Annotated in this window: 97 protein-coding genes and 2 tRNA genes (1 of these 99 running past the window's edge); 60 read left to right on the top strand and 39 right to left on the bottom strand. The window is 50.6% G+C overall.

What is annotated here, in order from left to right; genetic code table 11:
• Positions 1-1,119, top strand: the 3' portion of a protein-coding gene (locus AC4BAN_RS09275) for a RagB/SusD family nutrient uptake outer membrane protein (protein WP_490564118.1). Its footprint begins 282 nt before the window's first position; the window shows 1,119 of its 1,401 coding nt (coding positions 283-1,401); the start codon falls outside the window, past its left edge; its stop codon occupies positions 1,117-1,119.
• A 78-nt stretch (positions 1,120-1,197) separates the two neighbouring features.
• On the opposite strand, the gene AC4BAN_RS09270 is transcribed toward AC4BAN_RS09275, so the two are convergent.
• Positions 1,198-3,528, bottom strand: a complete 2,331-nt coding sequence (locus AC4BAN_RS09270; protein WP_490564117.1) for a S46 family peptidase — start codon at positions 3,526-3,528, stop codon at positions 1,198-1,200.
• A 99-nt stretch (positions 3,529-3,627) separates the two neighbouring features.
• Here AC4BAN_RS09270 and yidD point away from each other — a divergent pair, with 99 nt between their 5' ends.
• The 4 genes from yidD to AC4BAN_RS09250 all read left to right on the top strand — a co-directional run bounded on the left by yidD (position 3,628) and on the right by AC4BAN_RS09250 (position 6,389).
• On the top strand, positions 3,628-3,849 hold the full coding sequence (gene yidD, locus AC4BAN_RS09265; RefSeq protein ID WP_490564116.1) for a membrane protein insertion efficiency factor YidD: 222 nt from the start codon (positions 3,628-3,630) through the stop codon (positions 3,847-3,849).
• Between the two features lie 159 nt (positions 3,850-4,008).
• Positions 4,009-4,281 carry a hypothetical protein gene (locus AC4BAN_RS09260; protein WP_490564115.1) on the top strand — a complete coding sequence of 91 codons (273 nt, stop codon included), beginning with the start codon at positions 4,009-4,011 and terminating at the stop codon, positions 4,279-4,281.
• A 13-nt stretch (positions 4,282-4,294) separates the two neighbouring features.
• Entirely contained in the window at positions 4,295-5,224 is a 930-nt protein-coding gene (locus tag AC4BAN_RS09255) for a DUF1684 domain-containing protein (RefSeq protein ID WP_490564114.1), read from the top strand.
• 502 nt (positions 5,225-5,726) lie between these two features.
• Complete coding sequence (locus AC4BAN_RS09250; RefSeq protein WP_490564113.1) at positions 5,727-6,389, top strand: thioredoxin family protein; 663 nt, start codon at positions 5,727-5,729, stop codon at positions 6,387-6,389.
• A 109-nt stretch (positions 6,390-6,498) separates the two neighbouring features.
• Here the strand turns inward: AC4BAN_RS09250 and AC4BAN_RS09245 are convergent, their stop codons facing one another.
• Entirely contained in the window at positions 6,499-8,439 is a 1,941-nt protein-coding gene (locus AC4BAN_RS09245) for a peptidylprolyl isomerase (RefSeq protein ID WP_490564112.1), read from the bottom strand.
• 114 nt (positions 8,440-8,553) lie between these two features.
• On the opposite strand from AC4BAN_RS09245, the gene AC4BAN_RS09240 reads away from it, so the two are divergent.
• The 4 genes from AC4BAN_RS09240 (at position 8,554) to cysK (ending at position 11,522) form a co-directional block, all read left to right on the top strand.
• Positions 8,554-9,042, top strand: coding sequence for a hypothetical protein (locus tag AC4BAN_RS09240; protein ID WP_490564111.1), 489 nt, complete (start codon positions 8,554-8,556; stop codon positions 9,040-9,042).
• 19 nt (positions 9,043-9,061) lie between these two features.
• A complete protein-coding gene (locus tag AC4BAN_RS09235) occupies positions 9,062-9,562 on the top strand; it encodes a hypothetical protein (RefSeq protein WP_490564110.1) in 501 nt (166 codons plus the stop codon).
• Positions 9,563-9,751: 189 nt separating this feature from the next.
• Positions 9,752-10,594: a serine acetyltransferase gene (locus tag AC4BAN_RS09230; protein WP_490564109.1), complete on the top strand. Its 843-nt coding sequence runs from the start codon at positions 9,752-9,754 to the stop codon at positions 10,592-10,594.
• 10 nt (positions 10,595-10,604) lie between these two features.
• The gene (cysK, locus tag AC4BAN_RS09225; RefSeq protein WP_490564108.1) at positions 10,605-11,522 is read left to right on the top strand and encodes a cysteine synthase A; all 918 of its coding nucleotides are present in this window, start codon (positions 10,605-10,607) and stop codon (positions 11,520-11,522) included.
• A gap of 118 nt (positions 11,523-11,640) precedes the next feature.
• Here the strand turns inward: cysK and AC4BAN_RS09220 are convergent, their stop codons facing one another.
• From AC4BAN_RS09220 to AC4BAN_RS09210, 3 genes are all read right to left on the bottom strand, one after another.
• A complete protein-coding gene (locus tag AC4BAN_RS09220) occupies positions 11,641-11,874 on the bottom strand; it encodes a GIY-YIG nuclease family protein (RefSeq protein ID WP_490564231.1) in 234 nt (77 codons plus the stop codon).
• A gap of 59 nt (positions 11,875-11,933) precedes the next feature.
• Positions 11,934-12,007 (bottom strand) — tRNA-Ala (locus AC4BAN_RS09215).
• Positions 12,008-12,278: 271 nt separating this feature from the next.
• On the bottom strand, positions 12,279-15,581 hold the full coding sequence (locus AC4BAN_RS09210; protein WP_490564107.1) for a TonB-dependent receptor: 3,303 nt from the start codon (positions 15,579-15,581) through the stop codon (positions 12,279-12,281).
• Between the two features lie 1,092 nt (positions 15,582-16,673).
• Here AC4BAN_RS09210 and AC4BAN_RS09205 point away from each other — a divergent pair.
• A complete protein-coding gene (locus tag AC4BAN_RS09205) occupies positions 16,674-19,244 on the top strand; it encodes a TonB-dependent receptor (protein ID WP_490564106.1) in 2,571 nt (856 codons plus the stop codon).
• A 23-nt stretch (positions 19,245-19,267) separates the two neighbouring features.
• Positions 19,268-20,434 (top strand): hypothetical protein, encoded by a 1,167-nt coding sequence (locus AC4BAN_RS09200; RefSeq protein WP_490564105.1) that lies wholly within the window; start codon positions 19,268-19,270, stop codon positions 20,432-20,434.
• 87 nt (positions 20,435-20,521) lie between these two features.
• Here the strand turns inward: AC4BAN_RS09200 and AC4BAN_RS09195 are convergent, their stop codons facing one another.
• Both AC4BAN_RS09195 and AC4BAN_RS09190 read right to left on the bottom strand, forming a co-directional pair.
• On the bottom strand, positions 20,522-23,638 hold the full coding sequence (locus tag AC4BAN_RS09195; RefSeq protein WP_490564104.1) for a TonB-dependent receptor: 3,117 nt from the start codon (positions 23,636-23,638) through the stop codon (positions 20,522-20,524).
• Between the two features lie 98 nt (positions 23,639-23,736).
• On the bottom strand, positions 23,737-24,396 hold the full coding sequence (locus AC4BAN_RS09190; RefSeq protein ID WP_490564103.1) for a C40 family peptidase: 660 nt from the start codon (positions 24,394-24,396) through the stop codon (positions 23,737-23,739).
• A 74-nt stretch (positions 24,397-24,470) separates the two neighbouring features.
• On the opposite strand from AC4BAN_RS09190, the gene AC4BAN_RS09185 reads away from it, so the two are divergent.
• A complete protein-coding gene (locus AC4BAN_RS09185) occupies positions 24,471-25,874 on the top strand; it encodes an FAD-binding oxidoreductase (protein WP_490564102.1) in 1,404 nt (467 codons plus the stop codon).
• A gap of 61 nt (positions 25,875-25,935) precedes the next feature.
• Here AC4BAN_RS09185 and AC4BAN_RS09180 read toward each other — a convergent pair whose 3' ends face one another.
• Both AC4BAN_RS09180 and AC4BAN_RS09175 read right to left on the bottom strand, forming a co-directional pair.
• Positions 25,936-26,202: a hypothetical protein gene (locus AC4BAN_RS09180; RefSeq protein ID WP_490564101.1), complete on the bottom strand. Its 267-nt coding sequence runs from the start codon at positions 26,200-26,202 to the stop codon at positions 25,936-25,938.
• Positions 26,203-26,240: 38 nt separating this feature from the next.
• Complete coding sequence (locus AC4BAN_RS09175) at positions 26,241-27,140, bottom strand: alpha/beta fold hydrolase (RefSeq protein WP_490564100.1); 900 nt, start codon at positions 27,138-27,140, stop codon at positions 26,241-26,243.
• Between the two features lie 156 nt (positions 27,141-27,296).
• Here AC4BAN_RS09175 and asnB point away from each other — a divergent pair, with 156 nt between their 5' ends.
• From asnB to AC4BAN_RS09160, 3 genes are all read left to right on the top strand, one after another.
• Positions 27,297-29,201, top strand: a complete 1,905-nt coding sequence (asnB, locus tag AC4BAN_RS09170) for an asparagine synthase (glutamine-hydrolyzing) (protein ID WP_490564099.1) — start codon at positions 27,297-27,299, stop codon at positions 29,199-29,201.
• A gap of 84 nt (positions 29,202-29,285) precedes the next feature.
• Entirely contained in the window at positions 29,286-30,638 is a 1,353-nt protein-coding gene (locus AC4BAN_RS09165) for a UDP-glucose dehydrogenase family protein (protein ID WP_490564098.1), read from the top strand.
• Positions 30,638-31,600: a UDP-glucuronic acid decarboxylase family protein gene (locus tag AC4BAN_RS09160; protein ID WP_490564097.1), complete on the top strand. Its 963-nt coding sequence runs from the start codon at positions 30,638-30,640 to the stop codon at positions 31,598-31,600. Before AC4BAN_RS09165 ends, AC4BAN_RS09160 begins: the two co-directional genes overlap by 1 nt.
• 39 nt (positions 31,601-31,639) lie before the next feature.
• On the opposite strand, the gene AC4BAN_RS09155 is transcribed toward AC4BAN_RS09160, so the two are convergent.
• Positions 31,640-32,884, bottom strand: coding sequence for a polysialyltransferase family glycosyltransferase (locus tag AC4BAN_RS09155; RefSeq protein WP_490564096.1), 1,245 nt, complete (start codon positions 32,882-32,884; stop codon positions 31,640-31,642).
• 59 nt (positions 32,885-32,943) lie between these two features.
• On the opposite strand from AC4BAN_RS09155, the gene AC4BAN_RS09150 reads away from it, so the two are divergent.
• Genes AC4BAN_RS09150 through AC4BAN_RS09140 form a run of 3 tightly spaced genes read left to right on the top strand, consistent with a single transcriptional unit; the run spans position 32,944 to position 36,399 of the window.
• Complete coding sequence (locus AC4BAN_RS09150; protein ID WP_490564230.1) at positions 32,944-34,140, top strand: glycosyltransferase family 4 protein; 1,197 nt, start codon at positions 32,944-32,946, stop codon at positions 34,138-34,140.
• Positions 34,133-35,338, top strand: a complete 1,206-nt coding sequence (locus AC4BAN_RS09145) for a glycosyltransferase (protein WP_490564095.1) — start codon at positions 34,133-34,135, stop codon at positions 35,336-35,338. Before AC4BAN_RS09150 ends, AC4BAN_RS09145 begins: the two co-directional genes overlap by 8 nt.
• On the top strand, positions 35,335-36,399 hold the full coding sequence (locus AC4BAN_RS09140; protein WP_490564094.1) for a glycosyltransferase family 4 protein: 1,065 nt from the start codon (positions 35,335-35,337) through the stop codon (positions 36,397-36,399). The genes AC4BAN_RS09145 and AC4BAN_RS09140 overlap by 4 nt, the downstream gene beginning before the upstream one ends.
• Here AC4BAN_RS09140 and AC4BAN_RS09135 read toward each other — a convergent pair.
• Positions 36,396-37,637 carry a tetratricopeptide repeat protein gene (locus AC4BAN_RS09135; RefSeq protein ID WP_490564093.1) on the bottom strand — a complete coding sequence of 414 codons (1,242 nt, stop codon included), beginning with the start codon at positions 37,635-37,637 and terminating at the stop codon, positions 36,396-36,398. The two genes, AC4BAN_RS09140 and AC4BAN_RS09135, sit on opposite strands and share 4 nt — an antisense overlap.
• Before the next feature lie 111 nt (positions 37,638-37,748).
• Here AC4BAN_RS09135 and AC4BAN_RS09130 point away from each other — a divergent pair, with 111 nt between their 5' ends.
• The 9 genes from AC4BAN_RS09130 (at position 37,749) to AC4BAN_RS09090 (ending at position 47,929) form a co-directional block, all read left to right on the top strand.
• A complete protein-coding gene (locus tag AC4BAN_RS09130; RefSeq protein ID WP_490564092.1) occupies positions 37,749-38,663 on the top strand; it encodes a M20/M25/M40 family metallo-hydrolase in 915 nt (304 codons plus the stop codon).
• 257 nt (positions 38,664-38,920) lie between these two features.
• Positions 38,921-41,185, top strand: a complete 2,265-nt coding sequence (locus AC4BAN_RS09125) for a sodium-translocating pyrophosphatase (RefSeq protein ID WP_490564091.1) — start codon at positions 38,921-38,923, stop codon at positions 41,183-41,185.
• A gap of 93 nt (positions 41,186-41,278) precedes the next feature.
• On the top strand, positions 41,279-41,821 hold the full coding sequence (hpt, locus tag AC4BAN_RS09120) for a hypoxanthine phosphoribosyltransferase (RefSeq protein WP_490564090.1): 543 nt from the start codon (positions 41,279-41,281) through the stop codon (positions 41,819-41,821).
• A gap of 126 nt (positions 41,822-41,947) precedes the next feature.
• Positions 41,948-42,544 carry an adenylate kinase gene (locus tag AC4BAN_RS09115; protein WP_490564089.1) on the top strand — a complete coding sequence of 199 codons (597 nt, stop codon included), beginning with the start codon at positions 41,948-41,950 and terminating at the stop codon, positions 42,542-42,544.
• A gap of 21 nt (positions 42,545-42,565) precedes the next feature.
• On the top strand, positions 42,566-43,558 hold the full coding sequence (gene obgE, locus AC4BAN_RS09110) for a GTPase ObgE (protein WP_490564088.1): 993 nt from the start codon (positions 42,566-42,568) through the stop codon (positions 43,556-43,558).
• 200 nt (positions 43,559-43,758) lie between these two features.
• The gene (locus AC4BAN_RS09105) at positions 43,759-44,328 is read left to right on the top strand and encodes a nucleotide exchange factor GrpE (protein WP_490564087.1); all 570 of its coding nucleotides are present in this window, start codon (positions 43,759-43,761) and stop codon (positions 44,326-44,328) included.
• A 3-nt stretch (positions 44,329-44,331) separates the two neighbouring features.
• On the top strand, positions 44,332-45,477 hold the full coding sequence (gene dnaJ, locus AC4BAN_RS09100) for a molecular chaperone DnaJ (RefSeq protein WP_490564086.1): 1,146 nt from the start codon (positions 44,332-44,334) through the stop codon (positions 45,475-45,477).
• 198 nt (positions 45,478-45,675) lie between these two features.
• The gene (locus AC4BAN_RS09095) at positions 45,676-46,587 is read left to right on the top strand and encodes an ABC transporter ATP-binding protein (protein WP_490564085.1); all 912 of its coding nucleotides are present in this window, start codon (positions 45,676-45,678) and stop codon (positions 46,585-46,587) included.
• Positions 46,580-47,929 (top strand): ABC transporter permease, encoded by a 1,350-nt coding sequence (locus AC4BAN_RS09090; RefSeq protein ID WP_490564084.1) that lies wholly within the window; start codon positions 46,580-46,582, stop codon positions 47,927-47,929. Before AC4BAN_RS09095 ends, AC4BAN_RS09090 begins: the two co-directional genes overlap by 8 nt.
• 123 nt (positions 47,930-48,052) lie before the next feature.
• On the opposite strand, the gene AC4BAN_RS09085 is transcribed toward AC4BAN_RS09090, so the two are convergent.
• Positions 48,053-48,400, bottom strand: a complete 348-nt coding sequence (locus AC4BAN_RS09085) for a HesB/IscA family protein (protein ID WP_490564083.1) — start codon at positions 48,398-48,400, stop codon at positions 48,053-48,055.
• A gap of 160 nt (positions 48,401-48,560) precedes the next feature.
• Between AC4BAN_RS09085 and AC4BAN_RS09080 the strand changes: the two genes are divergently transcribed.
• The gene (locus tag AC4BAN_RS09080) at positions 48,561-49,094 is read left to right on the top strand and encodes a DUF7935 family protein (protein WP_490564082.1); all 534 of its coding nucleotides are present in this window, start codon (positions 48,561-48,563) and stop codon (positions 49,092-49,094) included.
• A 7-nt stretch (positions 49,095-49,101) separates the two neighbouring features.
• On the opposite strand, the gene serA is transcribed toward AC4BAN_RS09080, so the two are convergent.
• The 3 genes from serA to AC4BAN_RS09065 form a co-directional block, all read right to left on the bottom strand.
• A complete protein-coding gene (gene serA / locus AC4BAN_RS09075; protein ID WP_490564081.1) occupies positions 49,102-50,994 on the bottom strand; it encodes a phosphoglycerate dehydrogenase in 1,893 nt (630 codons plus the stop codon).
• A 130-nt stretch (positions 50,995-51,124) separates the two neighbouring features.
• Entirely contained in the window at positions 51,125-52,261 is a 1,137-nt protein-coding gene (gene bshA, locus AC4BAN_RS09070; protein ID WP_490564080.1) for an N-acetyl-alpha-D-glucosaminyl L-malate synthase BshA, read from the bottom strand.
• 73 nt (positions 52,262-52,334) lie between these two features.
• Positions 52,335-55,238 (bottom strand): serine hydrolase domain-containing protein, encoded by a 2,904-nt coding sequence (locus tag AC4BAN_RS09065; RefSeq protein WP_490564079.1) that lies wholly within the window; start codon positions 55,236-55,238, stop codon positions 52,335-52,337.
• Between the two features lie 474 nt (positions 55,239-55,712).
• Between AC4BAN_RS09065 and mutL the strand changes: the two genes are divergently transcribed.
• The 4 genes from mutL to AC4BAN_RS09045 all read left to right on the top strand — a co-directional run bounded on the left by mutL (position 55,713) and on the right by AC4BAN_RS09045 (position 62,208).
• Positions 55,713-57,563 (top strand): DNA mismatch repair endonuclease MutL, encoded by a 1,851-nt coding sequence (gene mutL, locus AC4BAN_RS09060; protein ID WP_490564078.1) that lies wholly within the window; start codon positions 55,713-55,715, stop codon positions 57,561-57,563.
• A gap of 30 nt (positions 57,564-57,593) precedes the next feature.
• On the top strand, positions 57,594-58,373 hold the full coding sequence (locus AC4BAN_RS09055) for a rhomboid family intramembrane serine protease (protein WP_490564077.1): 780 nt from the start codon (positions 57,594-57,596) through the stop codon (positions 58,371-58,373).
• Positions 58,374-58,379: 6 nt separating this feature from the next.
• Positions 58,380-59,288 (top strand): rhomboid family intramembrane serine protease, encoded by a 909-nt coding sequence (locus AC4BAN_RS09050; RefSeq protein WP_490564076.1) that lies wholly within the window; start codon positions 58,380-58,382, stop codon positions 59,286-59,288.
• A 337-nt stretch (positions 59,289-59,625) separates the two neighbouring features.
• Positions 59,626-62,208, top strand: a complete 2,583-nt coding sequence (locus AC4BAN_RS09045; protein ID WP_490564075.1) for a BamA/TamA family outer membrane protein — start codon at positions 59,626-59,628, stop codon at positions 62,206-62,208.
• A gap of 88 nt (positions 62,209-62,296) precedes the next feature.
• Here AC4BAN_RS09045 and mdh read toward each other — a convergent pair whose 3' ends face one another.
• Positions 62,297-63,235: a malate dehydrogenase gene (mdh, locus tag AC4BAN_RS09040; RefSeq protein WP_490564074.1), complete on the bottom strand. Its 939-nt coding sequence runs from the start codon at positions 63,233-63,235 to the stop codon at positions 62,297-62,299.
• 161 nt (positions 63,236-63,396) lie between these two features.
• Positions 63,397-64,737 (bottom strand): tRNA lysidine(34) synthetase TilS, encoded by a 1,341-nt coding sequence (tilS, locus tag AC4BAN_RS09035; RefSeq protein WP_490564073.1) that lies wholly within the window; start codon positions 64,735-64,737, stop codon positions 63,397-63,399.
• A 125-nt stretch (positions 64,738-64,862) separates the two neighbouring features.
• On the opposite strand from tilS, the gene AC4BAN_RS09030 reads away from it, so the two are divergent.
• From AC4BAN_RS09030 to AC4BAN_RS08990, 9 genes are all read left to right on the top strand, one after another.
• A complete protein-coding gene (locus AC4BAN_RS09030; protein ID WP_490564072.1) occupies positions 64,863-66,494 on the top strand; it encodes an OstA-like protein in 1,632 nt (543 codons plus the stop codon).
• Positions 66,495-66,595: 101 nt separating this feature from the next.
• Positions 66,596-67,432 carry an outer membrane protein assembly factor BamD gene (locus tag AC4BAN_RS09025; RefSeq protein WP_490564071.1) on the top strand — a complete coding sequence of 279 codons (837 nt, stop codon included), beginning with the start codon at positions 66,596-66,598 and terminating at the stop codon, positions 67,430-67,432.
• Between the two features lie 8 nt (positions 67,433-67,440).
• The gene (locus AC4BAN_RS09020; RefSeq protein WP_490564070.1) at positions 67,441-67,767 is read left to right on the top strand and encodes a DNA-directed RNA polymerase subunit omega; all 327 of its coding nucleotides are present in this window, start codon (positions 67,441-67,443) and stop codon (positions 67,765-67,767) included.
• A gap of 9 nt (positions 67,768-67,776) precedes the next feature.
• Positions 67,777-68,337, top strand: coding sequence for a flavoprotein (locus tag AC4BAN_RS09015; protein ID WP_490564069.1), 561 nt, complete (start codon positions 67,777-67,779; stop codon positions 68,335-68,337).
• The gene (gene coaBC, locus AC4BAN_RS09010) at positions 68,318-68,980 is read left to right on the top strand and encodes a bifunctional phosphopantothenoylcysteine decarboxylase/phosphopantothenate--cysteine ligase CoaBC (protein ID WP_490564068.1); all 663 of its coding nucleotides are present in this window, start codon (positions 68,318-68,320) and stop codon (positions 68,978-68,980) included. Before AC4BAN_RS09015 ends, coaBC begins: the two co-directional genes overlap by 20 nt.
• Positions 68,973-69,878: a type IX secretion system protein PorD gene (gene porD, locus AC4BAN_RS09005; protein ID WP_490564067.1), complete on the top strand. Its 906-nt coding sequence runs from the start codon at positions 68,973-68,975 to the stop codon at positions 69,876-69,878. The genes coaBC and porD overlap by 8 nt, the downstream gene beginning before the upstream one ends.
• Before the next feature lie 72 nt (positions 69,879-69,950).
• Entirely contained in the window at positions 69,951-70,181 is a 231-nt protein-coding gene (locus AC4BAN_RS09000; protein ID WP_490564066.1) for a hypothetical protein, read from the top strand.
• A 129-nt stretch (positions 70,182-70,310) separates the two neighbouring features.
• Entirely contained in the window at positions 70,311-71,990 is a 1,680-nt protein-coding gene (gene recN, locus AC4BAN_RS08995; RefSeq protein ID WP_490564065.1) for a DNA repair protein RecN, read from the top strand.
• 57 nt (positions 71,991-72,047) lie between these two features.
• On the top strand, positions 72,048-72,860 hold the full coding sequence (locus AC4BAN_RS08990; protein ID WP_490564064.1) for an enoyl-ACP reductase FabI: 813 nt from the start codon (positions 72,048-72,050) through the stop codon (positions 72,858-72,860).
• Between the two features lie 176 nt (positions 72,861-73,036).
• Here the strand turns inward: AC4BAN_RS08990 and AC4BAN_RS08985 are convergent, their stop codons facing one another.
• The 3 genes from AC4BAN_RS08985 to AC4BAN_RS08975 form a co-directional block, all read right to left on the bottom strand.
• Positions 73,037-74,530, bottom strand: coding sequence for a M28 family peptidase (locus AC4BAN_RS08985; RefSeq protein ID WP_490564063.1), 1,494 nt, complete (start codon positions 74,528-74,530; stop codon positions 73,037-73,039).
• A 135-nt stretch (positions 74,531-74,665) separates the two neighbouring features.
• The gene (locus tag AC4BAN_RS08980; protein WP_490564062.1) at positions 74,666-75,037 is read right to left on the bottom strand and encodes a cupin domain-containing protein; all 372 of its coding nucleotides are present in this window, start codon (positions 75,035-75,037) and stop codon (positions 74,666-74,668) included.
• Between the two features lie 34 nt (positions 75,038-75,071).
• Positions 75,072-75,305, bottom strand: a complete 234-nt coding sequence (locus tag AC4BAN_RS08975; RefSeq protein WP_490564061.1) for a Kazal-type serine protease inhibitor family protein — start codon at positions 75,303-75,305, stop codon at positions 75,072-75,074.
• 199 nt (positions 75,306-75,504) lie between these two features.
• Here AC4BAN_RS08975 and AC4BAN_RS08970 point away from each other — a divergent pair, with 199 nt between their 5' ends.
• From AC4BAN_RS08970 to AC4BAN_RS08960, 3 genes are all read left to right on the top strand, one after another.
• Complete coding sequence (locus AC4BAN_RS08970) at positions 75,505-75,945, top strand: CsbD family protein (RefSeq protein ID WP_490564060.1); 441 nt, start codon at positions 75,505-75,507, stop codon at positions 75,943-75,945.
• 166 nt (positions 75,946-76,111) lie between these two features.
• The gene (locus AC4BAN_RS08965) at positions 76,112-76,432 is read left to right on the top strand and encodes a YtxH domain-containing protein (protein ID WP_490564059.1); all 321 of its coding nucleotides are present in this window, start codon (positions 76,112-76,114) and stop codon (positions 76,430-76,432) included.
• Between the two features lie 261 nt (positions 76,433-76,693).
• Entirely contained in the window at positions 76,694-77,134 is a 441-nt protein-coding gene (locus AC4BAN_RS08960; RefSeq protein ID WP_490564058.1) for a YtxH domain-containing protein, read from the top strand.
• Between the two features lie 74 nt (positions 77,135-77,208).
• Here AC4BAN_RS08960 and lysS read toward each other — a convergent pair whose 3' ends face one another.
• Both lysS and AC4BAN_RS08950 read right to left on the bottom strand, forming a co-directional pair.
• Entirely contained in the window at positions 77,209-78,756 is a 1,548-nt protein-coding gene (gene lysS, locus AC4BAN_RS08955) for a lysine--tRNA ligase (RefSeq protein WP_490564057.1), read from the bottom strand.
• A gap of 164 nt (positions 78,757-78,920) precedes the next feature.
• Complete coding sequence (locus tag AC4BAN_RS08950; protein ID WP_490564056.1) at positions 78,921-79,949, bottom strand: hypothetical protein; 1,029 nt, start codon at positions 79,947-79,949, stop codon at positions 78,921-78,923.
• 254 nt (positions 79,950-80,203) lie between these two features.
• On the opposite strand from AC4BAN_RS08950, the gene AC4BAN_RS08945 reads away from it, so the two are divergent.
• Both AC4BAN_RS08945 and AC4BAN_RS08940 read left to right on the top strand, forming a co-directional pair.
• Positions 80,204-81,361: a trans-sulfuration enzyme family protein gene (locus tag AC4BAN_RS08945; protein ID WP_490564055.1), complete on the top strand. Its 1,158-nt coding sequence runs from the start codon at positions 80,204-80,206 to the stop codon at positions 81,359-81,361.
• 223 nt (positions 81,362-81,584) lie between these two features.
• On the top strand, positions 81,585-82,541 hold the full coding sequence (locus tag AC4BAN_RS08940; RefSeq protein WP_490564054.1) for a T9SS type A sorting domain-containing protein: 957 nt from the start codon (positions 81,585-81,587) through the stop codon (positions 82,539-82,541).
• Between the two features lie 114 nt (positions 82,542-82,655).
• Here the strand turns inward: AC4BAN_RS08940 and ggt are convergent, their stop codons facing one another.
• Together ggt and AC4BAN_RS08930 are read right to left on the bottom strand one after the other, a co-directional pair.
• Positions 82,656-84,404 carry a gamma-glutamyltransferase gene (gene ggt / locus AC4BAN_RS08935; RefSeq protein WP_490564053.1) on the bottom strand — a complete coding sequence of 583 codons (1,749 nt, stop codon included), beginning with the start codon at positions 84,402-84,404 and terminating at the stop codon, positions 82,656-82,658.
• An 84-nt stretch (positions 84,405-84,488) separates the two neighbouring features.
• Entirely contained in the window at positions 84,489-86,570 is a 2,082-nt protein-coding gene (locus AC4BAN_RS08930) for a carboxy terminal-processing peptidase (RefSeq protein WP_490564052.1), read from the bottom strand.
• A gap of 295 nt (positions 86,571-86,865) precedes the next feature.
• Here AC4BAN_RS08930 and AC4BAN_RS08925 point away from each other — a divergent pair, with 295 nt between their 5' ends.
• Both AC4BAN_RS08925 and AC4BAN_RS08920 read left to right on the top strand, forming a co-directional pair.
• A complete protein-coding gene (locus AC4BAN_RS08925) occupies positions 86,866-87,318 on the top strand; it encodes a ferritin-like domain-containing protein (RefSeq protein WP_490564051.1) in 453 nt (150 codons plus the stop codon).
• An 81-nt stretch (positions 87,319-87,399) separates the two neighbouring features.
• Complete coding sequence (locus AC4BAN_RS08920) at positions 87,400-87,954, top strand: arylesterase (protein WP_490564050.1); 555 nt, start codon at positions 87,400-87,402, stop codon at positions 87,952-87,954.
• A gap of 30 nt (positions 87,955-87,984) precedes the next feature.
• Here the strand turns inward: AC4BAN_RS08920 and AC4BAN_RS08915 are convergent, their stop codons facing one another.
• From AC4BAN_RS08915 to AC4BAN_RS08885, 7 genes are all read right to left on the bottom strand, one after another.
• On the bottom strand, positions 87,985-88,614 hold the full coding sequence (locus AC4BAN_RS08915) for a DUF4142 domain-containing protein (RefSeq protein WP_490564049.1): 630 nt from the start codon (positions 88,612-88,614) through the stop codon (positions 87,985-87,987).
• A gap of 278 nt (positions 88,615-88,892) precedes the next feature.
• Positions 88,893-89,438, bottom strand: coding sequence for a hypothetical protein (locus AC4BAN_RS08910; RefSeq protein WP_490564048.1), 546 nt, complete (start codon positions 89,436-89,438; stop codon positions 88,893-88,895).
• A gap of 178 nt (positions 89,439-89,616) precedes the next feature.
• Positions 89,617-90,261 carry a fasciclin domain-containing protein gene (locus AC4BAN_RS08905; protein ID WP_490564047.1) on the bottom strand — a complete coding sequence of 215 codons (645 nt, stop codon included), beginning with the start codon at positions 90,259-90,261 and terminating at the stop codon, positions 89,617-89,619.
• A 109-nt stretch (positions 90,262-90,370) separates the two neighbouring features.
• Positions 90,371-91,102, bottom strand: coding sequence for a fasciclin domain-containing protein (locus AC4BAN_RS08900; protein ID WP_490564046.1), 732 nt, complete (start codon positions 91,100-91,102; stop codon positions 90,371-90,373).
• 117 nt (positions 91,103-91,219) lie between these two features.
• Entirely contained in the window at positions 91,220-91,894 is a 675-nt protein-coding gene (locus AC4BAN_RS08895; protein ID WP_490564045.1) for a fasciclin domain-containing protein, read from the bottom strand.
• A 150-nt stretch (positions 91,895-92,044) separates the two neighbouring features.
• Positions 92,045-93,133: a S1C family serine protease gene (locus AC4BAN_RS08890; protein ID WP_490564044.1), complete on the bottom strand. Its 1,089-nt coding sequence runs from the start codon at positions 93,131-93,133 to the stop codon at positions 92,045-92,047.
• Between the two features lie 42 nt (positions 93,134-93,175).
• Positions 93,176-93,748, bottom strand: a complete 573-nt coding sequence (locus AC4BAN_RS08885) for an RNA polymerase sigma factor (RefSeq protein ID WP_490564043.1) — start codon at positions 93,746-93,748, stop codon at positions 93,176-93,178.
• Between the two features lie 144 nt (positions 93,749-93,892).
• Here AC4BAN_RS08885 and AC4BAN_RS08880 point away from each other — a divergent pair, with 144 nt between their 5' ends.
• Positions 93,893-94,093, top strand: coding sequence for a hypothetical protein (locus AC4BAN_RS08880; protein WP_490564042.1), 201 nt, complete (start codon positions 93,893-93,895; stop codon positions 94,091-94,093).
• An 84-nt stretch (positions 94,094-94,177) separates the two neighbouring features.
• Here the strand turns inward: AC4BAN_RS08880 and AC4BAN_RS08875 are convergent, their stop codons facing one another.
• Positions 94,178-95,365 (bottom strand): proline dehydrogenase family protein, encoded by a 1,188-nt coding sequence (locus tag AC4BAN_RS08875; protein ID WP_490564041.1) that lies wholly within the window; start codon positions 95,363-95,365, stop codon positions 94,178-94,180.
• Between the two features lie 174 nt (positions 95,366-95,539).
• Here AC4BAN_RS08875 and AC4BAN_RS08870 point away from each other — a divergent pair, with 174 nt between their 5' ends.
• The 3 genes from AC4BAN_RS08870 to AC4BAN_RS08860 are packed head-to-tail and all read left to right on the top strand — an operon-like array spanning position 95,540 to position 99,035.
• On the top strand, positions 95,540-96,721 hold the full coding sequence (locus AC4BAN_RS08870) for a chorismate mutase (protein WP_490564040.1): 1,182 nt from the start codon (positions 95,540-95,542) through the stop codon (positions 96,719-96,721).
• Between the two features lie 50 nt (positions 96,722-96,771).
• Positions 96,772-97,809 carry a 3-dehydroquinate synthase gene (gene aroB, locus AC4BAN_RS08865; RefSeq protein ID WP_490564039.1) on the top strand — a complete coding sequence of 346 codons (1,038 nt, stop codon included), beginning with the start codon at positions 96,772-96,774 and terminating at the stop codon, positions 97,807-97,809.
• Complete coding sequence (locus tag AC4BAN_RS08860; RefSeq protein ID WP_490564038.1) at positions 97,806-99,035, top strand: 3-phosphoshikimate 1-carboxyvinyltransferase; 1,230 nt, start codon at positions 97,806-97,808, stop codon at positions 99,033-99,035. The genes aroB and AC4BAN_RS08860 overlap by 4 nt, the downstream gene beginning before the upstream one ends.
• Positions 99,036-99,083: 48 nt before the next feature.
• On the opposite strand, the gene AC4BAN_RS08855 is transcribed toward AC4BAN_RS08860, so the two are convergent.
• The 5 genes from AC4BAN_RS08855 to AC4BAN_RS08835 all read right to left on the bottom strand — a co-directional run bounded on the left by AC4BAN_RS08855 (position 99,084) and on the right by AC4BAN_RS08835 (position 106,687).
• On the bottom strand, positions 99,084-99,872 hold the full coding sequence (locus tag AC4BAN_RS08855) for an ABC transporter substrate-binding protein (RefSeq protein WP_490564037.1): 789 nt from the start codon (positions 99,870-99,872) through the stop codon (positions 99,084-99,086).
• 618 nt (positions 99,873-100,490) lie between these two features.
• A complete protein-coding gene (locus AC4BAN_RS08850; protein WP_490564036.1) occupies positions 100,491-101,561 on the bottom strand; it encodes a M42 family metallopeptidase in 1,071 nt (356 codons plus the stop codon).
• An 81-nt stretch (positions 101,562-101,642) separates the two neighbouring features.
• Positions 101,643-103,202 (bottom strand): acyl-CoA carboxylase subunit beta, encoded by a 1,560-nt coding sequence (locus AC4BAN_RS08845; RefSeq protein ID WP_490564035.1) that lies wholly within the window; start codon positions 103,200-103,202, stop codon positions 101,643-101,645.
• A 184-nt stretch (positions 103,203-103,386) separates the two neighbouring features.
• Complete coding sequence (locus AC4BAN_RS08840) at positions 103,387-105,990, bottom strand: ATP-dependent Clp protease ATP-binding subunit (RefSeq protein WP_490564034.1); 2,604 nt, start codon at positions 105,988-105,990, stop codon at positions 103,387-103,389.
• 112 nt (positions 105,991-106,102) lie between these two features.
• Entirely contained in the window at positions 106,103-106,687 is a 585-nt protein-coding gene (locus AC4BAN_RS08835; protein ID WP_490564033.1) for a WbqC family protein, read from the bottom strand.
• 228 nt (positions 106,688-106,915) lie between these two features.
• Between AC4BAN_RS08835 and AC4BAN_RS08830 the strand changes: the two genes are divergently transcribed.
• Positions 106,916-107,824 (top strand): lysophospholipid acyltransferase family protein, encoded by a 909-nt coding sequence (locus tag AC4BAN_RS08830; protein ID WP_490564032.1) that lies wholly within the window; start codon positions 106,916-106,918, stop codon positions 107,822-107,824.
• 53 nt (positions 107,825-107,877) lie between these two features.
• Here the strand turns inward: AC4BAN_RS08830 and AC4BAN_RS08825 are convergent, their stop codons facing one another.
• Positions 107,878-108,507 (bottom strand): L-threonylcarbamoyladenylate synthase, encoded by a 630-nt coding sequence (locus AC4BAN_RS08825; RefSeq protein WP_490564031.1) that lies wholly within the window; start codon positions 108,505-108,507, stop codon positions 107,878-107,880.
• A 221-nt stretch (positions 108,508-108,728) separates the two neighbouring features.
• Between AC4BAN_RS08825 and mltG the strand changes: the two genes are divergently transcribed.
• The 6 genes from mltG (at position 108,729) to AC4BAN_RS08795 (ending at position 112,893) form a co-directional block, all read left to right on the top strand.
• Complete coding sequence (gene mltG, locus AC4BAN_RS08820) at positions 108,729-109,793, top strand: endolytic transglycosylase MltG (RefSeq protein WP_490564030.1); 1,065 nt, start codon at positions 108,729-108,731, stop codon at positions 109,791-109,793.
• A 96-nt stretch (positions 109,794-109,889) separates the two neighbouring features.
• Positions 109,890-110,312 (top strand): acyl-CoA thioesterase, encoded by a 423-nt coding sequence (locus AC4BAN_RS08815; protein WP_490564029.1) that lies wholly within the window; start codon positions 109,890-109,892, stop codon positions 110,310-110,312.
• Entirely contained in the window at positions 110,302-111,270 is a 969-nt protein-coding gene (locus tag AC4BAN_RS08810; RefSeq protein ID WP_490564028.1) for a YihY/virulence factor BrkB family protein, read from the top strand. Before AC4BAN_RS08815 ends, AC4BAN_RS08810 begins: the two co-directional genes overlap by 11 nt.
• Positions 111,271-111,427: 157 nt before the next feature.
• Positions 111,428-111,512 (top strand) — tRNA-Ser (locus AC4BAN_RS08805).
• 313 nt (positions 111,513-111,825) lie between these two features.
• Positions 111,826-112,209: an Arm DNA-binding domain-containing protein gene (locus AC4BAN_RS08800; RefSeq protein WP_490564027.1), complete on the top strand. Its 384-nt coding sequence runs from the start codon at positions 111,826-111,828 to the stop codon at positions 112,207-112,209.
• Between the two features lie 9 nt (positions 112,210-112,218).
• Positions 112,219-112,893, top strand: coding sequence for a site-specific integrase (locus AC4BAN_RS08795; RefSeq protein ID WP_490564229.1), 675 nt, complete (start codon positions 112,219-112,221; stop codon positions 112,891-112,893).
• A 202-nt stretch (positions 112,894-113,095) separates the two neighbouring features.
• Here the strand turns inward: AC4BAN_RS08795 and AC4BAN_RS08790 are convergent, their stop codons facing one another.
• Positions 113,096-113,479, bottom strand: coding sequence for a hypothetical protein (locus AC4BAN_RS08790; RefSeq protein ID WP_490564026.1), 384 nt, complete (start codon positions 113,477-113,479; stop codon positions 113,096-113,098).
• Between the two features lie 149 nt (positions 113,480-113,628).
• Between AC4BAN_RS08790 and AC4BAN_RS08785 the strand changes: the two genes are divergently transcribed.
• Positions 113,629-115,080, top strand: coding sequence for a tyrosine-type recombinase/integrase (locus tag AC4BAN_RS08785; protein WP_490564025.1), 1,452 nt, complete (start codon positions 113,629-113,631; stop codon positions 115,078-115,080).
• Positions 115,081-115,343 lie beyond the last annotated feature (263 nt).

Here is a 115,343-nt window from a genome sequence, read left to right as displayed (position 1 = left end):
TTTACTGTGAATAATGGCAATCTGGAAGGTTTCTGGAACCAAGGCTACAGTATAATTGCCCGCGCCAACAACATCATCAACGCCATTGATGGCGTAGAGGGCGGAACCCAGGAAGAGCGGGATCAGCTACTGGGGGAGGCGTATGCAGTGAGGGCATTGGTGCATTTTGACCTTGTCAGGTTCTTTGGCCAGCCCTATATCAATCAGAGCGGTGCTACACTAGGTGTTCCCATTGTGTTGAAAACAGAAGTGGGCACTCCTCCACGCGCTACGGTAGCAGCGGTTTACACTCAGGTAATAGAGGACTTAACCAAAGCACAGGAGCTGTTGAGTACCAGCCAGGATCTAATACCGCAGCGTATTACAAAAGCTGCGGCTGCCGGGTTGTTATCGAGGGTGTACCTTTACCAAGGTAACAATGCTAAAGCTGTGGAAGCGGCCAACGATCCATCCTTAGACCCCTTCAGCCTGATTCCCCAAAGCAACTACGTGGCCTCTTTCGGCTCGTATGGTTCTTCGGAGGCTATTTTCCAGCTGGCTTTTGAATCTGATGAAAACAGGGGGTCGGATAACCTGGGGAATATTTTTATCCCGACAGGCTACGGCGATGCGCGTCCGACGGATGAGATTATCAATCTGTATCCTGCCAACGATGTGCGCCGCGGCATTATCAGGACAGAAACCAAGGGTTCAGAAACAGATGATTTTGCATTCAAGTACCCAGGGCTGGCCGGTATACCTGGTTTGGGCGCTCCCATTATCCTGCGCCTGTCAGAGGTGATTCTGAACCGTGCAGAGGCGAATGCCAAGCTGGGCAACTACGACGCTGCTGTGGAGGATTTGAATGCGATACGAACGCGAGCGGGACTGGCCCCGATATCACCTCCTCCCTCCGACCTGCTGGAAGAGATTCTGGTGCAGCGCAGGCTTGAGTTAGCGTTTGAAGGCCACCGTTATTTCGACATCTTCAGGTTGGGCAGAGACTTAGTGCGACAGGGCAGCGACTGCCCGGGAAACACAAATTGCACGGTGCCTTTCGGAAGTAACCTGATTGCCTTCCCAATACCCCAACGTGAAATAGATGTAAACCCGAATGTGGAGCAGAACCCAGGTTATTAACGCTATATGTTAAATGCATAAAAAAAAGCTGCCCTGCCTTTTAAGGCCGGGCAGCTTTTTTACTGACTATGCAAATGCTTAGTCTTTTACTTGCAGCTTCACTTTCGCGTCGCCTTTCTTCTTCTCGATCTTGAACTCTGTTTTACCGGCACGAAGCTTCTCATTGGCTTCCTTCATGGTGGCATCCAGCAGTTCTCCCTGCGGTGTTTGCGGCGTGGCGGCAGCCTGGGCCGCATCGCCTGCACCCGGGCTGTTGGTATCCACGATCGTCATCTCGTTGATCAGGTTTTGGGCGCCCGCGAATTTGTCGATCAGGAACAACAGGTAACGGGTATCCATGTTAATGCAACGCTTGTAGTCCGGGTCGTACACCAGGTCGCCTGTCATGGCTTCCCAGTTGCCGTCAAAGGCAAGGCCGATCAACTCGCCTCTGCCGTTTATCACCGGAGAGCCAGAATTACCACCCGTTATGTCGTTGTCAGTGATGAAGTCTGTCACCAGTTCGCCTTTAGAATTGGCGTATCGGCCGAAGTCTTTCGCCTGGTACAGTTGCTTTAACTTGGCCGGCACAACAAACTCCTCGTTATTAGGGTCTTCCTTGGCCATAACACCATCCAGGGTAGTGTAGTAGTTGTAAAACACACCATCCTGTGGGCTGTAGTCTTTTACGGCACCGTAGCTCAGGCGCAACGTAGAGTTGGCATCCGGGTAAAACACCTTGTCCGGGTTCATCTGGCGAAGACCGGCAACGTACAGGCGGTTAGCTCTGTCCAGCTTGGCATTGCTCTCTGCCAGTTTAGGGGCGATGTTGTTTCTATAATTATCGATGATGCCGTTCACGAGCTGGAAAGCCGGGTCGTTCTCCAGTTTTTTCTGCGTCGGGTTCTTCAGGAAATCGTTCAGCTTCTGCTCTGTGGTTACCACCGAGTTGGCGTACACATAATCGGCAAGCTTATCGAAATTGCCGTTATACTTCTTCACCATGCTCTTGAAAGCCTCTGGCTGCTGGTCTTTGGCGATGTCGTTGTAATAGTACTTCATCATGGCCGCAAACACCTTTTTGTCAACCGGCATGTAGTAGTCTTTGAAAAAGGCCTCTACACGGGGCTGCAAATCCTCCACGGCTTTTTTAACCGCGGCGTCGTTGCCAGCCTTTAGAGCGTTGTAAAGCGGCGCCATGCGGTAAGCCATCAACAAAGATTCGGTGCCCAGCACAGCTTCGTTGAGGTAAATGTTGCCCAGGTTATACGTTTCGATGTTGGCATAGGCATCGCTGATGTCGCTTAACACGGCGCCGTACGTGCCTTTGCGGGTTGCATCGGCGTTTGCCCAGTTCTGGAACTTGTCCTCGTCAACCAGCTTGCCCTCAATGGTGCGCATGCGCTTGATGCCTTCGTTCTGGCCAATAGAGTATTTGTAGTAGTTAGCGGTAGAGGCATACTTCGATGCATACTTGATGCGTGTCGCGGCATCCTTATCCATGTCCGCTTTCCACAGGTTCAGCTTGTCGTTTCGCAGTTTTATACGCGATTTGTTCAGTTGGTTAACTTCCAGCTGTAAGCCATGCGAGGTCATGAAACGCTTGGTACGGCCCGGAAAGCCGAAAACCATGGAGAAGTCGCCTGGCTCCTTGTCGGCGATGTTGATCGGAAGGTGGTGCTTTGGCTTAAACGGCACGTTGTTTTTGCTGTATGCGGCCGGAGAGCCGTCTGGCGCCATGTATACCCGGAACATCGAGAAGTCGCCGGTATGGCGCGGCCACATCCAGTTATCCGTATCGCCACCAAACTTACCAACGGACTGCGGCGGGGCTCCTACCAGGCGCACATCGCTGTAACGGTTGTAAACAAAAAGGTAGAACTCATTGCCATTGTAAAAATCGCGCACATAGGTCACATACTTGCCGTTTTCTGACGCCTCTTTGGCAAGGGCCTGCATGCGCTGCGCAACCAGCTGGCTGCGTTCCTGCTCCGGGGTTTTGCTGTCAATACCTTCCAATACTTTGGCCGTTACATCGTCCATATGGTGCAGGATATCTACAAACAGGCCTTCGTTCGGAAGCTCCTTGTCTTTGGAGGTGGCCCAGAAACCATCGGTCAGGTAGTCATGCTCAGGCGTAGAATGCGACTGGATGGAACCAAACCCGCAGTGGTGGTTGGTAAGCAGCAACCCCTCGGGAGAAATGAACTCGCCTGTACAAAAGCCACCGAACTGCACAATGGCGTCCTTTAGGCTGGAGTTGTTTACAGAATAGATTTCTTCGGCAGTTAGCTGGAGGCCTTTTTTTTGCATGTCTGTGTAGTTCAGACGTTTGATGAGCATCGGCAGCCACATACCCTCGTCGGCTTTGGCGGCAAATGGCGCGCTCAGCGAGACTAAAAGTAGCAGTGAAAGGATTCTTTTTAGCATGAATATTTGTTAAGATGAGTTAAACTAATGCAAATTTAATAAAATATTGCAGCTCCTAACAGATGTTAGGCATCTTTAAAGCGGTGCAAAAACCTTACCATGACCTGGATTCTTAAAAAAGTTGTGTTGGCCTTTATCTGGATTTACCAGCATATGGTATCGCCCCTAACGCCGGCATCTTGCCGCTACACCCCCACATGCTCGCAGTATGCCGTGCTGGCTGTAAACAAGTATGGCCCGTTAAAGGGCGGCTGGATGGCCCTGAAGCGCATTGGCCGCTGCCACCCCTGGGGAGGGAGTGGCTATGATCCTATAGAGTAACGTACAAGAAAACAGGTTAATTTAAACAGGAACTCTGGGTGCATTGCAAAAAAATGATGGCTGAAAAGGCAGTGTTAAAAAAATATTCCTTAAACTGCATGTAGAATGCCCGCTTTAGGGAACAGCCTGTGTTTTTTATATATTAAACTGTAGGCATATATGATCAGTAATATTCAGGGGCCCAAAACCTCATCCAGCACCAGTATTAATCTGAAGGATATACTTTACCTCGAAACTACCCAACTGAGTTTTTTCAATCAAAAGCTGTATAATTTGTATGTTTTTGTGAAGGGAGCAGATACGGCATGTTACCACCTGTTCATTTATGATGAACCCAACCTCATGGAAGCGGCTTATAAAAAGCTTGCAGCCACCATGCTGGCGAAAGTAGTAGAGGATCACATCATCCAGATCAGCCCGGTAAAAGAATAGAGTCCTGTAGTCTATGAAAAGAGTAGGTTTGTTTTCCATCGCTGCTGCCATGCTGCTGCTCAGCGCATGTTCTCACGCCCCCCAGCAAGAGCCTGAAGCCGACCATAGCGAAGCAGACCCTACCTATGTGGCTCGTATTGACCAGTGGCACCACGAGCGGGAGGAAAACCTTCAGAAAGATGACAGCTGGCTGGCTTTGGCCGGACTTTACTGGCTGGAGCCAGGCGATAATCGATTTGGCAGTTCAAAAAATAATAAGATTGTTTTTCCGGATGGTAAAATAGCGGCCCAGGCAGGGAGCTTTATACTTGAAGGAGATCAGGTGCGGCTAACCGTAAAGGATGGGGCAGCAATTACCCTGAACGGAGAGGCTGTACCACAACAGGCAGTGGTCTATTCGCCCGAAATGGAGCAAGCCCCCCAGATGCAGCATGGCCCTTTACAGTGGGTGGTGATCAGGCGCGGAGATAAGTATGGCATCAGGCTTTGGGATGGTGAAAGCGAGGCGCGGACTGCTTTTAAAGGTATACAGCGCTATCCTGTACAGCCGGCCTGGAACCTTGAGGCAAGACTGGAACAGAACCCTCTGCCCAAGCAAATACCCATCACCAACGTGCTGGGGCAAACATCGCAGGAGCCTTCTCCAGGTGCAGTGGTATTTACCTTAAATGGCCGCCAGCACCGGCTCGATGCCCTGGAGGAAGGCGATGAACTCTTTCTTATTTTTGCTGATCAAACAAATGGCACAGCAACCTACGGCTCAGGGCGCTACCTGTACATACCTAAGCCGGGAGTAGATGGCCGCACCATGATCGACTTTAACAAGGCCTATAACCCACCCTGCGCTTTTACGGGTTTTGCTACCTGCCCGCTCCCCCCAAAACAGAACTTTCTGCCCCTGAAAGTAACCGCCGGAGAAAAGGCTTACGAAATGGGGCACTAATGTTCTCCCTGGTTGCCTAAGCCAATATTTTCTACATCTAAACTGCCTATCACAAGCTTTTTATATACTCGAGTGGTAAGTACGGTGGGAAAATATTTGCACTTTACCGATAAAATTTGTATCTTTGTGTTAAGCACTGCAAGAATATTGCTTGCACTGCTTTTCCCGTTGCCTTTCTTCTGCTTTAAGCGGTGTAGAAAACACTGCTTTCTTCATGACCACTACCAACGATAGGTCATACTTGCCTCTTCCACCATTTAAAAACCAAGGGGCTTTGTTGCTGTTATATAGTAGCAACCTACTTCCAGGAAAGGCCACAGGGAATCAATTTTGCCCTTCAGGCTTTAGATTATAGGAGGAATCACGTTATTTTATACAAGCAGAAAAACTTTTTGCCATGTAGTTTGAAAGCAATCAGAAGTAAGGCTAGCACCTAGTATAGTGAACTTCCGAATATATTGAACAGTATATATAATAAGATTTAAAATCAAAGATTGAACTTATGATTGACCAACCCATGAATCCCACACCCATCACACCTGAACACCTGGAAAAAGCGATGTCTTATACCCAGTACCGTGAGTTGATAGACACGCTTCTTGCAGCAAACAAAACGACAGGCGCCGACCACTCCGAGAGCATGGTGGCCTACACGCGCATGAACATGCAGCGCATGCGCCGCGTGGAAAAAACCACCGTGCTGGAGGATGGAATTATTGAGGCCATGCTTAGTTTGCAGACCAGAATGGTGTGGGTGATTTTAACAGAGGCCTGGTGTGGCGATGCTGCGCAAAATGTGCCCGCTATTGTGAAAATAGCAGACGCTTCACCGCTGATAGAGGTTAAATTGCTGCTCCGGGATGAGCACCCGGCGCTGATGGATGCTTATCTAACAAACGGGGGCCGCTCGATTCCTAAACTGATCGTTTTAGACGCTGATACGCTTGAGGTACGCGGCACCTGGGGTCCGCGTCCGGAACCGGCGCAGCAGCTGGTATTGCAAGCCAGAAAAGATCAGGTTCCTTTTCCGGAAATGGCTGAGCAGTTGCACAGCTGGTATGCAAAGGACCGCAGCCATACGTTGCAGCAGGAATTTAAGCAGTTGCTGCCTTCTTGGGGCAAGCTGGTTACCCTGGAGGAGCAACTGGTAGAAAGATGTTCCTAAACTAAACAACACGCTCACATCCTTCTCAACAAAAAAAGAGGCAGTACCAAAGTACTGCCTCTTTTTTTGTTGAGAAGGATGTGCGGTATGGCAGTTTTACCCTTCGAATTTACTTAAGTGTCACGTCCAGTATCTTGTCTCCTACCTCTAACTCATGCACGACCTCCATGCCATCAATAACTTTGGCAAAGATAGTGTAGCGGCCATCGAGGTGCGGAGTAGGGGAGTGGGTAATAAACCATTGGTTGCTCTCTGTGTCTTTGCCAGCCGAGGCCATTCCTACATAGCCTTCCAGGTAATGCAGGGGGGCAAACTCCGATCGGATCGCGTAATCGGAACTGCCCCAGCCATCGCCGCGCTTATCGCCGCCCTGCGCCACAAAGTTAGGCACTACCCGATGAAAGTATAAGTTATCGAAAAAGCCCTGCCGGGTAAGCTCCACGAAATTAGCGACAGAACCGGGGGCATCCTCCACGAACAGCTGCAACACAATGGTGCCCTTCTGGGTTTTCAGAAGCACCTGCTGGCCTACCGGAATTGTTTCTACCAGCGTCCAGTCAATGGGGTGCGTGAAGGGGTTTGCAGGGATCAGGCTTTCCTTTTTACCGTCCAGGAAATCAATCGTCTTTTGCAGCTCAATGTTAGTTTCCATGTCGCGGGGCAACTGCAGTTTTTGTTGCGCCTGCGCCAGAAAACTGAAGTCGCGGTATTGGCTACGCAGGTTTAACTTTGGCTCGCGAATGGCTGCCGCGGCCATGCCTACCAGCGCCACATCGCCTGAGTTGATGCCTCTTTTAAATATGTCAGCGAAATCACCTTCCAGCTTCTTGGGGAAATCGGCTTGCTGGCGCATGTTGATCAGCGCCTCCATGCCACTTGTGGCAATAGCAGGGTGCTCGGCGGCCATTACCTCGTCGGCTATAAATTTGTAATTCTCCACATCGCCGGCCAGCCCTTTAAGCAGCTGCGCTTTCTCGTAAGGTGTGCGGGCATGCTGGTATTGCTGTTGGTAACGGGTATTCAGGAAGGTTCTTGACTGGGGGGAGCTGTTATGCAGAATAACCCAGATGAGGTTGCCACGCACCCGCGCATCCTGTATCCGGGGCATTAGTTCCAGCAAGGGCGCCACATCCACGCCAGCGCTATTGGCTTGCAGAAATTCTGCTGTAGCAACAGCTGTGTTAATGTTCTTATCCTGTAATGTGGCAAGTATGGCCGACTTGATCTGGCCGAACTCCAGGCCAGCCATGCTTCTGATAGCGCTTAACCGCACCCGGTAATCAGGATCGCTTTGGGCAATCTTTGATAAGAAAGCGGCTTTGTCGTACGCTTTTACTTTGCTGAGCGCCTGCACGGCAGCCATACGCACCTCAGGAGAGCTATCCGCGGAGGCGGCCTTTAAAATTGCCTGTTTGTAGGCGCTAAGGTCGAGTTTGGGTGTGCGGGCCAGAAAGTGGGCTGCAGCCAACCTGGCCTCATCCGGATTACCCATGGCTAAAAACTTTACAGCCTGCGCAACTGTTTCGGGCGAGTACTGTTGCCTTAACCCGGCACGGTAAATACCCCAGGCCTGTCCGCCCATGGCAATAGGGTTAGGAGCCTTGTAGGCTGCCAGGTAAGAAACCCCATTGGGGGTAGAAACCTTTCCTAAGGCCTCCAGCAGCGCGGCCTGCACAGCAGGCTTCGTTTCCCGCGTTAGATGCTGTATGATACCTGCCTCAGCGGTTTTATTTCCAATCTGGCCCAGCGAATAAGCAGCGGCTTTGCGTATATCCGCGACAGTGTCAGTCAGCATGCCCAGCAGGTCTGGAATAGCCAGGGAATCCTGTACCGAGGCAAAAGCCAGGGCAGCCTCTTTCCTGTAAATCGGATTGGTGTCGTGCAGGTAGGGCAGTAGTTCCGGGGTGTTGCGCTTATCCTGCAGCGTGTATATCTTCTGGATGCCGGCGTCTGAGAACTTGTTAACCGCTGTTTTCGGGCTTTGCTGTGGCAGTTGCTGACAGGCCGCAAAGGCCAGAACCAGCAGTACTAAAGGGAAAAGTTTTTTCATGGGGCGATGTCTTGTTTGGCTTCAATATAAGCAAAAACATTTACAGACAGGGGCAGAAGTGTGAAAGCGGGGTTTGGCAATTTCTACGGAATTCGCTATTTTTAGAAAGACAATTTGCTCAGACCCATGCAGGAAACCAGTGTTTTATTGTCCCCCGGCGCTTATACCGACACGTCTGCTGCGGAACGGAGACTGATACTTTTGGCGCTGCTGACCAGTGCGGTGCAAATAAGCCTTATACTATTCCTGGTTGTTTCACAGGCATATGCCACAAATATAATTGTTCTGGTATCAGGCAGTATACTTGTGCCGGCTTACTTTCTCTTCAGTGCCTGGCTGGCAGGAAAGCCGCAAAGCCGCAGGCACCTGACCCTAACCGAGGAGGGCGTTAGTTACCGCACTAATTTTATCCGGCTTACAAATGAATTTGAATGGGAGGAGGTTGATGCAGTTAAATTGGAACTATTGAATATTGTTTTTGTGCTAAAAAATGAAGAAGTACATTTAATCAGCCTCGAACATATTCAGGATGAGAAAGTGCTGAATCAGATTAAAGAGCGAATTAAAATGGTAGTTGTCAGGAAAAATATTATCTTGTCCTGACATTAAGTAAAAGTGGCGCATGTACGTAAGTTTATATTCCCGGAAGCAGTTACAGCAAACGAAACAGTTTGTGCTTATTGCAGGTGTTTTGCTAACGGCTGGAGGCGCCTATGCCTTATGCAGGGAGTTGTTCTTTCAGGATTCTTTCCGGATGAGTTGGGCTATAGCCAGTGGGTTGCTTTTGGTTATCGGCTTTGGGTGGGGGCTTGTCGGCTCTAACAAGATTGTTTTTAAAGACGCTTATTTTTCAGTAACACCCGAACGGATCAGCTACAGGTTAGCTGTATTTGCTAAGGAGCGGGTGATTTTTTGGCAGGATGTACAAGCTTTGCAAATTGAGAAGCATGCCATCGTGTTTCAGCTTACGGCAGCTACACGTGTAAAGATGCGATTAGGCAATATACAACAGCCTGAAGTAGCCCTGCATGTAGCCAGAAGTATACATCTGGCTGCCTTGGAAAAAGGCATCATCGTGAATGGTGTGCAACCCAATTTGGCCAGACCTGCCTTACAGGGATAATCTCCTCTGAGATTAGTTTAGAGAAATTCCGTAACAAAGGAAGACTATTTATAATTAACTGAGAGTAATAACTCACCCCTAAAAGATACATGTAGCGCCTCCGGTTTTTTTTGCCGGGGGCGCTTTTTTTATGCTGCTCAAACTTATTCTGAAGTATGAAGTTAATATAAACCTGAAGAGGTTGAAATTATGACTTTTGGAAACAGAGATTTTATAGCGCACCTGGCTTCTAAACACCTGAACGCGACGCATGTGGTACCCAGATCATTGAGCTGCGCTTTTATTGATGGCCTTCTGCAACTGCTTTTTCCACCGCTGTCGGAGCAAAAGTTTCAAAGTGAGTCTGAAGTACAGGGGTACATGAACCAGCTGGCAACAGACCTGGAAATTTTGCTGGAAAAGTTACGGGAGCGTCTTCCGGCCTCTCCAGCGACGATTGTTGAACTCTTCTTTGAAGAGTTACCGCACATTTACAACCAATTGATCACCGATGCGGCTGCCATCGATTCCGGGGACCCAGCCTCAGCCGGCATGGAGGAAGTTATACGTACCTATCCCGGGTTTTATGCTGTGGCGGTGTACCGGGTGGCGCACCTCCTTTGCCAGATCAAGGTGCCGCTTTTGCCGCGCGTGCTTTCTGAATATGCCCATGCCAGAACTGGTGTAGACATACACCCGAAAGCCCAGGTCGGTAACGCTTTCTGCATCGATCACGGTACCGGAATTGTTATCGGGGAAACAGCTGTTATTGGAAACAATGTAAAGATTTACCAGGGGGTAACTTTGGGCGCCGTCAGTGTAGAGAAAGCTTTGGTGAACACCAAACGCCATCCCACCATCGAAGACCACGTAGTTATTTATGCAGGGGCCACCATCCTGGGAGGTAAGACCGTGGTGGGGAAAGAAAGCATAATAGGAGGCAATGTTTGGCTGACGGAGAGCGTGCCGCCCTTCTCCAGGGTGTATCACCGGCCTCAGATAAAAGTCAGACAGGCCTCGGACCCAGTAGATGTACTGAATTTTTCAATTTAATAAAGAGCAAATGAAAGCGAACACCATATTGGGCACTATCGGGAACACACCTCATGTGCGTATTAACAAGTTATTCGACACGGAAGTAGAAGTTTGGATGAAGCTGGAGCGCAGCAACCCGGGCGGAAGTATAAAAGACAGGATAGCCCTTGCCATGGTTGAGGACGCCGAACGCAAAGGCTTACTGAACGAAGACAGTGTGATAATAGAGCCTACCTCCGGGAACACAGGAGTCGGCCTGGCCATGGTGGCTGCCGTAAAGGGGTACAACCTGATCCTGGTAATGCCAGAGTCTATGTCGGTAGAAAGGAGGCGGCTTATGACGGCTTATGGTGCAAAACTCGAGCTTACTCCCCGCGAAAAGGGAATGAAAGGGGCCATCGACAGGGCCAAAGAGCTGGCGGAGGCCGATGAGCATGCCTGGATGCCCATGCAGTTCGACAACGAGGCAAACGTACAGGTGCATATTGATACCACCGCGCAGGAGATATTGGAAGATTTTCCGGAGGGTGTGGATTACATGATCACCGGCGTTGGCACCGGGGGGCATATTACAGGTGTTACAAAGGTGCTGAAAGGAAAGTTTCCGAACCTTAAGGTGTTTGCTGTAGAACCTGCTGCCTCTTCCGTATTAAGTGGAGGACAGCCCGGGCCGCACCCTATCCAGGGAATTGGCGCTGGCTTTATCCCAAAAATAATGGATACCGCACTGCTGGACGGAGTCATTCAGGTGGAGCGGGCGGATGCTTTTGACTATACCCGCCGCGCCGCCCGGGAGGAGGGGATCTTTATTGGTGTATCCTCGGGGGCCTCTTTGGCTGCCGTAAGCCAGAAGGTTGCCGAAGGCTTGCCGAAGGGCTCTAAAATACTGACCTTCTGTTACGATACAGGTGAACGCTACCTGTCTGTGGAGGACCTTTTTGTGTAGTAAAGTCCTGGGCGGAATTGATTTAAAAAAAGCCCCTGCAGTTTGTTACTGCAGGGGCTTTTTTAGTGGAGAATGTCGGAGTTGAACCGATGACCTTCCCGAATTTGTTCGGGACAGTCTAGCCAGCAGAACGGATCAGGTGCTCCAGGTATTTTCTGCTTTTCATCCCTTTGATTGCGCGTTCGCGCCTGACAGCCTCCGCTCTGGTTTCAAACGCTTCGGAATGTTTCAAGTGCCACGGTATTCCGCTCTTAGTGGACTTGCTCCTGCCCGCATTATGCTGGGCCAGGCGCGTTTCCATACTTTCGCAGCTGCCAACGTAATACCGGTTTGTTTTCTCTGAGTACAGGATGTAAGTGTAACAAGGCAGGATGCAAAAACAAAAAAGGCAACCTTATCGGTTGCCTTCTGTGGAGAATATCGGAGTCGAACCGATGACCTCTTGCATGCCATGCAAGCGCTCTAGCCAGCTGAGCTAATCCCCCATTTTTAAGAACTTGCGGATGAGAACCGCTGACCTTCCCGAATTTCTTCGGGACGCTCTAGCCAGCTGAGCTAATCCCCCATATTTTAGAACTCTTTCCGCCACATGCCCGAACTGTTTCGGAATGCGCTAGTTCATTGAAGTAACCAGCCTCGGAAGAGTGACACAAAAGTAGTGGATTTTTTTTAAAAGCAAAATAGCGCAGAATAATTTATTAAAAGAAAAAGGGGCAGCCCTGGCTGCCCCTTTCAAAGTTTAAGCTGTGGTTAAGCTTAGTTAAAGATATAACGCAGACCAAACTGCATGTAATAAGTAGATGATAAGCTGATAACATCGCGGAAGGTAGTGGTAACCGGTATACCTCTGTCAGTAGCAAGTCTGAAAGTAGGTACAGTAGTTCCTCCGGGTGTTAATGCAGTCTCATTCGTAGGTACTAAGATAGAAGGAGCGTTAACCGTCTTTACTAGTCCCCAGTTGTTGTTGATCAGGTTACCTACGTTAAACACATCCCAGCTGAACTGAATGGTGTTGCGCTTGCCACCAACATTGATGAACAGGTCCTGCAAGAACTTAAAGTCTACCTGATTTCTCCAAGGCAACATCGCGCCGTTACGCTCAGCATACTCTCCTTTTCTTGACCTCAGGTAGTTGTCCTGCTCAATGTAACGGAAGAACATGTCGCTTTGCTGCTGCGGAGTATACGTGATGCTACCTACAGTTAATGGCGCAAAAGTAATTTCTGAAGCGTCTTTCGGAATGTAGATCAGGTCAGCATTGGCACCGTCGCGGTTGATGTCGCGTGAGTAAGTATAAGAGAATCTGCCTTGTGTAGAACCCTCGTAGAATACAGACACTGTTGTACCCAGGTGGTTAAAGAACTCCTTGCGGTAAGAAAGTGAAGCGATCAAACGATCAGGAACCACATAGCCGGCATAACCAAGTGTCGGGTTGTTAGAGCCGTTTACAGTGGCTGTGCTCTGGAAGGCGGACAAAGGCTGGTCGCCGCTACCATCGTACAGGTTTTGTGCCTGGCTTTTGGCATAAGCCACAGAAGCGAAGAAGCCGTTGCTGAACTGCTTGTCTAATTTGGCTGTAAGTGACCAGTAGTAACCTTTGGAGGCGTTGTCTAACACGATTGCGTTAAAAGCACCACCTTTAGGAGTTCCGTTTGCAACTGCCTTGCCACCTATCAGTGGGTTGATAAACTTATCCTGGTTGCCGCTTGGGTAGATCAATCTGTTGTCAGGATATCCGGCAACGTTTAATGGCTGTGGGTCTACCAGGTTGGCGTTTCTGAAAATTGCTGTGTTCAGGTCTTTGTTGTAAACGCCTTCTAATGAACCTACGATACCCCAAGGAAGCTGTGCATCGATCGCCAGGCTGCTTTTCCAGGTCTGTGGCATTCTGAAGTTCTCAGAGATAGCAGAGATGGTGCTTGGGATAACTGTGCCGGCAGCAGGCGGGGAGTCAGGACGGTAAGCAGTAGGGTCTGGATTGAATGGGCCCGGAGTGTTCCCTTTGTCAAAAGTTTGGGTTACCTGCAGCATACCGGCATCACCTGCCTGGCTCACGATCCATACATAAGGAACCTTACCCGTAAACACACCAGTTCCGCCGCGAAGCTGTAAAGAGCGGTCGCCTTTCACATCGTAGTTAAAGCCAAAGCGCGGGGACCACATCAAGGCAGACTTCGGAAGGTTTGCCGTGTTTATCTTCTCGCCATTTGCAAAATCAAGGTCGGCGATAAGCGGGTGCGTGGAAAGCGCCTCTGGGTAGGTAGCTAAGTCTAGGCGCAAGCCTGCAGTCAGTTTTAACTTCTTATTTAAAGAAAACTCATCCTGACCATAGGCAGAATACTGCGCAAACTTAAAGCTAGGGAAGGCCTGCTTAAAATCAGGAAGCAGGGAATAGGTTAAGCCAAAATCCGTAGGCTTCGCTCCGGTCACAAAGTCGTTCCACGAGGCAAAGGTATAGTAGCTGGTGGCAAAACGCTGGAAGCCGTTGTTGGTCTCGCTGAAATCAGCCTGCGCACCCACCGTGAAGCTGTGTTTGCCTGTTGTCCAGCCGAAGTTGTTCAGTACAGAGTACATTTCCACATCGCGCAGGTTGCCGTAAGAGAAAGGCTCATAACCAAAAGAAGTAAATGGCTGTCCGTCTTTCAGGATATCTACAAATGGGAATGGAGAGCTGTCAGAGCTGCGTGGGTCGTTCTGCTTGGTGTAAGTTGCTCTGAAAGTGTTGGCAAACTTACCGAACAAGGTAGAGTTTAACTCGGCAGCAAGGGAGTAGAAGTTAGCTTCTGTATAGTAGTTAGAGTTCTTAAAATGCAATGCATTGGGATCTCTGCGGCCAGCACCGAAACTAAAACCTGTGAATGGGCTACGGGAGGTGCTTACAAAGCTAGGGTCTTTGCTTTCTACCTGGCTGTAACGTACATTGAACCTGTTGTTCTTGTTAATGTTCCAGTCTAAGCGGGCAAGAAACTTTGTTTTCTCGCTGGCAAAGTCATATCCCTGGTAAGGGCCAGTTTCGTAACCGTATGTATTCAGCAGGTATTGGCTGATGGCATCCAGTTCTGCTGCTGTTGGGCGGCTGATGTTAGGAGAGCTTCCGAAAGGAGCAGCTGGCGTAGCAGCCACCATGTTCTGTCCCGGTCTTGTTTGCTCTTCTGTCTCAGCGTTCAGGAAGAAGAATAATTTGTTCTTCAAAATAGGACCTCCGATTCTAACACCATACTGGTTGAACTGCATGTCCTGGCGCAAGCCCATTTCCTTCAGGTCGTAAGGGCCAACCATTTTGCCTTGCTGGTTCTGGTTTCTGAAATAGGTATAAAGCGAACCGGAGAAAGCGTTGGTACCGGATTTGGTAATAGCATTCACAGAGCTTCCGATGAATCCTGACTGACGGATGTCGTAAGGCGTCACGTTTACGGAAATTTCTTCAATGGCATCGAGCGAAATGGGTGAACCGCCTGCAGGCAGGTTTGAGCCGATGCCGAAGTTGTTATTAAAGTCAGCTCCGTCTACAGTGATCTGGTTCTGGCGGTAGTTACCGCCGCCCACTGATGTGCCATTAGCCTGTGGCGTTAAGCGTGTAAAGTCGTTCAGGCTACGGCTGATGGTTGGCAATGCCTGAATCTCGCGGGAACTTACGTTTGTAATAGCCCCGCTTCTTTCAGCATTCAGCAAACGATCTTTTGTGCCTGTTACAACCACTTCCTGCAGAGCAGTGCCCGATTCGCTAAGCTTAGGGTTAAGCACGAAAGGTTCTGCCAGTTTCAGTGTAACATTATCAATACGCTGTGCCTGAAAACCCAGGTATGACACTGTAACTGTGTAAGGGCCGCCTACGCGCATGTTAAGCAAGTTAAAGCGCCCATCTGCAGATGTTGCTGTACCATATTGGGTACCGGAAGGAGTGTGTACTGCAACAACTGTAGCCCCTGGAAGACTTTCTCCTTTGGCGTCTGTTACAATACCGGTCATCATAGAGGTTGTGACCCCTTGTGCCCAGCTGGAATGAACCGTCATTACCATCGCCAGAGCGAAACATAATGCACTATAAAAGTTTTTCATAAAAGGGTTGGTTGATTTTGATCGCAAAAGTAAGTGGCGGATTTCACATTTCAAGCACCTTCTATATTATTTATTTATTACCTGATACTTATGTACCCGTTTAAGCAAATTCACTATGCAAACCTCTGTGTTATCATTTGGTAATAAGTAATTTATGGATACTATAAAAAAATTAATCCGCGTTGAGGGTTATGCTGATATAGTAGCATATAACTGGATCGGGCTACAGTATATTTGTGTGCCCGAATGTTTGCAGGGTAGTTTGTGAGAAATAAGCGCCATAAAATTAAATTGTATTATTCAACCAAAGTGCTTCTTTGCTGTTTTAGGATATTCCCTCTGTTCCTGTCTAGTGTTAAGTGGGTGTAAGTCAGGCAGGTGCTGGATTATAGGCTTTTTATTTCAACTGCAGCACGACTTGCATGGCCCCTAATTGCAGGGCAATAGCCCTTGCTCAAAAAAACTGCTACTACTTTGCAAAGCTTGTTCGCTCGAAGTATAAGACTGGTGCAGGAAACAGGAGTATAATAAATTCAACAACACACAAAAGCATGAATAGGATTTAATTGAAGTATTTAATTTGTATTCTGGAATATTAAAAGAAAAAAGAGCTAATTATTTCACGTTTAAACTATATGTTTAATGTTGAAATACAGCTTTTTTTGACAATGACTTATAACATAGCATGTTCCTATATTGCAAAAGTAGCTAACACGTTTTTGTCCAGTATTTTTATGCAGATATAGTTATTTAAACCTGGTATCAGGGGTTTATTGAACTTGTGTGGAGCTATACGGAATACGTTTTGTTTCTATAAAGCTTTCTTAAATACAAATTTATTTCTATACTATTGTGATGTTTTAAATTGTACTTTTTGGAAGTGGTGTATAGGTGGTGAGGTGTGGGGTGAGTTTGCAAATGTCTGATATTGTTGTAAATGCGAACAATTATGTGATTTTGCAATTTATCTTATTGTTAAAAACTTGCATCGGTTTTTATTCTTTTTTAATACGAAGTATTGTGCTTTACTCTTAGGAGGTTGTATCTTCGTCCCGAATTTAATCAACCAACCAATCACTAATAGTAAATAAGATGAAGTACAATTTACTCAGTCTATTCCTGCTGATGCTGTGTACGAGCTTAGCACCGGCGGATTTGTTTGCGCAAGGGACTGTAAAAGGTAAGATCGTTGATGCGACAACAAAAGAGCCCTTACCCGGAGCAACCGTCATCCTGAAAGGCACAAACCAAGCTGTCCCTGCATCCGGGGATGGAACCTTCTCGTTGAAAGTAGACGATGCTACGGCGGCGGCTATTTTAGTGAATTATGTTGGCTACATCCAAAAGGAGGTAGCCCTTAGTGGTGTTAATGGGGTTAAAAATTTAGGGACAATTTTATTGGCTCCGAATGTAACGTCTATCAATGAAGTACTGATCACAACCAACAGTTACGCCATCGACAGAGAGACACCCGTAGCCATGTCTACTATTACTAGTGAGGTTATTTCGGAAAAAGCCTCGAACCAGGAATTCCCGGAGCTACTAAAATCTACCCCAGGGGTATATGCTACCAAACAAGGTGGCGGTTTCGGCGACTCCAGAATTAACCTGCGTGGTTTCCAGAGCCAGAACGTAGCCGTTATGATTAACGGTGTGCCGGTTAACGACATGGAAAACGGAAGTGTTTACTGGTCTAACTGGGCTGGTTTAACAGACGTAACCAAGTCGATGCAGGTGCAAAGAGGTTTGGGTGCCTCTAAAGTGGCTGTGCCTTCTATCGGAGGTACGATCAACATCATCACCAAAACAACCGACGCTACCAAAGGGGGATCTCTCTTTTACGGCATCGGTAACGATGGCTACAACAAAGTAGGCTTCTCATACTCGACAGGTTTAACAGAAGAAGGATGGGCATTTACCGCGGCCGGATCTAAGACCGAAGGAAACGGCTGGGCCGAAGGACTTCAGTTCGAGGCTTATAACTATTTCTTCAACGTTTCTAAGCTTATCAACGACAAGCACACCATCTCCCTGACAGGCTTTGGAGCCCCGCAGCGTCACGGGCAGCGCCAGAACCGCCAGTACATACAGGAATACAGAAATGCGCCGCAAGGCCTGAAATGGAACGCTGACTGGGGCGTGAAAAACGGCGAGGTAGTGAACGTAGAGGATAACTTCTACCACAAGCCACAGGTTTCCCTGAACCACTACTGGACCATTGATGAGACCTCTTTCTTATCGACAGCTATCTATGCCTCTATCGGAACCGGTGGTGGTGGTGGTTACGGTACTGATCGCTCTATCCTGCTGGATACTGTGCGCACCGGAGACCAGTACTCACCCTATGACCTGGACAGAATCGTTGACCTGAACACAGAGTCTACAGACGGGCACGCCAGGGCTTACTTACGAGCCTCCAGAAACGACCACAAGTGGTATGGCGCGCTTTCTACGTACCAGAAAAGCCTGAATGCTAACTTTAATATCCTGGGTGGCCTTGACCTGCGTTACTACCGCGGTTCACACTTTACTGAAGTAACCGATCTGTTGGGAGCTGATTATGTATTAGATAACTCCAACGTGAACAAGCCTAACAACAGGGCTGAAGTAGGCGACAAGATCAGCTACTATAATGATGGACTTGTGCTTTGGGAAGGCGGATTCCTGCAGGGTGAATACACAGATGGTACATTGTCAGCTTTTGTTTCCCTGGCTGCTTCAAACACATCTTACAAGCGCATTGACTATTTTCTGTATGAAAAAGGAAATCAGGAAACAGATTTCCAGAATTTCTTCGGTTACCAGGCTAAAGGTGGCGCCAACTACAACCTGACTGAGAACCACAACGTGTTCGCAAACATCGGTTACTTCGAAAAGGCTCCATTCTTCAACGCGGTATTCCTAAACAACCAGAACATCGTGAACAAGGATGCTGTGAACGAGAAAATTCTAAGCTACGAGTTAGGATACGGATACAGAACCGGAAAACTGAACGGTAACGTGAACCTGTACCGTACCAGCTGGAAAGACAGGTCGTTTACCAGAGCCATTACCGGACAGAGTGGCGAGCTTTTCTTTGCAAACCTGTTAGGTGTTGATGCCCTGCACCAGGGTGTTGAGGTGGACTTTAGCTACCAGCCAACTACGAAACTGAACATCAGGGGTATGGCCTCGGTAGGCGACTGGACCTGGACCAACAACCTGGATGAGATCACCGTGTTCAACGAAGACAGAACAGAGTCGGAGTCTTTCGGCCCTATGTACATGAAAGGTTTGAAAGTAGGTGATGCCGCGCAAACTACAGCTGCACTTGGTATCAGTTACAAGGTTGTGGATGAGCTGAAGATCGGTATGGACTATAACTACTACACTGATTTCTTCGCACAGTTCGACCCTACTACACTAAGAGAGCCGGGCATTAAAGTATGGGAAGTGCCGACTTACTCTTTATTAGACCTGAACGCTGTGTTCAAGTTTAAGGTAGCAGGCATGCATGCCTCACTATATGCCAATGTTAACAACGTGCTGGACACAGCCTATATCTCTGATGCGCAGAACGGCGACACCAGACTGGACGATGATAAGAACGGTGACCCTATCGCATCAACTGTATTCTTTGGTACGGGCAGAACCTGGACAACTGGTCTGAAAATCAATTTCTAATCGAGCAGAAAAGAAGAAATAAGATGAAAAAGTATATATATGTAGTAGCTTCTTTCGCGGCCTTGTCCTTAACGGCTTGTGACCCCATGGAGGATGTGTACAATGAGTTAGACGAACAAATATCGAGCGAGTACAAAGCCGATATCAAAGCGGAACTGGCTACAAAAGATTATGAGTTCTATAAGGGGAAGGCCACAGCACCGGCTTATGTGGCTAAAAACTACTACTTCGGCAGCGAAAGCCAGGCTGGGGAGTTAATCCCTGCCATCCTAAACAAGAACTATCCGCAAGTAGGAGACGGCACTAAGGCTGCCATTACTTACAACATGCTTACGTTCAAGTTCGGTGGTAACAAGGTAAACGCTGTAGAAAAGTTTGCGCTCACAGAGCAGGCAGATTATGACTTAGGCGGCGCCAGATTCAGCAATTTCGATAAAGACTCTCAGGTGATCACATTCCTGCAGGCAAAGTATCCGGCTGCTGTAGAAGGCACTTTGGCGGTTTTAACTTATACCTGGTATAATGGAAGTGCTGAGCCACGGTCATCTACGGTTACTGACTCTTACTACTTCACTAATGGCATGTGGATGGATGCTTACCATGTGACTGAAGCTGATTATACAAAGGTAGGTCGTAACCGTTTCAATAACTTTACTACTGCCGATGACGATGTGCTGGCAGACCACTTTAACAATTTTCTGCGTGAGAGCAGCGTAGGGTATCAGATGGGTGATGTGAAGTATGTGAGCTATGCCTATTATAACGGCAAAACCACATTGCAGAGCGTGATGGCCATGACCTACAACGGCACAAGATGGGTAAAGGTAGAGAATGACCTGACACAGAAATCAGTCATCAAGTTCAAGAAAAAAGGTACTGAGTGGGTTGCTGACCTAAGTGTGGCTTACAAACTGGTTGCGGCAGATTATGCCTGGGTTGCAGGTCAGGCAAATATCAGCACAGAGGCCAACAGAGCTAACCTGGCAAAGTACGGTAACTTTAACACCTTCTCCTGGACAAACGAAGATTTGATTGTGGCTATGAGTGAGTTGCTGAAGTATAAGTTCCCGAATGCCGAGACAGGTCAGAAATACACCGTTACTTTTGACACCTATCCAGCAGGGTTGATTCAGCTGAACCTTATCCGAAGGGAGAACGGAAACTATGAGGTACCGAAAGAAGGCGAATAGTTTTCCTCATACATTACAAAAGCGCCTCCCGGTATTACCGGGAGGCGCTTTTGCTTTATAGCCTTCATGGTGTCGCTGTTCAATCCGCTAATTAAAAATGTACCTGATACCCAACTGCCCCTGCCACCTGGAGTCGAACTGGGCGATGTTGTAGGCGCGATTGTTAGGGTTAAAGGTAAAAGTAGGATTTCCGTTTGCATCAAATCGTTCGAAACGGATGAGCTCGTTGGCGCTGTTACTCACAAAGTACTGCCTTCCCCAATCTTTGTTCAGCAAATTACCCACGTTAAACACATCAAAGGTGATCTGTAGCGTATGTTTGTTTTCCCCAGCGTTAATGTAAAAGTCCTGCAACAAGCGCACATCGAACTGGTGTGTCCATGGCATGCGGGCACCGTTACGTTCGGCATACTGGCCCCGTCGGTCATTCAGATAGGCATCGTTGGCAATAAACGCATCAAGGGCCTGCCATTGCTGGTCAACAGTTGCTGTTACTTCCCCGGCTCTGTTTGTGATCGGAACCAAATTTATCTCACTTTGGGTGCGCGGCACATAAAGTAGGTCGTTTCCAAAGTTTCCGTCGCGGTTCAGGTCGCCGCTATACAAGTAGGTAAACGGAAGCCCTGACTGGCCCTGGTAGAAAAGTGAGATGCCGGTGGCCACGTTTTCTCCGAAATTAAAGGTGTAGCCACCCGTGCCGATAATTCGATGGCGCACATCGAACCTCGAGAAAGCCAACGCAGGGTTATTGGGGTTGTTTACAATCTGGTTAAACTCAAAGTTAGACAGGGCAGTAGAGCTCGTGCCGCTGTTCACGTCTTTGGCCTTGCCGTAGGTATAGGCCGCAGAAGTCTGGATACCGTTCTCAAAATCTTTGCGCAGCTGCCCGGTTAAACTGTAACGGTAGCCTTTGTCTGTGTTATCCAACAAAACCACGTTGGTGTAATCAGAATTAATCCGGCGGTTAGATGGGAACACCTGCCTGTTATCCGGGCCAGGCAATGTGCCTGCTGGCGCCGCCAGGTTAAGGTCCTGGTACACCACATCGTTTAAAGTTTTAGAGTAGATTCCCTCCAATGTCACAAACACCTCGTAGGGCAGCGTATAGTCGAAGGCAAGGTTGCTGCGCCATACCTGGGGAATCTTAAAATCATCCTTGATCACGTTCACCTCAAATGTCTGAGGCAGGCTTGGGTCTATCAGGTCACTCACATCCTCAACAAACCCGGCCGGGCTCCTCCTGTCTATTGTGCCAAGCACGGTGCCTGTGTTAATAAACTGGTTTGAGAGCCATACAAATGGCACGCGGCCCGTGAAAATACCGGTACCACCTCTGATCTGGAAAACGCGGTCGTCGGTAGGCGTAAAGTTGAAGCCGAAGCGGGGGGCCCAAAGCAACTGGCCACTAGGGGCGCGGTCTGTCTCCAGCCCCGGATAAATGCTCTGGAAGTCGTTCTCAAACTTTGCGTTTTCTGCTGGTTTGTCCGGGAAAACAGGGATATCCAGTCGTACCCCCAACGTCAACTTCAACATCTCGGAAGCCGTGTACTCGTCCTGTACATAAAAACCTAGCTGAATGGCATCGAACTCGGCTGCCGGCCTTGGGTTTTCGGTAAGGGAGTAGGTGGCGCGCACCCGGTTCGGCATGTCGTTAAAGAAATCCTGCAGGCTGCGGTACTCATAGCGGCCGTTGAAATTGTTGATGAACAGGTTTCGGAAGCTGAAGAACTCGTTGTGGGTACCAATGGTAAAGTTGTTCCTGCCCAGCAGATAGGTGAAGTTATCGGTGAACTCGAAGATGTCCTGGTCCAGCTCGTTGGCTGTAGAGGAACGCTGCGAGCCAAACTCAAAGGTGCCGACAGGATCGCTGATGGTAATTTGCGGGAAAAACTGCCCCTCCGTGTCGCGGCTTTCCCGGATGGTGGTATACCCGACGATCAGGTTATTAGAAAATTCGTTGGAAATGCGGCTGTTTAACTCCAGAACCGAGCTGTTCGTTTTGCTGTTAAACCTGTAAGCGTTATTGCCGAACCGGATGAAACTACTGCTCCTGGAAATATTATCATCAAAAGCCGTTACGTAGTTGTGGCGCAGGGTAAGCTGATGATTATTGGAGATGTTCCAGTCCAGACGTCCAAAAATTTTATCGCTCTCCGTGTTCCGGTCTATTGCCCCAAAGGAGCCAACATCGTACCCGTAAGTGTTTTGCACAAAGTTAGCCAGGTCCTGGGTAACATCCAGCGGAATAGTGGACTCGGCTGAGCCTGGGGCAAAACGAACAGGTTCTGTGATCCGGGTGGCGTCATAGTTAAAAAAGAAAAAGACCTTGTCCTTCATCACAGGGCCGCCAACTCTCACACCATACTGGTAATTCTTAAAGTCGTCGGCTTTTACCCGCGGGCCCTCCACGGCCTTGCCGATAATATCCTGGTTGCGGCCAAAGCCATACACCGAGCCGGTAAATTTGTTAGACCCTGAACGGGTTACAGCGTTTATGCCCCCTCCGGTAAAATTGCCCAACTTCACATCGTATGGGGCTACCACTACCTGTATCTCCTGAATGGCATCCAGCGAAATGGGCTGCGTACCTGCCTGTCCCCCCGGGGTACCGCTGCCCGATAATCCGAACACATCGTTGTTCACGGCACCATCAATGGTAATGTTGTTGTAACGGTTATTAGAGCCTGCTATGGAATTGCCCGATGCCTGGGGGGTAAGCCTGGTGAAATCCTGGAGGCTTCTGCTAAGGGTGGGGAGTTTCTCCAGTTGTTCGCGCGATACGTTGGTGGCGGCACCGGTCCGGTCCTGGTTAAAAATATCGTTGCGTTCGCCTGTAATCTCCACCTCACCTAATTGGCGTGTGCTCTCTGTCAGGGCAAAATCGACGCGGGCAGTCTGCCCCAGTGCGAGGCTGACTCCCTCCACGCGTTGCTCCTGATACCCGATATAGGAGGTGGTAACAGTGTAAGGCCCGCCAACCCGCATGTTTTGGATGTTATAATAGCCGTCGGTGTTGGTGTTGGCCACATATTGCGCATTGGTGGGCGTATGGATGGCAATGACGGTGGCTCCAGGCAAAGCAGCGCCACTCTGGTCTTTAACTGTCCCACTCAGAGCAGCCGTTGTTGTGCCTTGTGCCAGCACGTCTTGTAGAGGATACAAAATCGACAGGCACAGGAATAAAAATGTGTAGAGAAGTTTCATAGTACTTATAACTAGTTGATTGACAATCTGTTTACTAGCAATTAAGTACGTATGTTCTGACTATTTAATATTATGAAAATGTAAAAAATAGAAGTTGCTTAGTCTACTAAAGAAAAAGTATGGTTCCCTAGAAAGTTTTGGGGCCTCACCACCTTGATAAAAATGCGCTGGTAATAATCGGAGAATAGATTGTTTTCAATAACACCCAAAGAAGTGGAGGCATGGATAAATTTCACCTCATTATCGCTCACCACTTCCGTTACCATGCCCACATGCGTAATGTCATTGCTGTTCTTGTTGGCCCCAAAGAAAACTAAATCTCCTTCGCGAATGTTTTTAAGCTTTACTTCGGAGCCGTAGCGGCTTTGTTCGTTGGAGGTGCGGGGCAAGATCACGTCTATACTTTGGAAGGAGGTGCAGAGCAAACCGGAGCAGTCCATGCCAATGCGGGTAGTGCCGCCCCAGCGGTAGGGAGTACCGGTGTAAGAGCGCGCTGTTTTAACAACCACCTCAATCTGCTTGTCTAGATGCCGCGGAATGTGGGATCGTTTGTTTTTAGAGGCCATGGTGCTGCCTTTGTCTCCGTTGCGTCGTGCCAGGCGCCTGGCCTTGCGCTCCTCCCGCTTGGCCTCTGCAATTTCGCGGGCAGAGCGGTATTCTTCGCCGCGCTGGCTGAAAACGGATTGTGAAGACTGGCAGGAAGCCATGATCAGCAGGAAAAAGATAAATAGGGCGGAAGTAGTAAATAGTGTTCTCAAAGCGTATTTTAGCCTGGTAAGAGTATTAAAATATAACTACTTGCTAATTTACACATTAGCTATCCTTTTTAAAAATGAAATTTAACTCCGTTACCACCCAGATGATAGAAGCGCTTACCGCTATCGTGGGGCCAGCGCATGTATTGCTGCCAGCGGCATCTGACGATATGCTGCCTTATAGCCACGATGAGACCGAAGACCTGCGGTACGAACCGGAACTGGTGGTTAAACCTGCTAACGCTTCCGAAATAAGCCTTATTTTAAAATACTGCCATCAAAATTTTATACCTGTAACGCCCCGTGGGGCCGGCACGGGCTTGAGCGGTGGTGCATTGCCCGTGCACAAAGGGGTTGTGCTGTCTACAGAGCGCCTCAACGCTATACTGCAGATTGATGAGCGTAACCTGCAGGCTACTGTAGAGCCGGGAGTCATTACCCAAGTGTTTCAGGAAACGGTTATTGCCAGGGGCTTGTTTTACCCCCCCGACCCCTCCAGCCGCGGAAGTTGCTTTTTGGGGGGCAACTTAAGTGAGTCGAGTGGCGGGCCGCGTGCCGTGAAGTATGGCGTAACCAAAGACTATGTGTTAAATATGGAGGTGGTGCTGCCCTCCGGCGAGATAACCTGGACAGGGGCCAATGTGCTGAAAAATGCCACAGGCTATAACCTGACCCAACTCATGATCGGAAGCGAGGGCACGCTGGGCGTGATCACGAAAATAGTTTTCAAACTAATCCCGTACCCACCCCAGAGCCTGGTCATGCTGGTGCCTTTCCGCAAAGAGGAGGAGGCCTGCGCCGCCGTATCCCGCATCTTTATGGCCGGCATTGTGCCCTCTGCCATGGAATTTATGGAGCGCGACGCCATCGAGTGGACCAGTAAGTACCTGAACCTGCCTGTAACTATTCCTGCCGATATTCGGGCGCACCTGCTCATTGAGCTCGATGGCAAGGACATGGACCTGCTGTACCAGGATGCCGAGCAGGTTTATGAGGTGCTGGAGCAGTTTGAGGTAGGAGAAATACTGGTAGCCGACACTGAAAAGCAGAAAGCCGACCTATGGCATTTGCGCCGCAACGTGGGGCATGCTGTTAAGAGCAACTCTGTTTACAAAGAGGAGGACACGGTGGTGCCGCGTGCCGAGTTGCCAGTCCTGCTGAAAGGCGTGAAGGCTATCGGTGAAAAGTATAACTTCCGGTCAGTTTGCTACGGCCACGCCGGGGATGGAAACCTGCACATAAATATTGTAAAAGGCAGCATGAGCGACGACGATTGGCAGTATAAACTACCCGAAGGTATAAAAGAGATATTTGAGCTGTGTGTAGCGTTAGGCGGCACCATTTCGGGTGAGCACGGCATCGGGCTGGTGCAGAAACCCTACATACATATTGCGCTGAATGAGGTGCAGCTGCGCCTGATGCGCGGTATTAAAAACCTGTTCGACCCGCACGGAATACTTAACCCCGGTAAAATTTTTTAAAACAGAGAGACCCTGCAAAAAGTAGGGTCTCTCTGTTTAAGGCGTGTTATGTGAGCGGGCTTCATTCCTTGCCAGGGCTGGCACTCTCATCCGTGCTGTCGTGGTGCTTGTTTTCAGCCAGGCGCTGGTCCAGGCTTCTTAGGTTTTGCCAGCTCCTCATCAGGTTTTTAGGTGACTCACTCAGTGCTGCCGTCGCTTCTGCAGCAGGGTCTGGTTTAGTTTCCAGCTTTCTTTTAAGGGCTAACAGTTCCTCCTGGTTCTGGGGTTCTTCTTCAGACGATTGGTGCGCGCGTAGGATGGCCTCTTTATAGGTCTTTTCTGTTTTCATAATTAAGGTAAATGGCGATTTAAATTATGTGTGTTACTTTAAACGGTTACTGCTTCTGGCTGGTGCTTTTTCTGCTCTTCTTTAATAAAATTGCTTACGTAATGAGCCACCTCCTCGGCGTTGTCCTCTTGCAAGAAATGGCCGCCATCCTCAAAATGAATGACGTAGCATTCGTGGAAAAATTTTTTCCAGCGTTGCAAAGCGTCAATTTTGATCAGCTTGTCTCGCTCTCCCCAAAGTATAAGCGTGGGGATATCCTGTATCTTCTTGCGTTGCTGCCAGAGTTCCTCATACCATTTCGACACACCCACTAGCTCCCGGGCACAAGTCAGTTTACGAACGCGTTGCTCCGGGCTGCCCAGGGCTTGGATATAATGCTGCTTAATGGGCTCAGGCACGTTGGCCTTATCCCCGAACAGCTCATTTACAAGCCTCCGTGCCGACACGTTAAGCTTTGAGTGCAGAAACTTGCCCAGCGGGCCCACCAGGTATTTGCTTGTTTTGGTAAACGACTGATGCTTGGAAAGCGACCAGGTCCATGAATTTATCATGGCGATCCGGCGCACGTTCTCAGGGTGCTTTATCGCGTAGGCAAAACCGATCGGGGCGCCAAAGTCATGTACCAACAGCGTAATATCCTTTAACTGCAGGTGCTCCATAAGCTTCTCGAAGTTCGCGGCGTGCGCGCGGGGCTTATAGCTGAAGTTGTCCGGTTTATCCGAAAGGCCAAAGCCGATCAGGTCCAGGGCAATGCAACGGTACTTCTTGCTCAGGATCTTGATTAAGTTGCGGTATAGGAAGGACCAGGAGGGAGTGCCATGGATCATGACGATGGGCGCACCCTTGCCCTCATCAATGTAATGCATTTTCCCGACCTCAAGTTCTAGATAGTGCGATTTAAAAGGATACTCCTTGGTATCCAACCATGCTGGTTTCATAGGAAATTAGGGTGTGTCTGAATTAAGATATACTTTTAAATAGGCGGCAGGTTGTTTAATCTGCCTAAAATAAGGCTGACCTAAGGTTAAATTTAGGCGTTGAAGGTTTGCTTCATGCCAACAGTAAAATCAGAAAGCTTACCTTTACCTGTAGCTATGTGTGGATTAACAGGAGTATTTGCTTTTACAGAGAAAGGCGCAGAAGCCTTAGAGCGCTTGCAGGTGGCCTCCAGTGCGTTACAGCACCGGGGTCAGGATGCGGCAGGGCTCTTCCGGCATGGCGCTGTCGGCCTGGCACACCGCAGGCTGGCCATTATTTCACTCTCCGCCAGCTCAGATCAGCCGCTTTCTGACGAACAAGGCCGCTATACCATCGTGCTCAACGGCGAGATATTCAATTACCGCAAGCTCCGGGAGGACCTCCAGGCGAAAGGGGCGAGTTTTAAAACAGACTCCGATACAGAGGTAGTGCTGGCGCTTTACAAGCGGGAGGGGCAGGATTTTATGAAGAAGCTGCGCGGCTTCTTCGCACTGGCCATTTACGACGCCCTGGACGAGAGCCTGTTTCTGGCGCGTGACAGGTTTGGCGAAAAGCCGCTGCTTTACTACAAGGACGCTGATAAGTTTGTGTTTGGGTCGGAGTTAGGCGCTTTAATGGAGTTGGGCGTTCCACGTGAAGTAGATTATACTTCGCTGTACCAGTACCTGCAACTTACCTACGTGCCGGCGCCGGCAAGCATGCTAAAAGGGGTTAAAAAGCTGATGCCCGGTCATGCACTCTATGTTAAGAACGGCAAGGTACACCACACGGCCTGGTACAGACTGCCTTTCGACACCGAAAAAGCAGAACAAAACCCCCTGCCTTACAAACAGCAGCAGATCAAGCTGGCGCAACTGCTCGATCAGGCCGTAACGGACAGGATGGTGGCAGATGTGCCGGTAGGAGCTTTCCTGAGCGGCGGCATCGACTCCTCTATTGTGGTGGCGCTGGCATCGCGCAAGGTAGAGAACCTGAAAACCTTTTCAGTCGGGTTTCCGGGGCAGCCATATTTCGATGAAACCAGTTTTGCACGCCTGGTGGCCAATAAGTATAACACCAGCCATACCGAAGTGCTGCTCTCCGGCCAGGACCTGTACGACAACCTGTTCGGCATGCTCGACGGCCTGAGCGAGCCTTTCGCAGATTCGTCGGCGCTGGCTGTGTATGCGTTAAGCAAACAGGTGGGCAAAGCGCTCAAAGTGGTGCTTTCAGGCGACGGGGCCGATGAGCTTTTTGCAGGGTATAATAAGTACCTGGCTGAATACAAGGCCGTAGCGGGTGGGGCAAGCGTAAACACAGTAAAACAGTTGAAATTTTTGTGGGATGTGCTGCCAAAATCGAGAAACTCTTTTACTGCAAACAAAGTAAGACAACTACAGCGCTTCGCCGAAGGAGCCAGCCAGCCTGTTCAGGAGCGTTATTGGTTCTGGGCAACGTGGCAGAAAGAAGAGGAGGCGCTGACGCTCCTGAATCCTGAGATCAGAAGTGCGGCAGCCAACAGATTATACCGCGCCCGCAAAAGTCGTCATTTATATTGCCTGGAAAGAGAACCATATACGCTGAACAGCGTACTTTGTGCCGATTGGGGTCTTGTACTGGCCAATGACATGCTGCCAAAAATTGACTTAATGGGTATGGCAAACGGATTGGAGATTCGCAGCCCGTTCCTCGATCACAGGCTTGTGAAATTCGCTTTCTCGCTGCCTGCTGCTGCTAAGTTAGAAGGCGAAAAACGCAAACGAATTTTACTGGATACGTTTAATAGTGTTTTGCCACCTGAACTTATGAAAAGAGGGAAGCAGGGCTTTGAGATCCCGCTAAACGCTTTTTTAAGGCAGCAGGGGGGCAGCCTGGTGAATGAGCTGCTGGCAGATGACTTTATACACAAGCAGGGAATATTTGATTTGGTAGCAGTACGAAACTTAAAGCACAGCCTGCAGCAAGGACACCATGCCACTGCACACCTGAAAATATGGAGTTTGGTCGTTTTTCAATACTGGTGGCAGAAATACATAGCCTGACCCTTAATTCGTTAGTTTAAATAATTTATTGCCTTTTTTTGAGATAAAAACATAAATTTGTAGTCTTACCCAAATGTATAACCTATGAGAATAGCTGTAGTTGGTACGGGATATGTGGGCTTGGTAACGGGCACCTGCTTTGCGGAGGTGGGCATCGACGTTACCTGTATCGATATTGACGTAAAGAAAATTGAGAACCTGAAGCAGGGTGTTCTGCCCATTTATGAGCCAGGTTTGGAGGAGATGGTGGCCCGCAACACGCAAAAGGAGCGCCTGACCTTCACCAACGACCTGCCCTGCAGTATCCAAGGGTGCGGCTGCGAGGCCGTGTTCATCGCCGTGGGAACCCCTCCCGGCGAGGACGGCTCGGCGGACCTGCGCCACGTGCTGGCGGTAGCCAAGAGCATTGGCCGCAACATGACCGATTACATGGTGGTGGTAACCAAGAGCACCGTGCCCGTGGGCACCGCCCAGAAGGTGCGCCGCGCCATTGAGGAGGAGTTGGAAGCCCGAGGCGTGGACATCCCGTTCGACGTGGCCTCTAACCCCGAGTTCCTCAAGGAGGGCGCCGCCATTGAGGACTTCCTGAAGCCGGACCGCATTGTGGTGGGCGTGGCCTCTGAGAAGGCCGAGAGCGTGATGACCAAGCTCTACAAGCCTTTCCTGATGAACGGCCACCCGCTCATCTTCATGGACATCCCTTCGGCTGAGATGACCAAGTACGCGGCCAACTCCATGCTGGCCACCAAGATCAGCTTCATGAACGACATTGCCAACCTGTGCGAGATCATGGGCGCCGATGTGAACATGGTGCGCAAGGGTATTGGCTCCGACGCCCGCATCGGCAACAAGTTCATCTACCCGGGCATCGGCTACGGCGGCTCCTGCTTCCCCAAAGACGTGAAAGCCCTGATCAAGACCGCCGAGGACAACGGCTACGAGATGAAGGTGCTCAAGTCTGTGGAGCAGGTGAACGACAACCAGAAATCCGTGCTATTCAACAAGATCGAGAAGCACTTCAACGGCGACCTGACCGGTAAGACCTTCGCCCTCTGGGGACTTTCCTTTAAGCCCAAGACCGACGACATGCGGGAGGCGCCCTCACTGGTGATCATAGAGAAGCTGCTGGCGCGGGGCGCCAAAGTGCGCGCCTACGACCCGGTGGCCATGAAAGAGGCCCGGCACACGCTCGGCGACACCATCGAGTATGGCAAGGACGAGTACGAGGCCCTGATCGACGCCGATGCCCTGCTGCTGGTGACGGAGTGGCCGGAGTTCCGCTCCCCTAACTTTAACGTGGTAAGCAAGCTGATGAAAGACAAGGTGCTCTTCGACGGAAGGAACATCTACGATGCCGCCGACATGCAGGAAAAAGGCTTTGTGTATTACGGCATCGGCATTAACCAAAAGGTACAGCAGGAAAAAGAGACAGTTTAATGGCAGCTAAAAGAGTACTTATCACGGGGGGCGCCGGTTTTCTGGGCTCCCACCTGTGCGACAGGTTTATTAAAGAGGGTTATCACGTCATTGCGATGGATAACCTGATCACGGGCAGCCTCGATAACATCGAGCACCTGTTCAAACTGGAGAATTTCGAGTTCTACCACCACGATGTGTCCAAGTTCGTGCACGTGGCCGGCGACCTGGACTATATCCTGCATTTCGCCTCGCCCGCCAGCCCGATTGACTACCTCAAGATCCCGATCCAGACGCTGAAGGTGGGCTCGCTGGGCACGCACAACCTGCTGGGCCTGGCCAAGGCCAAGAACGCCCGCATGCTCATCGCCTCCACTTCGGAAGTTTACGGCGACCCGCTGGTGCACCCGCAGCAGGAGGACTACTGGGGTAATGTAAACCCGGTGGGCCCGAGAGGCTGCTATGATGAGGCCAAGCGCTTCCAGGAGGCCATGACCATGGCCTACCACATGCACCACGGCCTGGAGACGCGCATTGTGCGTATCTTCAACACTTACGGTCCGCGCATGCGCCTGAACGATGGCCGTGTGCTGCCTGCCTTCCTGAGCCAGGCGCTCCGGGGCGAGCCCCTGAGCATCTTCGGCGACGGCAGCCAGACGCGCTCCTTCTGCTACGTGGATGATCTGGTGGAGGGCATTTACCGCCTTCTTTTCAGCGACTACCCGATGCCGGTGAACGTGGGCAACCCCTCGGAGATCACCATCAAGGAGTTTGCCGAGGAGATCAGCAAGCTTACGGGCGTGGAGCTGAAGGTGGAGTACCAGCCCCTGCCAAAAGACGACCCGCAGCAGCGTCAGCCGGACATCACCAAAGCCCAGGAAATATTGGGCTGGGAGCCGAAGGTGGATCGTGCGGAGGGCTTACAGAAAACATTGGAGTACTTCCGGGAGAAAATCATACTTCCTGCCGGTCAGGAAGCTTAGTATAAAACAGAAGAGGCTGCACGTGCAGCCTCTTCTGTTTTATGGCGTATCGCTTAGCAAAATGTCCCGCAGCCTTTCCCCGGCCTTCCCGTCAAATTTATACATCCACTCTGCTGTAAATTTCGCTTTATGGGGCAGCTGCTGCTGGTGAAATTCTTCAATGTGCGGTAAGATGGTGTTCAACTCTTCCAGCTCATACACAGGTTGTGCTACGCCAGCGTCTATAAAAGGCTTAGAGACGTTTAATTTACCAGCAGGGTGGTTCTCTAAAGTGAGCACGGTGGTGTGGGCATAAGCCGCGAAAGGCATGAGGTAGGTGGAGTAAAACCCCATCACTACCTGGGCGCCGGGTGCATGCGCTGCCAGTTGCTTGTCATTCAGGAGCTGGCAAAGCTTTCGTGCTTTTAATTTTTGCCACACACTAACCTCTTGCCTTGGATGCGGCTTTACATACAGCCTGTACTGATGCTTTTGGCAGATATTTGCGAGTGCAGAGGCAAATTCAGTTTTATACTTGCTATTCCATTGCAGCAAACCCTGCTCGGCCAGGGGCTGATCAATAAAAAGTATACTTTTGGTTTGTGGCGCCGCCGGTAGCAGGGCCAGCCCGTCAAAGTAGGGGATACCGATAAAACTGGCACTATCACCAAAATACGGCGCCTCGTGCTGCCTGAAGCATTCATAGATTTTAGGGCTGAACCCGATGTAATGATCTGCCAGGCGCTTCTGAGAATTTATAGCCCTAAAAGTACCCAGGTAGTTGTGCCGGCTTCTGACCTGGATGAAGTCCCGTAAAAAAGCGCCGTTTTCAGGAGAGAGCTGTTTCAAACTGTTTGTCAGAAACCGCCGGGACTTGACACGTGCGGTAAAGTCGCGTGCAAGCATGAGGTAATAAGCCACCCTGTTTTTAAGGGTATTTTCTGTGCCAGGGCTTACCGAAGGGTCAAACCCGAGCACATAATCGGCCCGCAGGCCATGCTCCAGCAAATAAGTAGGTATAAAAAGCTCTTTGCAGGCCAGGTTCAGGGCCACATGGTTATAGGATTCAATGTACAGGAAAACAACCTTGTCAGGAGATAACTCATGCAGTAACAGCTGTGCGTTCGTAAAGTCCTTCCAGTAGATTGCCTTGCCATAGGCTTTATAAAAAGCGCTCCGCTCTTCGCTGGGCGAAGTATAAAACAGGAAGAAAAACTTACAATGGCCTTTGGCCGCCTCTAATAGCCGAACATAGTCTTCTCTGTTGTAATCACCAATAAACAGTATTTTAGGCTTGCGGTGCATCTGATGCTAAGTAGATTATAAGTATATTTAGTGCCTGTTTCTGTTAAAGAAAATTGAAAGTGATCGACAGTCCGGATTTAAGAATCGTTTTTGCCGTACCTGCCATTTCATATGAAGGTATCTCTAAACAGGTGCTTTTACAAATCGATGCACTCTTGGAAAAAGGATATCCGGTCAGCCTGCTTGTTCTGACCACTGCGGACAGGGCCGTGTTAGCAGCGTTTGCTCCCCTGCTGCAACCACAGGATGTTGTGGAACTGCTTCAGCCTGATGCATATTTATCTGTTAAATCTTTGAAGGCCTCTTTTTCTGCGGCCTATCAGGTAAGCAACTATCTTAAAAGAAGCAAAGCCAGAATTATACTGGCCCATGCACCTTACACGCATTTTGTCATGAGGCTGGCCAAGCTGCTAAGCGCAGGGAAACACAAGCAGGTAAAACTATGGCATTATTTTCACATCACACAGTATGCAGAGTTTCCGGTAAACACCTGGCGTCGGAAAAGGATTCATACATTAAACAAATGGCTTTCCAGGCGCTTCGACGATGGGCATATCTTTGTATCCGAAGCAGTGGAAAGGGATATACAGGCGCATCTGACTCAGCTACCGAACAGTAAAGTACTTTACAACGCCCTGCCTACATGCCCACAAAAACCAGCCACATACCGGATTCCTGGTGCAGCAAAACCCTACACCATATTGCTGCCCGGCAGAGTAGAGATAGCCAAAGGGCAGGTCTGGTTCTTGGAGCCCTTAAAAGCATTTATAGCAGCTGAACAGCTGAGTCCGGGGCAAATCCAGGTGACCATAGCAGGACATGGCAGTCAGGTGGAACAGCTCAGGCAGGAGATTATCCGGCATGGGTTGCAGCCCTTCGTCTCGACAAGGGGCGAGGTGCCAAACCGCGAAATACTGCTGCTGATGGGGCAAAGCGACCTGGTTGTTGTGCCATCGGTGGTTGAAGGGTTGCCACTGATTGTCTTAGAGGCCCTGCAACAGAACTGTGTGGTGTTAACTTCTGATGCGGGGGGGCTGAAGGAGGTGGTGGAACAGGGTGTTACAGGCTTCATGTTTGAGGCCGGCAACGAGACTGCCTGCCTGCAGCAGCTTCGCACCATCTACCAAAACCGGGCCTCTCCTTTAATAGACTTCGGTGCCGTGGCGAAAAGACTGGAGCAGAAATTCTCTTTTAAGCGGCACATGGCAGAACTGCTGCAGGTAATTTCAATCGCAGCACCAAACAAGCATGGGTAAGGCAGTCCTTTTTATCTGCTACTGGGGCCTGGACGATGGCTTAACGACAGCTACAGTGTTGCCTTTGCTGCAGGCCCTGCAAAGCCGTGCAGATGTTCACAGGGTGCTCCTGGTTACAATAGAGCGAGGTATAGCGCCTCGGCAGCATCTAAAACAGTTCTCCAAAGTAGAGCATCATCCTGTTTTCCCGCTTAGGCTGGGCCTTGGTTATCTTTCCAAAATCAGCGATTTTATTATATTTCCCGGTTTACTGGCGCGCCTAATCCAAAAGCACGAGTTGAATACGGTATTGGCTCATGGCAGCCCGGCAGGAGCCCTGGCTTTTAAAGTATGTCAAAAACTTGAATTACCCTTTTATGTGAGCCTTTTTGAGCCGCACGCCGACTACATGCTCGAATCAGAAGTATGGAAGAAGTATGGCCTGAAGTATAGGTTTCAGAAGCGTTGGGAGAAACAGCAAATTGAACATGCCACAGGACTGATGCCCGTGACGGATACTTATAAAACCATTTTACTGCAGCAAGGCGTGGCGGAGGAAAGAGTTTTTATGCTTCCTTGCCCTGTAGAGGCAGGTGTTTTCGGCTTCAATGCGCACCAAAGGGAAAAAATACGCCAGCAATTGGGATGGCAGCACGCGACCATCGGCATCTACGTGGGCAAATTCGGCGACCTTTATTACAAAGGGGAAGCCTTCGGGATCTACAAAAAATGTTTCAGCCTTCTGCCGGATTTCCGACTGCTCATCCTTTCCCCGCAGCCAAAGCAAGAAATCCTACACCAACTGAAAATACAAGGTATAGCTACTTCCAAGGTATTGATCAAGTCTGTGCCTCATCATCAAGTGCCGGAATACCTCTCTGCCGCTGATTTTGCCTTCGCCACCTATAAGCCCGGGCCTTCCAAAAAATATTTATCCCCGATTAAAGTAGGCGAATATTGGGCAAACGGCTTGCCTGTGCTGCTAACCGAAGGAATAGGGGATGACAGTGATATCATTAAGCGGGAAGGGGGAGGAGCACTGTTTAACCTACTGGAGGATGGCAGTGTAGAGCGTGCAATAGATAAGGTACTGAAAACTATCGAGGATCCGCGCCATAGGCAGCAGATTCCTGCATTCGCTTTAAAGTATAGATCGCCCGAAAGGATAAAAGAGGCCTTTGTTCATTTTTTTGGTAACGAGCAGGAGGCTGCCTCATGAGGGTGCTTTTTGTAACGCCCTACCCCACAGGTAAAGCCGCTTCACAGCGGTTTAGGGTAGAGCAGTTTCTGCCCTTGCTGCACAGCCATGGACTGGCATACCGGTTAGCCCCCTTCTGGGATACTGAAACCTGGGCCATCTTGTACACGCCCGGAAACATGCTCAGGAAAGCGCTTGGTTTGGCAAGGGGTTTTCTAAACAGGATTGCCTTGCTGGCGCAATTACCTAAATATGACTATATTTTCATTCACCGTGAAGCCACGCCGCTGGGGCCGCCCTGGTTTGAGTGTATAGCCGCCAAGGTGCTCCGCAACAAACTGATCTTCGACTTTGATGATGCGATCTGGCTTCAGAATACATCGGAAGAGAACAAGGCGGCCGCCAGGTATAAGTGGCACCATAAAACCGCAGCCATCTGTCGATGGGCCTTTAAGGTAAGCGCGGGCAATACGTTCTTAGCAGGCTATGCAGCGCAGTTTAACACCCATGTTGTCAGCTTGCCCAGCACCGTAGACCTACAGACAGGTTACAGGCAACTGAAAGAGCAGCACACAACGCGGGTGGTCATCGGCTGGACCGGCTCCCACTCCACACTCCCTTATCTGAAAATGTTGGAGCCCGTGCTGCAAAGGCTGGAAGCAAAGTATGACTTCGATTTTATGGTCATCGCCGATAAAGCCCCGCAACTTGCGTTGCGTTCTCTTGTTTTCGTGCCCTGGAAGAAGGAAGCCGAGATCGAAGACCTGCTGCAGTTCAACATTGGGGTAATGCCTTTGCCGGATACTGAATGGGCGAAAGGAAAATGCGCGTTTAAGGCACTACAGTATATGGCGCTGGGGATCCCGGCAGTTGTGTCGGCGGTGGGAGCCAATGTAGAGGCTGTGCCACACGGTAAAACGGGGTACACCTGCACCACGGAGCAGGAATGGTACGATACCCTGGAGCATTTGTTAACCAGCACAGCCCTTAGAATGGAACTTGGGGCCGCCGGACGGGGATGGGTAGCCGAAAAGTATGCGTCAAAAAACCACGAGCGTACCTTCCTGAGCTTATTTTCTTAGCTTTTCTTGTTATCCTTCAGGTATTTCTTAGCCTCTTTGTAACTGGCCGATTTCTTCTCGCTGGTTTGCAAAACTATGCTGTAATAACGCTTGGCGGTGGTTTTGTCTTTCTGCTGACTTGCCATCCGGGCCAGGTTCAGGTACGAGTTTACAAAGTAGCCCGACTCGCGTTCGTTGCTTATCTCCGCATACATGATCGCATCCTGGTAGTACTTTTTCGCTTTTTCGAAATCGTGGTATTTGTTTTGGTTGATATACGCCAGAATATAGGAGGCATAGCGTCCGCTTACGGCTTCGTAACCGGGCATCTGCTGCGCTAACTTCTCCAGAATCTCTTCCGAAATGCGCTCAGCCCGCGTAAAGTGCCCCTGCACAAACAACAAGCGGGCATAAAAGCGCTGGAAGTAGGCATTGTCCGGATACTTCAGGGCCAGGTCCTGCGATAGTTTAAGCGCCTCGTTCATGTTGCCTTCCTCGTTGGCGTAGATTTTCATGAGGAAGAACTTAGACTCGGTGCCGGTATAGAAGCCTGAGTTGGAGACGTAGCGCAATTGTTTCAGGCCCAGTCGCTTGTCGCCATCCGGGAAGAAAGCGAGCACGGGGCGCAGCATGGAGTAGTTCTCGTGTATCCAGACGGCGTAATAGTTGAAGAGAGCCTCCCCGAACAGAAACTCCGGGCTAAGACCGTTTCCGGCTTTGGCACGCTCCAGGTATTCCAGCGAGCGTTTACTGGCCACAGTCGCCTTGCGCCAGTTGCTGCGCTCAGAATGCAGCCTGGCGGTAAAACCATAGGCGGCGGCCAGGAAAAATGCGGCTTCCACATCCTTCTCATCCGAGTCATACATTTTCTCAGCCTTCTGAATGGTAGAATCCATGTAGGCGAAGAAAAGATTATCGTACTCCAGGGTCTGGATGTTGGTAGGCACGATCTTCCACCACTGGCTCAGGCCCATCAGGAAATAAGGCAGAGGGTGGTTGGGGTAGCGGCGGCGCAGCGATTTGAACTGCTTCTCGGCTCGCTCATACTTGAAATTGTACATATTGTCCACCGCACCCTCCAGCTCATACTGCACCTCTTTGTTCAGCAGCAGCATGCCCTTCACCTTCACTGCCTCAGGTAAAACCTCGATAGACTCGATTGTGACCTGTCGCATGGCAGTGGTATCAGTGGGAGCTTGCGCTACTACTGACAGGGTTGCTAGGCTAAGCGTGAAGATGGTGGATAAAAGCTTCCTCATGAAGATGGTAAAGTTTCAGTGTCTGTGTGCGGTAAAGCCTAAAGAAAGGCCGTACGTACTAAAAGTACAACAATTAAATTAAATTTGAATTCCAAAACAGTAAATTTACCTATGAGACTTCTAGAGCAGCTTTGCAAAATACATGCCCCGTCCGGCAACGAAAAAAACCTGTCCGAGTTCCTGCTAAACTATATCGAAAAGCATAAAGTTCAGTGGAAAACAGAACCTGTCGTGCTATTTGGCGAAAGGTTGCAGGATTGTATTTTGCTGGTATTCGGCAAGCCGCGCACGGCCATCTTCGCACACATGGACTCCATCGGCTTTACCGTGCGCTACGGCAAACAACTGGTGAAAATCGGGGGCCCGGTAGCGGAAAAAGGATACAAGCTGGTAGGGGCGGATGCGCAAGGTGAGATTGAGTGCACGCTAAAATATGATGAAGAGGACGGGGAGTTACAATATGCCTTTGAACGTGACATTGAGCGCGGCACCGAGTTGGTTTTTAAAAGTGATTTCAGGGAGACAGATTCTACCGTACAAAGCTGTTACCTGGATAACCGCCTGGGGGTTTGGAGCGCGTTGCAGGTGGCAGAAACCCTCGAGAATGGCATCATCGCCTTTAGTTGCTGGGAGGAGCACGGCGGCGGTTCCGTGGCTTACCTGGCGAAGTTCATTTACGAAAACTTTGGCGTAAAGCAGGCGCTCATATCTGATATAACCTGGGTAACAGAAGGGGTGCAGCCGGGCAAAGGGGTAGCTATATCGATGCGCGATAGCCTTATTCCTCGGCGGGCATACGTGCAAAAGATAATAGAGATCGCGCAAGCGTCCGGCATCCCTTTTCAACTGGAGGTGGAAGGCTCCGGCGGCAGCGACGCCAAAGAGTTGCAGCGCAGTGCAGAGCCCTGGGACTGGTGCTTTGTAGGAGCACCCGAGGACAATGTGCATACGCCTGATGAGATCGTGCACAAGAAAGACATCGAAAGTATGGTAGCGCTCTACAAAGTGCTGATGGAGAAGTTATAGGCGCATCAGACTTGTTACAGAATTGCCAGGGGCCGGTTTTCTTAGAAGCCGGCCCTTTCTGTTGGTTCATGCGCCTCTCAGGCATTCAGAGGGCTTTTAATAAAGGCTTAAGCGGTGGCCGGGCACTGCTCTCCGGACCTGGACGGCAGAAGCGACTCGTTTTAAGAAATGAAAGCGGGTCTATATTTGGAAAAGTCTATAGAAACCACTTTCTTTAATAGCTATATACCAACATCATCTAACCTTAAATTAACTGAATGGAACCGATTCTTTACGCAATTCCTGCATTTGGACTGGCAGCCCTGGTCTACACCTGGATAAGGGCCGCCTGGGTGGTCAAGCAACCAGCTGGCAACGAGCGCATGAGCAGCATTGCGCGCCACATCGCCGACGGCGCCATGGCATTTTTGAAAGCCGAATATAAGGTACTCGCCTATTTTGTAATCATCGCGTCCGTTTTCCTGTTTTACCTGGGTGTAACCGGCGAGAAATCACATCCGCTTATTGTGGGAGCCTTTATCATCGGGGCCTTTTTGTCCTCACTGGCAGGCTTTATGGGTATGCGCATTGCCACCAAAGCGAATGTGCGCACCGCTGAGGCCGCCCGCACCAGCCTTTCCAAAGCTTTAAGGGTGTCCTTTGCAGGAGGTTCTGTAATGGGTATGGGCGTGGCGGGGCTGGCCGTTTTAGGACTGGGCTCCTTGTTCATATTCTTCTATTATTTCTTCGTGCACAGCACAGGCGCGGCCGTGAACAGCGTAGAGATGGAAACCGCTCTGGAAGTGTTAACAGGCTTTTCGCTGGGAGCTGAAAGTATCGCCCTTTTTGCCCGCGTGGGCGGCGGAATCTATACAAAGGCCGCCGACGTAGGAGCCGACCTGGTAGGAAAGGTGGAGGCAGGCATCCCGGAAGATGATCCGCGCAACCCGGCAACCATTGCCGATAACGTGGGCGACAACGTGGGTGACGTGGCAGGCATGGGAGCAGACCTGTTCGGCTCTTACGTGGCCACTATTCTTGCCACCATGGTGCTGGGCCGCGAAGTGGTATCCATTGACAATTTCGGAGGTCTTGCTCCCATCATACTTCCCATGCTGATCGCAGGCCTCGGTATCGTGTTCTCCCTGATCGGAATGTTGTTTGTGAGAGTGAGCGAGGAGGGTAACGTACAGGCCGCACTAAACCGTGGAAACTGGATATCGGTTATACTAACGGCCGTTGCCGCCTACTTTGTAATTCACTGGTTGCTGCCTGAAAAACTGGTGTTGCGTAACTTCGATTTTACAAACAATGGGGTGTTTATGGCCGTGATCGTGGGCCTGGTGGTAGGCACGTTAATGAGCATTATCACGGAGTATTATACTGCCATGGGTAAAAAGCCGGTAAACTCCATCGTGCAGCAGTCCTCTACGGGGCATGCAACCAACATTATCGCCGGCCTGGCAGTGGGCATGCACTCTACCGTAATGCCGATCATTGTGCTGGCGGCTGGTATTGTGTTTTCATACACCGCCGCAGGTTTATATGGCGTAGCCATTGCCGCCGCAGGTATGATGGCGACCACGGCCATGCAATTAGCTATTGATGCCTTCGGGCCTATAGCCGATAATGCCGGCGGTATTGCCGAAATGAGTGAGCTGCCGAAAGAAGTGCGTGGGCGCACGGATATCCTCGATGCGGTGGGCAACACAACTGCCGCAACGGGAAAGGGCTTTGCCATTGCCTCTGCCGCGCTTACATCTTTAGCGCTTTTCGCCGCATTCGTGGGTATTGCAGGCATCGAAAGTATAGATCTTTACAAGGCCCCTGTATTGGCGGGACTGTTCATCGGTGCCATGATCCCGTTTGTCTTCTCGGCCCTTGCCATTGCGGCTGTGGGCCGGGCCGCTATGGCCATGGTGCACGAAGTGCGCCGCCAGTTCCGCGAAATACCTGGCATTATGGAAGGCACCGGCCAGCCAGAGTATGAGAAATGCGTAGCGATCTCCACCAAAGCAGCTATCCGCGAGATGATGCTGCCGGGCGCTATTGCCCTGGTGGTTCCCTTGATCATAGGCTTCGGGTTTAGAAATGTTTTTGCCGATACTTCCTCTGCCGAGATCCTGGGGGGCGTACTGGCAGGCGTTACCGTGTCGGGTGTGCTGATGGCCATGTTCCAGTCCAACGCCGGCGGTGCCTGGGATAACGCCAAAAAGTCTTTCGAAAAAGGGGTGATGATCAATGGGGTGATGGAATACAAAGGTTCAGAGCCCCACAAGGCATCCGTGACCGGCGATACGGTAGGAGATCCTTTCAAAGACACCTCCGGACCTTCCATGAACATCCTGATCAAGCTGATGTCCATTGTGTCGTTGGTCATTGCGCCGCACATTGCTTTGGATCGCGTGCCGGCTATTCCTGAGGCGCCCTTCGAAATAGAAAAAATCAACCTAAGTGAGCAACCGTTGTCACCAGAGGCCACCATAGCCGAGACAGTTGCAGCGAACACGGTTGTGCCGGGGCGCATTGCACTGCAGAAATAGAATTAAATCCTTTAAAATGAGCTAAGCCCAACCATTGTGTTGGGCTTATTTTTTATTTTAACCTACCTTTGTGTAGGCACCAAACAGAACGCTATGTATCTCCGTACCATCCAACTGCACGACTGCGAGTTCAGCTCCTACATTACCGAAGAAGAAATCATTGCTCGCATTAACATGCTGGCAGAGCAAATTGACCGTGACTATGCGCATAAGAAACCCCTGTTTCTTGCCGTGCTGAATGGATCCTTCATGTTTGCCTCCGACCTGCTTAAGCGACTCAACATACCATGCGAAATTGCCTTTATCCGACTTTCCTCTTACCATGATATGCGCAGCACCGGTAAGGTAAAGGAAGTGCTGGGGCTGACAGAGGATGTGCATAACCGGCATGTGGTGGTGCTGGAGGATATTGTAGACACCGGGCACACGGTGCACGGACTGTTGCAGCGACTAAAGGAGAACAGCCCGGCATCTGTAGAGGTAGCTACCTTGCTTATGAAGCCGGATTGCCTGCAGCATCCCCTGGATGTGAAGTATGTAGCCCGGACTATTCCGAACGATTTTGTAGTGGGGTATGGATTGGATTATAATGGCTTAGGCCGCAACTTGAGGGATATTTATAAAATTGTGTCGTAACCCTTTCGGGTGCTTCCTCCGTTAGCAGGGCTTCAAGATCAGCATGATCAAATGCCTGCGGGGTCCAAAAAATTAAAAGTACATCAATAATTATACTTACATTTGCTTTTTATTTAGCTAGAAGATATGCTTAACATCGTTTTGTTTGGTCCTCCAGGAGCCGGAAAGGGCACCCAGAGTCAAAAACTGATAGATAAATACAACCTGATCCACCTGTCCACGGGTGATTTATTGCGTTCTGAGATTGCTGCTGGAACCGAACTTGGTCTGGAAGCTAAAAAGCTGATGGACAATGGTATATTGGTGCCGGATGAGGTTGTGATCGGCATGATCGAAAACAAAGTGAAGGAACACAGGCACGCAGCGGGCTTTATATTCGATGGTTTTCCGCGCACCGTGCCCCAGGCACAGGGGCTTGACAAGCTGCTGCACGAGAATGGCACCGAGATTTCCTGTATGATCGCTTTGCGCGTAGACGACGAGGAGCTAACCAAGCGCCTGTTGCTCCGTGGCAAGACCTCTGGCCGTCCGGACGACCAGAATGAAGAGTTGATCCGGAAGCGCGTGCAGGAATACAACTCCAAAACGCGCCCGGTAGCGGATTATTACGCCGGGCAGAGCAAGTACTGTGCAGTAGAAGGCATCGGTGAGATAGAAGATATTTTTAAGGCGCTTTGTCAGCAGATAGACGCTTTAAAGGAAAAACAAGACACAAAAAAATAAGCACATTTACGCTTACCCGATTTGGCTCAAAGTAACTTTATTGACTACGTTAAAATAAATGCCCGTTCCGGGCACGGGGGTGCAGGTTCTGCGCACCTGCACCGGGATAAGCTAACAGCTAAAGGAGGTCCTGATGGGGGCGACGGCGGCCGTGGCGGGCACATCATACTAAGAGGCAACTCCCAACTCTGGACCCTGCTACACTTGCAGTATCGCAAGCACATTATTGCCGATAACGGGCTTAACGGTGGTTCTAACCACTCCTCTGGCGCGCAGGGTAAAGATGAGATACTGGAAGTGCCCCTGGGCACTATTGCCAGAAACGCTGAGACCGGCGAGCTAATGTGCGAAATAACCGAAGACGGCCAGGAGATAATCCTGACGCCGGGCGGACGGGGCGGACTAGGCAATGCCCACTTTAAGTCTCCTACTAACCAGACACCGCGCTATGCCCAGCCAGGTGAGGATGGGGTAGACGAGTGGGTGATACTGGAACTGAAGCTGCTGGCTGACGTTGGCCTGGTTGGTTTCCCGAACGCCGGAAAATCTACTTTGCTTTCGGTGGTATCGGCGGCAAAGCCTAAAATCGCCAACTACGCCTTTACCACTTTAGCCCCGAACCTGGGAGTAGTGGCCTACCGCGACTATAAATCATTCGTGATGGCTGATATTCCGGGTATCATTGAAGGGGCATCAGAGGGGAAAGGCTTGGGCTTACGCTTTCTGCGGCACATAGAACGGAACTCCATACTGCTTTTTATGGTTTCTTGTGAGAGTGCAGATATTGCAGAGGAGTATAGCGTACTGCTTAACGAATTAAAGACCTTCAACCCGGAGTTGCTGGACAAAAAACGCCTGCTAGCCGTTACCAAGTCCGATATGCTGGATGAGGAACTGGAGGAGGAGATGCGGAAAACGCTGCCCGATGGTTTGCCTACGGTTTTTATTTCCAGTATCACAGGCAAAAACATCCCCCAATTGAAAGATATGATTTGGGAGGCGCTTAACAACTAAGCACAGCCCAAAGGTTATAGTTTAGAAGATCGGTAGGGGCTGCAAAGTCTGCTACCGATTTTTTTTAAGCCGGGCTCTAAAACCTCATCAGCAAGTCAGGCATTTAATTTTAAGAATGGTGTCAGTATGTCATTTTATGTGGTTTGGCAAGTTAATTGACAAGACAAAACAGACTATCAACCTAATTTTTTTAAGGCATTATGTCAGATAAAAATAGTAAGAAAGAACAGGAAAACGAGGAACTGCAGGAGAACACTGTCCATGCCGAGGCAGACGGACAGGAGAACCCACTGGAGCAGGAGGAAGAGGCCAACGAGCCGGTAGAAGAAGGCCCGGCAGCTGAGCTGGCCGAAATGAAGGACAAGTACATACGCCTGATGGCTGAGTTTGAGAACTTCAGACGCAGAACAGCGAAAGAACGCATCGACCTTTCCAAAACCGCCACCCAGGATTTGATGGGAGAACTGCTGCCTGTGCTCGACGACATGGAGCGTGCCCGCCAGTCGATAGAGGCGACCAAAGACGTGGACGCCATGCTACAGGGTTTAGAGCTGGTGTTCCATAAATTAAAGCATGTAACGCAACAGAAAGGCCTTAAAGCCATGGATTTGCACGCCGGCGCAGACTTCGATCCGGACATGCATGAGGCAATCACGCAGATTCCGGCGCCGGAGGAGAAGCTGAAAGGCAAAATTGTAGATGTGATTGAGAAGGGATATACTTTAAATGACAAGGTGATCCGCTTCGCGAAAGTTATAATAGGAGCGTAAGGAATGGCTAAGAGAGATTATTACGAAGTTTTAGGTGTAAGCAAAGGTGCGGCGCAGGAAGAGATAAAGAAGTCTTACCGTAAAATAGCCATTAAATTCCACCCGGATAAGAACCCGGACGACCCTACGGCTGAAGATAAGTTTAAAGAAGCCGCAGAGGCCTACGAGGTGCTGAGTGATCAGCAAAAGCGCCAGCGCTACGATCAGTTTGGGCACCAGGGCGTGAACGGCGGCTTTGGCGGCGGTGGCATGAACATGGACGATATCTTCTCTCAGTTCGGTGATATATTTGGTGGGGGCAGCCCTTTTGAAAGCTTCTTTGGCGGCGGCCGATCCGGTGGCGGGGGGCGACGCACCCGCAAAGGCTCTAACCTGCGCATTAAACTGAAGCTGAACCTGGAAGAGGTAGCCAATGGCGTAGAGAAAAAGATAAAAGTTAAAAGATACGTGGCCTGCGCCACCTGTGGCGGAAACGGTGCTAAGAATGGCACCGATATGCAAACCTGCAACAGCTGCCAGGGCTCCGGCCAGGTGCGCAAGGTGGTTAACACCATGCTTGGCCAGATGGTATCTACTGCCACGTGCCCTACCTGTAACGGCGAAGGGCGCATTGTGACGCACAACTGCAACACCTGCAACGGCTCCGGCAGAGAGCTGCAGGAAGAGGTGATCACCATTAACGTGCCTGCCGGGGTAATGGATGGCATGCAGCTTTCCATGAGCGGCAAGGGTAACGTGCCCGAGCGTGGGGGCGTGCCCGGCGACCTGCTCATCCAGATAGAGGAAGAGCCACATCCTAGCCTGAAGCGTGATGGGAACAATGTGATTTACGATCAGTACATCAGCTTCGTGGATGCCGCCCTCGGCGCCGAGATAGAGGTACCCACCATATCAGGCAAAGTGAAAATCAGCATCAAGCCAGGCACGCAAAGCGGTGAGATCTTCAGGCTGCGTGGCAAAGGCGTACAGGATATTAACGGCTACGGGAAAGGAGATCAGCTGATTCACATAAACGTATGGACCCCGAAGTCTGTAAGCCACGAAGAGCGAGCCGCACTGGAAAGCCTGCGCGAATCGGAGAATTTTATACCGCACCCGGGTAAAAACGAGAAAGGCTTTTTTGAGAAAGTAAAAGACTACTTTCAATAACAGGCGCCGATAAATTTCAAAGAGCTGCTTTTCTACCTGAGAAGCAGCTCTTTTGTTTTATTGGCAATTCATCAGCCATATATGCTTCCTGGTCCCGGATATTATTCCCTTAGTCGATATTGCATAGGGGGAAGTTAATATTTACTTGGCATATCTGTATATTAGAGCTATTTTTGGTTACATCAAAATAGCACTGCGTTGAGTATTCTGAAAATTGAAGGCGTGACAAAACGCTATAGCAACCACACTGCCCTGGATAATGTGAGCTTTGACATCCCGAAAGGTTGCATCTTTGGCTTGTTGGGCCCGAATGGAGCAGGTAAAACCTCGCTTATCCGCATTATAACCCAAATAACCGGTGCCGACAGCGGCGAGATCTACCTAAACGGCGAGCGCCTGAAGCCGCATCATATAAAAGAAATTGGCTATTTGCCGGAAGAGCGCGGCCTGTACAAGAAAATGAAAGTTGGAGAGCAGCTTTTATACCTGGCGCAACTGAAGGGGATGTCCAAAACGGAAGCCACCGCCAGGATTAAGGAGTGGGTAGACCGGTTTGAGATAAGGGAGTGGCTGGGCAAAAATGTGGAAGACCTCTCCAAAGGCATGCAGCAGAAAGTGCAGTTTATCGCCACCGTGATGCACGAGCCTGCGCTTATTATACTGGATGAGCCTTTTTCCGGTTTCGACCCGATAAATGCCAACCTGATCAAAGATGAGATCTTACGGCTGCGGGACCGTGGTGCCACGATTATTTTCTCGACACACCGCATGGAATCTGTGGAAGAACTATGTGATTACATCGCCCTGATCAACCGGGCGCAAAAAGTGCTGGACGGTCCGGTGCAGGAAATAAAGAATACGTATAAAACAGACACCTACCAAATAATAGGCAACGGCCAGCTGCTGGTCACATCCCCCGATTTTGAGGTGATGGAGCAACATGATAACCATGGTGTTTTCAGGGCGGACATTAAACTGCTGAACAGCGCTACCCCCAACGATTTGTTAAGATACCTGATACAGCGCGTAGAAGTGCATTCTTTTATAGAGCTTGTGCCGAGTATAAATGAGATTTTCATCCGTAAAGTAAAGGAGACACACCATGCATAAGATTTGGCTAATCATTCAGCGCGAATACCTAACCCGTGTCCGTAAGAAGAGCTTTATCATCATGACCCTGCTGACCCCCATCCTGCTGGCTGCCTTTATGATCATACCGGCCTGGCTGATTTCGATATCAGGAGAAGGTGAAAATGTGATGGTACTGGACGAGAGCGGTTTGTTTGAAGGAAAATTGGAGAACAGGAAAGACATTACTTTTGTGCCCGTTTCGGGTACGCTGGAGCAGGCGAAAACTGTTTACAAAGAAACCGACAATACGGCCCTCCTTTACATCCCCGCTGATTTCAACATCGATGATCCGAGGGATGTGAAGGTATACTCTAAGAAGAACACCAGCCTGCAGACCCAGGTGCAACTAGAGAATGCGCTGGAGAAAGAAGTGGAAAACCAGCGCTTTGTAGCTTCGGGCATGGACCGAGCGACGCTCGATAAGATGAAGGCCAACATCTCGCTTACGGCCATTAATTTGAGCGATGAAGGTGAGAAGGATAACAATGCCATTGTTACCTCTGCTGCAGGCGTAGCCGGGGCCGTGATCATTTACTTCTTTATCTTTATGTACGGCGTTCAGATCATGCGCGGCGTGATCGAGGAGAAGACAAGCCGTATCATCGAAGTGGTGATCTCCTCAGTAAAGCCCTTCCAGTTGATGATGGGCAAGGTGATCGGTATTGCAGCCGTGGGCCTGACACAATTCCTGCTCTGGGTGGTGCTGTCGATGGTGGTGGTGACGGGGGTACAGGCAGCCTTTGGCATAAAAGCGGCCCCTACACCCATGGAGCAGTTGGCTTCCGGCAGGGCAGCTGCCACCGGCGAGGAAGTGCAGGACGATGAGACTGTGCAGGCCCAGAACGATGGTGCCGCACAGGTAATAGGCGAAAGTATGACGGCGCTCTCTAACCTGAACATTCCCCTGATAGTAGGCTGCTTTTTATTTTATTTCCTGGGTGGCTATCTGCTTTACGGCTCCCTGTTTGGTGCCATCGGCGCTGCAGTGGATAATGAAACCGATACGCAGCAATTCATGTTCCCGATCACCATTCCGCTCATCATATCATTCCTGATGTCGTATACCGTGGTATTGAAGAACCCGGATGGCCCTGTGGCTTTTTGGATGTCCATCATTCCCTTCACCTCGCCCATTGTGATGATGGTGCGCGTGCCGTTCGGGGTGCCTGCCTGGGAGCTGCTGCTGTCTATGGCGCTGCTGGTGCTAGGCTTCATCTTCACCACCTGGATCGCGAGCCGCATTTACAGGATCGGTATTCTAATGTACGGTAAAAAGATTAACTACAAAGAGCTGTCTAAGTGGCTGTTCTACAGGGTGTAACAGCCACGAAACTTTAATGCAGTGGCGGTTAAGCTTTCGGGTTGATGGCCTGTAACCGTAACCCTTATAAACAGCAAAGCCCGGCTATTAACCGGGCTTTGCTGTTTAGGATTAATTTTAAACTTAAGCGGAGAACGAGCTTCCGCAGCCGCAGGTGCTGGAGGCCTGTGGGTTATTAAATACAAAGCCACGAGCGTTTAAGCCATCCTGGAAATCCACCTGCATGCCCAGCACATACATGGCGTGTTTCTTATCCATGATCAGGTCTACGCCTTCCAGGTGGAAAACCTCATCTGAATCTTTAGCCTTGTCAAAGCCCAGTAAATAAGACATGCCCGAGCAGCCACCGCCCTGAACGCCCACGCGTAGACCATAGTCAGCCGGAACACTTTTCTCTTGCATTATATTTTTAACCTCTGATAAGGCTTTATCAGTAAGTGTGATAGGTGCTGTTTTTGTTTCAGTTGCCATAGTAAATCCTATTCAATATTTGTTGCCACAAACTTACACAATAATCAGCAAAAATGCTTGTAGGTGTTTGTCGTACTCTTTAAACAGGTAAAGTGCTAAAATGATTCAAGCACTTTAAATTAATTTTTCACGATATTTATACTTTCATCAACCAAAGAATATGGAAGGAACCGCCCTTTTTCTAATAGAGCTCTTAAAGATTACCTTACCGGCCCTTATCGTGGCCGGTGCCATGTATTCCCTTGTAAAACAACACTATGAGCGGGATTACAAAGTACGCCTGCTGGAGCTAAGGCAAAAGAACGCGGAGGTGGTGCTTCCGGTGCGGCTGCAGGCCTACGAACGGGTGGTGCTGCTGCTTGAGCGCATCACACCCAGCAACATGCTGCTGCGGGTAAGCCCTTCCGGACAGACAGCCGCAGAGTACCACCGGGTGTTGCTCTCCGAAATCAGAAATGAGTTTAACCACAACATGTCGCAGCAGGTGTACATGACCGAGCAGGCATGGCAGCACGTAAAGCACGCCCGCGAAGATGTGGTGAACCTCATCAACCAAACCTATCAGCAGCTGCCCGAGCATGCCAAGGGCACTGAGTTGGCCAAACGCATCCTGGAGAATATTCTGAGCTCAGAAAATGACCCCACGGCCCGCACCATTACGTTTGTGAAGCAGGAAATTGGTCAGGTATTCTAGCGTGCGCTTAGTAAAGGATGCGGAACTTGATGGTATGCGGAATCTGCCTTAAATCGCCGATTACCTGTTTATCATAGGCTTTGTCGATGTCGGTGATCACGTAGCCTACCTGTTCGTTTGTTTTCAGGTATTGCCCCAGAATATTTACCTGGTTTCGGGCCAGGGCATGGTTGATGCTTGCCAATACACCGGGCACATTCTCGTGGATGTGGATAAGCCGGTGCGCCTCTTTTAGTGCTGGTAACTGAATGTTCGGGAAATTCACGCTCTGGTAGGTGTTTCCTGTGTTGATATACTCCATGATCCGGCTGGGCACAAAGTGCGCGATATTCTCCTGCGCCTCGGCTGTACTGCCACCAATGTGAGGTGTCAGGATAACGTTGGGGAGGCCGCGCAGATCGCTCACAAACGGCTCCGTATTATTGGCCGGCTCATGCGGGAACACGTCCACTGCCGCGCCACCAAGCTTGCCGGATCTTAATGCGGCAACCAGCGCGGGTATTTCTACCACGTGCCCCCGGCTTAAATTCAGGAAAAGTGCTCCCGGCTTCATATCGGCAAAAGTCTCTTCCCCGAATATCCCGTTGTTGCTGGCCCGTCCGTCCACGTGCAGCGTCACAATGTCGGCCACTTCCAGTAGCTGCTGCAGGGTATCACACTTGCGGGCATTGCCCAGTTGCTGCTTTTCCACCACATCGTAGTAATACACCTGCATGCCCATGGCCTCGGCCAGCACCGAAAGCTGCGATCCGATGTTGCCGTAGCCCACAATGCCCAGCTTCTTGTCGCGCACCTCCACGCTTCCACTCGCCGACTTATCCCAGTTGCCCTGGTGCATCTGGGTGCTTTTATCCACTACTTTCCGGGAGAGCATGATGATTTCGCCCAAAGCAAGCTCTACCACACTCCGCGTGTTGCTGAAAGGAGCGTTAAAAACCGTGATGCCTGCCTTCAGGCAAGCGTCCAGGTCTATCTGGTTGGTGCCGATGCAGAACGCGCCAATGCTCATCAGGCGGTTTGCCTGCGCCAGCACATTGGCGGTTACCTGCGTTTTAGAGCGTATACCCAGCACCGATACATCCTTGATACGCTCACAGAGTTCCTCCTCGCTTAAAGCGCCCGAAATAGTTTCCAGCTGGTAACCTTCCCGTCGAAATAGCTCACTGGCCTTTGGGTGCACGTTTTCCAGCAACAATACCTTGATGCGGTTCTTGGGGTACGAGATGGCCATGGGCAGCTTGTTCTGATACAGGAATTCATCAAGGCTGGGGGCGATGTGCTCGGCTTTTTCCACCACTTTATCGCGGGCGATGTTCTCAGTGAAAGCATAGAACTTATTGGCCATTCCGGCTTCCTTTATCTCATAGTCGGTGTAGCCGTCGCCTACCACATACACATCGCCTTGCAAACCCAATTGGTCCAGTAGCTTTATCTTTCCTTTGTCCTGGCTGAGCACGTTCGTCTCGTCAAAGCCCACAATATTGCCCTGCGCATCAAACCGGAACGAGTTGGCGTACACATTCTCCTCCTTGATGCCATAGGGGCACACGATAGGGATAATAAACTCCTTGAAACCGCTCGAAACGATCAGGATCTGGTCAGCAAACTGGGAGAAAAACGCTTTGTTGCGTTTAACGGACTGCGATACTTTCTCCTGTAGCACCGTGATCAGTTGCTGCAGGTGTTTCCTGTTGGCCTGCAGCAAGGCAAGCCGTTTCTCCAGCCCCTCGGCGAACGAGCTGTCGCCCTCCATGGCGCTGTTGGTCAGGTCTCTGATCTGTTGCAGGATCTCTTCCTTGTCCGCTTTTTGCTGCAGAGAGATCTCGCCCAGTTCATCCAGTGCCTCCACTTTGGTAAAGGTGCTGTCGAAGTCAAGTATAAAATATTTGTCTTTGTTCATAAGATTGGGCAGCTGTTCATTGATACTACGGAAGCTTTTGGCTACAGGAAATAAACAGTGCCTATAAAAAAATCCGGCCTTTGTAAAAAGAACCGGATCTCTAAGTATGATTTGTGCTACAGCCGACTGGCTAAAGCAGAGCTAATTGCTCATTTATGGTCCGTTGGTAGAGTTCCTCGTAGGCCGGAACAATCTTGCTGATGTCAAAATCTTTGGCCCGCGCCAGGGCATTAGCCTTGAAGCGGGGCAGGTTCTCATCGTCTAAAACTTTCAGGGCATTCTGCACCATTTCGTCTACGGCTCCCACCGGGCTTGTAAATCCTGTAACGCCATCAATGTTGAGCTCCGGAATGCCGCCGGCATTCGAGGAGATCACAGGCACTTCGCAGGCCATGGCTTCCAGGGCTGCCAGGCCGAAGCTTTCCTTCTCGGAGGGCATCAGGAACAGGTCGGCGATGGAGAGCACTTCTTCCACGGCATCCAGTTTGCCTAAAAACCGCACATCGTTGCATATCTGTAACTCGCGGCAGAATTTTTCCATTTTCGGACGTTCCGGGCCATCTCCCACCAAAAGCAACTTGCTGGGCATGTGCTCGCGCACCTTGGCAAAGATGCGGATCACGTCCTCCACGCGCTTCACGGTTCTGAAGTTGGAGGTATGCACCAGCAGCTTTTCGTCGTTGGGGCTGATGGCCAACCGGAAATGATCCTTCTTCTGTCGCCTGAATTTCTCGAGGTTTATAAAGTTCGGGATAACCTGGATGTCTTTCTCTATCTGGAAGTAGTCGTAGGTTTCGGCCCGCAGGCTGTCAGACACGGCGGTAACGCCATCAGACTGGTTGATGCTGAACGTGACCACGGGCTCGAAGGAGGCATCTTTCCCTACCAGCGTAATATCAGTGCCGTGCAAGGTGGTGATGATGGGAATGTTGATGCCCTTGGTGCGAAGGATCTGCTTTGCCATGTAAGCCGCCGAGGCATGCGGGATGGCATAATGCACGTGCAGGACATCCAGCTTTTCAAACTGCACAATGTCTACCATCTTACTGGCCAGCGCCAGCTCGTAAGGCGGATACTGGAAAAGCGGGTAGGTGGGGATGTAAACTTCGTGGTAAAAAAGGTTCTCGCTAAAAAGGTCGAGGCGTGCCGGCTGGCTGTAGGTGATAAAGTGCACCTTATGGCCCTTGATGGCGAGCGCCTTGCCCAGCTCGGTGGCTACCACACCGCTGCCGCCAAAGGTAGGATAACAAACTATACCGATTCTCATAGTTTTGAATGCTGTGTAAATAACAAGTGCAGCCCATTAAAGTGGCTGCACCTGCTAAACTACGTAATATCTTTTATGTTTTGGGAATAATTGCTTTATAAATCACATCGTGTATACGCGTGCGGATGTTATACTTTACAAGCTTGTTATTGCCGCCGTCAGGGTATACTCTGTTAGACAGAAAGATATAGATCAGTTTGTTCTCAGGGTCTACCCAGGCGCCTGTGCCGGTAAAGCCCGTATGGCCAAAGGTACTGGCAGGCGCCATGCCCGAAGTGGGCCCGCCGCCGTCGGTTTCAGGTTTGTCCCAGCCCAGGCCACGGCGGTTGCCGGTAAATTGCTTTTTAGAAAACTCCGTCACCACATTGGTGTTAAAATAATCGTGGCCGCCGTATTTGCCGTTCTGTAAGTTCATTTGCAGCAGCACAGCCAGGTCGTTTGCGTTTGAGAAAAGGCCTGCATGCCCGGCTACCCCACCCAGCATGGCGGCGCCCTGGTCGTGTACACTGCCCCAGATCAGGTTATGGCGGAAATACTTGTCCTCCTCTGTCGGGGCAATCAGCTCCCGCGGCAGTTTCAGCAAAGGCTTGTACGTCATGGAGGCCAGGCCAAGCGGGGCATAGAAATTCTGATCCATAAACTCATCCAGCGGCTGGTTCAACAATCTTTCCGCCACGCGCTTGAGCACGTAAAAGTCCAGGTCGCTGTACTTGTACTCGTAGCCTTTACCGTCTTTTCGGGCAGGCAGCAGCCTGGACTTCACAGTCCAGTTCCAGAGGGAGTCCTCCATGCTTTTAATAGAGTAGAAGCCCGGTATCACCTCATTAGGGTAGGCATCTGTTTGGCGACTGGCATAGTATAGCTTCTGCGTCTCAACTGACTTTAAAGTATTCTGCCAGGCGGGTATGCCTGCCAGCAATCCGGCCTGGTGCGTCAGCACATCGCGTATCACGATGTTCGCTTTGTTAGAGCCCCGCAGTTCGGGCAGGTACGTAGATACCTTGGCGTCCAGGTTCAGCTTGCCTTGGTCCTTTAGGAACATGATGGCCTGCAGGGTGGCGGCAACTTTGGTGATGGAGGCAATGTCGTAAACCGTGTTGCCGGTAACGGGCTTTGTCTTATCATAGGTATAATACCCATAAGACTTGTTAAAGACCACAGTACCGTCCTTCACCACCATTACCTGCGCCCCGGGGGTTGCAGCGTAGGCAATGGCTTCCAGGGCAATGTTATCGATCTGCTCCATTACCGCAGAGCTCATTCCCACACTTTCGGGCACGCCGTATTTTAGGCGGCCCAGCGCCGGCGTGGCTACCCCGGTGCCGGCCTTAAGTTTGGCAGAGGCAGTTACGGGCAGCTTGCCCTTCGCCGAACGGGCACCGAACATCACCTGCGGCACAAGCGACTGAGCCACCGGGTGGTCCTCAAACCCACATACCAGCGTATTGCTGGTTTCGAAAAACTTTAAACTGTAGGCATTACCCATCACCACGACTACTACCTTTTTATTGGTGTGCTCCTGCAGGTATTTGATAAAGGCCCTGGTGCCCAGGCCAATGCCGAATTCCTTAGCTGGCGTCATGTTCATGTTGTGGATACTGACTACTACTACATCATTGTCCTTTAGTTTAGGGATGATTTTAGTGAAGGCCGAATCCGGTGCGAAACGATCAGAGATAGAAAACTTATTGATGGGGGCATAGAAACCCAGCGTTTCCTGAAACTTGTTAAACTCCGTTACCCCGATGGCCACCGAGGCGATGCTGAGCGTATCCAGGTTGCGGAAAGGCAGCAGATTATCCTTGTTCTGCACCACCGTGACGGCATGGTCGTAGAGTTGCTCCTGCACCACATGGCTCAAAGGCCGGTCTATCTCTTCCTGCAGGTTCTCCAGGGATACCAGTTTTGGGTTATTAAGGCCTGCCCAGTACTTGGTGTGCAATATTTTTCGCACATGCAAGTCTACCTCATCCTGTGTTATTTTTCCGGCTGCAATGGCACTTTTAATCTTGTTGATGGCTGTCGGTACATCCTCCGGGAAAAGAAGAATATCATTGCCGGCCTGCAACGCTAGTAGGTCTACTTCGCCGGGCTTATAGTAACGGCTGACGCCTTTCATGTTCAGGGCATCTGTAAACACCAGCCCTTTATACTTCATTTTCTCTTTAAGCAGGCCGGTAACCAGGGGTTTGGAGAGGGTGGTAGCCAGGTTACGGGTAGAGTCGATCTTGGGCATATACAGGTGCGCCACCATCACGCCCATCACGCCCGCCTCAAAGGATTTATTGAATGGGTATAACTCTACATCGGTCAGGCGTTTCATGCTGTGGGTAATCACGGGCAGCGACAGGTGAGAGTCCACGTCTGTATCGCCATGGCCCGGAAAATGCTTGGCGACAGCCACAATGCCATGGTCCTGTAAGCCCCGGATATAGGCCACGCCGCGGCGCGCCACCTCTTCTTTGGATTCACCGAAAGAGCGGTTCCCGATCACGGGATTAGCCGCATTCACATTAACATCCAGCACAGGGGAAAAACTAACGCTGACGCCCAGGCGTTTCATCTTAAGCGCTATCTCACGGCCCATCAGGTAAGTGAACTTGTCCTCGTCCATGGCGCCGAGCGTCATCTGGCGGGCAAACTGCATGCTGCTGTCCAGGCGCATGCCCAGGCCCCATTCGGCGTCCATGGCAATGAGCATGGGCACTTTGGCCTCGCTTTGGAAGCGGTTCGTGAGTTTTGCCTGTCGCACCGGGCCACCCTGCATGAACATGATGCCGCCCACGCCATAACGGCTCACCAGCGTGTCGATCTCGCGGAAATGCTTTTCGGTTTTGCCAGAGTAGGCGGCCACCATAAAAAGCTGCCCGATACGTTGCTCAGGAGTAAGAGACACCAGCACGCTGTCGACCCAGGTTTGCTCTTTCACGTTTACGATCAGCTGCTCCGATGATTTTAAAGACATCAGTGGCCCCATCCCGAGAAAGATAAGAATCAACAACCCTAAGCTAAAACTCTTCAACATCCTGTAGTAGTATTTTATAATTGGAACAAGTCAAAATTAAGCCTAATTTTGCAATAGGCGGCTGATAAAAACAGACTATATGCAAAGTAATGCCTTTAAAGCCGTCAGCTGATCGGAGAGAGGTGGAAACCTAAATGCCAGCCTGAAGCTGATGTGGCACCAAGAGTAGCAGTCTTATACTTGCTAACGCCATAAACCTCCTTGTAGATACAGACGACTGATGTTTTTTAAGACAACAGGTAAATGCCTGAATTGGCTAATTCCCCAACCTCTTTTTTGTATCGGTCTGTAAATTAATAATAAATTTAATTCTGAATAAGTTCTATTTTCACAATTTAGTGAATGCAAAAATTTGGCCGTGGTTTTAGAACAGGCTAATTTGGAGTAAATAGTTTAGTATATAAAATTAAAGGTGATTACAAGCGAATGCCCGACATTATACATTTACTGCCTGATTTCTTAGCGAACCAGATCGCGGCCGGCGAGGTGGTGCAGCGCCCAGCTTCGGTTGTAAAAGAACTGTTGGAGAATGCCATTGATGCAAAGGCAAATAGTATTCAGCTAATAATTAAGGAGGCAGGAAAACAGCTGGTACAGGTAGTGGACGATGGCATCGGCATGTCGGAAACGGATGCCCGGATGTGCTTTGAGCGCCATGCTACTTCTAAGATCAGTACCACCGAAGACCTGTTCCGAATCCGGACGATGGGCTTTAGGGGGGAGGCCATGGCCTCGATCGGGGCAGTGGCCCAGGTAGAGCTGAAAACCAAGCCCCGTGGGGCCGAGGCAGGCACCCGCATGTTGATCGAAGGCTCGGCAGTCGTGCTGCAGGAGCCCGCTGCCCTGCCCGATGGCTCCTCTATTGCCGTAAAGAACCTGTTTTACAATGTGCCCGCCCGCCGGAATTTCCTGAAAACGAACGCCGTGGAGATGCGCCATATCCTGGATGAGTTTCAGCGGATAGCCCTGGCCTACCCCGAAGTCGCTTTCAGCCTGCACCACAACGACCTGGAGGTTTTCAATTTGCCGGCCGCTAAACTAAGCCAGCGCATTGTGGGCATTTTCAGCAGCAACTACAAAGAGCAGATGGCCTACTGCGAAGAAGACACGGGCTTTCTGTTAGTGAAAGGATATATCGGGAAACCGGAGCACGCCAAAAAAACGCGTGGCGAGCAGTTCTTTTTCGTAAACAACCGCTTCGTGAAAAGCGGCTACCTGAACCATGCCGTGATCACGGCTTTTGAAGGGCTGCTGCCAAAAGACAACCACCCGTTTTACGTGCTCTTTATCGACATAGACCCTGAGAAGATCGATATCAACGTACACCCGACCAAGACAGAGATCAAGTTTGAAGACGAGAAAACCGTATACGCCATTGTGCATGCCGCCGTTAAAAAAGCGCTGGGAACCTACAACATTGCCCCTTCGCTAGATTTTGACGGGGATGTGAACTTTGCGCCGCTGCAACCCATCCGGGTACAGGGCGGCTACAATGAGTTTGATGACAAAGCCAGCCGGCCAGGCAGCGGAGGGAGCACCTCGTTCCCCGGGTTCACTCCTCCGGCCTCTACCACACGCAGGGCAACCTCCAGGGGTTGGGAGCAGCTCTACGAGCCCTTGCGCGGGCAAGGTGGGCAGTCCACCACAGCCTCGTCGGGTATGGGTTTGCTGGATGATGGCTTTCCCACGGACTCGCTGGCGATGGCGTCCTCGAACAAGGCGATACAGGTGCACCAGAAATACCTGTTGGTTCAGGTGAAGTCTGGCATGATGGTGATTGACCAGCAGGCCGCGCAGGAGCGCATTCTTTACGAGAAGTATGTTAGTTCGCTTCACAAGAAGACCGGTGCCTCGCAGGTGCTGCTTTTCCCGCAAACCGTTGATTTTTCGGCTGCGGATGCAGTGCTGGTAAGGGAGCTTTCGGCTGAGTTTAAAGACATCGGCTTCCAGTTCGAGGATTTCGGGGGCAACACCATCATCCTGAACGGCATACCCGCCGATGTGCAGGCGGCCAACGAGAAAGAGTTGCTGGAAGAACTGATAGAGCAATACAAAAACAATTCGGCCACGTTAAAGCTTGATAAAAGAGAAAACCTGGCCCGCGCCATGGCCAAGAGGCTTTCTTCACGATCACTGGCCCGCATGTCGGACCTGGAAATGAATTCGCTGGTAGATAAGTTGTTCGCCTGCCAGGTGCCGAACTATACACCGGGCGGCCAGAAAACATTGGTGATTATGGAGCTAAGCCAACTCCACGATCTTTTCCTGAAAGGGTAATTATTTTTCGTTTCAAAAAGAAAGAAATACATGTTCAACATCACCCCCATGGTCAGGAACCTGCTGATCATTAACGTGGTCATCTTTGTTCTCCAGGACAGGCTGATCCCTACCAGTCAGTTTGCCCTGTACCCCTTTGCTTCAGAATTTTTCCGGCCGATCCAGCTTTTTACGCACATGTTCCTGCATGGCGGTTGGGGGCACTTGTTCAGCAACATGTTCAGTCTGTTTATATTTGGCCCCTTGCTGGAGCGCTTCTGGGGGCCGCAGCGCCTGTTGGCTTTTTACCTGATCTGCGGTTTGGGGGCCAGTTTGCTGTATTCTGGCGTGCGCGCCTACGAGCTGAATAAAGTAGAAGAGGAGGCAGCCATCTACATGCAGCACCCAACGCCCATGGGTTTCTATAACTTTATGGAAGACCACTACGAGGGTCGGTATGAACGTAAGTTTGCCGTAGAGTATCGCCGCAATCCCAAAAGCCCCACCTATATAGAGGAGAGTAAAGAGGCGGTGAATTATGTGTACAAGCAACTCTTCAGCGTGCCTATGCTGGGGGCCTCCGGCGCCGTGTTTGCTATTCTGATGGCCTTTGGATTATTGTTCCCCAACATGGAGCTGATGCTGCTGTTCTTTCCGTTTCCCATCAAAGCAAAATACTTTGTGCTCCTGTACGGGGCCTTCGAATTGTACTCCGGATTTAACCGCGTGCCCGGCGATAACGTAGCACACTTTGCGCACCTTGGCGGTATGTTATTCGCGTATATACTCGTAAAGATGTGGCAAGGCAAAGACTTCCAGAATAATTTTTAGCGCAGCATGAGTATTATTGACGATATAAAATACGCTTTCCGGCAACCCAACAATACGCTCAAGCAACTGATCCTGATCAACGTGATCGTGTTTGTAGCCCTGATTATTGTACGGACGGTTCTTTTCCTGACAGGCGGTTCTGGCGCGTACAGCGTGCTGATGCGTTATGTGGCGCTGAACTCAGACCCTCTTATTTTTATCACGCGCCCCTGGACGCTGATCACCTACTTCTTTACCCACGAAGGCTTTCTGCACATTATCTTCAATATGCTGAACCTGTATTGGTTCGGGCAATTGTTAAGGGAATATTTAGGGGAGAAGAAACTGTTGAGTCTTTACCTGCTGGGTGGTATTGCGGGGGGTGCCCTGTACATGCTCAGCTATAATTTTATTCCATACTTTGCCGACCGCGCCGCACTCTCCTTCATGATCGGGGCATCGGCCAGTGTACTGGCGATCGTGGTGGCGGCTGCCACACTTTTACCGAACTATACTTTCAACCTGATTCTGATCGGTCCGATCCGCATCAAATACATCGCTGCGTTTCTGGTGCTGCTCTCTATTTCCGGCGCTGTAGGCGACAACGCCGGAGGCAACATTGCCCACTTAGGCGGCGCTATTATTGGCTGGCTGTTCATTAAGCAGTTGCAGCGCGGCAACGACATGGGCCGGCCACTGCACGCCGTTCTTGATTTCTTTGCCAACTTATTTAAGAGCAGGCCTAAACTAAAGGTAACGCACCGTAGCAAAACTCCAGCTGCCAATGGCACTGCCACCAAACCTGGATTCGGGGTAAATAACAAGCCTAGCCAGAATGAGATAGACCGTATCCTCGATAAGATATCCAGTTCTGGTTACGAAAGCCTTTCAAAGGAAGAAAAGCAGAAACTTTTCCAGGCAAGCCAGAAAGAGTAAGCCTTTGTCCCAATCTTGCCCTCATGTCAGTAAGCCAATCGGGCCGCCTCTGCCCGAAGCCTGGCTATGTACATGCAACGTATACGTTGCCATTTATATATAGTGGTAGCTCCATACCTGTAGTTTCCTGTGGCGGGAGCTGCTGCCTCTCTGAATCGTATGGCTTTAAAAACGAGTAATTTAACTTAAATTTCCTTCTGTTTAGTGTTCAAACAGTAGTGTGCGCACGCGCCTGCAGGGCTGTGCGAAAGGAACGTGTTGTTAAATTTAACGTAATCAACCTGCATGCATTCTAATGGATGCAGCAAAGTATAAGAGGGGCAATTCTACAGCATATATGGCATTAAGGATAAAGATACAAATTTGGTTAGCGCTGGTGCTTTCCTCGCTTATGGGCAGCCCAGGCGTGCTGGCCCAGGCACAGCAGGACAGCATAACGGTTGCCATAGCGCCGGAGTACGATGAGGTAACCAAGGCACACCGCTTCTGGTTCGGGGAGAACTACCGCGGGCTGTGGGCCACCCCCGTTAAAATGCGTGTCTTCAGGATAGGACAGGAAAAGGGGGGCATGCGGATAACGCAACGCGGAGGGGGTATGCAAACCAAATCGCTGCGGCTCGAAGACCCCACAGGCAAAGAATGGGTGCTAAGGACCATACAGAAAGACCCTGAGAAAGCCCTGCCAGAGAACCTGCGCCCCACCGTGGCAAAAGACATCGTGCAGGACCAGATCTCTGCTTCACACCCGTTTGCGTCTTTGGTGGTGCCCCCGCTCGCGCAGGCGCTGCAAATACCCCATGCCACTCCGGAGGTGGTTTACCTGCCCGACGATCCGGCCCTGGGCAAGTACCGCGAGGAGTTTGCCAATGCCGTGTACCTTTTTGAAGAACGTGAACCTATTAAAGTAGGCCTGGATACGGACAATACAGAAAAAGTGCTGCACGAGCTGGAGGAAGACAACGATAACCGCGTTAACCAAAGGGCTGTGCTGCGGGCAAGGCTGCTGGATATTGTGATCGGCGACTGGGACAGGCATGAGGACCAATGGCGCTGGCGCCAGCGCGACGATGCGGAAGGCAACAAGACATACGACCCCATCCCCCGTGACCGTGACCAGGTTTTTTTCACGAACAAAGGCGTGATCCCGAAAATAGGCTCTCAGAAATGGATCATCCCCAAGTTTCAGGGCTTCGACACCAAGATAAAGGATGTGGAGGGCTTTAACTTCAACGCCCGCTACTTCGACCGCTCCTTTTTAACGCACCTAAGCGAGGAAGACTGGCGTGAGGAGGTGCACTTTGTGCAACAACAACTCACCGATACATTAATTCAGCACGCGGTGCAGCGCATGCCCGCCTCCATTTACCAGCAGTCCGGCAAGGAGATCGTACACAAGCTCATCGCGCGGCGCAACGACCTGGAACACCAGGCCCTGAAGTATTACCGCTTTCTGGCAAAGAAGGTAGACATACCCGGCTCCGATAAGCATGAGGAATTTCACCTGACATACTTGTCCGGCGGCGCCATCGATCTCGAAGTTTACAAGATCAAGAAGGAAGGCACCCGTGATAAACTGATCATGCAGCGCACCTTTAGGCCCGAGATCACAAAAGAACTGCGCTTGTACGGCCGGGGCGACGAGGACCTGTTCACAGTAGAGGGCACCGGTCGGTCAGCGATCAAGGTGCGTTTGATAGGAGGGGGCAAGGCCGACACATTTCGGGTGGCCGAGGGGTTTCGGAATAGAAAGCGTTTGCTGCTCTACGACCGCAAAGACGAGGAGAACACCCTGCCTGCTGCTGGCCTGGCCAGGCGCAAGCTGGCCAACGATACACTCGTAAACAACTACAACGGGCGGAGCTTTAAATACGATGTGCTGATGCCGCTGGCTACGCTGGGTTATAACCTGGATGACGGTATATTGCTGGGCGTGGGCGTGGGGTATACCAAGCAAGGGTTTCGCAAGGATCCGTATGCTGCCAGCCACCGTTTGGTGGTAGGCCATGCCCTGGCAACCAGCGCCTTTTTTGGAAGCTACGAAGGCGATTTTCCGGGTCTGCTCGGTAAGTATGACCTGGCAGTGCAGCTGGATGCCCGCGCCCCGAACAACACCAGTAACTTTTTTGGGGTGGGCAACGGCACCGAGTATTTGAAAGAAGGAGATAGCCCCATCCAGTTTTACCGTACCCGTTACGATTTCACGGATGCTCGGGTAAAGGTGCAGCGCCTGCTGGCACCACGGCTTAAAGCCTATGTGGGGCTAACAGGGCAGTTTTTCAGCATGGAGCCAGAAGACAATCAAAACAGGTATATAAACCTGTACAGCGAGGCGAATCCGGGTATCCCGCTTTTCGAAACTAAGTATTATACGGGCCTGATCGGGGGCTTTACACTGGATACGCGTAACGAAAGCCTGATTCCTACCCGGGGCATGTACTGGAATGCAAATCTGCGCGGCACTACCCGGCTAAACGGAAGCCAGAACTATGGGCAGCTTGAATCAGAGGCAGGGTTTTTCACCAGGATTTCAGAAAACTTCGTTGTTGCAAACCGCATTGGGGGTGGGGCGACGGTTGGAGATCCGGCCTTTTTTCAGTTGCTCTACCTGGGCGGCACCAAAAACCTGCGCGGCTTTCGTAATTTCCGGTTCGCGGGCGAGCAGATGCTGTACCATAACATAGAGTTGCGCCTGAAACTGTTCGATTTCACCTCCTACTTGTTCCCGGGCACGGTGGGTCTGATCTGCTTTAACGATGTGGGCCGCGTTTGGGCCAGGGGCGGCCAGAAAGCAAGTGGCTGGCATGACGGCTTTGGGGGTGGCCTGTACGTAACGCCGGCTAAACTCATCCTCCTGAACGGGGTAGTAGGCTTTTCTGAGGATGGGGTGCTGCCTTATTTATCCGTGGGCTTCAGGTTTTAAAAAAACAGTGGTTTCCTGAAAAGGAAGTACAAAAAAGGCGGCGCTCCAGTACGAAGCGCCGCCTTTTTAATATAAAAAGCTGTTAGAGCTATGCTTTTGCCTGCATGTTGTCTAATGCCTCCATTACTTCTTTCACATGTCCGCGCGAGGTTTCCAGCAGTTGCTTCTCCTCGTCATTCAGTTGCAGTTCAATGATTTTCTCGATACCGTTCTTGCCAAGTATAACCGGCACGCCCAGGTATACACCGTCAATGCCGTACTCGCCTTCCAGCTTCACGCAAACCGGGAACACGCGGCGCTGGTCGCGCACAATCGCCTCCACCATCTGGGCCGCTGCCGAGCCTGGGGCATACCAGGCGGAAGTACCCATCAGCTTCACCAGCTCGCCGCCGCCAGACTTGGTGCGCTCGATGATCGCGTTCAGCTTGTCTTCCTCGATCAGTTCAGTTACCGGAATGCCACCTACTGTGGTATAACGCGGAAGCGGAACCATGGTGTCGCCGTGGCCACCCATCAATACCGCCTGAATGTCTTTCGGAGATACGTTCAGGGCCTCAGCCAGAAATGCTCTGTAACGGGCAGTATCCAGGATGCCGGCCATCCCCATCACCTTGGTGCGCGGAAGCTTGGAGGTGATGTGAGCCGCGTAGGTCATCACGTCCAGTGGGTTAGAAACCACAATGATGATCGCCTCCGGAGAGTACTTCACAATATTCTCCGTTACCGATTGCACAATGCCCGCGTTGGTGGAGATCAGGTCGTCGCGGGTCATGCCGGGCTTGCGTGGCAAACCCGATGTGATCACGACAACATCAGAACCAGCCGTTTTGCTATAATCGTTTGTAACGCCAACTGTGCGTGTGTCATACAGGTTGATAGGCGCTTTCTGCCAGATATCAAGCGCTTTGCCCTCAGCAAAACCTTCTTTAATATCCACTAGTACTACTTCGTTCGCGATTTCGCGGTAAGCCAGCACATCGGCGCATGTTGCACCCACGTTACCTGCTCCAACTACAGTTACTTTCATTATCGGATATACTTTATTTTGTTTGAGAATTCGGTTAACTCCTGTAAAATTAGAAAAATCTATTATTAAAACGCTGTATTAAGACAAAAGACTGTTTGACAAAGGACAAAAGATTTTCGCTGTATTGTTTCGTTTTTTGTCTTTTGTCACAAAGTCCTTCGTCAAGAATTCGCAGGTTTCGCCTGCAGACTTATTTCCACCACCCGCTCTGTCTTGTCGGTTACTTTAAACCTGTTATCCAGGCGCTGGCCAACGATCCAGGCCACAGACTGCTCCGATACTAATACCAGTGTTTGGCTTTTAAGGTTGGCGGGGATCTTCTTGTCGATTAAAAAGTCGCTTATTTTTTTCTTGCCGTTCATGCCCAGCGGCACAAACCAATCACCCTCCTGCCAGGCGCGGAGCTTCAGCGGGAACTTCAACTGATCAGCGTCCAGGGCCGCCACGTGCGGTTTGGTGTTAAGCTTATACTTGTCGGCGGCTATGTGCCTGATCAGCAGCTGCGAAGTGCCGGCTGCTACCATGGTGTCGGACTCCTGGATGCGTATGCTGCCGAAGCTACCCAGGTTGCGCGGCGTGATCACCAGTTGGTCACGGTCCTTCACCAAGGTATGGGTTGGGGAGGCAAACTGTTTCCCGGATAAGCCCTCCAATGCCTGGGTGAGCTCCAGCACCAGCGGGTAGCTAAAGTTAAAGGGCCTGAGCAACTCATGCAATACCACGGGCAGGCCGGTGGCGTTCTGCAGGGGCACCAGGGAAATGTAACAGGCGTTTTCGGCCTCTTTCATACTTTGCTCCCGCAGGTTTTCGATATAGGCAGCCACAATGGCCTCGGCATGGGTTACGCGCGCTGCCGTGTGCTGCATCGTTTCCTCCAGGCTGGGGTTGATTTCCTTCAGCACCGGAATTACCTCGTGCCGTATTTTGTTGCGCTGGTACTTGGTAGTTTCATTGGATACATCTTCGCGCCAGATCAGTTTGCGTTCGGTCACATATTCAAAGATATTGACTTTGGTAACGGGTAGCAGGGGCCGGATGATGTGCCCGTTCTTTGCCGGGATACCATGCAGCCCGGCAATGCCGGTGCCCCTGGTCAGGTGCAGCAATATTGTCTCGGCCAGGTCGTTGCTGTGGTGGGCGGTGGCAATGTAATCGTACCCTTCCTGCGCGCGCAGTTGCTCAAACCACTGGTAACGCAGGTTGCGGGCTGCCATTTGGATGGATATCTGCTCCTGCTCGGCAAAAGCGATGGTATTGAAATTCTCAGTAAAGAAAGGCACCTCGTATTTCTTGGCCAGCTTTTTGACAAATACCTGGTCGGCCTCGGCGTCTTCGGCGCGCAGGCCGAAGTTACAATGTGCGATGGCAAACGTATACTTTAGCTGGTGCAGCACCTCGCAAAGTACCACGGAGTCTATGCCGCCGCTAACGGCTGCTATTATTTTGCTCTCTGGCTGGCAGAGGTCCTGGGACTGTATAAAACCTGAAACTTTTTGTAGCATAAGGCAGCGGCTGGTAATTTTTTTCTAATTTTGAAGTATCATCCAGACGGAAGGCCACTAAGGCAAAGGACGCACGCACGGGAGTCTTTTGTAAGTTAGGTCTTCTATTCTTTGTCTAAGATCTAATGAAGTATACAAAACTACTGTTTTCTCTTGTCTTTACGTTGCTCTCCTGCGCGGTTTTAGCACAGCAGACGCCAAAGCAAGCGAAAATTCAGACAGATAAGGTGCAGCTCCTGCCCGGAACCGACTCGTTGGTGGGCGGCGTTTTCAACGGGCGGCGCATCACCAAGCTGTTCGGCAACGTGCAGTTTAAGCAGCGCGACACTTTCCTGTACGCCGACTCGGTATACCAGTACCGCGACAGCGATGTGCTGGAGGCCTTTGGCAATGTGCGCATCAACCAGGCTGATTCGGTGCGGATGGAGGGCAACAGGGCCACCTACGACGGGGCGAAGCGAACAGCCAAGATGAGCGGAAACGTTACCATGCAGGACCCCCGCATGACGCTGACCACACCCGGCCTGGACTACGATTTTAACACCCGCACCGCTACCTACACCGAGGGCGGCACCATCGTGGACCCCGAGAACCGGCTGGAGAGCCGCGTGGGCACCTACGACACGAAATCAAAGCTGTTCACCTTTCAACAGAATGTAAAGGTCTTCTCGAAGGAGTACAACATCACGGCCCAGAACCTGAAGTATAACACCGAGAGCAAGATCGTGTACTTTCAGGGGCCCACCTTTATTAAAGGGCAGCAGGGCGACCTGTATGCCGAGGAAGGCACTTACAACACCATCACCAAGGTCTCCAATTTCGGGCGTAACGCCTATATCCTGACAAAGGAATACCGGTTAGGCGGCGATAAGCTCTATTACGACGAAGCCAGGGGCTACGGCTATGCCGAGAAAAACGTGTCGTTGCGCTCTCTGAAAGACGATGTGACCATAAGAGGGCAGATAGGCCGTTACTGGCGCGACAAAGGCGAGGCCAAAGTATACGGCAGCCCGGTGATGGAGACCATCCTGGACAAAGACACCCTGTACTTGTCGGCGGATACGCTTTATTCCAGGGAGGCGAAAGGAGCCCGGAAGACCAGCATGCTCTTTGCCTTCCCCAACGTGAAGATTTACAAAAAAGACCTGCAGGGCAAGGCGGACTCGCTGAGCTATAACCGCACAGACTCCGTCATGCACCTGAATGTGAAACCGGTGCTTTGGAACGAGCAGAGCCAGCTGGTGTCGGATACCATCCGTATTCACCTTCGCAACAAAACCATCGACAGGATGTACATGTTCAGCAACGCCTTTATCGCCTCGGAAGATACGCTTAAGAACTATAACCAGGTAAAGGGGCGCGATATGGTGGCCTATTTTAAGGAAGGCGACATAAGAAAGGTGGATGTGCTGGGGAACGGGGAAAGCGTGTACTTTGCCCTGGAGGGGGATACGGTGCTGACCGGCATGAACAAATCCATCAGCAGCAACATGGTGTTGCGGTTTGCGGAAAATAAATTGAAGACAATTTCGTTCCTGGTGCAGCCGGATGCAAGCTTTATCCCGCCACATGAGTTACAGGAGGGAGAGCGAAGGCTGGAGGGCTTTGAGTGGCTGGCCGCATTAAGGCCAACTAAAAAGGATGTTTTTGCTGCCCGTGCACCCGGAAAGGCGAAGGAAAAGCCGAAGGCAACTCAAAAACCGAAGGGTAGAAAGGCCCCGGTAAAAAAAGCAAAGGAAAAAAAGCGGCTGCCTTAAAAAGGGCGACTCCGGTTAAAAACTGACCTGAATTGTGCCGGTTTAGGTTCCGAATATTCTCTTTTGTAAATCACGTAGATATTGTATAATTTTGCCCGTTCATGAATAGAGGCTTTTTACACACCCTTGCCTTAGTAGGCTTATTGCTCGTTGTTACCGGCTGTAGCAATTTTCAGAAGCTATTAAAGAGCAACGACGTTGACAAGAAATACAAGGCAGCCCTTGAGTATTATCAGAAAGAGGACTATTACCGCGCTAATCAACTGTTAGAGCAGGTATCGCCCTTGCTGACAGGAAGCGAAGCTGCCGAGCAGGCCAAGTTTTACCTGGCACAGACTTATTTTCAGCTGGGGGATTACCTGCTGGCTGATTTTCACTTCAAAGGCTTTTACCAAACCTATCCGCGGAGTCCGTTGGCCGAGGAGGCCATGTTTATGCAGGCAAAGGCGCTCTATAACCAGTCGCCCTCGTATGAGCAGGACCAGACCAGCACCTTAACTGCCATTGAGGCGATGCAGGAGTTTATTGCCCGCTACCCGAGCAGTGAGAACGTGCCGGTGGCGAACGAGATGATCGAGGAGCTGCTGGTGAAGCTGGACAAGAAATCGTTTGACAACGCCAAGCTATACTACCAGCTGCGCTACTGGCGGTCGGCTGTGGTGGCTTTCGACAATTTCCAGAAGGAGCACGCCTCTTCTCCGTACAGCGAAGAAGCCGCTTTCCTGAAGCTGGACTCGCAGTACAAGTTCGCCCAGCAAAGTATACCAAGCAAGCAGGAAGAGCGCCTGTTAACGGCCGTGGACTTTTACCAGGCCTTTGTGGACCAGTATCCCGGAAGCAAGTATGCCCGTAATGCAGAGCAAGTCTATGAGCAGGCCCTGGCCGATATAGAGAAGATCAAAAAGAACAATCAGGATAATTCACAAGCTAATTCATAAGTTTATATATGGCATCAGTTCCATCATCTATCGTTACCCGCAACATGGCCGACTTTGCAAAGCAAACCGGAAACATGTACATGTCTGTGGCTGTGATCTCTAAAAGAGCAAACCAGGTGGCAGTTAAAATCAAGGAGGAGTTAAACTCCAAACTGGCTGAGTTCGCCACCACCGTAGATAATTTAGAGGAAGTGTTCGAGAACCGTGAACAGATCGAGATATCTAAGTACTACGAGCGTTTGCCTAAGCCTACCAACCTGGCCATTGAAGAGTTTTTAGAGGGGAAAGTGTATTACCGCTCACCAGACGAGGAGTCTGAGGAAATTTCCCTGTAGTACAGGCCTATGCTCCGGCATAAAAAAATAATACTGGGAGTTTGCGGAAGTATAGCTGCTTACAAGGCGGCCGTGCTGGTGCGCTTACTCACGAAAGCAGAAGCAGAAGTGCAGGTTATCCTGACCACTTCTGCTTCTGCCTTTATCACCCCCCTCACTTTGGCCACGCTCTCTAAAAGGCCGGCGCTTACCCAGTTTGTTAAAGACGACACAGGCACCTGGAACAACCACGTGGAACTGGGCCTGTGGGCCGATGCCCTGGTGGTGGCCCCGGCAAGCGCAAACACCGTGGCGAAAATGGCCAACGGCTCTTGCGACAACCTGCTAAGCGCTACCTACCTCTCTGCCCGCTGCCCCGTTTTTGTTGCCCCCGCCATGGACCTGGACATGTACCAGCATCCCGCGGTGCAAGGCAATTTCAGGAAACTGCAGGGCTATGGTAACCGCATTATTGAGGCCGGCCACGGCGAACTGGCCAGCGGCCTGGTAGGGCAGGGGCGCATGGCAGAGCCGGAGGAGATTGTTCAGGTGCTTCAAAATTTCTTCTCAGGTGATCAAAAGATCGTTTAAAGGCACCACGGTGCTCATCACAGCAGGACCCACCCACGAGCCCATCGATCCGGTGCGATTCATCGGGAACCACTCCACCGGTAAAATGGGTTACGCTTTAGCCGAGTGCTTTGCCAGGCTTGGGGCGCGGGTAAGGCTGGTTTCAGGCCCGGTGAACCTGAAAGCGCAGCATCAGCAGGTAGAGGTTACGCAGGTAACCACTGCAGACCAGATGTACGAGGCCGTTAAAGGCCTGGCCGCCACAGCGGATGTGCTGGTATTTGCCGCCGCCGTGGCCGATTACAAACCCAAGGTGGCAGCCGCCCAAAAAATAAAGAAAACAGGGAACGAGCTGACCATAGAACTGGTTAAAAACGTTGACATTGCAGCAGCGCTGGGAAAAGAAAAACAGGCCGGGCAGTTTACGGTTGGCTTTGCCCTGGAAACAGATAATGAAAGCGAAAACGCCCGCCAGAAATTGCGCAAGAAAAACCTGGACATGATCGTGCTCAACTCCCTTAACGACCCAGGGGCTGGCTTTAAACACGACACCAACAAAGTTACCGTTATTGAACAAGATGCCACCACCGCTTTCGGGTTAAAGCCAAAAACCGAGGTGGCCGAAGATATTGTAAACCTGATCTGGGAAAGAATAAATGGTTAAGAGACTACTTGTAGTACTGATATTGTGCCTGACGGTGTGGGCTGCAAATGCGCAGGAGCTGCAGTGCGATGTAGTGGTGAACAGCGAGCAAGTGCAGTACACAGATCGGCAGCTGTTTACCGATATGCAAACGCGCATTTACGAGTTCCTGAACAACCGCCGCTGGACTGATCAGCCTTACCGTACCGATGAGCGCATCAAGTGCCGCCTCCTCATCAACCTGACCGAGATGCCGGAGATCGGCGTGTTTAAAGCCAATGTGCAGGTCGTTTCAGTCAGGCCGGCTTATGGCACCGGCTACGAATCCACGCTTTTCTCGTTCATCGACAAGGACTGGACCTTTCAGTTCAGCAATGCCCAACCCTTGATCTTTGCTGAGAACAACTATTCTTCCAACCTGTCGTCGATGCTGGCTTTTTACGCCTACATGGTGATTGGGATGGACAACGACAGCTTTGGCAGACTGGGCGGTGCCCCTGCTTTTGACAAAGCGCGCGCCGTGCTGAACCTGGCTGCCTCGCAGGGGGCAGGTTACCAGGGCTGGAAAGGCTTTGACAGCAACCGTAACCGCTACTGGCTGATCGATAACATGCAGGATCCCCAGTTTCTGCCGTTCCGTGAAGGGCTTTACAGCATGCACCGCCTGGGCCTTGACCTGATGATCGAGAATCCGGAGCAGGCGCGGCAAACGGTGATCAAGGTACTGGAGAACGTTCAGCAGTTGCAGCAGCAAAAGCCCAACGCGGCCGTTATCCGTTCTTTTTTCGATGCGAAGTCAGATGAACTGGTAAACATGTTCAGGAACGCCACACCGGCACAAAAGCAACAGGCCTACGCTATTCTGGCACAGACAGACCCCACCAACAACTCCAAATATCAGGTTTTGCTAAAGCGCTAATTTTTTTAGAATCTCATCAAAACAGCGTAACTTCACGGGGCAGAAAAAGCTGCCGAGTTTATACTTGTATCCATGGGCAAACGCCAGGTTCGCATTTTTAACCAGGAAATAGAGAAACATCTGCCGGAACTGGTCCGGCAAAAATCGGTACAGGTCGTGTTGCGCTCCAAAGTGGTGCTGCACGGTAGCCTGAGTGCCTTGGGGCCGGGCAGCATGCAGCTGGTAGATTTCCGTTTCGGGAAACATGCCCTGGCAACAGCAGATGTGGAAGAGGTGATTTACGATGTGGAAACACCTTACTAAGTATCACCCGGGCTGCTTTTTGCCACTACGTTAACATTGCTGCACGCTGCAATAAATAAAACAAAGTTTACGAACTTTAGCATAGGCAAAAGTCTTGTGTCTTATGTCTATCCTCTTTTGTCATAATTTATGCTAACAGATCTTAAAATAAAAAATTACGCCCTGATCGAGCAACTGGAGATGAACCCCTCGCCGGTGCTGAACATCATTACAGGCGAGACGGGGGCGGGTAAGTCTATCATGCTGGGGGCCATCGGTTTGTTATTGGGCAACCGTGCCGACTCTAAACTGCTTTTCAACCAGGAGCAGAAATGTGTGATCGAGGGCGTTTTCGACATTACCTCCTATAACCTGAAAGAGGTTTTTGTGTCGGAGGATCTGGATTACGACAACCAGTGCATTCTGCGCCGCGAGATAAGCCCGAGTGGCAAATCCCGGGCTTTTGTGAACGACACCCCGGTAACGCTGGACGTGATCCGCAAGATTGGCGAGAACCTGATGGATATCCACTCGCAGCACGACACGCTGCAGTTGGGTGACACCAGCTATCAGCTGAACATCCTGGACGTGTACGCTGGCAATACCTCACTGGATATTTATGCCGGAAACCTGTCTTACCTCAACGATTACAATACCTCGTACCGCAAGTATAATAAGCTGACTGCTGATTACAGGAAACTGGAAAACCAACTGGCCCAGGCGCAGAAAGAGCTGGATTATCATACCTTTTTGCTCAGCGAGCTGGAAGAGGCCGGCTTGCAGGAGCCGGAGCAGGAAGAACTGGAAAGCGAACTGAAGCAGCTGGAAAACGCCGAGGACATCAAGCTCAAACTGACACAGGCAGTGCAGCACTTAACAGAGTCGGAGTTTAATATCACCTCCGCCCTGAAAGACACGGCGCACCTGATCGGGCAGCTGGCCCAATTCTCGGCTAAGTATGAAGAGTTGCGCGCGCGTACAGAAAGCTGCATGATCGAGCTCGGCGATATTGCCGGAGAGCTGGAAGATGCGGAGCGAAACACCGAAGCCGACCCGGAGCGCATTGTGGAAGTGCAGGAGCGCTTAAACCTGATTTATACATTGCAGCGCAAGCACCAGGTGCAAACAATTGCAGAACTGCTGGAGATGCAACGCGACCTGCAAGGCAAAGTAGGGAGCGTGCTGAACCTGGATGCGGCCATCGCCACTACGCAGAAGGCCATGCAACAGGCAGAGGTGGAGGTTTTGGAAAAAGCTGCCGTACTGTCTGAGCGCCGTAAGGCATCCTTTGGCCATTTTGAGAAAGAGCTGTACGCCCTGCTGGCGGAACTAGGCATGCCCAATGCCCGCATTGTGATTCAACATGGCGACACAGCCCCGACTGCCACCGGCACCGATGAGATCAGTATACTTTTCAGCGCCAACAAGGGTGCCCAGCCCCAGTCGCTGGTGAAGGCGGCCTCGGGCGGTGAGTTCTCCCGCCTGATGCTGAGTGTAAAGTACATGCTGGCTGATAAAACGGCCTTTCCCACCATCGTGTTCGACGAGATCGATACCGGAATTTCGGGGGAAGTAGCCGTGAAAGTGGGCAAGATGATGCAGCAAATGGCCCTGAAACACCAGATCATCGCTATTTCGCACCTGCCCCAGATAGCAGCACAGGGCAATGCGCATTACTTTGTGTACAAGCACGATACCGAAGACCGCACCATCAGCCGCATCAAAAAACTAAGCGACGAAGAACGCGTGAACGAGATCGCACACATGATAGCAGGTGCTAATCCAAGCGCCAATGCCTACCAAAGTGCGAAAGAGTTGCTTTCACTGTAACGACTTATTGTTATATTGCCGACTTAAACCATTGAATTCTAAAACAACGAGAAAGACATGTCCTATAATCTGCTAAAAGGAAAGAAAGGGATTATTTTCGGAGCCCTGGATGAGAAATCCATTGCCTGGAAGGTAGCCATGCGCGCAAAAGAAGAAGGTGCCGAGTTTGTGTTGACCAATGCCCCGCTTGCCATGCGCATGGGTGAGATAAATAAGCTGGCCGAGGCTTGCGATGCGCAAATCATTCCTGCAGATGCAACCTCTGTGGCAGAGCTGGAGAACCTGTTTAACAAGGCGCAGGAGATTTTAGGTGGTAAGATAGACTTTGTGCTGCACTCCATTGGTATGAGCCCGAACATCCGCAAAGGCAAGTCATACGGCGACCTGAACTACGACTGGTTCATGAAAACGCTGGACGTGTCTGCCTTGTCTTTCCATAAGGTAATGGCGGTTGCCGAGAAACTGGATGCCATGAACGAGTGGGGCTCCATTGTGGCCCTCTCTTACATCGCGGCCCAGCGCGTGTTCCCTGATTATACCGATATGTCGCAGGCGAAGGCAGTGCTGGAGTCTATTGCGCGTAACTACGGCTACCGTTTAGGGCAGCAGAAAAACATCCGGGTTAACACCATCTCTCAGTCGCCTACCAAAACCACTGCCGGAACGGGTGTGGGTGGCTTTGATGTGTTTTATGAGTATGCCGATAAAATGTCTCCGTTAGGCAATGCGTCTGCAGAGGCCTGCGCCGACTATTGCGTTACCTTGTTCTCTGACCTGACCAAAATGGTTACCATGCAAAACCTGATGCACGATGGCGGCTTCAGCAGCATGGGCATCTCGGAAGGCATCATTGATATGATCAACAAATAAAGGAAAAGCAGCTGGGTATAAAAGTCCAGAAGAGTTACTTAACTTGAAGTATAAAACAGGAAGGCCTTTGCTTGTGTAGCAAAGGCCTTCCTGTTTTATTGATGCCTGATACGAATGCCGGCTCCCGTATATGCAAACGAGTTACCTGGCTATCTAAATAAGAGCGTTTGCTGAATTTAGCGCTCCAGTTTAAAGCCCGGATCAACGGCAGGCCGTTGGTCCGCCTGCGAAACAGACCAGCCAGTGGCGTACATCCAGCGTGTCATTTTGGCCAGCTTTTCGATGTCTATCCCTGCGGCTTCATCTTTGGGCGTGTGGTAGTCCGGGTGAAGCAGTGTGGTGAAGAAAATGGCCGGTATTCCTGCCCGGGCATACGGAAGGTGATCGCTCCGGAAGTACCAGCCCTCCGGGTGCTTCACATCATCCCAGCTGGTATCTACCGTAAAATTAGTGTACTGTTTGTTTGCCTGCAGGGCCCAGTCTACCAGGGTGGTGGAGTTGCGATGCGGCAAGGTAGAGCCCAGCAGTGCGGCACTGTCTGGTGCGTTGCGGCCAATCATGTCGGCGTTGAGCACGGCCACGATCGCGTTTTTATTTACAGTAGGGTGCGCTACAAACCAACGTGAGCCCAGCAGTCCGCGCTCCTCGGCGCCATGCCACACAAAAAGAGCCGAGCGTTTGCCGGGGTTTTCTACCCAGGCGCGACCTATGGCCAGCATGGCCACGCTTACGCTGGCGTTGTCGTCGGCGCCGTTCCAGATGGAATCTCCGGCAATAGGAGTGCCGATGCCATCGTGGTCGTGGTGCCCGCTATAAAGTACGAACTCATCTTTGAGCCTTGCATCCGCTCCAAGGGCAACGGCAACCACATTTACAGATGGGTACACATAGCTTTCCAGTGTAAGGTCAGCCGAGAAAATGGTTTTTGCCTGCTTTAGTTGTGGGGCGGTGGCTTGTTTCACAAGGATTACAGGCGTATTGCTACGGGGTGTTGCAGGTTTTTCGAGCAGGTACTGCCCTTCTTCCAATCCGTGGCCGGCAAAAGCGAGGCTTTCCTCCGCGGTTGGGTCGGTTACCAGCACAATCGCGGCAGCACCCTGGTTCTTCAGGGCGTTGTTTTGCTGGCGCACCGCCGCTAAAGTATACCGGTAGCCTCTTAAACTAATGTTTGCCACGGGCAACGGGTTAGGGGCCTGCAGCGGCATAGCGATCACTTTGCCTTTTAAATTATACTTTGCTGTGTCAGCCAGGGTGTTCAGCCATACCACGGGCGCATTCACGCGCGCCTGCACTGGCGATACCACCCAGGCATCTTTCCACAAACCCAAAGAAGTTGCCCCGATTTTAAGCTGGCCGCTGTCTGCCACGCGCACGCGATGGATCGGGAAGAACTGAAAATAAGTACTGTCGTCGCCGGCCGGTTTTAAACCAGCTCTCCGGGCCTGCTCGGCTACCCAGGCAGCTGCGCGAAGCTCATCGGCCGAGCCTGCCCTTCTGCCGCGCATGTCGTCGCTGGCGAGTGCAAATAAGTCCTGGCGCAGCTCGCTTTCTGTGATGGCGGTAAAGGCAGGAGGGGTAGCACTAGCGGATGCGGCAGTTGTAGAGGTTGTTGCGCTGGCAGGCGTTTCTTTTGGGCTGCAGGCCACGAGCAGTGCTGCAGAGAGAAGCATATTTGTACAGGTTTTAAGCATACTTTTAAGGTTGAAAAGGGTGTAAACCACTTTATACAATGTGTGATTAACGCGGCACAACGTCTTTTAGAATTCATTCTGCCTCCCCAAGCAAGGGAGGGCGCGCCGGTTAAATTAGTCCTCTTCGCGGTTTACTGTGCCAATGTCGAAGGCGGGCACACACACCGACCAGTACTCGGTTTCTTCGTTAAAGGGATTGGCATAGCGCACCCGGCTTCCGGCTTTGATCAGGATAGATTCGCCGGCATTCACTTCCACTTCCTCCCCGTCAATCTCAATTACCTTGCGCCCTCTCAGTACGATGGTCACCTCGTCGAACTCGGGGTTCTGGTGGGGCTCGCTCCAGTTGGGCGGGGCAATCATGTGAGCAATGCTGAATCCATCGGTGCGTGTAGAGGCATGGCCGAAGTGCTCTTCAATTAACTTCCCGTCGGTGGTAGGCACCCGAAACGGATTGGTTTGCTTAATGTATTTTTTATCGCTCATTGTGGAATGATGAATTTGCGGATAGATTTCGTTTTTATTTTTTAGAGAAGCAAGTTCCCGGGGTATAGCTTGTAACGCCAGCCCGTTCAGCCTCGCATGCGTTGCCGTATGTTTTGCCATCGCAACCACAGACGGGGTCGTACTGCATGTTGCACACCAGGTCGGGGTTGCTGCTACTGGCATCGATGCAGGGCGCCACGTCCTGCTTGTTGTTGATGCAGGAACTGCCGATTACCAAAAGCGCCAGGGCTGCCGTTGCTATCTTCATAAACTATAAATTGATGCTTGCTTAAATTACAGGAGGTATACGCTTCCCGCTGGTTTGTGGTATAAATTAACCAACTAAGTTGGCAGCCGTATGATATTTGAAGCGTGAAATTATCTAAATTAATTTACACTATCCTCTTTTCTGCAAGGATATAAGTGGAGCGTGGGAGTTGTGAGGATGCACCTAAACGAATAGAAACATGGAAAAGAAAAAGAACAAAAGTATGAATAACAGAAACAACGATAGCGGTAAAATATTAATGGCCACACTGGCCGGTATTGGAGCAGGTGTGGCGGCAGCCATGCTGTTGGCCCCCGAGAATGGGAAAACTACCCGCGACAGCGTGATGCGCAGTCTCTCTAAAGCAGGGGAGGACCTGAATACTACCATGAAAAGCTGGACAGAGACCCTTAAATCAAAGCTCGGCCAGGGTCAGGCAGAAGAGGAGGAGCAGTTGGTGATGCATGGCTCCTGGGATGATGTGAAACTGCAGTTAAAGCAGAATTACGATGAACTGACCGAAGAGGATCTATCCTATCAGGAAGGAAACGAGAATGAGCTACTAAGCCGTATCCAAAAGCGCCTGGGTAAGACGAAAGACGAGGTGGTAAGGCTTTTTTCAGAACTGCATATAGGTTAAAACGGCTTTTAGAACCCCATTGCACGCTTTAGGGGTGTTTTTTTAAACGTTAAAACGAGTTATAATAGTATTCTGCATTATAGATATAACTTAATGCAATACATGCACGTTATTACAAAACATACTATAATCAGAAAACTTTATAAAATTATAATCAATAGAAACTATGAAAGATAACAGCGGAAAAGTACTTTTGGCCCTTCTGGCTGGTGCTAGTGCAGGCGTAATTGCCGGACTGCTTATGGCCCCTGATACTGGTGAAGTAACGCGCGGAAGCGTAAAGAAGTGGGCTGGAAAAATGAGCAAAGACCTGGAGAAAAACCTGCAGGTTGGCCTGGATGAAATCAAGAATATGAGCGAAAGCCTGGGCATGTCAGGATCTGGCAAGAATGCCAGTGGCAGCACATCAGGTAAAACGTCTGGCTCCGGTTCATCGAGCACCTCTGGTGCAGGAAGCACAGGTGGTTCTACGGGTGGAAACGCCTAGTTACTTCTTCGGAAGATAAATTTATTTTTGAAGTGTGCGCCTATTATCAGGTGAAGCCGGAGTTGCTGTTCACGTGACAGTTACTCGCTGAGGCGGCTATTGTGCACTCCAGCAAAAGCGCTTGCTCTAATCAGAGCAAGCGCTTTTTGTTTTTAAGCGGTAGTTGAATAGCTAACCTTCGGGCTGCTCTCCCGTTATAAAAGGTATACTTTTGCCTCAGGCAAACATTTTTTTAATCAAATTAATAAGACCTATACCACTATGAGAACAGAAATGGAATGCAGATCATTAGGAGAAAATAAATCAACATACAATACAAACTCGTCGGTGCGCCAATTGAAGCAGAAAGATACTTCCTCGAAAGGGAAGAGCAGCGGAGGCGGCAAAATTGCTGTCGGATTACTGGCAGGCGCTGCTGCCGGTGCTATCGCAGGGGTGTTGCTGGCACCTGATAAAGGAAAAGTTACCCGTAAAAAAGTTGCTGAGTCGGCCTCTAAGTTAGGCGACCAGGTGAGCAAGGGCTATACCGCCACAAAATCTAAAGTGGAAGAGTTGACAGGTACCGGTAAAAGCAAAGAGGTTTACATAAACCCGAACCTGAGCGGCAATAAACACAAGAGCCCTTACACCGACGAAACGAAGTGGAGTGATCGTGATGTTAAAAACATGGAAAACGACGCCCGCAACACACCGGGTTTATAAACAGATAATTTCTTAAAATTAAAAAGGGCTTCCTGCATTTGCAGGAAGCCCTTTTTAATTGCGTTTCGCACAAACTATTTTGCTTTCTCCTCGTCTTTCTTATCCTGCTTCTCAGGCTTCATCTGTGGGAAGAACAGGACATCCTGAATGGAGTGCGAGTTGGTCATGATCATGCTCAGTCGATCTATACCGATGCCAAGCCCGGCGGTAGGCGGCATGCCGTATTCCAGGGCGCGCAGGAAGTCCTCGTCCAGCACCATGGCCTCTGTATCGCCACGCTTGCCCAGTTCCAGCTGCTCCTCAAAGCGAGCACGCTGATCGATCGGGTCGTTCAGCTCGGAGAAGGCGTTACAGATTTCCTTGCCGTTACAAATGGCCTCAAAGCGCTCTACCAGCCCCGGCTTGTCGCGGTGCTTTTTGGCAAGCGGACTCATTTCCACAGGATAGTCGGTGATAAAGGTCGGTTGGATGAGGTAAGGCTCACAGGTTTCGCCGAATATCTCGTCAATGATCTTTCCTTTGCCTAGGGTAGGGTCTATTTTAATGCCCAGCTTCTCCGCCGTTTGGCGAAGCTCCGGCTCCTCCATACTGGAGATATCGATCTTGGTGAAGTGCTCGATGGCTTCAAACATGGTAAAGCGCTTCCAGGGGCGCTGGAAGTTGATCATATGCTCGCCCACCTGTACCTGGGTTGTTCCGTGCAGGTCCAGGGCTACTTTCTCTACCATTTCCTCTACCAGTTCCATCATCCAGTTGTAATCCTTGTAGGCTACATACAGCTCCACCTGGGTAAACTCGGGGTTATGGAAGCGGCTCATGCCTTCGTTGCGGAAGTCTTTGGCAAACTCGAACACGCCGTCGAAACCACCCACGATCAGGCGCTTTAAGTATAACTCGTTGGCAATGCGCAGGTACAGCGTCATGTCCAGGGTATTGTGGTGCGTTTTAAACGGACGCGCCGCAGCACCACCGTACAGCGGCTGCAGGATAGGGGTCTCTACTTCAAGGTAGCCTTGGCCGCTCAGGTATTGCCGCATGGAGTTCACCAGCTGCGTACGTTTTCTGAACGTCTCGCGTACATCCGGGTTCACAATCATGTCTACGTAGCGCTGGCGGTAGCGCAATTCAGGGTCGCTGAAGGCATCATACACATGCTCCACGCCATTCTCGTCTACCTCACGCTTTACAATCGGCAGTGGCTTCAACGATTTGGTGAGTACTTTCAGCTCGGTTACGTGCACCGACGTTTCACCTACCTGCGTCACGAAAACATACCCTTTGATCCCGATGAAGTCGCCGATATCAAGCATTTTCTTGAACACGGTGTTATACATCTCCTTGTTCTCGTCGGGAGCGATATCGTCTCTGGAAACATAGAGCTGGATGCGGCCTGTGCTGTCCATCAGCTCGGCAAAAGAGGCTTTGCCCATAATGCGGCGGCTCATTAAACGCCCTGCCAGCGTTACTTCCTGGTAGTTGTTCTTCTCGGTATCGAAATTTTCCTTTATCTCTTTTGCAGTGGCAGTAACTTCAAATGTTTCAGAGGGATACGGGTTGATGCCCATTTTTTCCAGCTCTTCGCGCTCGTGGCGTCTGCGTAGTTCCTGTTCGCTCAGTTGCATGCAATTATACTAAAAGTGTGTCGTGTATATCAAAGCGCAAAATTGGGAAATAATCGGCAGCTTTTAAACAGTTAATTGTTAATTGTTGAGCGCCTGTACCCTAAACCAAAACACCTGCAAGTATAAACCTGCAGGTGCCTGAAGTATGTATGGTTTGGCTATTGTTACGCAGCCTGACCAAACTCGTAATCCTCTTCCCCAAAAAGCGGCCTGATCTGCTTCTGAAACCTGGCTGCTACAAAGGAGTTTTGCAGGTACTGCGGCAGTTCTTTTACAAAGGCATCGTACTGCTGCACCCCCATGGCCAGGGCCACATAGCTCTCGTGTATGCCATTCAGATAACTCACGATCTCCAGCAGCGACTCATGGAAAAGTTTGAAGTCTATTTCGGCCTGCACGAAACGCTCAATCTCGCGGTGTGAGGTTGAAATACGCAGCCGTGCCATCAGGTCGAACAGGGTAGTGTAGCCTATGCGCCAGGTAAGCTGCTGCCAGTGCTGCGGACTGAACTTTTGCAGCACCTCGCCTGACTTACTGCTGCGGATGGCGGTGGCAGGGTTGGCCTGCACATGCTGCCGTACGGCCTTTGCCTTTTGTTTCCGGGTAGTACGCAGAAACTGGCCTACCTGCGCCTGCGCCTCCAACTCTTTGCCTGCAATCTGCAAGCCGGGCTTATAGTGGGCCAGGGGCAAACGATGCACGTTAAAATGGCCGTAATGGCCCGAAGCATAAAAGCCCATGGCTCGGGGATAGGCGTTTTTAACCACCAGCCTGCCGGCCTCGCGCAAGATCCAGTCTTCGTTGTTAGTTTTCATGCCACGCGTACACAAAAAGGCCTGCAGACTCGCAAACACAGCGTAATAAGCCTGCGGGAATGTCCAGTGCAGGGCGTTGCGCATGTACGCCTCGTCTCCGAGTTCTGCCGTAGCCCGCAACGCATACTCCGTATTCCAGCTGTTTACCAGGTGACGCTTTACTGTTTCAAGGTCCTGCTCACTAAGGGTAGCCTGTGTTTCCCGCAGAAAAGCCAGTTGCTCCAGTCCATTGTCCTCAGAGGTTTTCAGGTGATAATTGATCGCAAAAAAGTAGTTCAAAAATACCTGCGCCGGAATGGATTTATGCCATTCCTTATCCAGCTCAGCCTGCTCCTGCTGCCCGATCCGGATCACGTTTTCTTCTGCTTTCTCTCTCATGGTTTTATAACAATTATGAGGCATTTACAGTTGCATAAAAGGGATTAAATCGATTCATAAATTAGGTATTTAAATGGCTGATTATCAATTATATAATTCATGATTTAGCCAGAATTAAAATATTTTTTTCTTGGCTTTGGATGCTAGTTTTTCAGAATGCGTAAAGAGGGTTTGAGGGGGTGGTTTAAAGATGAAAAGTCAAGGATAATCAGAGTTTCAAGATCAATTTTTTTGACGGTATAAAAACTGGTGACATGGATTTATCATACATACTAAACGAGCTAGGGGAGGAGCGGCAGAATTATTACAATGCCGTTGCCCCGCCTATTATCCAGACAAGCAATTTCGCCTGTAAAACTGTGGCCGAAATGCGCTACATGCTACAGCATGAAACGGAGGCGCATTTGTACACAAGGGGCAATAATCCTACAGTAACTATTCTGGAGAAAAAGGTGGCGGCGCTGGAGGGTGCTGAACATGCCATCGCTTTCGGAAGTGGCATCGCTGCCGTGTCGGCTGCCGTACTTTCGCGGGTAAAGGCAGGCGACCATGTGGTGTGCGTGCAAAAACCCTACACCTGGACCAATGCCCTGATGCAAAAGTTTTTGCCCCGTTTTGGGGTGGAGGTAAGTATGATCGATGCCACGGACACTGCAAACTACCGCAACGCCATCCGGCCCAACACCAGGCTACTGTACCTGGAAAGCCCGAACTCCTATACGTTTGAGCTGCAGGATATCGCCGCAGTGGCAGCGCTTGCCAAGGAGCACGGCTGCAGCACGATCATCGATAACAGTTACGCCAGCCCCGTCAACCAAAACCCCCTGCAGTTTGGCGCAGACCTGGTGGTGCATTCCTGCACCAAGTATATCGGTGGGCATTCTGATGTGATGGGGGGCATTATCTGCGGCACCCGGGAAGAAATTAACAGGATATTCGAGCGGGAGTTCATGACGCTGGGTGCGGTTATGTCGCCGCACGACGCCTGGCTACTGATCCGGGGTTTACGGACGCTCCCTGTCCGGATGGAGCGCATTGCTGCCTCTACCCGCAGGGTGGTGGCCTACCTGGAGCAGCACCCGAAAGTTGAGAAAGTATACTTCCCTTTTTCACCGACACACCCGCAGTATGAGCTGGCACAGCGGCAAATGCGCAACAACTCAGGGCAGTTCTCCATCTTGCTGAAAACAGACGACATCAACCGGGTAGAGAGGTTTTGCGACCAACTGCAGCACTTTCTCATGGCTGCCTCCTGGGGTGGGCATGAGTCGCTTATCTTCCCGATTGCGGCCTCTTATACCAAAGGGGGTTTAAAACCGGGGTTGCCCTTTAGCCTGGTGCGGTTTTACATTGGCCTGGAGGAGCCGGATTACCTGGTTCAGGATCTGGAGCAGGCATTGCAGGTAGTTTAACCGGCAGAATAATCGGTTTCTTAACGTGTAGGCTATAATTTTGATAAAAGTCTGTAAGTCAGGTAAAATTTTAATATAGAGATAACACTAGATATTAAAATTCAGATTAGATTTGTATATTATTTCAAGCGTTTTGTGAGCAGCGGCTCTGTGTGGCTGCGCGGTTACAGGAAGTTTGTTTCAACAGAAAATCAACCTAATCAATATCTAACTTCTACCTTTTATGATCAAACATTTACAAAAAGTTTCTGTCCTTGCGATTGTAGGCTTTGCATTTTTTATTGGCGTTGATGCGCAAGGACAAGCTAATCCGGCAGCACAAAACCTGCCATTCAGCACAAATTTCAGCAGCATGCAAAGCACAACAGTGCTGCCTAACGGCATTGCCGCCTGGTTCAGCGATTTTCAAAACTCCAAGGCCGGGGCCGAAGCCTCTTCGCCTAGTGCCGATGCGCCTATTTTGGCTACCGCAGCGAAGCAAACCAGTAGCAGCAATGTGTACAACTACACCCTTAACAATAATAACAGGCTCTATATCCAGCTGACAGGCAGCAGGGCCAACCAGATCGCCGCCGCCGTTAATACAACGGGTAAGTCTAACATCAGCATCGCTTATGACGTGGAACTGGTAAACGACCAGCCGCGCGCCGTGGGGGTTACCCTGCAGTACAGGGTCGGCAATGCCGGGGCCTGGACTACCATAGCTGAGTCAGACTATAGCAGTGAGAACAAGTCAGCAGAGGGGAATGTGCAGGCGTTTATGGTTAGCCTGCCCGCAGCCGCCGAGGACAAACCGGAAGTGCAACTGCGTTGGGCAACTTATGAGGTGGTAGTTGCAGGAGCAAGTGGCGCGCGCGATGGTATAGCTTTGGATAACATTGTTATAAGTGAAGCCACCACCACTGGTATTGCAGATGCTACCAAAGGCATGTTCAGTGTTTACCCGAACCCAATGCAGAATCAAAATGTAAGTTTGTCACTCCCTGGCCATGTTGCGGATCAGAAAGTAAACCTGACGGTATACTCTGTAGAAGGAAAAGTGCTTTTGCAGGCTACTGGTAGCCAGGCAAAGGTGCAGCAGTCGCTGAACGAGAAAATGGCTTCTTTGCCTAAAGGAATGTTCTTCGTGAACGTGGCAGCCGGAAAAGACATTTACCAGACGAAGTTAATGAAGAACTAAATCAACTCTTCTTACTTACTTTTTAAAGAGTCCTGCCGCTGAAACAGCGGCAGGACTCTTTTTTATAGCCGGTATTCGGCAGGCGCTTCTGTTTTTATTTGGTACTTGTGCATGCTAGAAACCGGCAGCGGCATCGTCCCCGCGTGGGTCGGCACCTGCCTCCAGGTTTCCGTTAGGCAACACGCGTATACCATCCACTCTGCCATAAGGTCCTCTTTCCTGAAGGGTATAGCCTTTTTTCCGGAGAATGGCCCGCACTGTCGGGCTGATGGCCTCCGGTTCGTGCTGGATTTCATCGGGCAGCCATTGGTGATGAAAGCGGGGAGCAGCCACAGCCTGTTGCATGGTCATGTTATGCGCGACAACGTTCAGTATGGCCTGGTAAACAGAGGTGATGATCGTGGAGCCACCGGGTGTCCCGACCACCATGAAGAGCTTGCCGTCTTTTTCAAGTATGGTGGGGGTCATGGAGCTGAGCATGCGCTTGCCCGGAGCAATGGCGTTGGCTTTCCCGCCTACCAGGCCGTACATGTTCGGCTCGCCGGGCTTCACACTGAAGTCGTCCATCTCGTTGTTCAGCAGAAAGCCAGCGCCTTGTACCACCACTTTGGAGCCATAGCCGCCATTAAGGGTGGTTGTAACGGATGCTGCGTTGCCAGCGGCGTCCACAATACTGAAGTGCGTGGTTTGCTCTGACTCGTGAACGGGCAACGCACCGGCTTTGATGTCGGCGGAGGCAGTTGCCCGGGCTAGGTCTACGGAGCTCATCCTGTTTTTCAGGTAAGCCGGATCAAGCAACTGCTCCACGGGCACCGTCACAAAATCGGGGTCGCCCAGGTAGGTGGCCCGGTCAGCGAACACGCGGCGTTCGGCTTCCGTCATCAGTTGGATTGCCTCGGGGCTTTGCCAGCCATACTTGCCGATGGGGTAGGCCTCTACCATGGTGAGCAGTTGCAGCAGGGCCACGCCGCCGCTGGAGGGCGGGGCCATGGAGATGACTTTGTAGTTTTTATACTTGCCTATAACTGTCTGGCGCCACACGGCGGCGTACTTTGCCAGGTCCTGCTTCGTGATAATGCCGCCGCCCTTTTGCATCTCCTGCACGAGCAGGTCAGCCGTTTCGCCAGTGTAAAAGCCATCTCTGCCTTGGTCTCGGATACGCTCCAGGGTTTGGGCAAGGTCGCTGTGGCGCAGTACGTCGCCTGCTTTCCAGGGCTGGTCCTGCACCAGATGTGGCCGGAAGTTGTTATACTTCACAAACATTGCTTTGGTATTGTTGAGGCCGGCGGCTTCTTTCTCGGTTAGCACCACGCCGTTTCGGGCCAAATCGATGGCAGGTTGCACAAGATCGGCCCAGGGCAGGGATCCCAATTTCTGGTGCACCCGGTACATGCCATCCACCGTGCCGGGCACCCCGGCAGCCAGGTGCCCGGCTGTACTCAGGCCATCCACTACCTTGCCGGCTTTATCCTGGTACATGGTTTCGGAGGCAGCCGCAGGGGCCGTTTCGCGGTAATCCAGCGAGCCGGTATTTCCGTTATTGTCGCGGTAAACCAAAAAGCCCCCTCCGCCAATGTTTCCGGCTGCGGGCAAAACAACAGCCAGCGCAAATTGAGTGGCTACGGCAGCATCGTAGGCGTTGCCGCCTTTCCGCATGATCTCCATCCCGATACGCGAAGCCTCGGGGTGGGCAGATACGACCATGGCTTTCTCGGTCGTATAACCAAGCCCCGTGTCGGCTTTCTGATTAAGCGTGCCGGTGCAACTGCTCAGCAACACCGGAGCGAAGGCCAGTAACATAAACCAGGCCCGAAGGAAGGTGTGGCCAGGTCGGGGGGTGACGTAAAGGTTAGTTTTAAGCATGATGCGAGGTTGGGTTAGCCCTAAATATATAAAAAAAAGCGCCAGCTACTGTTCATAGCTGGCGCTTTTACAAGATCTTACTCCTTACTTTTTAAGGTCCTGCTGAATGACGGCTACTGCCTCTTCAACGTAGATATCCTTTTTTATGCTTTTCAGGAATTCTTTGTTTCGAGCGGCCTGTGCCGTATCAGAGCCCATTGCTGTCAGGTCCTGCTGCAGGCGGTTCACGTTTAGCACTGGCACGTCTTTCTGTGCTTCCTCATAGCGCTTGGCCTCCGCCTCTGACTTTCTTTCTTCCGCCAGGTATTTGTCAAACTGCAGCGAACGAACCGTGTTGTCGGCTTGTCTCTTCAGCCGTTCTGCACTGTCTTTAATCAAGCTGAACGATTTACTGTTCGAAACCCGCTGGCGGCTGTTAGCCTGCACCTGCGCCACATTGATCTTGCTATTCATCCAGGTTTTATACTTGGCCGGGGTTATTTCATCAAAAGGCAGCGGGTAATCCTGCTCTTTTTCGCCAAACTCCAGGTAACTGTACACATCAGGCAAGATCACATCAGGCGTAACGCCCCGAAGCTGCGTGGTGCCACCATTTATCCTGTAGAACTTCTGGGTGGTTAGTTTAAGGGCGCCAAACGGTTTAAAAGCATCAAACTGCGACGGTAACGCATCGTCAAGCTCAAAGAACTGCTGCACGGTGCCTTTGCCATATGTAGGACTGCCAATAATTACGGCACGCTTGTAATCCTGCATAGCAGCTGCTAAAATCTCCGAAGCAGAGGCACTGTTGGAATTCACTAAAATAGTCAGCGGGCCGTCATACTGTATCTGCGGATCGCGGTCTTCTAACACAATGGCTCTTCCGGCAGCCGTTTTCACCTGCACGATCGGGCCCTTGTCGATAAAGAGGCCGGCCATTTCTACGGCATCCGAAAGAGAACCGCCGCCGTTATTACGCAGGTCCAGGATAAGGCCTTTCATGCCGGCGGCTTTCAGTTTCTCTACTTCTTTCTTCACATCGGCCCCACTGTTGCGGCCGCCATTGCGCTCGAAGTCGGCATAAAAGCCCGGAAGTTTGATGTAGCCAATTTTCTCCTTGTCGTTGATCATGGCAGACTGCGCATAGGTTTCCTCGAACACGATCACATCCCTAACAATAGGAATAACCTTGGTAGAGCCATCAGGCTTTTTAACCGTTAAGCGAACCTCTGTGCCTTTTTTACCACGAATCAGCTGAATAGCGTCATCGAGGCGCATGCCTTCGATCACCACAGGCTCATTAGGGCCTTGTGCTACTCTCTGTATAGCGTCGTTGGGCTTCAGGTCGCCTTGTACATACGACGGGCTGCCCGGCACTATTTCCATTACCTTGATCTGTCCGTCTTTTTCCTGTAAAGAGGCGCCTATGCCTTCCAGGCGTCCTGTAAACTCGATGTCGAAATCAGACTTGGCCTTTGGTGGGAAATAGCCCGTGTGCGGATCGTACACGTTTGCAATGGCGTTGATGTAAGTGGATCTACGGTCTTCGGTGTTTACCTTTGCAAGGCGTGTGTAGAGGTCATCGTATGTTTTGGTGAGTTTTTCGCGCGCTTCTTTTTCCATCTGCTCAAAACTCTTTTTCTCCGTTTTGCTGTCTTTAGCAAGGGCCTTTTCCTGCTCTTTTTGCATGTCGGCCAACCGTACCAGGGTCTGGTACTTCAACTGCTTTCTCCATTCCTCTTTCAGAGCGGCCTTGTCTTTGGCGTAAGAGAGCTTCTTGCCATCCAGCTCAATGGTTTCGGCTTTAGAAAAATCGAAAGGCTTAGCCAGAATGTCCTTGTAGAAAGCGGCAGACTCCTGAACGCGTTGTGCTATGAGTGCGGACGATACATCAAAAAGCTCGTAAGAGCCCGCGCGCAACTGATCGTCGATGGCATTCTCGTACTGGCTTAGCTTCTCAACATCCGAAGCCAGTAAAAACTTCTTGTTGTAATCTAACCGCTCCAGGTACAGCTTAAAGGCTTTTTTAGAAAAAGCGTCATCTATTTTTTCAGGCCGATAGTGTCCGGTACTTAAGCCCTGCATCAGGGCCTTGATCAGGATCTCGTTCTTGCCTTCCGGGGTTCCATCAGACTTATTGTAAAGTATAAAGGAGCCTGTCAGTAAAACAACTGCGAGTACCGACAATATTATTTTGAATCTGGTTGTCAATGATAGCATCTAGTTAAATATGTTGAACCTGTTTAGTGAACGCAAAAGTAGTGCCGCTTATTAGTGAGATTTTTAAATTAGTGGCTTATAGTACGTAATGTAGCATAATTACTTTTAATTCCATAGCCTGGGCTATAAGTAAAACAGCCTTATGCCCGCTGCCGCGCACGGTCAGGATTTACACATAACACACAGCCGTGTGCTATTGTTTATTATAACTCTAAGTCAGGTTTTTTCGTTTCCATTTGTAAGAACTAAATATTTAAAAGCTATGAATGACAAGGATAAAACAGTAGATGTATTACAGGAACTTAATCAATTTGTGAACGACCGGATTGAAGGCTACAAGCATGCGGCTAAGATAACCAAAGACCCCGCGCACCAGTCGTACTACAAGGATCTGGTGAATCAGAGTACAAGATTCTCGAACGAGATAAACAGCACCATTAGCAGCTACGGCGGAGACCCGGAGAGCGGCACGACTGCTAAGGGCAAAATTTACCGTGGCTGGATGGATGTAAAAGGGACCGTTACCGGAAGCGATGAGGAATCAGTAATTGAGTCTAACATTTACGGGGAAGAATGGGCTCAGAAAGCCTACAACGATGCCCTGGATCACAAAGCGGAGTTGCCTCAGAACGTAGTGCAAATGGTAGAAAAGCAGAAGCAAACCTCGCTGGCTACCTGCGAGCGCCTACGCCAGATGAAGGAATCAGCAGATTAAGTAAAATAAATATTTCTTTGAAATGGGTTGCCACACATGGCAGCCCATTTTTTTTAGCGTCTATAAGATCAGCGTAAAACAATGCAACGAATACTCTTTTTTGGAGATAGCCTGACAGCAGGCTATGGCCTGCCTGCTTCGCAGGCTTACCCGAGTTTGGTGCAAGAAAAACTGCAGCAGAATGGATATGATTACCAAGCCATTAACGCAGGCCAGAGCGGAGATACCACTGCTAACGGACTGCACCGGCTGGACTACTGGCTGCACACACCCGTTGCTGTTTTTGTGCTTGCCCTGGGGGCAAACGACGGCTTACGGGGCATTCCGGCCCGTGAAACCAAGCAGAACCTGCAGCAGATCATTGATAAAGTGAAATTGCAATCGCCGGATGCTAAAATTTTGTTGGCAGGGATGGAGATACCCGCTATTGTGCCCGGGCGATATGCGGCGGAGTTCAGAAAGTTGTTTCGGGAACTGGCTCTGGAAAATAATATCTCGTTTATTCCTTTTTTACTGGAAGGCGTGGTGGGGATGCCTCATTTAAACTTGCCCGATGGTATACACCCGAACGCCGCCGGTCAGGTAATTCTGGCCAACCACATGTGGGGGGCGTTGAAAGACCTGTTAACAAAATAAACACCTACGCCTGAGCCATACTTTAAAGGCCTAATTATTTGCCTCCTCCACTACTTGCTCCGAAATGCCGCCGTCTCTGTTTTTGAGTTCAAGTTCGTAGGCGGCTGCCTGCTCCATGTGGGCCCGTAATTCTTTTTGGGTGGTGCGCGCCCAAAGCGTGAAAGCGGATGCATCTGCCTGCCTTACACCCTCCAGGGCATCGTCGAAATCATCGATAGCATCTTTCTGTGAGTCCTTTAGCGTGTCCCATAGCTCCAGGTCATACTTATAGTTGGTTGCTTTCTCCTGGCGCATGTCATTCAAAAATTTTCTTTGATCTTCGTCAAGTTCTTGCGGCAGTGCCACGCTATAACGCTTCGAAAGATCCTGCAGCTCGTTTTCTTTAGTGGTAGCCCAATTCAGCAGGTCCTGCCCGTATGCTTTTGCGTTTTGGGTTTCACTTTTTTCGAGCGCCAGGCGGGCCAAATCTTTTTGCAGCATTATATTGCGTACGGCAGTCGTAAAAAAGGTCTGCCGCTCCGGCGTTAAAGTAGAATCTGCTCCGGCTACAATAGCACCATTTTCCGTTTCATCCGCTATATTTTCGTTTTGCCCTGAATTGCAGGCATTAAAACTACATATCAGAAGAGAGCACACTATGGTTAATATTTGATTTTTCATAGTTTACGGGATTTAGAGATACGTGTATACCTGTTGCATACGGTTAGGGCGCAAATTGTTTGCCCTGTGCCGGGCTAAGTTTCGAAGAGGTTGTAGATCGTACAGGTTTAGCCATGAAAAGGGTATTGGTAATGGATTAAGGTAGAATCCATTGCCTTCCACCATCAACTTCTCATTTTGAATAAAGGGAAACAGAACGCAGGCTACAGCAAGACCCATTAAAAAGCCTGCCTGCTCTAATGAGCAGGCAGGCTTTTTATGATTAGCAGGGAGTACTATTAATAATAGATATGCTCTCCTCTGTTTTTCTGAAAATGTGTTTCGAAATAACGGGCATCTTCGGATGAGTGCGGCTTGAAACCAAGTACAATGTTACCCTCTTTGATACCTGTTTCGTATACTTTGGCTCTTTCTTCCGGAATGCCGGCACCTACCAGGGCGCCAATCAGTCCACCAGTTAAACCCCCTGCACCAGCACCGGCTAAACCTGCTGCCAGCGGGCCAGCAACAATTAAGCCCAAACCAGGGATGGCTACCGAGGTGCCAATTGCTGCAACAGCACCGATAATTGCACCTAGCGTACCACCAATGGCGGAACCAGCACCTGTGCCTTCTAATGATTTGTTACCAAGTTCAGTTCTGTCTTCCTCATCTGTATCCTCCACGTCTGCGAAGTGGCGGTCTCTTGCTTCATCAGACATGACAACGTTGATATCGTCTTTGTCATATCCGCGTGCTCTCAGTTCGTTGTAGGCACGCTCTGCACTTTCTCTGTCACGGAACATAGCGGTCATCATTCCCGCATTTTCATCTTTATCCATCATAGCTTTTTCTTTATAGTTTTATTCACTAATAATTATTTGCAACCCCTAATAATACACAGTTGCTTCAGGTTTATAATAACGGGGCACTTGTTTTTAGGTTACGAAAGCAGGTGGCGACAGGCCATTTTGGCAGCACACTTATCCGGAATCACATGTTGATCCGCCACCTGCGCAGAGCTTACTTTTGAGGGGGCACAAGCACTTTGTCGATCACGTGCACCACACCGTTAGAAGCATTTACATCAGCCTTGATAACTGTGGCTCCGCCCACATGAATTGCCTGCCCCACTTTCGTAACTATAAGCTTTTCCCCCGTTGCAGTCATCATGGGCATGTTGTCCTGCATTTCAGGTGACGTGATCCTGTTGGGGAGCACATGGGCTTGCAGCAGCCGCGTAAGTTCAAGCTTGTTGCCGGGTCTTTTAAGTGCTTCCAGTGTGCCTGCAGGTAATGCCGCGAAAGCCTCATTGGTGGGGGCAAATACCGTGTAAGGCGCAGGGCTTTCGAGCACCGTAACCAAGTCAGCGGCCCTGATCAGTTCCAACAGCGTGGATAGGTTCGGGTTCTGCTGCACCAAGGCCACGATATTCATTTCGCGGCCTATTTCGTTGTCGGCCGACACGTTGTCATTCTGTGTGCCTTCCGCCGACATATCCGTGTCCGGATCCATCGGTGCCTGGGCGCCTGACTCATCTTCTTTTATTTCGTTTTCCAGTGCTGTGCCTGCTGTAACATCGGTGCCAGTATCAGAGCTGGCGCAACCAATTAAGAGCAGTGAAGCAACAGACAATGAAAGAAACGCATGTGTGACTTTATTTTTCATTGTTAGTGATATTTTTATGTAATTATCTGTTTTTAAATTTACGAAACGCACCTGAAAAAAGGCCCAACTGACAGCAGAGGGCCTTTTTAAATTAAGCATTGTGTACAACTTAGTACATGCCTCCGTCGGTAGCATCTTCGCTTGGCATAATAACGCTATCCACTACGTGGATTAGGCCGTTAGATGCTTCCACATTTGGTACCAGAATAGTTGCACCCCCAATCAGGACGCGTGTACCGTTAAGCTGTGTATTAACAGGGATATACTTATTCTCTGATATTTTAATACGTTGAGAGGAATTGAACTGAGAAGAGGGAACTTCAGACGGCAGTACATGCACGCGAAGCACTTCGATCAGTTTGCTCTTGTTTTCGGGTAACATCAGCATTTCCAGTTCCTGTTGCGATAATTTCGCAAACGCTTCGTTTGTCGGAGCAAAAAGGGTGAAAGCTCCTTCTCGCTTCAAATCATCGCTCATGCCAGCGGCTTCTACCAACTGCACAAAAGTGCTAAGGTTCGGGCTCGTTTTCGCCAGCGACACCAGGTCATACTTTTCGGTGTCCATGTTTTTAAACATTTCATCTACCTCCACGGTGTTTTTAAGAGACAGCGTGGCGATTGGAACCGTGGCAATGGGGGCCACTACGGCTGTTTCAACAACCACCGCATCAGCATCATCCATGTCGTCTTTGGCGCTACCTGCCATCGTTTGCGTTTCACTCATTGTTACCCCGTCGCTCATGGCGGTTGTATCGTTCATGTTTTCAGAACTGGCGCAGCTAAAGAGCGTGGCCGATGCCAGGGCCGCTACGGCCAGTGGTTTCATTTTTATAATCTTCATAGTTTTTCAGGTTTAGTTAAACAATTGGTTTCATTGCCAGGCTAAGAGCAATGGCAATGAAACACTTTTCAATTCCGGTTATACAGTAGTTAACTCCTCCGGATTTATAATAGGGAGTTAATATCCTCCGGTACTTGTAGAGGTTTGAATTACTCCATCCACTACATGCAGCATGCCGTTGGATGCCTCCACATTTGGCTTTACGATTCGGGCTCCTCCTATCATTACATTGTTAATATTGTCCACTGACACATCAACGAATTTGTCTCCTGCGGCTTCAATGCGTTGGTTATTCTTAAACTGCATAGAAGATACTTTGGAAGGAAGCACATGGAGTTGCAGCACCTTAATCAGCTCGGCCTTATTCTCGGGCTTCATAAGCATATCCAGCTGCGCTTGTGGCATTTTTGCGAAGGCTGCGTTAGAAGGGGCAAATACAGTAAAAGGACCCTCACCCTGTAACACGTCGGCCAGGCCGGCGGCCTGCACCAGGTTAACAAAGGTGGATAATTCCGGGCTGGTTTGCGCGAGTGATACGATGTTGTACTGTGCGGTATTGCTGATATCCTCAAACATGGTATTGTAATCCATGTCCATGTCAGTATCCATGTCCATGTTTGCGTCCATGTCAGTTTCTACCTCAACGTCACCTGCCATTGTTTGGGTTTCACTCATAGAGGTGTTATCCTCCATGGCAGTGGTATCGTTCATTTTGTCTGAGCTGGCGCAGCTAAACATGGTCATGGAGGCCATGGCTACTATAGCCAACGGGTTTAACATTAATTTTTTCATAGCTTTCAGTTTAAGTTCTCAGGATTTTATCATCCTCTCAACTAGAGTTAAACTGAAATTTGTGCTAAAATGTTAGACACCAGTAAGCAGAGCAGGTTTTTTAAACCAGCCAACACTAGACTATACTATAAAAGAAAGGGTGTTTACTAATTAATTATACACCTTTACTACAAAGACGTAATCTTTCAGCTTTTTTAGCTGCTGTGGCCTGGAACTACCGGATAAGGTATTCTTTTTAGGTAGCGTTAGCGGTGATAAGGTAGTGGACGCCGGTAATTCATTGATCATTTGCAACAAATATGCCGACTTGATGGCAAAAGCAGCACCTTCCTGACCAGCCTGCTTGCCACTTATCACCCCAATCAGGTTACCTTTATCGTCGAGTAACGGACCGCCACTATTGCCCGGGTTAAGCGGAATGGAGATCTGGTAGGCCGTTGTGTCGCCCTCAAAGCCAGTTACGGAGCTCAGTGATCCTTCGCCAAACACGATATCCTCGCGCGGATAGCCCAGGGTGTAAACGCTTTCTCCTAAATCAGACTCGTTGGTCTTAAAAGTATAAGGCAGCTTGTCGAACCCGGCAAAAGCAGGATCAGAAACTTTCAGGATAGACAGGTCGTGGATCTCGTCGCGGTAAACCTCCACCACTTTATACTTTGATCCGGACTTGTTTTCGATCATGATGGAATCGGCGCCCTCCACCACATGCGAGCTGGTTACCAGGTAGCCGGCTGCGGATATCGCAAAACCGGTACCGTAGAAAGCAGCGGGCTGTGGTACAGGTTTAGAGGCATCGTTGATGCCGTTAATGATAGCGGTCTGGGTTTTTTTGAGGCGCTCCACCTCGCGGCGAAGTTCTACGTAACGCGCTGTTTGCTGCTGTACCGGAGATTTGATCTGCTGTGCCGTCCAGAGGGCGCCGAACACGGCCATGATGGAAACACTGGCGGCTACGGCAGCAGTTTGCTTATGACGATTCCAGAATACTTTCCAGCCATTGGGGGCTGTTTCTGTCGCGTTCTCGGTATCGAGGTCGGTATGGATGCGATCGAGTTGCTGCCGGAGCGACTGGCGCTGGCCATACGCACGCATAGACTGCAACAGCGACTGATGCACGCGCACCTGGCTGGCCAGCCGTGCATCGGTTTGCATAAGTGCCTCAAAGGTTAACAGCTCCTCGGCCGTCATCTCACCTTTTAGGTAGCGTTCTATCTGTTCGTAAGTGCGATACTCTAACATCTGTACTTCTCTTTTAGGCCGGAGCCTTGCTGTAGCAGCCCTCTAAACCTCGGGCTTATAGGTCGTAAAAAATAATTTCTTCAGGCGTTGCAGGCATTTATACTTTTGATTTTTAGCCGTATCTGAATTGGTATAGCCAAACTTCTCGGTAATCTCCTGCATGTTCTGCGTGTAAATGTAATAGGCTTCGATCAGCGAGCGGCAGGGTTCACCTAACTGCCCGAGGGCTTCGCCCATCAAACCGAACTGCTTTTCCTGTTCCTCATGCTGCAGCAGATCATCCTCAACGGGCACCACGGCGTCCGTATCGTCGAGTTTGCTGACAAAGCGCCCTTTTTCGGCCAGTCGCTTCAGCCAGAGCCTTCTGCACACCGCATAGAGGTACGTTTTGATCTGGCAGCTTAACTCCAGGCTGTTGTCCTTGATCTTCTCATAGAACACGATCACGCCTTCCTGGTAAATGTCTTTGGCCTCGTCCTCGGTTCCGCTGTTACTCAAAATAAGGTGAGTGATCATCGGGCAGTAAAGTTTGTACATATAAGACAGCGCCCTCTCATCGTTGCGCCGGATCCCTTCTATGATCTCCTCATCTGTCTCATACAAACGCTTCTTCATTCCAGTCAATTTTAATACGTTTAGGGGCAATTAGTAACCCATCAAAAAAATATTTTTAAAAATCTTAAAATAGTTGGGTTACCAATCCGGTGTTTGGGTATGAACATTCAAAATCGAAACCAAAAACACTTAATCACACAAAAAATGAAAAATTTATTCACTCTTGCTATCGTAGCTCTTGCTCTTTCTTTCACAGCTTGTAACAACGAAGAAGCTGCTACTGAAACTGAAGCTGTAGAAACTGAGGTTGTTGAAGAAACTCCAGTAATGGAAGAAGAAGTTGTTGTTGACTCAACTGTTGTTGTTGAAGAGACTCCAGCTACTGAAGTTGCTCCAGTACAGTAATTGAAGCAAGAACTTAGGCGATAGGCTTATAGTTCGAAAACACACAGCGGGACCCCGTGCTTTAGCGCGGGGTCCCGCTGTTTTTTAGGCTCGTTTCCTACTGCGGCGCTCCATCTCGCGTTTGATCAGGGTGAACTCCCGGCTGCTTTGTCCCGCAATGGCCGTGTTTTCGTTAGCGCGGCGCAGGAGGTAGGGGATTACAGCCTCTACCGGTCCGTAGGGCACATACTTCGCCACATTGTAGCCTGCATGCGCCAGATTATAAGAAAGGTTGTCGCTCATGCCATATAGCTGGGCAAAGTATACGCGCGGGTCATTCGGGGCGATGTTGTACTCCTCCATCAGCTCCACTAACAGGTAACAGCTGTCCTCGTTGTGGGTGCCATTGCAGAAGGCGATCCGGTCAACATGCGCAGCACAGAATCGCAGGGCCTCATTAAAGAGCAGGTCCGTAGCTTCCTTGCTTGGGTTTATCGGGCTTTCGTACCCTTCCGCCTGGGCGCGCCTGCGTTCCTTTTCCATGTAGGCCCCGCGCACCAGTTTGGCGCCCAGGTAATAGCCTTCCTGCAGGGCATTCTCATAATCGCGCCTCAGCACGTCTAACCGATCGTGTCGGTAGAGCTGGTACGTGTTGTAGATATTGGCCTTCTCCTTGTTGTAGAGGGCCATCATCTCGTAGGTCAGGTTATCTATTGTTTCCTGGATCCAGCTTTCCTCGGCATCAATAAAAACTTTTACGTCTTTGTCGTGGCAGCTCTTGCAAATGGCGTTTACCCGGTCGCGGCCCCGTTCAAAGGCGGCGCGGTCCGTTACGTTCAGTTCCTGCTTTTGCTGAACCTTTTCGAGCAGGTTTATATCGATCAGCCCGGTTATCTTAAACACCGAGAAAGGGATGTTCTTGTTGCCATGCGCCTTCTCTATGGCGTGCAGCAGTTCGTCGCGGGTGGCGTCAAAGCTTTTCTCATCGCCTTCGCCCTCTACTGAGTAATCCAGAATGGTGCCGATATTGTACTTGCTCAGTTCCTGAATGGCGCGCTCCGACTCCTCAATGGTTTCTCCGCCGCAAAAATGGTTGAAAATGGTGGGCTTGATGAGGAAGTTGATCGGTAAGTGCAGGCGCAAAGCCGTGTTTAAAAGTCCGCCGCCTACCTTTACCAGCGTGTTGCTGTTCATGGACTTAAACAGCAGGTACATTTTATAGAGCTCAGCGTTAGACTTAGAGGAGAAAGCAACGGCTGTATCGTCGAATGACAATTTTGTAGTCGGGTTCATGTAGGTAAATTTAGCGTTGCAAAGATACGGCTTCGGGCATAGTTCACAACCATTCAAAGCCCCAATTAAGGCTTAATTTAATTGGTAACCAAACCTTAAACTTCTGCGCGTGGCCAGTTGTTTACCCTCTGAAACGCACACTTTGCACCTACCCGGACAGAAGCAACCCGCACCGTGCAGCATTCTAAAGAGGCTTCAAACACGGTACTGGGCTTTTACCTGAACAAAGGTTACCTTTGTGGCAAGATCAATCGAATGGAGTTTAACCCGAACACATCAATTTTCACAAAACTGCTGGCAGGCAGCGGGCGTCCGCTTGTGATCGCCGGCCCTTGCAGTGCCGAAAGCGAGGCGCAGGTAATGCAGACAGCCGCCGCGCTTGCCAAACAAAACGTGCACCTGTTCAGGGCCGGCATCTGGAAACCCCGCTCCCGGCCCAACTCTTTTGAAGGGGTTGGGCATGTCGGGCTGGAATGGCTGCGGCAGGTAAAGCAGGTGTATGGCTTGCCTGTAACCACCGAAGTGGCCACCGGCAGGCATGTGGAAGAGGCGTTAAAACATGATATAGATGTGCTGTGGATAGGCGCCCGCACCACTGTGAACCCCTTTGCCGTGCAAGAGATTGCCGACGCCTTGCAAGGCGTGCAGGTGCCGGTGATGCTGAAGAATCCTGTAAACCCGGATCTGGCGTTGTGGATTGGGGCCATTGAGCGTATTTATAACACAGGTATCACCGATCTGGCGGCCATTCACCGGGGCTTTTCCTCTTACCAGGAATCGAAGTATAGAAACACGCCCCTCTGGCAGATTCCCATCGAGCTGAAAGCGCGTTTCCAGAACTTGCCCCTGCTCGTGGACCCCAGCCACATTGCCGGCAACCGCGAATTGCTCTACCCGGTGTCGCAGAAAGCATTGGATTTGGGCTACGACGGGGTGATGATCGAAACGCACCCTCAGCCGGACCAGGCCTTAAGCGATGCCGGACAGCAGGTGAGCCCGGAGGTTTTAAAAAAGATACTGGGCCAGTTACAGGTAAGAAAAGGAACGTACGATGATGCGGACCTGGTAAGCAGGGCGGAGGAGCTTCGGCTGCAGATTGATGGCGCCGACCATGACCTGATTGCCGCGCTGGCCAAGAGGATGGCCCTGGTGCAGCAGATGGGCCACTATAAAAAACAGCACAATGTACAGGTGCTGCAGCTGGAGCGCTGGAAAGAGATCTTTACAACGCGTGCTGACTGGGCCTCTGAGGCAGGCGTTCAACCGGATTTCGTGGCAGAGCTTTACAAACTGATCCACGTGGAATCTATCCGTATACAAACGCAGATACTCAACAAAGAAGCGGACAAGGGCTGATAGGCTTTTAAGCCTTGCTCTTTCATCCCTTAACTTTCTAACCCGAACGCATGACTGAAACGATACACATCGGTAACCAGGCTTTGAAGGAACTGCCGGAACTGCTCCAAAACCGGGCCTTTAGCAAAGTGGTGGTTCTGGTAGATGAAAATACCCTGGCCCTCTGTTACCCCCTGCTTAAACCTTACCTGCCTGCGCACCAGATTATCCAGGTCAGAAGCGGTGAAGCGCATAAAACCCTGGAAACGTGCGTGCACATCTGGGAGCGCATGACAGCGCTGCACCTGGACCGCTGGTCGTTGCTGGTTAATTTAGGGGGCGGCGTGATCGGGGATATGGGAGGGTTCTGTGCGGCTGTGTTTAAGCGCGGGCTTTTCTTTGTGCAGGTGCCCACCACTTTGCTGGCTCAGGTAGATGCCAGCGTGGGCGGTAAAACCGGGATCGACTTTCAGGGGTTAAAGAATCATATTGGCGTTTATAAAGAGCCCCAGGCGGTGTTTATTAACCCTGCTTTCCTGCAGACACTGCCGCCGCGCCAGCTTAAATCTGGCTATGCCGAGGTGATAAAGCATTGGCTGATCGCCGATGCCGACAAGTTCAGGGAGCAACGGCAGGTGGGTTTGTTCGTGGAGGACTGGGAGGAGATCATCCGCCATGCTGTAAGTATAAAGTCTGCTGTGGTGGAGGCAGACCCGCAGGAGGCAGGTTACCGCAAAGTGCTTAATTTCGGGCACACCGTGGGCCATGCCGTAGAGAGTTTTATGATGGAGCAAACCGGGCGGCAGCTGCTGCACGGGGAGGCCATTGCCGTGGGCATGCACTGCGAGTCGTGGCTTTCGGTGAAGCATAAGCTGCTGCCCCAGGAGGAACTGGAGCAGATCGAAACCTTTCTGGTGTCTGTTTACGAGAAGGTGCCCCTCACCGAGGCCGACATCCAACATATCGCCCAACTTGCTTTACAAGACAAGAAAAACACGCACGATATCATCAACTGCACCTTGCTGCAAAACATTGGGCAGGCCGTGTACGACCAGCCGGTTACGGTGCAGGAGATCGTTGCCTCACTTCGTTACTATACCTCCCTATGAGCCAAAGCATCACCTTAAGCCACCCGACAGGCGCTATCAAGGGAAGTATAAAACTGCCCGCTTCTAAAAGTGAGGCCAACCGAGCCCTCATCATCGCCGCCTTATCAGGGGAGAAAGCCATGCTGCAAAACCTTTCCGATGCCAACGACACACAGCTGCTGCAGTGCCTGCTTAAAAGTGATGCACAAACTATAGACGCAGAGGACGCCGGTACGGTGATGCGCTTCCTGACGGCCTTTTATGCCGTTACCGGGCAAAATAAAACATTAACGGGAACTGCGCGCATGTGCCAGCGGCCCATTAAGGTACTGGTAGATGCGTTGCGGGAACTAGGCGCCAGCATCGATTACCTGGGCGAGGAAGGGTATCCGCCTTTAAAAATAAACAGCTTTAACGGGAGTGGCAAAAACCGGCTCGTGGTGCGCAGCGACATCAGCAGTCAGTATGTATCTGCCCTGCTAATGGTGGCGCCGCTGTTGCCGGAGGGGTTGCACCTGCAGTTGCAGGGCAAGATCGGGTCCCGGCCCTACATCGACATGACACGCGCTATCATGCGCCAGTTTGGAGTTGAGACTACTTTTGAAGGAGACACCATCACTGTACCGCACCAACAGTATAAGCCGGCCACCTTTCAGATAGAGTCTGATTGGTCGGCGGCAAGTTACTGGTACAGCATCGTGGCGCTGGCCAGGGAGGCCGAAGTGGACTTGCCCGGGCTTAAGGAGCATTCGTTGCAGGGTGATCGTGCGGTAGTGGATATTATGCAGCGGCTGGGTGTTTTTACCACGTTTACAGCAGAGGGGGTAAAGCTCATCAAAAAGCACCACGAGAAACACGTTTCTTTCGACTTTTCGGACTGCCCGGACCTGGCCCAGACCGTGGTTGCGCTTTGCGCCGGTTTAGGGGTGACCCTGGAAATGACGGGCCTTGAAAGCCTCCGCATCAAAGAAACTGACCGTATACAGGCGCTGCAGATAGAGGTGCTGGGCATGGATACCTCGCTAGAGGAGATCACCCCCGGCGTGTTCCGGATGACACCCGGCATCATCACTAAAAAGCAACTGGCCTTCCGTACCTACCAGGACCACCGCATGGCCATGGCCTTCGCCCCGCTAGCCCTGCTGGAGCCGGTTCAGATTCAGGAGCCAGACGTGGTGCGCAAGTCGTACCCCAAGTTTTGGGAGGATCTAAAGAGCGTAGGTTTTTTGGAAAAGTATGAGGCGTGAAAAATGCGCAGCAGCAACTTGTAAAACAATTAAGTAAGAAGAGCGAAATTAAGCGTTCTGTACTTCCTGTAGCAGCTCCTGCAAATAGCCCGGCGCCTGTAGCAACCTGCTGCCATACCAACTGAACATCTCCCCATCCACTATTTTAACCATGGCATGCGGGCATAGTTCCAGGAACTCCTGTACGTGCTTTTCTTTAAACGGATAAGGCTCCGAAGAAAGCAGGATGAGTTGCGGGCTAGCCTGCCGGAGGATTTCCGGCGTCACCTCCGGGTAGCGTGGCAGCGTGGCAAAAGCGTTCGTAAAGCCGCAGCGGCGTAGCATATGGTCGATGAAATTGTTGCTGCCCACCGCCATGTAGGGTTTTCGCCAGATAAAGTATGCCGCGCTGACGCCTGGCTCTACGGGCTGGAGCTGCCCGAAACTGGAACGTATACTTTGCACCAGTTCCTGTGCCCTGGCCTCAGTTGCTGTCAGGCTCCCTACCTGCTGCATCATTTCCAGGGCATCGTCTAACGTATAAATGTCGCTCATCCATACGTTATACTTTTGTTGCAACTGCTCAATCCCTTCCTGGTAGTTCTCCTCTTTGTTGCCAATGATCAGGTCCGGTTGCAGTGCGGCGATCTTGTCGAACTGAAAGTTCTTGGTGCCGCCGATAACGGTTTTCTGCTTTGTTTGCTCTTTGGGGTGGATGCAGAATTTGGTAACGCCTACCACTCGATCCGCTAAACCCAGGTCAAACAAAAGCTCCGTTTGCGAGGGCACCAGCGAGATGATGCGTTGCGGACTTTTCAGCATCGTTACCTGGTGGCCCATCTGGTCGGTAAAGATCATTTCTTGTAGTTAAGCTAACGTTACAGGTATAAACGTCTTAACTGTTGTATTCCATAAAACGGAAGATAAGCCATTATCGCATCCTTAACACTCATGTTTATCGCTTTGCGGCGCTTGTTAAGTGCAACCGGAAAAAAGACGAACAGCGGGAGTATAGCAATAAGAAGTTGAGATGGCGCAGGCGATAGAACAAATACCGTTAGTGCTGCGACAGTAAGAAATGATACTAGCCAAAAGTTAGTGCGTTTCATGCGTAAATGGTAGTTGCTTCTTATGGTTTGGCAAAGTATAGGCGGCGCCACTCGTGGTAGCCTAAGCCCGGAACTATAGCTTTGAGTGATTCAATTAGGGTCAGGCCCACCTGCTTCCGGCGAATATTCAGAACAATGACCTGTAAAAAGAGAATGTTAAAGATAAATATCCAGGGATATGCCGTGTCTTTTAAGATATAAGTACTCAGCACAAAAGCTGCCCACGGCAATAACATTAAAATCCAGAAAAGATATCGATTCATCACAAACAAGTTGGTTGTACTAAAATTACATAAAATAAGGAAAAAACAAAACCCCAGCGCAACTCTAAGGCGCTGGGGTTTTGTAATCGCTAAAAGTAAGATCGTTACTTCAGGTAACGGAAATCCTGCTTGTCCTCTATCTTCAGAATCGTTTCGTAGATCATTTTAATCACGCTCTCCACATCATCCTTGTGCACGGTTTCTACGGTGGTGTGCATATACTTCAGGGGCAGGGAGATCAGGGCAGAGGCAACACCGGCGTTCGAGTAGGCAAAGGCATCGGTGTCGGTGCCGGTGGCGCGCGAAACGGCGGAGCGCTGAAACGGGATCTCCTTTTCATTGGCCGTGTTGATGATCAGGTCGCGCAGGTTGTTCTGCACGGCGGGGCCATAGGCGATAACCGGGCCTTTGCCACAATGAATGTCGCCACTGGTCTTTTTCTCATACATCGGGGACTGCGTGTCGTGGGTCACGTCGGTGATAATGGCTACATCCGGGTTAATGCGGTGCGCGATCATCTCGGCACCCCGCAGGCCAATCTCCTCCTGCACCGCGTTCACAACGTATAGGCCGAAGGGCAGCTGCTGGTTGTTTTCCTTTAGCATACGCGCCACTTCCGCAATCATAAAGCCTCCAATGCGGTTATCCAGGGCACGGCCTACGTAATAGCGGTCGTTCATTACGGTAAACTCATCCTCAAAAGTTGCAACGCAACCCACATGGATGCCCATCGCCTCGACTTCCTCGCGGTTATTGGCGCCGCAATCCAGGAATACGGTTTCCAGCGTTGGGGCCTTGTCGTTCTCTACCTTGCGCACATGTATGGCCGGCCAGCCGAAAACTGCTTTCACAATGCCCTTTGCCGTGTAAATGTTTACGCGCTTCGATGGGGCAATCAGTGCATCAGAACCGCCGTTGCGCTTCAGGTAGATGTACCCTTCGGGTGTAATATAATTCACAAACCAGGAAATCTCATCGGCGTGCGCCTCAATCACTACCTTATACGTGGCTTTGGGGTTGATCACGCCCACCACAGTGCCGTAGGTATCCACAAAATACTCATCAATGTAGGGCTTTACATACTCCAGCCACATTTTCTGACCCTCCGATTCGAAGCCAGTGGGGGAGGAGTTATTCAGGTATTTTTGTAGGAACTCAAACGATTCTTGTCTCATGTGTGTGGGTTTGCTGTTCAGATTATGCAAAGCATATATGTACGTACATTTTTGCTAAAATCCTTTCAAAATCAAAAATAATTATAGCGGTATGTTGCCGTGTTTTTTGCGTGGCAGGCTTACTGCTTTGTTTTCCAGCATCTTAAACGCTTTGATTAGTTTAGCCCGTGTCTCTGAGGGAAGGATCACCTCATCGATAAAGCCCCGGTGCGCCGCGCGGTACGGTGTGGCGAATTTCTCTTTATACTCCTGCACCTTCTCGGCCAGTTTCGCAGCCGGGTCTTCGGCCTCGGCTATCTCTCGCTTAAAGATGATCTCGGCAGCGCCCTGGGCACCCATCACGGCAATCTCGGCGGTTGGCCAGGCAAAGTTCATGTCGGCACCGATGTGCTTGGAGTTCATCACGTCGTAAGCGCCGCCGTAGGCCTTGCGCGTGATCACGGTGATGCGCGGAACCGTTGCCTCGCAGAAGGCATACAGCAGTTTGGCGCCATTGGTAATAATGCCGCGCCACTCCTGGTCGGTGCCCGGCAGGAAGCCCGGCACGTCCTCCAGCACCAGCAGCGGTACATTAAAACAGTCGCAGAAGCGCACGAAGCGGGCAGCTTTGGTGCTGGCGTTAATATCCAGTACGCCGGCCAGTACGGCAGGCTGGTTGCCTACGATGCCAATGCTGCGGCCACCCAAGCGGGCGAAGCCAACCACAATGTTATCGCCGAAGTTCTTGTGTACCTCAAAAAAAGAGTCCGCATCGATGATGCCCTCGATCACCTCGCGGATATCGTAGGGCTGGTTCGGGTTTTCGGGGATGATGGTGTCCAGCACTGCGCGGGTTTCATCCTGTCCGGCTTCGTAAGGCAAAGCAGGGGGCAGGTCTTCGCAATTCTGGGGGATATAGCTCAGCAGCTTTTTGATGTAGTTGATGCACTCCACCTCATTGGCGCAGGAGAAATGCGTGACGCCGCTTTTGGTGCTGTGGGTGCTGGCCCCACCCAGTTCCTCGGATGTTACTTCTTCATGGGTCACTGTTTTCACCACGTTGGGCCCGGTCACGAACATGTACGAGGTATCCTCCACCATCATGATAAAATCGGTGATGGCCGGGGAGTATACGGCGCCGCCTGCGCATGGCCCCATGATGGCTGAAATCTGTGGGATGACGCCGGAGGCAAGGGTATTGCGGTAGAAGATGTCGGCATAGCCGCCCAGGGATACCACGCCTTCCTGAATGCGGGCACCGCCGGAGTCGTTGAGGCCGATAACCGGGGCGCCGTTCTTCATGGCCAGCTCCATGATCTTCACGATCTTCTCGGCATGGGTTTCGGAAAGCGAGCCGCCCAGCACGGTAAAGTCCTGGGAGAACACATACACCATGCGGCCATTGATGGTGCCGTAGCCGGTTACCACGCCATCGCCCAGGAAATACTGCTTGTCCAGGCCAAAGTCTTTGGAGCGGTGCATCACAAACTTGCCGATCTCCTCAAAAGAGCCTTCGTCCATTAACAGGTGAATGCGCTCGCGGGCTGTCAGTTTTCCTTTTTTGTGCTGTGCTTTTATGCGGTCTTCTCCGCCACCCAACAGTGCTTCGGCATTTTTGCGGTCCAGCGTTGCTAACTGGGTCTTTTTTATTTCTCCGGCCATCAAAATAGAGTATAACGAGGTAAGTGTGTCGTGTTTAGTAATTAATTCTCAAATTTATAAACTCTGAGGCAAAATCCGGTACAGTTGTACTATTTTCTGGGTAATAGCCAATGATGTTGTTAAAATTTGGTCAAAAAATAAGGGCTGCCTTAGCGGCAGCCCTTATCAAAGTATGTAAGGCAGGTTATTCTTTATCCTTGCCCTTGTCAGAAGGCGAGGGTTTGGAGGACTCTTTCTCTTCCTCCGTTTCATCGGAAGCGCCTTTGGGCTTTTTGCCGTTGCTCTTCTTCGACTTAAAGGTCAGGTTTTCGTCTCCTTCCTTAAAGTCAACCTGTATGGTGTCTCCCTGGTTAACCTCGGCCTTCAGTATCTCCTCGGCAATCGGGTCTTCGATGTACTTCTGGATAGCGCGGTTCAGCGGGCGGGCGCCATACTTCGGATCATACCCTTTCTCGGCTACAAAGTCTTTTGCCTCTTTGGTCAGCTCGATGGTGTAGCCCAGGGCCTCCACGCGCTTGAACAGTTTGCTAAGCGACAGCTCGATGATCTTGTGCATGTCCTCGCGGTTAAGCGAGTTGAACACGATCACATCATCCAGACGGTTCAGGAACTCCGGGGAAAACGTTTTCTTGAGCGCACTGGCGATTGTGGTCTTCATAATGTCATCCACGTTCTCCTGCTTGCTCTTCGACAAGAAACCAATTCCGGCTCCGAAATCCTGCAGGTCGCGGGCACCAATGTTAGAGGTCATGATGATGATCGTGTTCCGGAAATCGACCTTGCGGCCCAATCCGTCTGTCAGGATACCATCGTCCAGCACCTGCAGCAGCAGGTTGTATACATCGGGGTGCGCTTTCTCGATCTCATCCAACAGCACCACGGAGTACGGCTTGCGGCGGATCTTCTCGGTCAGCTGGCCACCTTCTTCGTAGCCCACATATCCCGGAGGCGCTCCCACCAGGCGGGATACGCTGAACTTCTCCATGTACTCACTCATGTCGATGCGCACCAGCGAGTCCTCTTTATCGAACAGGTAAGTTGCCAGCACTTTGGCGAGCTCTGTCTTACCCACACCCGTCGGACCCAGGAACACGAACGAGCCGATTGGCTTTTTCGGGTCTTTCAGTCCCACACGCGTACGCTGGATGGCTTTCACCAACTGGCCAATGGCTTTGTCCTGCCCAATCACTCGGCCTTTCAGCTCATCGCCCATGTTGAGCAGTTTCACGCCTTCTTTCTGAGCGATACGTTTTACCGGTATACCTGTCATCATGGCAATAACCTCTGCCACATTTTCCTCTTTTACCGTGTAACGCTTTTTCTTCGTCTCCTCTTCCCAGTTCTTCTTGGCATTGTCGAGCTGGTCGATCAGTTTTTTCTCCTTGTCGCGCAGTTGGGCGGCCTCTTCGTACTTCTGGCTTTTCACCACGCGGTTTTTCTCGCCTTTGATGTTCTCAATCTGCTCTTCAAGCTTCAGGATATCATCGGGCACCACAATGTTGTTAATGTGCACACGGGCACCAGCCTCATCCAGCACGTCGATGGCTTTGTCTGGTAAAAAGCGGTCGCTCATGTAGCGGTCACTGAATTTTACGCAGGCCTCAATCGCCTTGTCGGTGTAGTTTACATGGTGGTGGTCCTGGTACTTGTCCTTGATATTGTTCAAAATCTCGATGGTTTCCTCGGGTGTGGTAGGGTCTACCATCACAATCTGGAAACGGCGGGCCAGGGCGCCATCTTTCTCGATGTACTGGCGGTACTCATCCAGGGTGGTGGCCCCGATGCATTGGATCTCGCCACGTGCCAGCGCAGGCTTGAACATGTTGGAGGCATCGAGGGAGCCTGAGGCGCCACCGGCACCCACAATCGTGTGCAGCTCATCGATGAACAGGATCACGTCCGGCGACTTCTCCAGCTCGTTCATCACGGCCTTCATGCGCTCCTCAAACTGGCCACGGTATTTGGTGCCTGCTACCAGCGAGGCCAGGTCAAGGGTTACCACGCGCTTGTTAAACAGCACACGGCTTACCTTTTTCTGAATAATGCGCAGGGCGAGGCCTTCAGCGATGGCTGTTTTACCCACGCCAGGCTCCCCGATCAGGATCGGGTTGTTTTTTTTACGGCGGCTCAACACCTGGGCCACACGCTCAATCTCTTTCTCGCGGCCCACAATAGGGTCCAGCTTGTCGTCTTCTGCCAGCTTGGTTAAATCGCGGCCAAAGTTATCCAGCACCGGGGTGCGTGATTTCTCGCCGGGCTTTTTACTGGCGCTGCCAGATCGGGAGGAGGAGCTGCCGAATAACTTGTCAGAGTCATCGGAATCGTCTGTGTCAGACGAGGCCAATGGATTATTGCTGTGATAATCCAGGGAATCTCTTATTGCTTCGTAGTTCACGTTGAATTTCGCTAATATTTGTGAAGAAATATTGTCTTCATCCCGCAGGATGGATAATAAGAGGTGCTCGGTACCGATGATATCACTCTTGAAGATCTTGGCCTCCAGGTAGGTGATCTTAAGCACCTTTTCAGTTTGTTTGGTTAGCGGGATACTGCCTGTTATGTTGCTGCTTTGGGTGGCTGTATTTCGGGTAGCTTGCTCTAAAGCGTACTTTAACTCATCTATCGAAACGCCAAGCTTCTTGAGCAGGGCAATGGCGGTACCTTCTCCTTCCCGAATCATGCCCAGCACCAGGTGTTCGGTGCCAATGTAATCATGACCAAGTCGAATAGCTTCCTCACGGCTGAGCGAGATAACCTCTTTCACTCTGTTTGAGAATTTAGCTTCCATGTATTGTATATAAAACTTAAAAAAATCAAAATTTGGTAATTGGCTGAGGCTAACAGAAAGGCTCTCTACTTAACAAGCCGTGGAGCGTATTTGTTCAGCTTGCCGGCCGGCGTTACTGCAGATAAGAAAGCGACGCTGGCCCCTGTGTAAACAACAAGTCAATTATACTTAACTCCGGTGCAAATTGTTTGCCAAATACCTGAGTATAGGGATTTACGTGCAAATTGTCAGGATAGATTTTCGGGTGTATCCTATTGCGTTGGTCCAGCACATTGGCAGGAGCCTGATGTTGGTAGGCCTCAGTGAAATGAATAGGCCTGTTTAGTTTTAGTAATTTAAGGTAAAGCCGCAATAAATCCACGTTCAGCTCGAATAAATATTTTGGCTGCCGGTCATACACTTCCTGCAGGTAGTCACTGTAAAATTCAAAATAAGGCGCGCGTCCGTAAGCGGCCTGTAGGGTGCGCCAATGTACGTTCAGCCATTTCTGGCTGTAGTCGATCTCAATCTGGCTGACCGGAATCTTATTTTTGCTGCTACCCCGCAGCACCGGCACACTGAGGGGCTGCACCCCCTGGGCCGTAAGAATGTGGCAGCGGTTGCGGTAACTTTGCTTGGCATAGTGCTCGTGCTGCTCCAGCAGGAGGGCATCGGCGCGCAAAGCGTGCCAGAAGTACTGCACGGGCGGGTTGTACATGGTTTCGGTAAGTAGAATCAAATTTAACTAAAGCGTTAAAGTGTGAAGGGATTGGTACATGCTATTGGTTCAGCACGGTCAAGCATAAAGGTGCCTTCCCTGATCTGAAAGAAATGCTCCTTTACCCGAAAGTGGCGCAGGGTGGCTTTATTAACTGCTAAATAAGCATGAATTCTGTAATTTCATAATCTAACGGGAGGTTGTACCTTTGCCGGAGCTTTTACACCTATGGAGAGAAGGATTAAAATTCCACCACTGTACTTCCCGCTTTGGTTACTGCTCAAGGGCTTGTCGTGGCTGCCCCTGGCCATCCTCTATGTGCTTTCAGACTTTCTTTTTTTGCTGGTATACTTTGTGATCGGGTACCGCAAGAAAGTCGTGCTGCAGAATCTGCGCAACGCATTCCCTGAGAAAACCGAGCCGGAAATCCAGCAGCTGACTAAGGCCTTTTACAGGCATTTTATGGATGTGGTGGTGGAGATGCTGAAACTGGCCTCGATAGACGCAGCCGAGATGCGAAGCAGGATCGTTTTTGTAAACCAGGAGCTGCTGGACGACTTTGTGCAGCAAGGAAAACCCGTGATTACCATGGGCTCCCACACCGGTAACTGGGAGTGGGTGCTATCGGCGGGTGCCGTGCAGTTCGCTTTTCCGGCCGAAGGTGTTTACAAGCCACTGAGCAATGTCTTTTTCGAGGAGTTCATGCACTACCTTCGCACGCGGCTGGGTGCCCGCCTCATTAAAATGAAGGACACTATGCGCGACTTTATCCAGAACAGGAAAGTACCGCGCGTGATTGCCATGCTATCGGACCAAACACCTCCTTTTAGCGAGATACAGTACTGGACGCACTTCCTTAACCAGGATACGGCTTTCTTTGTGGGGGCTGAGAAACTGGCGAATACTTTTGGCTACCCGGTGCTTTACCTGGACGTACACCGCATCAGGCGCGGGCATTACCAGCTGACCTTTGAAAAGCTGGCAGACGGCACCGAAAAAGCCGGGGAGGGCCTCTTCCCGATCACCGAGGCCTTTGCCCGAAAGCTGGAGGAAACCATCCGCCGTAGCCCCGCCGACTACCTCTGGACCCACAAACGCTGGAAACACAAGCGCAACCAGGGCCAGGTAAAAGGTTGATCAGGGCGAAACATGCATTCCGGGACATTTAAAACTCAAAACGTTGCTATCCCTTACAAATACTGCTCAATGTCGCCGGCGCCTTCTCTTAGCACCTCAAATCCGTTTCCGGTCACGTCTACTACCGTCGAGGCCTTGTTGTGGCCAGGGCCGCCGTCAATCACACAGTCCACCAGGTTTCTATACTTCTCATAGATAAGTTCGGGGTCGGTGCTGTACTCTACAACATCATCTTCGTCGCGGATGGAGGTGGAGAGGATAGGGTTGCCCAGCTCTTTTACCAGCATCAGGGCTATTTTATTATCCGGAACCCGAATGCCTACGGTTTTCTTTTTGCCACTGGTGTATTTAGGTACATGGCTGGTGGCGTTCAGGATAAAAGTAAAGGCGCCGGGCAGGGCTTTCTTCATCACCTTGTAGGTGGGGGTGTCTATTTTGGCGTAGTCGGAGATGTGCGTGAGGTCAGAGCAGATGAACGACAGATTTACCTTGTCTGGTTTCACCCCTTTTATCTGGCACACCCGCTCAATAGCCCGTGCGTTATGTATGTCGCAGCCAATGCCATAAATGGTATCGGTGGGGTAAATGATCACACCGCCGTTGCGCAGGATATCCACGGCTTCATAGATCTTGCGTTCCTGTGGGGTTTCGGGGTGTATCTGGAGGAAAGTAGCGTTAGGCATAGTTTAAGGGGTGCTTTAAGATCCGAAGTATAAAGTAAGCATACTGGATTGAATAAAGATGCGTTTCATATAAATTTAAAGGCCGGCCTGGCGGCTGTGGATTTATTATTCACCCAATTAGGCAAACTCTGATTCAGAATTAGAAACAGAAGTGTTATTTTTGCCTTTTGAAAACATGGTGCAAGGAACCTAATTTTTGTTCCGGGCCTTTTACTACCACTATGGCTACTAACGCTAAAAAACAAAGGAGAAAAGAAAAGAGCAAACTGGTGCCAAGCCTAATTGTGCTGTTCCTGTTCCTGTTTGTGAGTTTTTCTTATTATGCTTACCAGATCGTGTACACCCCTAACGTGGACACCAAAGACCAGGATACCTACGTGCTCATCCCCACCGGGGCCACCTACGAGCAAGCCATGGACTCTATTGAGGCTACCGGCGTGATCATCGATAAGCTGTCACTCCGGTTTATGTCGAAGCTGATGGACTATGATGGGCTGGTGAAGCCGGGCCGCTACAAGCTGGAAAACGGGTGGAATAACCGCCAGCTGATCGGGGTGTTGCGCCTGGGCGAGCAAACGCCCCTGAAACTTACCTTTAACAGCGTGCGGCTCAGAAGCCAGCTGGCCGAAAAACTGGCCGCCGACCTGGAGCCGACGCAACAACAGTTAGACAGCCTGCTCAACAACCAGGAATACCTGCAAGGGCTGGGTTTTGATACCACCACGGTGGTGAGCATGTTCGTGCCCAACACCTACGAAGTATACTGGACGATTACGGCCCCGCAGTTGATGGAGCGGATGAAGGCAGAGTATACCCGATTCTGGAACGAGGAGCGCAGGGCCAAGGCAGAAAAGCTGCACCTTACCCCGCAGCAAGTATCTACGCTGGCCTCTATTGTGCAGGCCGAAACGGCTAAAAAAGACGAGCAACCGCGTGTGGCGGGCGTTTACCTGAACCGGCTACAAAAAGGCATGCTGCTACAGGCCGACCCCACAGTGATCTTCGGGGTAAGGGACTTTACCATACGCCGGGTGCTGAACAAACACCTCGCCACCGACTCGCCCTACAATACTTACCGCTACAAGGGCTTGCCGCCAGGGCCGATAAACGTGCCGGCCATCTCCAGCATTGATGCGGTTCTGAACCCGGAGGCGCACGCGTATATTTATTTCTGCGCCAAAGAAGATTTCTCCGGATACCATAATTTTGCCGTAACCGCGGCAGAGCACCAGGCAAATGCCCGCCGTTTTCAGAACGCCTTGAACGAGCGGAAAATATTGAAGTAAAATATAACGACACACGTACCGCGTACCACGTAGCACGATGTTTTGTCACTCAAAAGTCGTGATACGTGTGTCGTGATATGCCATAAATAACAAGGTATGTTTGAATCAGAAGTGCAGCTACGCGTGCGATACGCCGAAACCGACCAGATGGGGTATGTATACTATGGCAATTATGCCGCCTATTATGAGGTGGCGCGTACCGAGGTGTTCAGGCGCCTGGGCATAAATTATAAAAAGATGGAAGCAACCGGCACCATGATGCCCGTGCTGGAGCTGAAGTGCAAGTACATCCGTCCGGCAAAGTATGACGACCTGCTTACCATCAAGCTTTTTCTAAGGCATAAGCCCCACGGATCTCGTATAAAATTCGAGTATGAAGTATACAACGAAGCAACAGAGCTGTTAAACGTAGGCGAAACCACGATGGTGTTTGTGGACATGAAGTCGGGCAGGCCAACGGCGGTGCCTCCTTTGATCCATGAGAAATTAGATTCGTACTTTGTAACGAATGAGGCTTAACCAGCAATATTTAAAACGCCGCAGAGCGTACCGTAAGTTCATCGTGTTCCTGAAAAGGTGGCGGTTCAACAACGGGCAATCTTCGGTATACGAGGTGGCCGATGTGCTGCTGGGAGAGCTGCGCCTTGACTCGGTAACCAAACGGGCCTCTTACATGGCGTTTAACTTTACGCTGGCCATTTTCCCAAGCATCATTTTCCTTTTCACCCTTATTCCATACATTCCCAGCGTGCTTTCGCTGGACCTAAGCGAGAGCATCCTCAATTTTATTGCGGACTTTATGCCCGAGGAGATGTATGCAGTGGCCTACACTACCATCGAAGACATTGTGAACAAACCGCGCGGGGGCTTGCTGTCCTTCGGTTTTCTGTTCGCGCTTGTACTCTCTACCAATGGCATTATGTCGTTGATGGATGCCTTTGATAAAAAATACCATACTTTTTACAAGCGCAGTTACATCAAAAAGCGAATGATCGCCACTGCCCTTACCCTTGTGCTGTCGCTTATCCTGTTCATGGCCGTGGCCGCCATCTTTTTTGGGCAGTGGATACTTGATGTGCTTGTTTTTTACGAGGTGGTAACCGAGAGTTACACCTATACATTGCTCGTTATTCTGAAGTATGTGGCCATCGTGTTCCTGTTTTTGCTGGCTACCTCCATTGTCTATTACTATGTGCCTGCAATAGAGGACAAGTGGCCTTTTTTTTCGGCAGGAGCCGTAGTGGCGACGGGCCTCATTTTCCTGGTGTCCATGTTGTTCTCCTTTTATATCAGTGCTTTTGATACTTACAACAAGTTTTATGGGTCTATTGGGGCGCTAATTGGTTTGATGATCTGGCTGGATTTTGTTTCGATGATCCTAATTTTTGGTTTTGAGATCAACGTGAGCATCGATACGGTGACCAAACGCCTGGTGCGCACCCGTAAAAGTATAGCGGCTCCGGTAGCGAAAGCATAGCACCGAAAGTATAGGAAGCGCTGCCTGCCGGGTACTGGAATCTTTTTAAGCTTACAGATCAGTTGTTTAGCTGGTTTTTGGTCTAATCAGAATAAAAATTGTGCGGTATAATTTTGATAATTCCCGTCGGCGCCCTACTTTTGTATTCGAAATTATTAGAGAGTTGGCAGAGTGGTCGAATGCGGCGGTCTTGAAAACCGTTGACTGTTACAGGTCCGGGGGTTCGAATCCCTCACTCTCTGCTGGTAGCCATACCAAAAGCAATTAAAAGCCTGCAAATCAAGTATTTGCAGGCTTTTTTGCTTTACCAGGAATGCTAAATTGTTCACTTTCTTTCAAATTATAGGTGAGTCATCTGGTGAGTTCATCAACGGTAAATTCTTACTCACCAGATTCGTCTCAACTAGTTGATTTACAGGTTGTACAGTAGTTGTATATCTTGTTGTCAGGTGACTGCAAAGCTAACTTTGTTTAACTTTTAAAGTCACTGTCAGGAGTGTAAACATCAACATCCTCTTTTACCTTAAAAAGCCCAAGAACTATCATTGAGGGCCTGTGCCCGTTTACCTGCGCATTACGGTTGATGGAAAGCGCGCTGAGGTATCCACCAGCAGAGCGTGTGAGCCCAGCCGCTGGATCGGGGCTGCAGGGAGAGCATCCGGAACAAGAGAAGCTGCCAAGTCACTGAACAGTTTCCTAGATATGCTCAAAGTCAAGGTGTATGATGCGCAACGGCAGCTGTTGGCAGCGGACGAGCCCGTTACTACCGAGAGCCTGAAGGGAAAGCTGACAGGCAAGGGAGAGCGGGTTATTATGCTACTCGATGTTTTCAAAGAGCACAACGAAAAAGTTGCTGCCATGGTGGGCGATGAGTTCGCGCCCGGGACGCTGGAGCGCTATGAAACTTCACTGAAGCACACAAAATACTTTATGGAGTGAAAGTATGGGATAGGGGATATCGCCGTTAGTAAAATAAACCATGCTTTTGTGGCTGATTATGAGTTCTGCCTGCGTAGCGTCAGGAAGTGTTCCAACAACACAGCCGTTAAGTACATCAAGAACTTCGGAAAGATTATCCGTATCTGCATGGCAAACGGATGGATCAAAAACAGTCCTATTCTTAACTACAAGGCGAAGATCAGGCAAGTTGACCGGGTGTTCCTGACAGAGGATGAGCTGGACAGGATAGCCAAGAAAGAATTCGTGTCGGAGCGCCTCACGCAGGTGCGGGATATCTTCCTGTTCAGTTGCTTTACAGGACTTGCCTATGTGGACGTGAAGGGGCTAAAGCGCTCAGACATTGTGCCTGGTGTAGATGGTGAGCAATGGATATTCAAGAACCGGCAAAAGACCGATACGCCATCCCGCATTCCGCTACTCTCCACAGCCAAATCGATCATCGAAAAGTATAAACACGATCCGCAGTGTTTAATTGAGGGGAAGGTAATGCCCGTGCCTAGTAACCAAAAGCTTAATGCCTACTTAAAGGAGATTGCTGACTTATGCGGTATTACAAAAACGATGACTTTCCATACGGCCCGCCATACCTTCGCCACTACTGTTACACTGTTGAACGGGGTGCCGATGGAGAGTGTATCAATAATGCTGGGTCACACCAACTAGAGGACTACGCAACACTATGCTAAAGTACTGGACATTAAGGTTGGTGAGGATATGCGTTTGTTAAATGAGAAATTGAAGTACCAGGAGTGTAAGAATAGCTAAGGCTCCAGAACCTTTCGATACCTCGGAGCCAGAATGTGAGATGCGAAAGTAGATCACTTGAGATGGTCATGTTACAACGAAGTTAAAGATATGATGTAATTTACCTTCTATTCCCCATATACTGCTGCCAGTTGACGATGAGCATTTTCTCCTCCTCAAGCAGCATATAGCCGTAGTCGTAGCAGAAGTGGTAGGTGTTGCCGTTATTGGCGCGGTAGAGGTGGGTGAAGTGGCGGAAGTCGAAGCCATGAAGTTCAAGGGCCTTTCGCCTGACGGTCGTCTTTCCCAGAGGGCTCGCCTGCTTTAGCAGATGCCTGTTCTTTCTAAGGGTGGCGTTCACCTGGCGCATCAACTGCTCGCCCTCGTCCTCGAGCTTACGCAGGTTGCCCGCCGCCGCCCGGCACTGGTCGGAGCAGAACCTCTTGTCCGACCTTCCCGTCATGGGACCTCCGCACTGCCCGCATTTCCTGTTGTCTTTTTCCATGTTTTGCTTTCTTATTCGTACGTATGCGCTTATATCCGGATTATCCGGCTATATCCGTATCATCCGGATACTTACGGAACTATACGCGTAATCTCCGGCTAAGTGTTTGGAAAGCGCGTTATTGCACCGGTTAATCAATTTATTGTGACATGTACTACAACTCTTTGCAACCGGTCATCTTCCTCAATCCCCTGGAGCACGAGGGAAAGCCCTTTATCCGTATCTGGCACAAGCCCAACCCTTTCATCGTGAAGCGGCTGAAGGAGGCCGCGTGGGTAAAGTACAGCAAGACCTACAAGTGCTTTGTGATGCATCGCTCTGATCAGCGCATCGAAAGGCTGCATGTGCACTTTGAGGGGACGGCAAAGGTAGACGCGCGCTACCTCTACCGCCCCAAAAGGCTCAGGCCGGCAGAAGGCCTGGTGATCCTCTCCGGGGGGCATGCTTCTGTGCCGCTAAAGAAGGCGCCTGTGCTGCCAGTGGTGCGTCTGCAGCCGCTGGAGCACGAGGGGAAATCGCTGGTGCAGATCAGCCACGCCTACGACAGGAGCATCTATGAGTGCCTGAGGCTTAGCAAAAGCTGCAGATGGCTGCCAGCGCTAAAGTGCTTTGTGATGGAGGCAGGCAGCGACAGCATGCACCTGCTGCTTGATGATGTGGCGGGGGTGGCGCAGGTGTGGCTGGCCCAAACGCTGAAGGTGCGGGACCTGAGGCTGCAGGCAAGGCTCTGGGAACAGAACTACGCCAAGGGGGTGGGCTATATTGCCAGCCCTGTGGCTTACCTGGAGAAGCTCTTTCTTCTCAATTACTCTTTGAATACCATCCGTACCTACCACTCGCTTCTGCTGCGTTTTTTGAACGGGCATAAAGAGCAGGGGCTGGAGCAGATCAACGCCTTCTCAGAGGAGGAGATCAACCACTATCACCGGGGTATGGTGCAGAGCCAGAAATACTCTTTTTCCACCATCAGCCAGTCCATCAACGCCGTCAAGTTCTATTTTCAGCGGGTGCTGGGCCGGCACGAAGTGCAGCTAAACCTGGTGGAGCGGCCCGAGAAGCCCCGCCGCCTGCCCACCGTGCTCAGCAAGCAGGAGGTGGCCCGGATTCTATCTGTCACAGAGAACTTGAAGCACCGCTGCCTCTTGCAGCTCCTGTACGCAGGCGGCCTGCGGATAAGCGAGGTGATCAATCTCAAGCTTACGGACGTGCAGTCGGAGCGAAACCTGCTGCTCATTCGCGGTGGTAAGGGCAAAAAAGACCGCACCACCTTGCTTTCCCAAAAGCTGCTGGAGAGCCTCAGGGCTTACTACAAAGCTTATAAGCCGAAGGTGTGGCTCTTTGAGGGGCAGACGGGCGGGCAGTACACGGTGGAGAGCATCCGTAATGTTTTTAGGGCCAGCATGGCAAAGGCCGGAATCCAGACGAAGGCGACGCCCCACACCCTGCGCCACTCTTTTGCCACGCATTTGCTCGAGCAAGGCACGGACCTGCGCTACATCCAGACGCTGCTGGGCCACGGCTCGAGCCGGACCAACGAGATCTACACGCACGTGACGAGCCACTCATTGGAAAAGATCACCAGCCCGCTTGACAACTTGTGAATAATTCCTATATTAGCTAAAGAATATGCTATGGGTATGAAAACTGCTGCAAAGAAACGAACAGGTAAAGGCAACTGCTATAAAACAGGGGCAATCACCTTCGCACATAGTGGCAATAACCGTATGTTTACGCATATCCAGTAGTTGACCGTGATTGTGAATTTACGAGCTTTAAAAGTGGCGTGTCTTTCAGGCTTTTTTAGGTCTGGGCGGCATCAAAGGCCACTAAAGCTCAGCAACGATCAGAAAAAGAACCAAAGGCA

The organism is Pontibacter sp. GD13 (assembly GCF_058216355.1).
The sequence above is the reverse complement of the archived record's forward strand: the minus strand, read 5'-3'. Positions and strand labels throughout refer to the sequence as shown.

Excerpts from the sequence above, each read along its gene's own strand:
- AC4BAN_RS08960 (WP_490564058.1), top strand. The coding sequence starts at position 76,694 with ATGAGAACAGAAATGGAATGCAGATCATTAGGAGAAAATAAATCAACA.
- AC4BAN_RS09200 (WP_490564105.1), top strand. The coding sequence starts at position 19,268 with ATGAAAAAGTATATATATGTAGTAGCTTCTTTCGCGGCCTTGTCCTTA.
- AC4BAN_RS08875 (WP_490564041.1), bottom strand. The coding sequence starts at position 95,365 with ATGAACCCGACTACAAAATTGTCATTCGACGATACAGCCGTTGCTTTC.
- AC4BAN_RS09020 (WP_490564070.1), top strand. The coding sequence starts at position 67,441 with ATGGCATCAGTTCCATCATCTATCGTTACCCGCAACATGGCCGACTTT.
- yidD (WP_490564116.1), top strand. The coding sequence starts at position 3,628 with ATGACCTGGATTCTTAAAAAAGTTGTGTTGGCCTTTATCTGGATTTAC.
- AC4BAN_RS08845 (WP_490564035.1), bottom strand. The coding sequence starts at position 103,202 with ATGGCCGGAGAAATAAAAAAGACCCAGTTAGCAACGCTGGACCGCAAA.
- AC4BAN_RS08920 (WP_490564050.1), top strand. The coding sequence starts at position 87,400 with ATGCAACGAATACTCTTTTTTGGAGATAGCCTGACAGCAGGCTATGGC.
- AC4BAN_RS08985 (WP_490564063.1), bottom strand. The coding sequence starts at position 74,530 with ATGCTTCTCTCTGCAGCACTGCTCGTGGCCTGCAGCCCAAAAGAAACG.
- AC4BAN_RS09230 (WP_490564109.1), top strand. The coding sequence starts at position 9,752 with ATGACTTTTGGAAACAGAGATTTTATAGCGCACCTGGCTTCTAAACAC.
- AC4BAN_RS09210 (WP_490564107.1), bottom strand. The coding sequence starts at position 15,581 with ATGAAAAACTTTTATAGTGCATTATGTTTCGCTCTGGCGATGGTAATG.
- AC4BAN_RS09130 (WP_490564092.1), top strand. The coding sequence starts at position 37,749 with ATGAGACTTCTAGAGCAGCTTTGCAAAATACATGCCCCGTCCGGCAAC.
- AC4BAN_RS08895 (WP_490564045.1), bottom strand. The coding sequence starts at position 91,894 with ATGAAAAAATTAATGTTAAACCCGTTGGCTATAGTAGCCATGGCCTCC.
- AC4BAN_RS08980 (WP_490564062.1), bottom strand. The coding sequence starts at position 75,037 with ATGAGCGATAAAAAATACATTAAGCAAACCAATCCGTTTCGGGTGCCT.
- AC4BAN_RS08810 (WP_490564028.1), top strand. The coding sequence starts at position 110,302 with ATGAGGCTTAACCAGCAATATTTAAAACGCCGCAGAGCGTACCGTAAG.
- AC4BAN_RS09250 (WP_490564113.1), top strand. The coding sequence starts at position 5,727 with ATGATTGACCAACCCATGAATCCCACACCCATCACACCTGAACACCTG.
- AC4BAN_RS08965 (WP_490564059.1), top strand. The coding sequence starts at position 76,112 with ATGAAAGATAACAGCGGAAAAGTACTTTTGGCCCTTCTGGCTGGTGCT.
- AC4BAN_RS09245 (WP_490564112.1), bottom strand. The coding sequence starts at position 8,439 with ATGAAAAAACTTTTCCCTTTAGTACTGCTGGTTCTGGCCTTTGCGGCC.
- AC4BAN_RS08900 (WP_490564046.1), bottom strand. The coding sequence starts at position 91,102 with ATGAAGATTATAAAAATGAAACCACTGGCCGTAGCGGCCCTGGCATCG.
- AC4BAN_RS09045 (WP_490564075.1), top strand. The coding sequence starts at position 59,626 with ATGGCATTAAGGATAAAGATACAAATTTGGTTAGCGCTGGTGCTTTCC.
- mdh (WP_490564074.1), bottom strand. The coding sequence starts at position 63,235 with ATGAAAGTAACTGTAGTTGGAGCAGGTAACGTGGGTGCAACATGCGCC.
- AC4BAN_RS08885 (WP_490564043.1), bottom strand. The coding sequence starts at position 93,748 with ATGAAGAAGCGTTTGTATGAGACAGATGAGGAGATCATAGAAGGGATC.
- ggt (WP_490564053.1), bottom strand. The coding sequence starts at position 84,404 with ATGCTTAAAACTAACCTTTACGTCACCCCCCGACCTGGCCACACCTTC.
- AC4BAN_RS09050 (WP_490564076.1), top strand. The coding sequence starts at position 58,380 with ATGAGTATTATTGACGATATAAAATACGCTTTCCGGCAACCCAACAAT.
- AC4BAN_RS09145 (WP_490564095.1), top strand. The coding sequence starts at position 34,133 with ATGGGTAAGGCAGTCCTTTTTATCTGCTACTGGGGCCTGGACGATGGC.
- hpt (WP_490564090.1), top strand. The coding sequence starts at position 41,279 with ATGTATCTCCGTACCATCCAACTGCACGACTGCGAGTTCAGCTCCTAC.
- AC4BAN_RS09195 (WP_490564104.1), bottom strand. The coding sequence starts at position 23,638 with ATGAAACTTCTCTACACATTTTTATTCCTGTGCCTGTCGATTTTGTAT.
- mltG (WP_490564030.1), top strand. The coding sequence starts at position 108,729 with ATGGCTACTAACGCTAAAAAACAAAGGAGAAAAGAAAAGAGCAAACTG.
- AC4BAN_RS08850 (WP_490564036.1), bottom strand. The coding sequence starts at position 101,561 with ATGAGACAAGAATCGTTTGAGTTCCTACAAAAATACCTGAATAACTCC.
- bshA (WP_490564080.1), bottom strand. The coding sequence starts at position 52,261 with ATGAGAATCGGTATAGTTTGTTATCCTACCTTTGGCGGCAGCGGTGTG.
- AC4BAN_RS08790 (WP_490564026.1), bottom strand. The coding sequence starts at position 113,479 with ATGGAAAAAGACAACAGGAAATGCGGGCAGTGCGGAGGTCCCATGACG.
- mutL (WP_490564078.1), top strand. The coding sequence starts at position 55,713 with ATGCCCGACATTATACATTTACTGCCTGATTTCTTAGCGAACCAGATC.
- AC4BAN_RS08840 (WP_490564034.1), bottom strand. The coding sequence starts at position 105,990 with ATGGAAGCTAAATTCTCAAACAGAGTGAAAGAGGTTATCTCGCTCAGC.
- AC4BAN_RS09000 (WP_490564066.1), top strand. The coding sequence starts at position 69,951 with ATGGGCAAACGCCAGGTTCGCATTTTTAACCAGGAAATAGAGAAACAT.
- AC4BAN_RS08910 (WP_490564048.1), bottom strand. The coding sequence starts at position 89,438 with ATGATGGATAAAGATGAAAATGCGGGAATGATGACCGCTATGTTCCGT.
- AC4BAN_RS08825 (WP_490564031.1), bottom strand. The coding sequence starts at position 108,507 with ATGCCTAACGCTACTTTCCTCCAGATACACCCCGAAACCCCACAGGAA.
- AC4BAN_RS08945 (WP_490564055.1), top strand. The coding sequence starts at position 80,204 with ATGGATTTATCATACATACTAAACGAGCTAGGGGAGGAGCGGCAGAAT.
- AC4BAN_RS08880 (WP_490564042.1), top strand. The coding sequence starts at position 93,893 with ATGAAAAATTTATTCACTCTTGCTATCGTAGCTCTTGCTCTTTCTTTC.
- cysK (WP_490564108.1), top strand. The coding sequence starts at position 10,605 with ATGAAAGCGAACACCATATTGGGCACTATCGGGAACACACCTCATGTG.
- AC4BAN_RS08925 (WP_490564051.1), top strand. The coding sequence starts at position 86,866 with ATGAATGACAAGGATAAAACAGTAGATGTATTACAGGAACTTAATCAA.
- serA (WP_490564081.1), bottom strand. The coding sequence starts at position 50,994 with ATGAACAAAGACAAATATTTTATACTTGACTTCGACAGCACCTTTACC.
- AC4BAN_RS09205 (WP_490564106.1), top strand. The coding sequence starts at position 16,674 with ATGAAGTACAATTTACTCAGTCTATTCCTGCTGATGCTGTGTACGAGC.
- recN (WP_490564065.1), top strand. The coding sequence starts at position 70,311 with ATGCTAACAGATCTTAAAATAAAAAATTACGCCCTGATCGAGCAACTG.
- AC4BAN_RS09105 (WP_490564087.1), top strand. The coding sequence starts at position 43,759 with ATGTCAGATAAAAATAGTAAGAAAGAACAGGAAAACGAGGAACTGCAG.
- AC4BAN_RS09260 (WP_490564115.1), top strand. The coding sequence starts at position 4,009 with ATGATCAGTAATATTCAGGGGCCCAAAACCTCATCCAGCACCAGTATT.
- AC4BAN_RS08815 (WP_490564029.1), top strand. The coding sequence starts at position 109,890 with ATGTTTGAATCAGAAGTGCAGCTACGCGTGCGATACGCCGAAACCGAC.
- AC4BAN_RS08950 (WP_490564056.1), bottom strand. The coding sequence starts at position 79,949 with ATGAGAGAGAAAGCAGAAGAAAACGTGATCCGGATCGGGCAGCAGGAG.
- AC4BAN_RS09030 (WP_490564072.1), top strand. The coding sequence starts at position 64,863 with ATGAAGTATACAAAACTACTGTTTTCTCTTGTCTTTACGTTGCTCTCC.
- AC4BAN_RS08990 (WP_490564064.1), top strand. The coding sequence starts at position 72,048 with ATGTCCTATAATCTGCTAAAAGGAAAGAAAGGGATTATTTTCGGAGCC.
- AC4BAN_RS09055 (WP_490564077.1), top strand. The coding sequence starts at position 57,594 with ATGTTCAACATCACCCCCATGGTCAGGAACCTGCTGATCATTAACGTG.
- porD (WP_490564067.1), top strand. The coding sequence starts at position 68,973 with ATGGTTAAGAGACTACTTGTAGTACTGATATTGTGCCTGACGGTGTGG.
- AC4BAN_RS09080 (WP_490564082.1), top strand. The coding sequence starts at position 48,561 with ATGGAAGGAACCGCCCTTTTTCTAATAGAGCTCTTAAAGATTACCTTA.
- AC4BAN_RS09175 (WP_490564100.1), bottom strand. The coding sequence starts at position 27,140 with ATGAAACCAGCATGGTTGGATACCAAGGAGTATCCTTTTAAATCGCAC.
- AC4BAN_RS09085 (WP_490564083.1), bottom strand. The coding sequence starts at position 48,400 with ATGGCAACTGAAACAAAAACAGCACCTATCACACTTACTGATAAAGCC.
- AC4BAN_RS09165 (WP_490564098.1), top strand. The coding sequence starts at position 29,286 with ATGAGAATAGCTGTAGTTGGTACGGGATATGTGGGCTTGGTAACGGGC.
- AC4BAN_RS09090 (WP_490564084.1), top strand. The coding sequence starts at position 46,580 with ATGCATAAGATTTGGCTAATCATTCAGCGCGAATACCTAACCCGTGTC.
- AC4BAN_RS09025 (WP_490564071.1), top strand. The coding sequence starts at position 66,596 with ATGAATAGAGGCTTTTTACACACCCTTGCCTTAGTAGGCTTATTGCTC.
- AC4BAN_RS08890 (WP_490564044.1), bottom strand. The coding sequence starts at position 93,133 with ATGTTAGAGTATCGCACTTACGAACAGATAGAACGCTACCTAAAAGGT.
- AC4BAN_RS09185 (WP_490564102.1), top strand. The coding sequence starts at position 24,471 with ATGAAATTTAACTCCGTTACCACCCAGATGATAGAAGCGCTTACCGCT.
- tilS (WP_490564073.1), bottom strand. The coding sequence starts at position 64,737 with ATGCTACAAAAAGTTTCAGGTTTTATACAGTCCCAGGACCTCTGCCAG.
- AC4BAN_RS09065 (WP_490564079.1), bottom strand. The coding sequence starts at position 55,238 with ATGGGGCCACTGATGTCTTTAAAATCATCGGAGCAGCTGATCGTAAAC.
- AC4BAN_RS08940 (WP_490564054.1), top strand. The coding sequence starts at position 81,585 with ATGATCAAACATTTACAAAAAGTTTCTGTCCTTGCGATTGTAGGCTTT.
- AC4BAN_RS09115 (WP_490564089.1), top strand. The coding sequence starts at position 41,948 with ATGCTTAACATCGTTTTGTTTGGTCCTCCAGGAGCCGGAAAGGGCACC.
- asnB (WP_490564099.1), top strand. The coding sequence starts at position 27,297 with ATGTGTGGATTAACAGGAGTATTTGCTTTTACAGAGAAAGGCGCAGAA.
- AC4BAN_RS08905 (WP_490564047.1), bottom strand. The coding sequence starts at position 90,261 with ATGAAAAATAAAGTCACACATGCGTTTCTTTCATTGTCTGTTGCTTCA.
- AC4BAN_RS08855 (WP_490564037.1), bottom strand. The coding sequence starts at position 99,872 with ATGATCTTTACCGACCAGATGGGCCACCAGGTAACGATGCTGAAAAGT.
- AC4BAN_RS08975 (WP_490564061.1), bottom strand. The coding sequence starts at position 75,305 with ATGAAGATAGCAACGGCAGCCCTGGCGCTTTTGGTAATCGGCAGTTCC.
- AC4BAN_RS08970 (WP_490564060.1), top strand. The coding sequence starts at position 75,505 with ATGGAAAAGAAAAAGAACAAAAGTATGAATAACAGAAACAACGATAGC.
- AC4BAN_RS09270 (WP_490564117.1), bottom strand. The coding sequence starts at position 3,528 with ATGCTAAAAAGAATCCTTTCACTGCTACTTTTAGTCTCGCTGAGCGCG.
- AC4BAN_RS09235 (WP_490564110.1), top strand. The coding sequence starts at position 9,062 with ATGTACGTAAGTTTATATTCCCGGAAGCAGTTACAGCAAACGAAACAG.
- AC4BAN_RS09135 (WP_490564093.1), bottom strand. The coding sequence starts at position 37,637 with ATGAGGAAGCTTTTATCCACCATCTTCACGCTTAGCCTAGCAACCCTG.
- AC4BAN_RS08915 (WP_490564049.1), bottom strand. The coding sequence starts at position 88,614 with ATGAAAAATCAAATATTAACCATAGTGTGCTCTCTTCTGATATGTAGT.
- AC4BAN_RS09015 (WP_490564069.1), top strand. The coding sequence starts at position 67,777 with ATGCTCCGGCATAAAAAAATAATACTGGGAGTTTGCGGAAGTATAGCT.
- aroB (WP_490564039.1), top strand. The coding sequence starts at position 96,772 with ATGACTGAAACGATACACATCGGTAACCAGGCTTTGAAGGAACTGCCG.
- AC4BAN_RS09160 (WP_490564097.1), top strand. The coding sequence starts at position 30,638 with ATGGCAGCTAAAAGAGTACTTATCACGGGGGGCGCCGGTTTTCTGGGC.
- AC4BAN_RS08860 (WP_490564038.1), top strand. The coding sequence starts at position 97,806 with ATGAGCCAAAGCATCACCTTAAGCCACCCGACAGGCGCTATCAAGGGA.
- AC4BAN_RS09140 (WP_490564094.1), top strand. The coding sequence starts at position 35,335 with ATGAGGGTGCTTTTTGTAACGCCCTACCCCACAGGTAAAGCCGCTTCA.
- dnaJ (WP_490564086.1), top strand. The coding sequence starts at position 44,332 with ATGGCTAAGAGAGATTATTACGAAGTTTTAGGTGTAAGCAAAGGTGCG.
- AC4BAN_RS09125 (WP_490564091.1), top strand. The coding sequence starts at position 38,921 with ATGGAACCGATTCTTTACGCAATTCCTGCATTTGGACTGGCAGCCCTG.
- AC4BAN_RS08785 (WP_490564025.1), top strand. The coding sequence starts at position 113,629 with ATGTACTACAACTCTTTGCAACCGGTCATCTTCCTCAATCCCCTGGAG.
- lysS (WP_490564057.1), bottom strand. The coding sequence starts at position 78,756 with ATGCAACTGAGCGAACAGGAACTACGCAGACGCCACGAGCGCGAAGAG.
- AC4BAN_RS09155 (WP_490564096.1), bottom strand. The coding sequence starts at position 32,884 with ATGCACCGCAAGCCTAAAATACTGTTTATTGGTGATTACAACAGAGAA.
- AC4BAN_RS08835 (WP_490564033.1), bottom strand. The coding sequence starts at position 106,687 with ATGTACAACCCGCCCGTGCAGTACTTCTGGCACGCTTTGCGCGCCGAT.
- AC4BAN_RS08830 (WP_490564032.1), top strand. The coding sequence starts at position 106,916 with ATGGAGAGAAGGATTAAAATTCCACCACTGTACTTCCCGCTTTGGTTA.
- AC4BAN_RS09255 (WP_490564114.1), top strand. The coding sequence starts at position 4,295 with ATGAAAAGAGTAGGTTTGTTTTCCATCGCTGCTGCCATGCTGCTGCTC.
- AC4BAN_RS09180 (WP_490564101.1), bottom strand. The coding sequence starts at position 26,202 with ATGAAAACAGAAAAGACCTATAAAGAGGCCATCCTACGCGCGCACCAA.